Below are 112,628 nucleotides of genomic sequence, written 5' to 3'. Positions count from 1 at the left end.
AAATGAAGGTGAGGATGCCGGCCACCGTGTTGGTGACCAGGAAGGAGATCATCTGGTAATGGCTCTCGAACACGCTACCCGGCACCCAGAGCGCGTGGCCGACCAGGCTGGTCAGGATCAGCAGCGTGGCCACGATGGCCTTGCCGGGGGAAACCATGAAGAAGTTGAAGAGGATCAGCGGGTAGAGCCAGAACAGGCCGTTGACTCCCAGATTGATGGCGATCAGGGTCGAGCCCACCGAGAAGATGCTCGCCAGGTAGATGCCGGGCTTCACCGTGTCGCCGGTGCGCCAGGCATAGAGCACGGCCAGTATGGTGGAGGCGACGAACACCGAGTCGGCGATGCCGACCAGGTAATTGCCGTGCATCAGGCGATAAAACGCGTAAGGCGTGATGCCCAGCACACCGATCAATCCCATGAGGGAGATGATGGACAGCTGGAAGTCTTTCCTGAGTCGCTTGAACATCAGCGATAGTCCCTTGGCCTGTGGCTCTTTTTATCGTTTTCTGACGACAGGATGCAGAGCTTTGCCAGGGCGGGCAAGGGTGATGTTGGGCGAGGTGCCAGTATTGCCGCCAAAGTGCCGCGCGGATGCAGGCCGTGGCGGTTGCTGGCTATTCGACCGGCAAGATTATTTCTTGCTGATGGTGATGTGACGGCTGGGGGTGGCGGACTGACCACTGACGCCTTTGGCGATCTGCTGGATCTCGCCGCCGGACTTGAGGAATGCGGCGATCTGCGCTTCGATGGACTCGTGGGTTTCCACGGCCGGTTGCGGCTTGGGTTTCTGGCTGGATCCTTTGACTCGCATGATGGCTCCCCTTCGAGGAAATCGCTGGCGCACGCTGGGTGCGGATGAAATGGCAGGGATAAAAAAACCGGCCCGTGGGCCGGTTTTCGTGACGCGTCGAGTAATTAGATTACTTGAACGTCGTCAGCTTGCATGCCTTTCTGACCTTTTACAGCCACGAAGGAGACCTTTTGGCCTTCCTGCAGGCTTTTGAAGCCAGCGCTCTGGATCGAGCGGTAGTGTACAAACAGGTCGGCGCCGCTTTCCGGGGTGATGAAGCCGAAGCCTTTTTCATCGTTGAACCACTTGACGGTGCCAGTTTGACGATCGGACATGAGATATCTCCTTGAACAAAGTGAACATGACGCCGGAACAGCCCAGGCCATGACTGAGTGCAAAGAGTAAAGAAACCGATGGAAGGTTGGATCGAGATCTAAACAGGTCGATTTGCGGTGACACATGCAGCACAGTCCGACCAACTTACAGGTATAACGGCCAATCGCCTAGTCATTTCTTCACTTTCGGCTGAACGGGGTGCTGCAGCAGCACCTCGAACGATCCTGCTCAGGGGCGGGGTGCCGGGCAGCGACGCGCATCGGTCGGGCCGACATGGGGGTTGTGCCAGCCCATCACGCAGGCCAGTCGCTGGTTGCGCTGACGCTCCCAGTCCTGCACCGGATACTGCTTGTGCCAGGCTTCGAACAGGCGCCGGTCCTGCTTCGACAGGCGCAGGCCGTAGCGCTCGCTCATGTAGAAGTAGGTGCGGGCGATCATGCCGCGGACCTTGGCCCTGGGCATCGCCTTGCGTGCCTTGAAGTCGACCACCATCGGGCAGGCGCCGTATTGGCCGGGTTGCTGGGGCAGCCAGGCAAAGCTGTAGTTGCTGCGGTCGCCGTTCACTTCGCCCACGCTCGGCACCAGGTTGAACAGGTCGGCCTCGGCGCGCCGATAGATGCGGTCGTTGCTCGCGCAGTTGCGCCGTCCGCCTTGTTGCCAGCAGCGCCGCTGGTGGCCGATGACCCAGGCCGGGACTATGTGTTCCCACTCGATGCGGGCGGCCCGTTGCGGGTTCTTGCGCGGGACATAGCCACAGCTGGCCAGGTCGACCTGCTTGCCGCTGTAGCGGCAGCCGCAGTAGAACTCAACCGATTGGCGGGCATATAGCTGCCAGGCGACTTTCTTCGCCTCGGCAAAGGTGCGCGGCGGTGCGGCGGGGCTGGTGACGGGCAGGGCAAGGGCAAGCAGCAGAGCGATACAACGCCAGGGCATGGATACGGCATCCCTAAAAAAGCGCGGCATCATACCGCTCTGGCGGCCTTTGCCAAGGCGGCTCGAACAGGCTTCATGGCTGCCGGGGGATAAGTCGCGGCGCCGCCTGGCGTGTCTTCAATCTCGACTGCTTAACACTTTCTGGGGAAACTTTTGCGCCTGGCTGACAGCCGCCTGCGGCGGTCGCATCATGCGCCGGGAGTTCCTTCACGAGATGATTTCGTAGCCATGTCCATTACGCACACCGAGCAGTCCCTGGGCTTCGCCGCGCAAAGCGTGGCCGGCCAGGTGCGTGCGCATAACGAAGATGCCGTGCTGTGTTGCCCCGAGCTGGGCCTGTGGGCCGTCGCCGATGGCATGGGCGGCCATCAGTGTGGCGAGGTGGCCAGTGCCCTGGCCCTGCAGGTCCTGCGCGAGGCCGTGGCCGCGGGCGAGAGCCTGCTGGCGGCCACCCAGGCGGCCAATGCCGCGATCGTGGCGGCCGGCCAGGCCGAGGGCGGGCGGCGCATGGGCACCACCCTGGTGGCCCTGCGCTTCAGCGGTGCCGACTTCGAGCTGGCCTGGGTCGGCGACAGCCGGGCCTACCGGGTCAGCGCCGAGCATATCGAGCAGCTCAGTCGGGATCACAGCTGGGTGCAGCTGATGATCGATGCCGGCGAGATGACCAGCGAGCAGGCGCGTACCCATCCGCGGCGCAATATCGTCATCCAGTGCCTGGGGCAGAGCGAGCAGGAGCTGACGGTCGGCCAGCTGCACGGCACCCTGGCCGCGGGCGAGCTGTTGCTGCTGTGCAGCGACGGCCTCAGCGGCGAACTGAGCGATGCGCAGATCCAGCAGCTGTGTGCCGAGGCGGCGACCCTCGACGAGCTGGTCGAACAGCTGATAGGGCTGGCCAATCGGCTGGGCGGCAAGGACAATATCTCCTGCATCGTGCTCGGCCTGAGTGCGCCGCAATCGCCGGCGATCGCTGCCAAACCCCGGAACTTCCTCAGCAGATGGCTGAGTCCCCGCAAGCCTTGAACACTTCGACAAGACATTCGATGAGCAACCATTTGCTAGAGATACCCGGCTACCGTGTGCATGGCCAGCTGGGCAAGGGGGGGATGGCCGAGGTCTACCTGGCCACCCAGGAATCACTGCACCGCAAGGTCGCGATCAAGGTGCTGCTCAGCGCCGATGACCAGACCTTCAGCCAGCGCTTCACCCAGGAAGCGCACATCGTCGCCTCGCTCAACCACCCGGCGATCATCACCATCTATGACATCGACCGCCTGGCCGACGGGCGCTACTACCTGGCCATGGAGTTTCTCCCCGGCGGCGACCTGACCCGGCACAAGGGCGAGATCTTCCCCGTCGAGCGTGCCCTGGCCATCGTCCGCCAGGTCGCCAGCGGCCTGGCCGTGGTGCACGACAAGGGCCTGGTGCACCGGGACGTGAAGCCGGCCAACATCCTCTTCCGCGCCGATGGCTCGGTGGTGCTGACCGACTTCGGCGTGGCCAAGGACCTCGATATCGACAGCGAGCTGACCCAGTTCGGCATCGCCGTCGGCAGCCCGGCCTACAGCAGCCCGGAGCAAGCGCAGTGCCAGGCGCTGGACGCGCGCAGCGACATCTACAGCCTCGGCGTGATCCTGCTGGAGATGCTCACCGGCAGCAATCCCTATCGCGGCGGCAACTACACCCAGACCGTGGTCAACCATGTGCAGATGGCGCCGCCCGAGCTGCCGGAGACGCTGGCGGCCTTGCGCCCGTTGCTGGCACGCATGCTGGCGAAGAACTCGGACGAGCGCTTTGCCGACTGCCACGAGCTGCTGGCCGCGCTCGATGCGCTCGGACAGAGCGAGGTGCAGCAGACCCGGTTGCGCCCCGCGCACAAGGTCGCACCGGCCGGCGTGGCGCCTGGCGCCGCGGCCAAGCCCGGGGCACCGGCCAGGCCGCGTCGCTCGGCGATGCCGCTGCTGCTGGGGCTCAGCGTGCTGGTGCTGATCGGCACCCTGACTTTCGCCACCCTGTACCTCAAGGAGCGTCGGCAGATCGAGGCCCTGCTCGCCTCGGCCGAGCAGCGCTTCGCCAGCGGGCAGCTGAACCAGCCACCGCAGGACAGTGCCGAGCACTACTTCAACCAGGTCCTGCGCCTCGATGCCGACAACGACGCGGCGCTGGCCGGCCTGCTGCGGGTCAAGGAGGCGCGCATCGCCGCCTTGCTCGAGCAGGGCGAGCAGCGCCTGCGCGAGGGGCTGCTGACCGCCCCGGCCGATGACAGCGCCGATTTCTATTTCCGCCAGGCCCTGGCGCTGGACGAACAGCATGCGGCCACGCTGCAGGCCTTGCAGCGTCTGCTCGACGCACGTATCGCCGGCTACCTGGAACGGGCCGAACAGAGCATCGCCGACAAGCGCCTGTTGCTGCCGGAGGACGACAGTGCGGTGTACTACTACCAGCAGATCCTCGGCTGGGCGCCGGGGCACGAGCAGGCCCTGGCCGGCCTGAACCGGGTGGCCATGCTCTACCGCGACCTGGCCAATGCCTCCTACCGGCGCAGCGACTTCCCCGCGGCCCTGGCCATGATCGAGCGCGGCCTGCAGGTCGAGCCGGAAAATCCCGAGCTGCTCAAGATGCGAAATGAACACCAGCAGCTGTTAAGCTCCGCGCGCGCCGCCCGGGCACGCGCCAGCGAAGCGGCCGCGCGCGACCAGCGGGCCGCCGAGCAGAAGGCGCAGCAAGAGGGCAATCCGCTCAAGCGCGCGTGGAACAATCTCTTTGGCGAGTGAGCGCCATTTCGACAGGATTCAGACGATGCTCAAGCTGCATTTCAAGGACAGTCGGCAAGCCCCCATCTGGCTGGTCGAGGAGCGCTTCACCGTCGGCCAGGATCGGCGCAACAACCTGGTGCTGGCCGATAGCGGCATCCACGGCTTCCATGCCGAAATCCGCCAGGAGAACGGCCTCTACTACGTCAGCGACTGCGACAGTGCCAGCGGCACCTTCGTCAACGATGAGCGCGTCAGCCACCGCTACCAGTTGCGCAGCGACGATACCCTGCGCCTGGGCGAGGTCGAGCTGCAGCTGAGCGACCCGGCCAAGGCCAAGCCGCGCAGCGAGGGCGGGCAGCGCTGGTTCCTGCAGGTGCTCAAGGGCGAGAACGAGGGCAAGAAGTACCACGTCAGCGGCTCGATGACCTTTGGCCGCTCGGTGAAGTGCGAGCTGTGCTTCAGCGATGCCGAGCTGTCGCGGCGCCACTGCGAGTTCTTCCTCAAGGACGACGTGCTCGAGGTCAAGGACCTGGCCTCGGCCAACGGCGTGCAGGTCAATGGCGAGAAGGCCAATACCCGGGTGCTGCAGCCCGGCGACCAGGTGCGCATGGGCTCGGTGCTGTTGCTGGTGATCGGCCCCAAGGTCGAGGTGCAGCAGGCCGAAGACGAAGACGCCACCCTGTTCATGCGCGCCGTCGATCTGCCCAAGCCGGCCGCCAGCAAGTCGCTCAACGCGGCCCAGCCGGCCACGGCCAACCCGCTGCGCGCCGCCGCCCAGGCCAGTGCCGCGCACGTCGTGGCGGCGGCGCCGAGCCGCCCCGGCCTGAGTCCGCTGCAGGCCGGCCTGCTGGCCCTGGCGGCCTTTGCCGCGGGCCTGCTGGTCGCCAGCCTGCTGTTCTGAGGTTCGGAGCCCGCTCGCGTGGCAGCGGCGAGCGGGATCGGGCGCCGCCGGCCAGGGCGCCGACGGCATTGAACAGCGCTCATTCCATGCGTTCACTCGCGCCAGGCCATCAGGTGGCCGGATCTGTGCCTGTGCCTGGCGTCTTGTGTCCGTGCGGCGGGCGGCCGCCGGGGTTAGGCTGGCCTGCCGCAGACCGCCGCCGAGTAATGGAGTGAGAGTGAAACCGTTCGTCCTGTTGTCCTGTGCCTGGCTCCTCGCCTGCCTGCCGCTGGCGGCCCAGGCCTGGTCCAATCATTCCCTCGGCAGCCTGCTGGCGCTGCGCGGCATGCCCGAGCTGGCGGCCGAGGTGCCGGTCGAGCCGCTGGAGGCCTTCCTGCTCGACCAGGCGCCGGCCATCGAACACCTGCTCGACCAGCAGGAGCGCTTTGCCCGCGAACACTTCCCCGGCTACCCGGCGCGCCCGGACAACCTGCGCTGGCTGGCCGCCGGCCTCAAGGAGCCGCGCCAGGCCTTCCTGCGGGCGCTGCGGATCAACCCCGAGGTGCGCCTGGCCAGTTTCATCCAGCAGCTGCCGGGGCAGGATGCCGGCGGCCGGCGCCGCCTGCTCAGCCAGGATGTCCTGGTGTTCCACAAGATCGGCCCGTGGAGCCACTGGCGCTATCTGGAGCTGCAGCCGGGCGAGACGGTCAGCGCCCTGCAGGTGCTGGCCAGCGCCGCCGACGAGCCGGACTATGGCCACGACATCAACCTGTTTCGCGACAACCCGGGCACGGCCGGCCAGGACTACAACTTCGGCGAGCAACCGTTCGGCGATGCGCGCTTCGAGTATTCCTCCCAGGCGCCTTTCCATATCGGCTACTACCACGAGTCCGAGCTGATCTTCGCCGCCGCGCCGTACCTGGCGCGGACCCTGCCGCACTGGCGGATCTACCAGTACAGCGGCCTGGCCCGCCTGGCCTTCGCCAGTGGCCACCCGTATTGGGGCTACCGCTTCCTCGGCTGGGCCCTGCACTACCTGCAGGACCTGACCCAGCCCTACCACGCCCGGGTGCTGCCGGGGGTGGATACCGGCGACATGGTGCTGATCGCCGCCAAGGCCGAGGCCGGTTTCCCGGAGGATCGCGATGCCGCGATCCAGCGCGTGGCCGACCGGCATACCGCCATCGAGCACTACCAGCTCGAACGCATGCAGCTGCTGATGCACGACGGTCCGGCCGACCACCCGTTGCTGGCGGCCTATGCCGACCTGCGCCAGGATGCCGGCTCCCCGGCCGTGGGCCCGGACTACGCGGTGCAGGTGGTGGCCGCAGAGTCCCAGGCGCGCGCCGATCAGCTGGATCAACTGATCGGCCTGTGGCTGGCGCGCCAGGCCGCCAGCCAGGGCTTCAGCGCCGGCAACCAGCTGGCCAGCGCCCACGACCCGGCCATGGAGCAACTGCTGGTGGAGTTGTTCCGCAACTTCGGCACGCATAGCCGCCAGGCCGTGCGTGCCAGCCTGCCGGGGGTATCCGCCAGCCGGCAGCCCTGAACGGCCTGCTAGAGGCGTGGCTGCCGTAGGTCGTCCGGGCGGAACCACAGCTCGCGCCGCTGCAGGGGGGTGGCCGCCGGCAGCAGCGGATTGCGCAGCTCGATCAGCCGGCGCCGGGCGAAGTCGACGCGCCCCAGGGTGGCGCCGTAGTGCTGCAGGAACAGGCGGTCGAACGAGCCGTCGGCCAGGGCCCGCTCCAGGCCGCGTTCCACGGTTTCGGCCAGCAGCGGGTTGCGCGGCGAGAAGAAGAAATACAGGGCGGTGGGGTAGTGCAGGAGCAGGTGGCGGTCGATGGTGATGGCCGCCTCCTGGTTGTGCTCGGCCTCGTCCCAGATCTCGATGACCGCCCGCGGAAAGTAGTCGAAGCGCCTGGCATCGAGCATGCGGAACAGGCTGTCGTAGCTGGAGGTGACCTCCACCGGCAGGCCGTTGTAGCGCAGGATCTGCGTGTCCGGCCAGTCGTGGCCCTGGCCGGCGCGCCAGCCCTGCAGGTCGGCGAGCTGGCGCACATGGCGCAGCAGCAGGGGGCGGTCCTGACGCAGCAGGGCGATGCGCCAGCCATACAGGCCCTTGTCCAGCGGAATGCGTACCGGCAGCAAGCGTCGCTCGCGCTCCGCGCTGGTCATGCTCCAGACCACGTCGACCACGCCGCCTTCCTCAAGGCTGACCAGCGCGCGTTGCTGTTCCATCGGCTGCTCCGAAGGCTGCAGGCGCAGGGGGCTGCCGGCCTTGTCTAGGGCCTGCTGCAACTGGGCCAGGGCGTAGGCCTGGCGGTACTCCTCGCCGCTGGGCGCGCGCGGGTAGCGCAGCAGCTCGTCCGCCACGGTCTGGAGTGGCGCCAGCAGCAGAAGCAATAGCCAGCCGTAGAGCGCTGTTGCGTGCATCGATTGCCGTCCTTTCAATCGCTCGGGTGTCGTGTCGCGCCCGGTTTTGGAGCGGGCATTATGCCAGCCCCGCCGGAGCGCCGTGACAGCGTGCTCACGGGCCGGCTTGGCCGTGGCGTGCCGGCGTGCGAGCTGGCGGCGCGACTGGCCCCCAGCGTGGGGCGGGCTTCAGCCGTGGCTGTGGCGCTGCGGTTCGCGGCGAAGCCGCTCCTGCGGGACGCGCAGGCGCTGAGCGTGGCGGCGCCCATCCAGCGGTGCCTGTGCGCGGATTCCGCTCAGGCCGGCGCCCTGGGCAGCACCCGGCGTTCGGCGCTGATTTCCGGCAGGTCGCTGCGCCGCAGGTAGACATGCAGTGCCTCGGCGAGGTGCAGGCGGTCGTCGATGTTCTGCGCAACCAGCAGCTGCAGGCGTTCGCGGCTGAGGCTCATGATGCCGCCGGGCAGCGGCGTCCAGACGAACTCGCTGGTGGGGGTGATGCTCTCGCCCGGCACGTCGAGGCCGAAGGAGTCCTCGCTGAAACGCACGATGTGCCGGCCGGTCTTCTCGTTGAAGCCGACGAAGCCCTGCAGGGCGTCGGCCGCGGCGCAGATGCTGGCGGAAGTGATGCTCATGGGTAAACCTCAGGCTGGCGCCGGATGGCGGCGGTGGTCGGGTCTACACGCAAGGGGGAGGGGTGGGCTCGTGGGCCGCACACGCGTTATGCCGCGCATTGTTGCGGGGTGGCGCCGGCCGCGTCTTGTCGGAGATCAATGTTCGAGGGCGCCTGAGAATCAGTCGCGATTATCGGCAGGGCAGGCGGATGGTCGTAGGGTGCGGTTCAGCCGGCGCTTTGCCGTTCCAGTTCGCGGCGCACCATGCTGGCGTATTCCGGCGGGGACAACTGGTAGAGCTGGCTGGCCACCCAGTCCAGCCAGCGCGGGCCGAGGGCCTCGCGCTGTTGCAGCAGGCGCCGGGCTTCGAGCTCGGCACGTGCGGCATGCTGCTGGTGGTATTGGCTGCGGCTCACGCCTGAGGCTTAGCCGGAGAGGCCGACGTAGACGTTCTGCACGTCGTCGTGGTTGTCGAGGGCCTCGAGGAAGGCTTCGACTTCTTCCATCTGCGCGTCGCTCAGGCCGCTGACCGGGTTCTTCGGGATGTAGCCGATCTTCGCCGAGTTGACGGTGAAACCCTGCTCCGGCAAGGCCTTGCACACGGCGTCGAGGTCGGTCAGTTCGGTGATGAACAGGGTGTTGCCCTCATCGGACGGCTCGAAGTCCTGGGCGCCGGCTTCGATGGCGGCCAGTTCCGGGTCGGCGCCGCTGTCGCTGGAGGCTTCGATCATGCCGACGTGGTTGAAGTCCCAGGTCACCGAGCCGGAGGCACCCATCTGGCCCTTGCGGAACAGCACGCGGATTTCCGCCACGGTGCGGTTCAGGTTGTCGGTCAGGCATTCGACGATCACCGGCACCTGGTGCGGGGCGAAGCCTTCGTAGGTGGTGCGCTCGAAGTTGACGGTCTCGCCGAGCAGGCCGGCGCCTTTCTTGATCGCGCGCTCCAGAGTGTCCTTGGGCATCGAGGCCTTCTTGGCCGCGTGTACGGCCACGCGCAGCTTGGCGTTGGTGTCCGGGTCGGCGCCGTTGCGTGCGGCGACCATGATTTCCTTGACCAGACGGCCGAAGATCTTGCCCCTGGCGTTGGCTGCGGCTTCTTTAGGTTTGGCTTTCCACTGTGCGCCCATGGCGGTTCTCTCGCTTGCTGCGGGTGGGGAGTCGTGCGTCGGGCTGGACAGCCGGCGCGATGACTCGAAACAGGCGGCAGATTCTAGCCGGTCGCGCCGCGCTAGGCACTAGGTGCGCGCAGCCGGGCTGATGGACGAGGCGGGTGGTGCGGCGAAAACGAGGGCGCCACGGCAGCCTGGGCGAACAGGCTGCCGTGGCGGGTGGGGCTCAGGGCGTAGCGGCGTGGCTGCCGAGCAGGGTGCCGCCGTGCTTCTTGTCCCGCTTGGCCGCGCGTTTTTCGTGGGCGGTTTTCAGCGGCTTTTTCTTCGCCTCTTTGTGCGAGTCCATGCTCTTGCTCATGATCGATACCTCAGGCGTAGGGGATTGAATTGCACACAAATGCTGAGTGTTCGTGGGTCACCGTCACCTCCCAGGCTGCCTGAGCCTGCCTTGCGCTAAATCCTTCATGCTCCATCCAGCATAGCCGCTGCCCGGCAAGGGGAACGGGCACTCGTCGCCGCGCTGGCAACGTCGGTGGTTTACCGGCGACAACCGCCTGTTAGATCAGACTGCCCAGCGTCAGCAGCGGCAGGTACAGGGCCGCGATCGGCAGCACGACCAGCAGCCAGCTCAGGGCCGAGGCCCACAGCAGGCCGATAGGCGTGCCGCGCTCGCCCGCATGGCCCGGCCCAGCAACCAGGCCAGCTGATGGAGCAGGGCGCTGTGCAGGATGTTCCAGGCCGGCTGCTGGTGCTCCATGAGCAGGCGGGTCGCTTGCGGCAGGTGCTGGCGAACAGCTCGGCGAAATCCCCGGGCTGTAGCAGAAGGCGCTGGCCAGGGCGCCGGCAGCCGGGTGCATCGGATATGCTTGGCCCGCTGCACGGCCCCGTATTCCCGTTTCGCAACAGGTAGAGCCCCATGCCGATCCACTACGCCAGACGCTTGGTCGGGCGCAAACGCACACCGGATGCCAATCGCCACCTGGGCTTCGTGCTGGCCTTCGTCGCGGGGGCGATCAACGCCGGCGGTTTCCTCGCGGTGCAGCAGTACACCTCGCACATGACCGGCATCGTCTCGTCGATGGCCGACAACCTGGTGCTCGGCGCCTACGACCTGGTGCTCAACGGCGCCGGCGGGTTGCTGTCCTTCCTGCTCGGGGCGATCTGCTCGGCGATCATGGTCAACTATTCACGGCGCCGCCGCCGACATGCCGAGTTCGCCATGCCGCTGCTGCTGGAGGCCTTCCTGCTGCTGTGCTTCGGCCTGCTGGGCAGTCGCCTGGCCGATGTGCAGGGGCTGTTCGTGCCGGTCACGGTGATGCTGCTGTGCTTCATCATGGGTCTGCAGAATGCGCTGATCACCAAGCTGTCCAAGGCCGAGATCCGCACCACGCACATCACCGGCATCGTCACCGACATCGGCATCGAGCTGGGCAAGCTGCTGTACTGGAATCGCTCGCCGGTGCCGGAAAAGCTGCGGGTGGCGGTGAACAGGGCGCGCCTGCTGGTGCTGGCCGTGCTGGCGCTGAGCTTCTTCTGCGGCGGCGTCGCCGGCGCGTTCGGCTTCAAGTACCTCGGCTATATCGCCACCTTGCCGCTGGCCCTGGTACTGGTGACCCTGGCGATCGTGCCGGCGCTGGATGACCTGGCGCTGATGCTGCGGCGCTGGCGGCGCTGAGAGGCGCCGGAGGTCCCCACGGCGGGCGTGGGGACACTGGGGATCAGTCCTGGCGGCTGGTCACTTCCAGCAGGTGGTAGCCGAACTGGGTTTTCACCGGGCCCTGCACCACGTTGAGCGGCGCGCTGAACACCACGGTGTCGAATTCCTTGACCATCTGCCCCGGGCCGAAGGAACCGAGGTCGCCGCCCTGGCGGCTGGACGGGCAGGTGGAGTTGTCTTTGGCGACCTGGGCGAAGTCGGCGCCGGCTTCGATCGCGGCTTTCAATTCGTTGCACTTGGCTTCAGTGGCAACCAGGATATGACGGGCAGTGGCGCGGGCCATGGGGTGTTACTCCTTGTTGAGAAGGTGCAGAGCCTAGCGCAATTGCCCGGCATGCGCATGCCGGATGGCAGAGCGGCTGGCGATAAATCTGCCCGCGCCGGGCTCCGCACAGGCGCGAAATCGCGCATCATGGGCGCAGTCTGTCCGAGGGAGCCGTTCATGCGCGTCAGCTCATTCATTTTGCGTTTCGCCACCTTGTCGCTGGGCCTGCTGTGCGTCGCCACGGCCGGCGCGGCCGAGGAGGCGCAGCTGATCGAGTCGATCAATGCCTACCGCAGCCAGGTGCAGCGCTGCGCCGGCCAGGCCTCGGCAGAGCTGCCGCCGCTGGCCGCCGATCCGCGCCTGGTGCTGCCGGCCAGCGGCGGCGCCGACCTGCAGGCCTCGCTGGCGCGGGCCAGCTACCCGCTGGTCAACGTGCAGGCCATCAGCCTGTCCGGCCCGCGCGATGCGCAGGCGGCCATGCAGGCGCTGCGCGAAAGCTTCTGCCAGGTCGTGCTCGACCCGCAGTTCGTCGATATCGGCGTCAGCCGCCTGGACCGCGACTGGCGCATCGTCCTGGCGCGGCCGCTGCTGGGCGGCAAGCTGGGCGACTGGCAGGCGGAGGGGCAGAAGTTGCTGGAACAGATCAACGCCGCCCGCGCCCAGGCGCGCCAATGTGGCGGGCAACCCTTCGCCGCTGCCGCGCCACTGGCCTGGAATGCCACGCTGGCGAGCACGGCCGAGGGCCACAGCCGGGCGATGGCTAACGGCAACTTCTTCGACCACCGTGACCGCGACGGCCGCACCCCGGGTGATCGCGCCGAGCTGGCCGGCTACGGCGGCCAGCGCATCGGCGAGAACATTGCCGCCGGCCTGGACGCCACGCGCAAGGTGGTCGACGGCTGGCTGGCCAGTCCCGGCCACTGCGCCAACCTGATGGCCCCGCAGTTCAGCGAACTGGGCGCGGCCTATGCCGTCGACCCGAAAAGCGATGCGGGGATCTACTGGACGGCGTTGTTCGGCGCGCCCTGAACCCGGGGGCTGAGCAAGAGCAGCCCGGTTCGCCGGCAGCCGAACGGTCGGTCGCTGCTCCCCGGCGGGGCTAGTCTTGTGAGAGGCGTTCCGTCAGGGCGAGGCCGGCGCGCGAATCCGGCCTGGAGGCGACTATGGCCACCAGGGCTGCGGTGGGCGCGGGTGTTTCCCGACGCCATTTGCTGCAGGGTTCGGCGCTGCTGCTGGGGGGCGGATTGCTGGTCCGCCACGGCTTGGCCGGTGCCCTGTGTCGACCCACGCAGGCCGACATCCTCGGCCCCTACTACCGCTTCGGCGCGCCCTTTCTGGCCACCCTGGCCGGGGCCGGGGAGCCTGGCGAGCGTCTAGTGATCGACGGCAGGGTGCTCAGTGCCGACTGCCGCACGCCGCTGCCCAATGCGCTGGTCGAGGTCTGGCAGGCCAACAGCCAGGGGCTGTACGACACCCAGACCCCGGGCAACTTCACCGAGCGTGGCCAGTTCCATCTGCGCGGCATGCTCTATACCGATGAGCAGGGCCGCTACCGCCTCGAGACGGTGATGCCCGGCCGTTACCCGGTGCCGCCTAACCTGCCGGAGCTGGAGCGCTATGCCGGCATCACCCGTCCGGCGCATATCCACTTCCGGGTGATGGAGTCGCTGCATGTGCCGGTGACCCTGCAGCTGTATTTCGCCGGCGATCCCTACATTCCCAAGGACCCCTGGGCGCAGGCGCATCCGGACAACGTGATCGAGCTCAAGAGCGAGGCCGTCGGGCGCAGCGGGGTGTTCGACATAGTGTTGGCGCGGGGGCTCTAGCAGGCTGTTGAAAAACGTTAGCGAGGCAGCCAGCGCAAGGCAAAAACAGGCGAAAAAGCGCAGTTTACGAGTAGTAAATGAGCATTTTGAGCCTGTTTTTAACGCCGCGATGGCAACGCAGGTAGTTTTTCAACAGCCTGCTAGCCCGGCTCAGTGCAGGGCCGAGCGCCGCCGTTCGGCGACCAGCGCCTGGGCCTGCCGGGCCATCTGGTCGAGCAGGCGGTCACGCTTTTTCTCTGCCTCGCCCATGGCCTTCTTGCCGTGCTGCTGCACCAGGTAGGCGTGGATCTGGCGGACTTCCTTGGACTGGAAGATCGGGGCCAGGTCCTGTACCGCCACCATGCCGTCCGAGCTGCGGTCCCGGGTGTTCATCAGCACCTGCGGCCCGCGTGCGGCCAGCACCCGAAAACCCATGGCCTCAAAGATCGGCACCTTGCTCGCCACGCAGGCCAGTTCGGCATGGGGGTGGCAGGTGGTCATCTGCTGCAGCATGGCGCGGGCGATGCCGTGGCGGCGCTGGCCGGCCTGCACGGCCAGGTAGGCCAGGGTGCAAGCCTCGGCATCGTCCGGGCTCGGCAGGTACAGGGCAAAGCCCAGCACCCGCGATGGGTCCTGATCGTCCAGGGCCAGGATCAGCCGGGCGCTGCTGTCCGGGCTGCTGCCCATGGCCTGCAGGTACAGGTGCACCTCGTAGCCGATCACGTACTGGTACAGCTGGTAGAGCGGGTTGCTGGGCGTCAGCGACACCGGGCTGATGTCGCTGAAGTAGTCCACCACCATCTGCAGAACCTGACTTTTCAGGGACTCGGGCGGTGGGCTGGTCAGGTGGGCGAGGGTAAACATGCGGGGAGCGGCTCCGGGGCGACGGTGCGGCATTGTACCCTTCGCCGGAGTGCTAGTTCCCGGGTGCCGCCTGCAGGGTGGAAACCGCGCCGGGTTTTCCATCCTGCGCCGTGCTCAAGCGATCAGACGAAGTTCCGCGGCGCGCTGCCGATGCGCTGGTACTTGCGCAGTTCGCGACGGCTGTTGCGGATGTCCAGCAGGAATATCTCGGCGGTGCGCCAGACCATCATCCAGGCGGTGACGGTGACCACGCCCACCGGGATGGTGCCCTCGACGCCCAGAGCGGTGGCCGCCAGCACCAGGGCGACCGCCAGCGCCAGCAACCCCAGCCCGGCCAGGCGCTGGGCGCGGATAGCGCCCTGCAGCTGCTCGCTCTTTTGCGCAAAGGTATTGGAGATGGCCTGCTGCAGGCGTTCGCGCTCCTCCACCGGGCAGCTGACCTGCAGGCTCAGCTCGCGCTGGAAGCCCGCCTCGTCCAGCAGGTAGTCCGCCAGTTCGGGGCACAGCTTGGGCTTGCTGTCGGCGGCGAAAGGCTGCAGGTAATCCCCCCGGATCACCAGATCGATCTTGTGGACCATGCCGGCCCTCCTGCATTCGGTGCGTTGTTCGTATGGCGGCACAGTCGCGGGCTTCTTCAGCCGAGGGCTGCTCGCGGCCTTGTCCTCTGGGAGATTAGCCGTGGATGCCGCGGCTCGCTGCAGGTTTTGAGCGTGTTGATCGTTCCCACGCTCCGCGTGGGAATGCAGCCCTCGACGCTCCGCGTCCACTCACACCCAGCGGTCTATCTCGATCAATCCCGCCTGCCCCTGATAGTCGCGCGCACTGGAATAGCGCCAGTGCTCAGGCCGGTCGACATAGCCGCGCCGTACCGGGTTCTGGTGGATATAGTCGAGCTTCTGGTGCATCACCTCGGCGCTGCAGACCAGCTCGGCGTGGCTTCCCTCCTGCCAAAGCTGGTACTCCCGATCCTGCTTGTGCGCCCGCCTGGCGAAGCTCAGGCGCTGCAGGACCGAATCGGCGCCACGCCGTTGCAGATGATCGAGCATCCGCCGGGCTGTGTAGGACTTGAAGCTGCTGACGCACCTGCCTAGGTCGGGTGCCTGGGCCAGATAGTGCAGGTGGTTTTCCAGCACCACATAGCCGTACAGCCTGAGCCCCTGCTTGGCCTGCTGGTAGCGCCAGCAATCGAGCAGGATATCGACCAGGGCGGGGCGGCTGAACAGAGGCAGCCACTCCATCACGGTGCAGGTGAGAAAGTGCGGCTGTGCGGTGTCGGTGATGACGTAACGGCTGCGGCCCATGGGATTCATCCGTGAATCGGTTGGCTGATAGGCGTGGCTGCCTGTCCTTCCAGGCCTGATGGCTCCCACACTCCGCATGGGAGCCTAGCCTGCGACGCTTCGCATCGCTACGGGGTTGGGAGGGGGCGTAGAGCCTCAGGTGGACGCAGAGCGTCGAGGGCTGCATTCCCACGCGGAGCGTGGGAACGATCAGGCTGGCAGGCAGCTCGGGGCCGGGGTCCCTGTCAAGGCAGCACGGTCTTGATGGCTCCCACGCTCTGCGTGGGAGTCTATCTCGTGACGCTCCGCGTCACAGAGCTGTCGGTCGGCACGGCCTGGTAGGTGGACGCAGAGCGTCGAGGGCTGCATTCCCACGCGGAGCGTGGGAACGATCGGGCTGGCAGGCAGCTCGGGGCCGGGGTCCCTGTCAAGGCAGCACGGTCTTGATGGCTCCCACGCTTTGCGTGGGAGTCTATCTCGTGACGCTCCGCGTCACAGAGCTGTCGGTCGGCACGGCCTGGTAGGTGGACGCAGAGCGTCGAGGGCTGCATTCCCACGCGGAGCGTGGGAACGATCAGGCTGGCAGGCAGCTCGGGGCCGGGGTCCCTGTCAAGGCAGCACGGTCTTGATGACTCCCACGCTCTGCGTGGGAGTCTATCTCGTGACGCTCCGCGTCACAGAGCTGTCGGTCGGCACGGCCTGGTAGGTGGACGCAGAGCGTTGAGGGCTGCATTCCCACGCGGAGCGTGGGAACGATCGGGCTGGCAAGCAACTCGGAGCCCGAATCCCGTCAGGAGGCCGAGTGGAGGTGTTGCGTAGGGGGACGAGCCGCATGGATGCGGCGAGAGGCTTAAAGGGCCAGGGGTGGCCCTTTAAGCCGGCCCCCGGAGCGGCACCGGAGGGAGGGGAGTTTCGCGCAGCGAAACCCGGATGTCGGGCGCGCTTTCTCTTTGGTTACTTTCTGCGCGGGCAAAGAGATACGGAGCGCAGCGTAGTAACAGCCGCAGGCTGGCCCGAAGGGCGAGCGGAGCGAGTCAAGTGACTCGCCGTAAGGGCGAAAAGGGAAGATTGGTTCAGCGCAGTGGCTTAGAAAATAAATCTGTCCTATTTCCGTTTCTAGTAGTTGTTTTGCGATTTTATATGAAGGCTTAATCCGTCTAGGTCGGGAAACATTGTTGAGTTGTTTATTCCGTATTTAGATAGTGTTGATATGAATTCTGGTTTTTTGGATTTTGGGATTATAAATTTTTTTATTTGTGGTGTGTCGAACTCAGGTTGTGAGTCTGGGTGGATTGTAAAGATGCCAGATTGTGCGGTGAGTCTCTTTGATTCGTGAGATGGGAGGAAGTGTATAATTTCTTTTAGCTTTGTTATGTTGATGTTTTCCTCTCGTTCATATTTTCTTGCCTCGTACATGTAAACTGCGCCATCTTTTTCGGGGTTTGATTGAGTGGCAAAGAAACATGCAACTAGTGGGCTGAGACTCCAGTCGAGTACTCTGGTGGGTAGTCCGTGGTGCTGTGCAAGTGTCAGCCATTGAATTTCGTTTTCTGGGAGTCTCTCAAGGTATGGTCGGGCTTGGGCTTTAAAAACCCACAACATTTTCTGCTCGCGTGCTCTGTGATCTTCTGATTTATGCCTGAAAAGAGAGGGCAGGAGTCTGTAGTTTCTATCTGATACTCCCCGAAATAAGTCGTTCGGATTACTGCCTTTAACCTTCTCTAGGAAATCAGTAAGGCTGCCTACGATTACCTCGTTGTTGGTTGCTGATATATATGCGTCAGCTTGAATTTCGGCCTTTAGAAGTGCGCCGAATAGATCTCTGGATTCTTGTTGGAAATTATCCATTGCCGAACAAAAATTTTCGTAGGTGCTGTTTGCTAGGATGCTTTTTAGAGTGGGGCGCGCGGAATTTCTTCTGATGAATGGGTTTTGAGGAGTTTTTCTGTGGAGCTCGAATTCAAGGGCCAAAAAATCTAGTGTACTAATATCGATGGCTAGCAATTCGCTATCAGACATAAATTCGTCGAGAATTTCTATGATGTCTTTGAATGATGGCTTGTCTTGCAGGAATTCTTCGGTGATTCCGTGGCAGGCTACTGCAGGGGAGGGGATTTCTCGGTGGGGGTTTATGTAGTAATGAATAAAATTACCGGTTAGGCTCTTGTTAATTAGCTCCAATGCGGCGATCTCAACTACTCTGTTGCCGTCTGTTAGCTCTTCGCCAGTGGTGTTGATGTATAAGGATATCTGTCTCATTTTTCTGTTCTTTAATAAAAAGCCCCGCACTAGGCGGGGCTTTTAGTTTCTCTCGCTACCCCGAACATCCATTCTCAGGCAAAGCGTTTCTAATCTGTCCTAACGGTCTAGACCCAGGCATCAATCCCAGCTCAACGCACCACCAGTCTGATACTCAATGACGCGAGTCTCGAAGAAGTTCTTCTCCTTCTTCAGGTCCATGATCTCGCTCATCCACGGGAACGGGTTGGTGGTACCCGGGTACTCTTCCTTCAGGCCGATCTGGGTCAGGCGACGGTTGGCGATGAACTTGAGGTAGTCCTCCATCATCGCCGCGTTCATGCCCAGCACGCCGCGCGGCATGGTGTCGCGCGCGTATTCGATCTCCAGCTGGGTGCCCTGCAGGATCATCTGGGTCGCCTCGTCCTTCATCGCGGCATCCCACAGGTGCGGGTTCTCGATCTTGATCTGGTTGATCACGTCGATGCCGAAGTTCAGGTGCATGGACTCGTCGCGCAGGATGTACTGGAACTGCTCGGCCACGCCGGTCATCTTGTTGCGGCGGCCCATGGAGAGGATCTGGGTGAAGCCGCAGTAGAAGAAGATGCCTTCCAGCACGCAGTAGTAGGCGATCAGGTTGCGCAGCAGTTCCTTGTCGGTCTCCACCGTGCCGGTGTTGAACATCGGGTCGGAGATCGAGCGGGTGTACTTGAGGCCCCAGGAGGCCTTCTTCGCCACGCTCGGGATCTCGTGGTACATGTTGAAGATCTCGCCTTCATCCATGCCCAGCGATTCGATGCAGTACTGGTAGGCGTGGGTGTGGATGGCTTCCTCGAAGGCCTGGCGCAGGATGTACTGGCGGCACTCGGGGTTGGTGATCAGGCGGTACACGGCCAGGGCCAGGTTGTTGGCCACCAGGCTGTCGGCGGTGGAGAAGAAGCCGAGGTTGCGCTTGACGATGCGGCGCTCGTCTTCGGACAGGCCGTCCTTGCTCTTCCACAGGGCAATGTCGGCGTTCATGTTCACTTCCTGCGGCATCCAGTGGTTGGCGCAACCATCCAGATACTTCTGCCAGGCCCAGTCGTACTTGAAGGGTACGAGCTGGTTGAGGTCGGCGCGGGCGTTGATCATCTGCTTGTCGCCGACGTGTACGCGGGCGCTGGTGCCTTCCAGTTCGTCCAGGCCTTCCTGGATGTCGAGGGCGTCCAGGGCCTTCTTGGCGCGGGCGATGGCGTCGGAGTCGTCGGCCGATACGGCGCGGGCTTCCTCGACGGAGCCGGCGGCGTCGTTGTCCAGTTGATCGAGGGCGGCGCCGACTACGGGGGCGGCGGGCTTGGCGGCGGCTTCTGCGCCGTCTTCCTTATCGAATTCGTCCCAGCTGAGCATGGTGGTCTCCTGCTTGGTCATCGGGCCGGGTTGTTTGCGGCCTGTATGAATGTCCAGTAATTCTGATTATGTTCCGTTGCGGTGTGCACGCAAGGGCTAAACAGTGCCACCCGACTGGTGGCGCCCAGGCCCGCGGGGCGGGCGAGGGGATATGTTCGTGGGGCTGTGCCCCTGTCCCCGTGAGGGGAGCCGAGTTGTCTGAATCGGCAACTCGGTGCGAGCGCGAAGCTGAGCGAGTGAGCGCTAGGCGCCTGGCAGGTTCGAGCCCCTGAGCGTGCTAATGCACGTGATGGGGGCGGACCTGCCGGGCAACAACGCGGGCGCCGCTCAGCTTCGCGCGACTTCCCTTACTGGCAGGCTTCGCAGTCGGGCTGGTCGATGGCGCAGGCCTTCGGTACCGGAGCCGGACCGGCCGGCGCGGCGAAGTTGCCCTCGTCGATCGCACCGCTGGACACGGCGTTGAGCTTGCCGGTGTTGATGGTGGACTTCTCGGTGCTGGTGGCGGCCAGGGCACGGAGGTAGTAGGTGGTTTTCAGGCCACGGTACCAGGCCATGCGGTAGGTCACGTCCAGCTTCTTGCCGCTGGCGCCGGCGATGTACAGGTTCAGCGACTGGGCCTGGTCGATCCACTTCTGGCGGCGGCTGGCGGCGTCGACGATCCACTTGGTTTCCACTTCGAACGCGGTGGCGTACAGGTCCTTGAGGTCCTGCGGGATGCGCTCGATCTGCTGCACGGAACCGTCGTAGTACTTCAGGTCGTTGACCATGACGCTGTCCCACAGGCCGCGGTTCTTCAGGTCGCGCACCAGGTAGGGGTTGATCACGGTGAATTCGCCGGAGAGGTTCGATTTCACGTACAGGTTCTGGTAGGTCGGTTCGATCGACTGCGACACGCCAATGATGTTGGAGATGGTCGCGGTCGGTGCGATGGCCATGATGTTGGAGTTGCGGATGCCTTTCTGCACGCGCTCGCGCAGCGGGGCCCAGTCCAGCGACTCGGACAGGTCGACGTCGATGTACTTCTGGCCACGGGCCTCGATCAGGATCTGCTGGGAATCCAGCGGCAGGATGCCCTTGGACCACAGCGAGCCTTCGAAGGTGGAGTAGGCGCCGCGCTCGTCGGCCAGGTCACAGGAAGCCTGGATCGCGTAGTAGCTGATGGCTTCCATCGACTTGTCGGCGAACTCGATGGCCGCGTCGGAGCCGTAGGCGATGTGCTGCAGGTACAGGGCGTCCTGGAAGCCCATCAGGCCGAGGCCGACCGGACGGTGCTTGAGGTTGGAGTTGCGCGCCTGCGGTACCGAGTAGTAGTTGATGTCGATGACGTTATCGAGCATGCGCACGGCGGTCTTCACGGTGCGGCCGAGTTTCTCGGTGTCCAGCTTGCCGTCGACGATGTGGTTGACCAGGTTGATCGAGCCCAGGTTGCAGACTGCGATCTCGTCCTTGTTGGTGTTCAGGGTGATCTCGGTGCACAGGTTGGAGCTGTGTACCACGCCCACGTGCTGCTGCGGGCTGCGCAGGTTGCACGGGTCCTTGAAGGTCAGCCACGGGTGGCCGGTTTCGAACAGCATCGAGAGCATCTTGCGCCACAGATCTTTGGCGGCGATGGTCTTGAACACCTTGATCTTGCCGTACTGGGTCAGGGCTTCGTAGTACTCGTAGCGCTCTTCGAAGGCCTTGCCGGTCAGGTCGTGCAGGTCCGGCACTTCGGACGGGCTGAACAGGGTCCAGGGGCCGTCGTCGAACACGCGCTTCATGAACAGGTCCGGAATCCAGTTCGCGGTGTTCATGTCGTGGGTGCGGCGGCGGTCGTCACCGGTGTTCTTGCGCAGTTCGAGGAATTCCTCGATGTCCAGGTGCCAGGTTTCCAGGTAGGCGCACACGGCGCCCTTGCGCTTGCCACCCTGGTTCACGGCCACGGCGGTGTCGTTGACCACTTTGAGGAAGGGCACGACGCCCTGGCTCTTGCCGTTGGTGCCCTTGATGTAGGAGCCCAGCGCGCGTACCGGGGTCCAGTCGTTGCCCAGGCCGCCGGCGAATTTCGACAGCATGGCGTTGTCGTGGATGGCGCCGTAGATGCCCGACAGGTCGTCCGGCACTGTGGTCAGGTAGCACGAGGACAGCTGCGGACGCAGGGTGCCGGCGTTGAACAGGGTCGGGGTCGACGCCATGTAGTCGAAGGACGACAGCAGGTTGTAGAACTCGATGGCGCGCTCTTCGCGGTTCTTCGGCTCTTCGATGGCCAGGCCCATGGCCACGCGCATGAAGAACACCTGCGGCAGTTCGAAGCGCACACCGTCCTTGTGGATGAAGTAGCGGTCGTACAGGGTCTGCAGGCCCAGGTAGGTGAACTGCTGGTCGCGCTCGTGGTTGATGGCGCGGCCCAGTTTCTCCAGGTCGTACTCTTTCAGCTTGGCGTCGATCAGCTCGAACTCGCTGCCTTTTTCCACGTACGCCGGCAGGGCCTTGGCGTACAGCTCGGCCATCTCGTGGTGGGTGGCGCTGCTGGCGATGCCGAGGAAGCCCAGGGCTTCGGCACGGATGTTGTCCATCAGCAGGCGGGCGGTGACGTAGGAGTAGTTCGGCTCGCGCTCGACCAGGGTGCGGGCGGTCATCACCAGGGCGGTGTTGACGTCTTTCTCGGCCACGCCGTCGTACAGGTTCTTCAGGGTCTCGGACTCGATCAGCGCGCCGTCGACTTCGGCCAGGCCTTCGCAGGCCTCGCGGATGATGGTCTGCAGGCGGCCCATGTCCAGCGGCTGCACGCTGCCGTCGGCGCGGGTCACGCGGATGCTCGGGTGCGGCTGGGCCACGTCGTCGCTGGCGCTCTTGCGCTTGACGGCCTGGGCCTCGCGGTAGATCACGTAGTCGCGGGCGACCTTCTGCTCGCCGGCGCGCATCAGGGCCAGTTCGACCTGGTCCTGGATCTCTTCGATGTGGATGGTGCCGCCGGACGGCATGCGGCGCTTGAAGGTGGCGGTGACCTGCTCGGTCAGGCGCGCGACGGTTTCATGGATGCGCGACGAGGCGGCAGCGGTGCCGCCCTCTACAGCGAGGAACGCCTTGGTGATGGCGACGGTGATCTTGTCGTCGGTATACGGCACGACGGTGCCGTTACGCTTGATCACGCGCAGCTGGCCGGGCGCGGTGGCAGCCAGATCCTGGGCGGCATCTGTGGCTTGCGGCGCGACGGCCTGCGGGTTCTCGCGAGAGGTGTCGGTTTGCATGGAGGTCTCCGTGTTTTTCTTGATTTTAGTTGGGCGCTGAGCAGTGGATCGCTGCGCCGTACCGCCGTTCATTCCATTTCAACAACGCCACGCGGACGGCGGTGAGGCCGGACGCGCGGGACTTGCAAACTGGGCAGGGAAGGTACGACCAAGCGCCTTCCTGGCTCTTCAAGTCTTGTGCCGGCATTGCGGCCGGCACCACTAGATGTTGTGGCAGGCCAGCCGAGGCGGCCTGCACGGATCAGGACACCCTCGCTCTGCTGGCGGTACAGGGTCCTGCTCTGGATCGGTGGAGCTCAAGCGCCCATCTAAGCCTGGATTTGCACTTTTTCAGTTCAGGGAGTGGACTGTTTCGGGGCAAATGTGCTTGGGTGATTCTTTGTGCGAAAACCCAACATGTAGGTGTTTGTCGCGCTGGGGATACAAGATAGTGCGGTGATTGGGCGAAGGCAAGCCGAGAAAAGCGGCCCGCCTGTGGATAAATCTGTGGGTTACTTTGGGGTAAGTTTCGCCAAGCCCCGCAGTTGCTGGGATTCTCCCCGCTACACCGTTCGTCGTGGCAGACGGCGCTTTTTTGCCGTCCCTGAACGTGACTTTTTAGTCAATCACACAAACACAAGATGTAGGGTTTTTCTCGGCGCTGTTGGCCTGTTCCGTGCAGGCGCGGCGCCGGCTTTTTCCGCGCGGCCGGGTGCGGACCGCGGATGCCCGCAATAGCGCCGCTGCCCGGGTTGCGTTGCTACAATGCCGGCCTGGCGTAGATAGATGAACGGTTGTGGGGAGGATGTGTGGAGCAAGAAGCCTGGCAAATCCTGATTGTCGAGGACGACCAGCGCCTGGCCGAGCTGACCCGGGAATACCTGGAGAGCAACGGCCTGAAGGTGGCGATCGAGTCCGACGGCGGCAAGGCGGCGGCGCGCATCCTCAAGGAGCAACCGGACCTGGTGGTGCTCGACCTGATGCTGCCCGGCGAGGATGGCCTGTCCATCTGCCGCAAGGTGCGCGGCCAGTACGAGGGGCCGATCCTGATGCTCACCGCGCGCACCGACGACATGGACGAAGTGCTCGGCCTGGAAATGGGCGCCGACGACTATGTGTGCAAGCCGGTGCGCCCGCGCGTGCTGCTGGCGCGCATCCGCGCCCTGCTGCGGCGCAGCGAGGGCAGCGCCGAGGCGGCCCCGGAAAGCCTGCGCCGTTTGCAGTTCGGCCAGCTGGTGATCGACAGCGCGATGCGCGAGGCCTGGCTGCGCGAGCAGAGCATCGAGCTGACCAGCGCCGAGTTCGACCTGCTCTGGCTGCTGGCGGCCAACGCCGGGCGCATCCTGTCGCGCGAGGAGATCTTCACCGCCCTGCGCGGCATCGAGTACGACGGCCAGGACCGCTCCATCGATGTGCGCATCTCGCGCATCCGGCCGAAGATCGGCGACGACCCGATGCATCCGCGGCTGATCAAGACCGTGCGCAGCAAGGGCTACCTGTTCGTCGCCGAAGCGGCCGAGGACCTGTCTTGAGGCGTGTCGCGCGGCGGGCCGGGGCAGCGGCGCGATGAACTCGATCTTCCTGCGCATCTATGGCGGCATCATCGCCGCCCTGGTGCTGGTGGCGCTGCTCGGCGTGGGCGTGCTGCAGCTGACCAACGAGGTGCGCAGCGACCAGTACCGCGAGCAGCTGGCGCGCGGCACCTTCCGCCTGATGGCGGACAACCTCGAGCGCATGGAATCGGTCGACCGGCGTCGCGCCCTGGCGACCTGGAGCCGCCTGCTCGGCGTGCCGCTGGCCCTGGAGTCGCTCAAGGCCGAGCCGCTGGATGGCCGCTCGCGTGGCCTGCTGCTGCGCGGCGAAGTGCTGGTGGAACAGACCGGGCCGCATGCGGCGCGGGTCTACAGCCTGGTCAGCGAACAGGAGCAGCTGGTGCTGACCGCCGAGGTGGAGCAGATCAGCGAGCAGCTGGCACGGGCCACCGTCTACCTGCTGATGGACGAGCTGGTGCGCTATCCGATAGTCGAGCAGCCCAGGCGCCTGGCCGAGCTGAAGGCGCAGAAGAGCTTCGGCTTCGACCTGCGCCTGGTCACCCTGGAGAAGGTCGACCTCGACGCCGACCAGCAGCGCCGGGTGGACGAGGGCGATACGGTGCTGGCGCTGGGCAAGGGTGGCGACTCGATCCGGGTGATCGCCGGCATGGTCGGCACGCCCTGGGTGCTGGAAGTCGGCCCGCTGTACCAGATGAATCCGTACCCGACCGAACTGCTGGTGCTGGTCGGCGTGCTCGGCCTGAGCCTGACCGGGCTGATCCTCTATCTCCTGGTACGCCGCCTGGAACGGCGCCTGCTCGGCCTGGAAAGCGCTGCGGCGCGGATCGCCAGCGGCCACCTGGATGCCCGCGTGCCGACCCGCAGCGCCGACTCGGTGGGGCGCCTGGCAGCCACCTTCAACACCATGGCCGAGCAGTTGCAGCGCCTGCTGAGCGTGCAGCGCGAGATGGTTCGCGCGGTGTCCCACGAGCTGCGCACGCCGGTGGCGCGCCTGCGTTTCGGCCTGGAGATGATCGGCGATGCGCAGACCGACCAGGCCCGGCGCAAGTACATGGACGGCATGGACGGCGACATCCTCGAACTCGACAAGCTGGTCGACGAGATGCTGGTCTATGCCCGGCTGGAGCAGGGCTCGCCGGAGTTGCACTACCAGCAGGTCGACCTGCAGGCGCTGCTGGAGCAGGTGATCGACGAGCTGGCGCCGCTGCGCGCGACGGTGCGGGTCGAGCTGGCGCCGTCGCAGGTGGCGCCGGATGACGGCGCTACGCTGGTCGAGGCCGAGCCGCGCTACCTGCACCGGGCCCTGCAGAACCTGGTGAGCAACGCCATGCGCCACGCCGAGTCGCGGGTGCGCCTGTCCTACCGCATCGGCCACAAGCGCTGCCGGGTGGATGTCGAGGACGACGGCCCGGGCGTGCCGGAGGAGGCCTGGGAGCGGGTCTTCACCCCGTTCCTGCGCCTGGACGACAGCCGCACCCGCGCCTCCGGCGGGCACGGCCTGGGCCTGTCCATCGTGCGGCGGATCATCTACTGGCACGCCGGGCGGGCCCATGTCGGGCGCAGCGCGGCCCTCGGCGGCGCGCAGTTCAGCCTGGTCTGGCCGCGCCGGCAGGAAGGTGCCGAGCGGGCTTGAGGGCTCGTCCCCGCTCCCGCGCGGTGCTGCGTCACGGGTTTCCTTGTGCCGAGTCACTACCGTTCGGCGGCCTTCATCAAACTGTCACGGTTGTGTGGCAGCACGCTGCCACAAACGTCCGCACACTCGCGCTTCACTGGGGTTCTGCGTGTTGGTGTTGGCTATGCGTGTCTGGCTGTTGGTTCTCTTGTTCCTCTGCGCTGCGCCGTCGTGGGCGGCTTCCCGTTGCGATGTGCAGGCGCCGGTAGCCATGGCCCGCGTCGGCGAGGTGCGCCTGGCCTACCAGAGCATCGGCCGCGCCAGCGATCCGGCCCTGCTGCTGCTGATGGGGCTGGGCGGGCAGCTGATCCACTGGCCGGACGAGGTGGTGGCACGCCTGTGCGGCCAGGGTTTCCGGGTGATCCGTTTCGACAATCGCGATGTCGGCCTGTCCACCTGGCTGGGCGAGCCGCCGAGCGCCAGCCTGGCCTACGGCCTGTTGAGCTATCGCCTGGGACTGGGCGTCAGCGCGCCCTACAGCCTGCGCGACATGGCCGGCGACAGCCTGGGCCTGATGGATGCGCTGGGCATCCGGCGCTTCCATGTGCTGGGCGCCAGCATGGGCGGGATGATCGCCCAGCACATGGCCGACCTGGCGCCGCAGCGGGTGGAGAGCCTGACCCTGCTGATGACCAGCTCCGGCGCGCCCGGCCTGCCGGCGCCGCAGGCGGCGCTGCTGGAGCTGCTGGCCCAGCGCGAGGCGGCGGATCGCGCGGCGGCGATCAACCAGCAGGCGGCCCTGCTCGCCGCCCTCGGCAGCCCGCGCCTCGATACGAACCTGGCGGGCCTGCGGCGCGAGGCGGCACGCTCCTATGACCGCGCCTTCAATCCGGCCGGTGTGCAGCGGCAGATCCTCGCCATTCTTGCCGAACCGAGCCGGGTCGAGCTGCTCAACCGCCTGCGCGTGCCGACCCTGGTGGTGCACGGCACGGCCGATCCGCTGCTGCCGGTGATGCACGGCGTGCACGTGGCGGCGCATATCCGCGGCAGCCAGTTGAAGCTGATTCCCGGCCTGGCCCATCGTTTCCAGCCGGCGTTCAAGGAGCCGCTGCTGGCGGCGGTGTTGCCGCATCTGCGCGCCCATCGCCTGGACGGGCAGCAGCTGGCGCAGCTGAGCGCTACGGGGCAGGTGGTGCCGCGCCTGTAAGCACGGAATCGGCGTGGTTGAGGCGGCTTATTGCTTGTCGCGAGGTGGCTGTCGTGTGGGGTGCGCCGTGCGCACCAGGTGCACCGCGCAGGCATCGGTGCGCGGCGCACCCTAGGGCATGTGCGCCACGCTAGAGCGCTTTGGCGCTGGTCGGCTGCGGAGTCTGTGAGGTACTCAGGTAGTTCTTCAGCTTGGCCTGTTGGCTCGGGGTCATGAACAGGCCCAGCTTGGTGCGGCGCCAGAGGATGTCCTCGGCGTCCATCGCCCATTCCTCCCGGCGCAGGTAGTCCACTTCGCGGGCATACAGGCCGGCGCCGAAATGCTCGCCCAGCTCGCTCTGCTGCTTGATCCCCTCGACGATGCGCCAGGCGCGGCTGCCGTAGGTGCCGGCCCAGCGCCGGGCGAGTTCCGCCGGCAGCCAGCCGCAACGGGCGCAGAGCTGTTCCACCAGGGCCTCGCGGCTGTCCATCTGCTCGCCGCCGGGCAGCGGCGCGCCAGCCGTCCAGGCCGGGCGCAGGCGCGGAAAGTAGGGCGCCAGCTGGGCCATGGCCGCTTCGGCCAGCTTGCGGTAGGTGGTCAGCTTGCCGCCGAACACCGACAGCAGCGGCGCCTCGCCCGGCGTGCCGGACAGTGCCAGGGTGTAGTCGCGGGTGATGGCCGAAGGCTGGTCGGACTCGTCGTCGCACAGCGGGCGCACGCCGGAGAAGCTGTGCAGGATATCGCTGCGTTGCAGCTGCTTGCGGAAGTGGGCGTTGACCACCTGCAGCAGGTAGTCGGTTTCCTCGTCGCTGATCCGCACCTGGGCCGGGTCGCCGCGGTATTCGCGGTCGGTGGTGCCGATCAGGCTGAAGCGCTCCAGCCAGGGGATGACGAAGACGATGCGCTGGTCCTCGTTCTGCAGGATATAGGCTTGCTCCTGATCGTGGATGCGCGGCACGACGATATGGCTGCCCTGGATCAGGCGGATGCCGTAGGGCGACTGCTGTTTCAGGTCATCCTGGATGAATCGCGCCACCCAGGGGCCGGCGGCGTTGACCAGGGCGCGCGCGCGCAGGGAGAACAGGCTGCCGTCGCTGCGTTCCAGGTGCAGGTGCCACAGGCCCTTGCTGCGCCGGGCGCTGACGCAGCGGGTGCGGGTGTGGATATGCGCCTGGTGTTCGCGCGCGGCCATGGCGTTGAGCACCACCAGGCGGGCGTCGTCGACCCAGCAGTCGGAGTATTCGAAACCGCGGCCGATCTGCGCCTTGAGCGGGCTGCCGGCGCCGAAACGCACGCCGTGGGAGCCCGGCAGCTTCTCGCGCTTGCCCAGGTGGTCGTAGAGGAACAGACCGGCGCGGATCATCCAGGCCGGGCGCAGGTGCGGGCGGTGCGGCAGGATGAAACGCAGCGGTCGGACTATGTGCGGCGCCTTGGCCAGCAGCACTTCGCGCTCGGCCAGGGCCTCGCGCACCAGGCGGAATTCATGGTGTTCGAGGTAGCGCAGGCCGCCGTGGATCAGTTTGCTGCTGGCCGAGGAGGTGTGGCTGGCCAGGTCGTCGCGTTCGCAGAGGAATACTGCCAGCCCGCGCCCGGCGGCATCGGCGGCGATGCCGGTGCCGTTGATGCCGCCGCCGACCACGGCCAGGTCGTAGATTTCGGCGATGGGCTGGGTCTGGTTGTTGGGCATGGCGAAGGCACCGGAAAGTTTTAAAGTGAACAATTAGATGTTCGTTTCCGAAAATATGCTAGTCGAAGAAAGTCGCCGGCGCCAGCCTCGGGGCGGACTTTGTGCCGGGTGGCCGGGTGGCTGGCTCCGTCGGGCAGGAGGTAGCGCCGGGGTTGGCGAAGGAGTGCGCTGCGGCGGTGTGCCGGACTCAGACGATATGCAGCTGGATCTTCTGTTCGGCCAGCAGGCGGGCGATGGCGGTCGGCGGCGGGGCGTCGGTGAACACCTGGTCGACCAGGCCCAGCGCGCCCAGACGCACCACGGCGTTGCGCCCGAACTTGCTGGAGTCGGCGGCCAGCAGCACCTGGCGGGCGTTGTCGATGATGGCCTGGGACACCCGCACTTCCTGGTAGTCGAAGTCGAGCAGGCTGCCGTCCTCGTCGATGCCGCTGATGCCGACCAAGGCGAAGTCGACCTTGAACTGCTGGATGAAATCCACCGCGCTCTGGCCGACCACGCCGCCGTCGGCGCGCACCGTGCCGCCGGCCACCAGCACCTCGAAGTCGGCCTTTGCGCTGAGCTGGGCGGCGACGTGCAGGTTGTTGGTGATCACCTTGAGGTGCTTGTGGCCGAGCAGGGCGCGGGCGATGGCCTCGGTGGTGGTGCCGATGGTGATGAACAGCGAGGCGTGGTCGGGAATCTGCGCGGCGATGGCCTCGGCGATGCGCTGCTTCTCGTCGCGCATCTGCCCGGCGCGCATGGCGTAGGCGGTGTTCTGGATGCTCGAGGCCTCGCTTGCCGCACCGCCGTGGGTGCGCCGCAGCAGGCCCTGCTCGGCCAGCTGGTTGATGTCGCGACGGATGGTCTGCGGGGTGACGGCGAAGGCCTGGGCCAGTTCGTCGATACTCACGTAGCCACGCTCGCGGGCACGATCCAGAATGCTTTGCTGGCGGGGAGGGAGGCTCATGGGCGATCCTTTCTGGGCGACGGCGCAGTATAACGGGGAGCTGCCGGCCGGTAACTTTTATGGCCTGCCATCCATGGCGGCCACCCTGCGGGCCGTCGTGGGGCGACGTTAAAAACTGCTCCAGGCAGTTTTTTTCGGCTATGGTACGCGCAAATTGTCATTCTATTTTCACATTCGAACATGACTCCAGCCATCGATCTGCTGAAAAAGGCCAAGGCCGAGCACCGGGTGCACAGTTACACCCATGACCCCAAGGCGCCGTCCTACGGCCTGGAGGCGGCGGAAAAGCTCGGCCTCGATCCGGCGCGGGTGTTCAAGACCCTGCTCGCGGCCAGCGAGAAGGGCGAGCTGCTGGTGGCGGTGGTGCCGGTGGCCGGCAGCCTCGACCTCAAGGCCCTGGCCCAGGCCGCCGGGGTGAAGAAGGCCGACATGGCCGACCCGCAGGCCGCGCAGCGGGCCACCGGCTACCTGGTCGGCGGGATCAGCCCGCTGGGGCAGAAGAAGCGTTTGCGCACCTTTATCGACGAATCGGCGCGCCAGTATCCGACCATCCATGTCAGCGCCGGGCGCCGGGGGCTCGAAGTGGAATTGAGCGCCGCAGTACTGGCCGAGCATACCCAGGGGCAGTTCGCCGCCATCGGCCGGGAATAGTTCATCGCTGCGCATGGCGCACCCTCGGCCAAGGTGCATCGCCCGCCGGCCGCCACCCATAACAACAAGGAAAGCACGCATGTCCCACTACCTGCTGGCCATCGACCAGGGCACCACCAGCTCCCGCGCCATCGTCTTCAGTGCCCAGGGCCTGCCGCTGGCACGCGCCCAGCAGGAGTTCAAGCAGTATTTCCCCAAGGACGGCTGGGTCGAGCACGACGCCGAGGAGATCTGGCTGACTACCCTCAAGGTCTGCCGCGAGGCCCTGGCCCAGGAGGGCCTGCAGGCCCAGGACGTCCGCGCCATCGGCATCACCAACCAGCGCGAGACCACCATCGTCTGGGACGCCGCCACGGGCACGCCGATCCACCCGGCCATCGTCTGGCAGGACCGGCGCACCGCCGACTACTGCGCCGAGCTCAAGGCTGCCGGGCACGAGGCGCGGGTGGCGGCCAAGACCGGCCTGCTGATCGACCCCTATTTCTCCGCCACCAAGCTGCGCTGGATCCTCGATAACGTGCCGGGCGCCCGCGAACGCGCCGAGCGCGGCGAGCTGCGCTTCGGCACGGTGGACTGCTTCCTGCTGTGGCGCCTGACCGATGGTCGCTCGCACAAGACCGACGCCAGCAACGCCTCGCGCACCCTGCTGTTCAATATCCACAGCCAGCAGTGGGACGAGGAGCTGCTGACCCTGTTCGGCATCCCGCGCAGCCTGTTGCCGGAGGTGCTCGATTGCGCCGCCGACTTCGGCACCTGCGCGCCCGAACTGCTCGGCGCGCCGATCCCGGTGCTGGGCATGGCCGGCGACCAGCAGGCCGCGCTGATCGGCCAGGCCTGCTTCCAGCCCGGCATGGTCAAGAGCACCTACGGCACCGGCTGCTTCATGATCCAGAACACCGGCGGCACGCCGCTGGTGTCGCGCAACCGCCTGCTGACCACCGTCGCTTACCGCCTGAATGGCAAGGTCAACTACGCCGTGGAGGGCAGCATCTTCGTCGCCGGCGCGGCCGTGCAGTGGCTGCGCGACGGCATCAAGCTGATCAGCGATGCCCGCGACAGCGAGGCGCTGGCCGAGCAGACCGGCGATGCCTGCGGCGTGTATCTGGTACCGGCCTTCACCGGCCTCGGCGCGCCGTACTGGGACCCCAGGGCGCGCGGGGCGATCTTCGGCCTGACCCGCGACACCGGGATCAAGGAAATCGTCACCGCCGGCCTGCAGTCGGTGTGCTACCAGACCCGCGACCTGCTCGAAGCCATGCGCCAGGACGGCACCGTCGAGCCCGGCGCGCTGCGGGTGGACGGCGGCATGGTGGTCAACAACTGGGTCATGCAGTTCCTCGCCGATATCCTCGGCGTGCCGGTGGAGCGCCCGGAAGTCACCGAAACCACTGCCCTCGGCGTAGCCTACCTGGCCGGTCTGCAGGCCGGGCTGTATGGCAGCCTGGAGGAGATCGCCAGCCACTGGCACCGCCAGCGCCGCTTCGAACCGCGCATGGCCGCCGAGCACCGGGCCAGGCTCTACCACGGCTGGCTGGACGCGGTGAAAAGGGTGCGCAGCGAAGGCTGAGGGTGGTAAAACTGCCGGCAGTCCCTTGCCGCATTGTGAGTAGCCGCATGCCGTTGCTGACCCGCCTGTCGACCCTGAAGGGCGTGTGCCTGCTGGTGCTTGCCGTCCTGGCAGGTGGCACGCGGGCCGAGACCCTGGTGATCGCGGCGGACATCTGGTGCCCGGTCAACTGCGCGCCGGGCTCGGCGCGGCCGGGCATCTTCGTCGAGCTGGCGCAGGAGATCTTCGCCGAAGCCGGCATCGGTGTGGAATACCGGGCGCTCAACTGGGCGCGGGTCCTGCAAGAGGTGCGCCGCGGCGAGCTGAATGCGGCCATCGGCGCCGGGGTCGAGGATGCCCCGGACTTCCTCTTCACCGCCACGCCGGTGGCGCTGTCGCGCAACTGCTTCTTTACCCGCGCGGACTCCACCTGGCGCTTCAGCGGGCTCGCCTCCCTGGCGCAGCAGCGCCTGGGGGTGATCAACGACTACAGCTACGGCGATGAATTGAATGGCTATATCGCCAGCCATCGCCGCGACAGCCAGCGCATCCAGATCGCCGCGGGCGACAAGGCGATGGAGCTGAACCTGGCCAAGCTCGAACGCGCGCGCCTGGACGTGGTGCTGGAAAACAGCTGGGTGATGCAGGCCGCACTGGCCCGCCAGGGCAAGCGCGGCACGCTGCGCGAGGCTGGTTGCCGCACCCCGGACATGCCGATCTACCTGGCCTTTTCCCCGGCGCTGCCCGCCAGCGCGCGCTATGTCGAACTCTTCGAACAGGGCCTGCAACGCTACAAGGCCAATGGCCGCCTGCAGGCCCTGCTCGATGCCTATGGGGTGGGGCAGCCGTAAGGGGCTCCGTGCGCGCCAGATACCCCGGCGCCTCGGTCATTCAGAGCTTGAGCTTGCCCACGGCCTTGCCCAGTTCCTCGGCCAGGTTGACCAGTTCGGCGCTGGTGCTGGCCGAGGCCAGGGTCTGTTGCACGGTCTGCTCGGTGACGTCGCGGATGCCGACCACCGAGCGGGTCATTTCCTCGGCCACCTGGCTCTGCTGCTCGGCGGCCACGGCGATCTGCGTGTTGCTCTGGCGCATCAGCGCCACGGCCTGGGCGATGTTGCCCAGGGCCTCGCCGGCGGCACCGGCTTCCTGCACGCAGTGGTCGGCCTTCAGCGAGCTTTCGCGCATGAACTCCACGGCGTCGCGGCTGCCGGCCTGCAGGTTGCTGATCATGCGGGTGATCTCGTCGGTGGAGTCCTGCACGCGCTTGGCCAGGTTGCGCACCTCGTCGGCCACCACGGCGAAGCCACGGCCCATCTCGCCGGCGCGGGCGGCTTCGATGGCGGCGTTGAGCGCCAGCAGGTTGGTCTGTTCGGCGATGCCGTGGATCACGTTGACCATGCCGCCGATGGTCTGGCTGTCCTCGGCCAGCTGCTGGATCATCTCGGCGGTCTGCTGCACGCCTTGGGACAGGTTGGCGATGGCGCTGCTGGCACGCTCGACCACCTGCAGGCCGATGCCGCTGAGGCGGTCCGCCTCGGTGGACTGGTCGCGGGTGTCGGCGGCGTGCTGGGCGATGTGGTGCACGGTGGCGGACATCTCGTTGATCGCCGTGGCGGCCTGGTCGGTCTCGCTCTGCTGGCCGAGCATGCCGCTGCGCACCTGGGTCATGCTGGCTTCCAGGCGCTTGGCGCCTTCGTCCAGGCTGGCCGCGGCCTGGGCCACGGTGGCGACCACGCGCTGGTAGCCGCCCTGCATGGCGTTGAAGGCACTGGCCATCTGGCCCACTTCGTCCAGGCTGTCGCTGGGCGCGCGGGCCGACAGGTCGCCGCTGCGCTCGACGTGCAGCATGGTGTCCTTGAGCGCGTGCAGGTGGCTGAGGATGAAGCGGATCAGCAGCTGCGAGGCGCCCAGCAGCAACAGCATCAGCACCGCCACTGCCAGGGCATAGGCCCCGGCCCGCTGTTGAAACACTTGCTGCAGGCTCGGTGCACGGGCCAGCACGGCCAGGCGCTGGCCGCTCGCGGCATCCTGCACCCAGGCGCCGATCACCGGGCTGTCGCCCCACAGGCCATCGTGCTCCAGCTCGACCCAGCCGCGGCCGTTGGCCAGCGCCGCGCCATCCACCCCGGCCAGGTTCGGCCGGCTGCCGCTGGCGAAGCGCAGCGCCTGGGCATCGCCCGGCAGCTGCTGGTCCTGCGGCCAGGCGGCCAGCAGGCTGGCGCGCGCCTGGGCGGCCTCGCGGGCGGCATTGGCCAGGCCTTGCTGTTCCTGTTGCATGGCGAACAGCACCAGCAGCAGGGTGGTGACGAAGGCCACCTGATTGACCGCCCAGAACTTGTATTTCAGCGAGAGATTACGAATCCATTTGCCCATATTCGACTTCTTGTGGGTAGCTGACTGGCATTTGGCCATACTCTGCCGCAGTGCGGCACGCGTGCGGTTGATGCCCGTCAAGGTTGTGGCGAGGCTGCGCTACTCACTGTAGCGGATCGAGGCCGCCGATCTTTAGCCTCGTCCAGCCGTCATTCGCTTGCCGTGGGCAACGAGAACCGGGTTTCCCGAGCAGTGGGGCAATCTGCGACAATCGCCGGCCTCTATTGCCGCTGCCGTCGCCTGCCAATCCGCGTGCCGTCGGCAACCCTGCTGTTCTCCGACAAGTCCCCGCCATGACCGATGCAACGCCCGCTTTCAATCAACTGCTGAACAACCTCGACCAGGCCCTGCTGGCCGACCGCCATCGCCTGCGCCGCCAGCTGCAGGAACTGCAGAAGAAGCCGGACGAGGCCAAGCAGGCGCAGTGGCTGGAGCGCTTCCAGGCCTCCGTGGCCAAGGTCGAGGCGCGCAAGCGCAGCATTCCGGCGATCCGCTACGACGACGCCTTGCCGATCGCGGCCAAGCGCGACGAGATCAAGGCCGCCCTGGCCAAGCACCAGGTGCTGGTGATCGCCGGCGAGACCGGCTCGGGCAAGACCACCCAGCTGCCGAAGATCTGCCTGGAGATCGGCCGTGGCGTGCACGGCCTGATTGGCCACACCCAGCCGCGCCGCCTGGCTGCGCGCAGCGTCGCCACCCGGGTGGCCGAGGAGATCGGCACGCCGCTGGGCGAACTGGTCGGCTACCAGGTGCGCTTCGAGGACCAGAGCAAGGACAGCAGCCTGATCAAGCTGATGACCGACGGCATCCTGCTGGCCGAGACCCAGCACGACCGCTACCTGGAAAAGTACGACACCCTCATCGTCGACGAGGCCCATGAACGCAGCCTCAACATCGACTTCCTGCTCGGCTACCTGAAGACCCTGTTGCCGCGCCGCCCGGACCTCAAGCTGATCATCACCTCGGCGACCATCGACCTGGAGCGCTTCAGCAAACATTTCGGTGACGCGCCGATCATCGAGGTGTCCGGCCGCACCTACCCGGTGGATACCTGGTATCGCCCGTTGGCGGCGGAGGTGGACGAGGAGGGCGAGAGCCTGCTTGACGACCTCACGGTGGATCAGGGCATCCTCGCCGCGCTGGACGAGATCGCCGCCCATGAGAAGGCTGAGGGCAAGCGCCCCGGCGATGTGCTGATCTTCCTCCCCGGCGAGCGCGAGATCCGCGACGCCGCCGAGGCGCTGCGCAAGGCCAACCTGCGCTTCACCGAGGTGCTGCCGCTGTACGCGCGGCTGACTCCGGCCGAGCAGCAGAAGATCTTCGCGCCCATGAGCGGGCGCAAGATCGTGCTGGCTACCAACGTCGCCGAGACCTCGCTGACCGTGCCGGGCATCCGCTACGTGATCGACAGCGGCACCGCGCGCATCAGCCGCTACAGCTACCGCGCCAAGGTCCAGCGCCTGCCCATCGAGGCCGTGTCCCAGGCCAGCGCCAACCAGCGCAAGGGCCGCTGCGGCCGGGTCGAACCGGGCATCTGCATTCGCCTGTACAGCGAGGAGGATTTCCTCGGCCGCCCGGCCTTCACCGATCCGGAAATCCTGCGCACCAACCTGGCCGCAGTGATCCTGCAGATGCTCCATCTGCGCCTGGGCAGCATCGAGGATTTCCCCTTTATCGAGCCGCCGGATGGCAAGGCCATCAGCGACGGCTTCAACCTGTTGCAGGAGCTGTCGGCAGTCAACCGCGAGGGCCAGCTGACCCCGCTGGGCCGCCAGCTGGCCCGCCTGCCCATCGACCCGCGCCTGGGCCGCATGGTGCTGGAGGCGGCCAGGCTCGGCAGTCTGGAGGAGATCCTCATCGTCGCCTCGGCCCTGTCCGTGCAGGACCCGCGCGAGCGGCCGATGGACCGCCAGCAGGCCGCCGACCAGGCCCATGCCCAGTGGAAGGACGTCGACTCCGACTTCGCCGCCCTGATCAACCTGTGGCGCGGCTTCGAGGAGAAGCGCCAGGAGCTGGGCAGCAACCCGCTGCGCAACTGGTGCAAGAAGAACTTCCTCAACTACATGCGCCTGCGCGAATGGCGCGATGCCCACCGCCAGCTGGTGCTGATCGCCCGCGAACTGCAGCTGCAAGCACCGGGTGGGAGCGGCTTCAGCCGCGATGCGGGCCCGCAAGCCGCCAGTCGCGGCCAAGGCCCCTCCCACAAAAGCGCGCCAAGCCCGACCAAGGACACCAGGGTCAATGTCATCGTCCGCGAGCAGGCCGAGGCCGGCGAGGCGGCGCAGCGCGCCAAGAGCTACGCCGCCGTGCACAAGGCGATCCTGTCCGGCCTGCTCAGCCAGATCGGCCAGAAGACCGAGGACGGCGACTACCTTGGCGCGCGGCAGCGACGCTTCTGGATTCATCCCTCGTCGGTGATCGGGCGCAAGAAGCCGACCTGGGTGATGGCCGCCGAACTGGTGGAAACCACCAAGCTGTTCGCCCGCCAGGTGGCCAAGATCGAGCCGGACTGGATCGAGCCGCTGGCCGGCCACCTGATCAAGAAGAACCACTTCGAGCCGCACTGGGAGAAGAAGCGCGGCCAGGTGGTGGCCTTCGAGCAGGTCACCCTGTACGGCCTGATCGTCGTCGGCCGCCGCCCGGTGCACTACGGCCCGGTCGACCCGATCGCCTCGCGCGAGTTGTTCATCCGCGAGGGCCTGGTGCGTGGCGAAATCAACAGCCGCGCCAAGTGCCTGGACGCCAACCGCGTGCTGCTGGAAAAACTCGACGAGCTGGAAGCCAAGGCGCGCCGGCGCGACATCCTGGCCGACGAGGAAACCCTGTTCGCCTACTACGAGGCGCGCATCCCGGCCGAGATCAACCAGGCCGCCACCTTCGAGCACTGGTACAAGAGCGAGAGCGCGAAGAACCCGCAGCTGCTGATCATGCGCGAGGAGGACGTGCTGGCCCGCGATGCCAAGGAAGTCACCGCTGCCCAGTATCCGGACATCCTGCAAATCGGCGAGCTGCAACTGCCGCTGAGCTACCACTTCGAGCCCAACCACCCGCGCGACGGCGTGACCCTGCGCGTGCCGGCGCCGCTGCTGCCGCAACTGCCGGCCGAACGTTTGGAGTGGCTGGTGCCCGGCCTGCTGGAAGCCAAGGCCATCGCCCTGGTGCGCAACCTGCCCAAGGCCCTGCGCAAGAACTTCGTGCCGGTGCCGGACTTCGTCGGCGCCGCGCTGAGCAAGCTCACCTTCGCCCAGGGCAGTCTGGCTGAAAACCTCGGCCGCGAACTGACGCGCATGACCGGGGCGCGGGTTTCCGAGGAAGCCTGGGCCGAGGCCGCCACGCAGGTCGACAGCCACCTGAAGATGAACCTGGAAGTGGTCGACGCCCGCGGCAAGTTCCTCGGCGAGGGGCGCGACCTGGCCGAGCTGTGCTCGCGCTTCGCCGAAGCCAGCCAGGCTGCCCTGGCCATTCCGCAGAGCGACAAGGCGCAGCAGCCGGTGCAGGCCAAGGCGTTCGCCGAAGTCGCCGAGAAGACCCAGCAGAAGATCGCCGGGCTCTCGATGACCGTGTTCCCGGCCCTGGTGGAAGAGGGTGGGGTGGTCAAGGAAGGGCGCTTCCCGACCCCGGCCGAAGCCGATTACCAGCATCGCCGCGCCCTGCAGCGCCTGCTGCTGCAACAGCTCAACGAACCGGCCAAGTTCCTGCGCAGCAAGCTGCCGGGGATGACCGAGCTGGGCCTGCTCTACCGCGACCTGGGCCGCGTCGAGGCGCTGGTCGAGGACATCCTGCTGGCCAGTCTGGACAGCTGCATCCTCGACGGCGAGGCGAGCCTGCCGCGCGATGGCGCGGCGCTGGCAGCCCTGGCCGAGCACAAGCGCGGCGCCTGGGCCGACCACGCCGAGCGCCTGGCCAGGCTGACCCTGGACATCCTCAAGCTGTGGCACGGCCTGCAGAAGCGCTTCAAGGGCAAGATCGACCTGGCCCAGGCCATGGCCCTGAACGACATCAAGGCGCAGCTGGCCAACCTGGTCTATCCCGGTTTCGTCCGCGAAACCCCGGGCGAATGGCTCAAGGAAGTGCCGCGCTACCTCAAGGCCATCGAACAGCGCCTGGACAAGATCGCCGGCCAGGTGCAGCGCGACCGCGTCTGGGCCGGCGAACTGGCCGGCTACTGGGAACAGTACCAGGCGCGCCTGGGCAAGCACGGCCAGGAAGGCAAGCGCGACGCCAACCTGACGCTGTATCGCTGGATGCTGGAGGAGTACCGCGTGTCGCTGTTCGCCCAGCAACTGGGCACCAGGATGGCGGTGTCGGACAAGCGCCTGAGCAAGCAGTGGGGCAGCGTGGAAGCCTGATGCCGGCCATGCCTGCTCTTTACCGGGGAGGGCATGGTCACTGTCGTTTGTCAGCTTTCCTACCCCGGTGGTGCAGCGTTTGCGGAAAATCTGCTCGGGCACCGGGCTCTGTCTCTAGACTCAGGCAAAGCCCGCCGAGCCGGCCGTGAGAGATGATCTTGAATAAAGCCGTTGCAGGAGCCTTGTCCCAGTTGCACAGCAGCTATTCGAAAGTCTTTCTCCTCCTGCTGACGCTCCTGCCCGGCGCAGTGCTGGCCTGTGAGAAGACCCTGCGCTGGGATGACGACCCGCCATTCAGCATGCAACTGCCCAGTGGCGAGGTCGCCGGTATCTATGTCGACATCAACCGCGCAGCATTGGCGCGCCTGGGATGCCAGACCCGCCTGGTCAAGCTGCCCTGGGCGCGGGCGCTCAAGGCGCTGGAGCAGGGGCGTCTGGATGTGCTGGCCGGCGCCTTCCGCAAGCCCGAGCGCGAGGTCTACGCCCACTTTTCCGGCAAGGTGCTGCCGCCTTCGCGCAATATCCTGTTCATGCACCGGGACGCCCTGGCGCGCTGGCCGGTCAGCCATCTGCTCGAACTGCAGGACACACCGTTTCGCCTCGGCGCGCAGATCAACGTGGCCTACGGTGATGACTATCAGCAGTTGATGAGTCGGGAGGCTTTCGCGTCGCGGGTGTCGTTCAACGCCAGCCGCCACAACCTCTGGCGAATGCTCGAGCGGCGCCGCATCGACGGCCTGATCGCCGATGAGCACAGCGGTGGCTACGAGATCCACCAGCTGGGCCTCGACGAGCGGATCAAGGCGACGGCCGTGGTGGTTTCCAGCGAGGCCGCCGAGGTGGCCTTCAGCAAGGCAACCACCGGCCCGGATTTCGTTCGGCGCTATGGCGTCGCCCTGGAACAGCTGGTGGCGGATGGCAGTTACGCACGGATCGTGCAGCACTATCTGGCCGAGTGAACCGGCGCTGTGGGCACCAGCCCGGAGGCGCCGCCTTGCCGTTCTTGGCAACCGGCGAGCAGGGCCTTCCGCTTTCTGTTTGAAGGGCGTTGGGTAAAGGCCGCACTCCCTCGCGCAGCGCAGGAATGCGGCCGTGCAAGCAGGCTGGCGTCCCGTTCGCGGCTATTTCACCGATGCCCGCCAACTGCTGGTCTTGGCGTGAATCTGCATGGCTTGTTCGATCTCGAGGATGGGCACCGTGGTGAATTCGAAGAACGGCGTCCAGGCGCTGTGCACTTCCAGCGCGGCAGCGGCCGAGTCGATCTCGACCAAAGCCAGGCCGCCATTGCCATCGGCGTTGGTGTAGTGGGCCTTGAACACGTAACCGGCAGGCGGCGCCCAGTTGGCGAACAACTTGAGGGAGCGGCCAGCGGTATCCTCGGTGAGGGTGCCCCGAGTCTTGTAGCTGACGGCGAACAACATACGCACCTCCTGAAACGATAGTGGAAGGAACTCGATGTTCGGTTCGGATCGCAGGCGATCCGCCGTGGGCAGAAGGCGAGACGACCCACTCAAAAACTATAAGCCAGGCCTTGGCCAGCCTCGGGCGAGGGCTAGAAACGAGTGGCGATAGGGCGCGACGCTTTGGCGATATCGTGGGTGGTTTGATCACGTCAGGCGGGCAGTCCGCGCACTGCGCATAACCGCTCCGCATCTGCGCGGACGTTACGGGTGATAATGCGTGGCCTGTCCCCCATTTGCCCCGGAGCTGCACCTTCCTCATGTTCGAGATCAAACCGCACAACCCCGAAGACTACCGCCGGCAAACCCGGCGCATCACTCTGGTGATCGCCGCCACCTTCGTGGGTTTGGCCCTGCTGCTGTCCGCCACGCTGGTGCAGCTGTTCGGCACGGCCGGCGGCGACAATTTCCGCTGGAACCTGATCGGGGTACTGCTCGGGCTGGGGCTGACCATCGCCCTGGTGCGTTTCAAACTGTGGTCGCTGCCGTGGATGGCGCCGGCGGTGTATGGCTGGCAGCTCAAGCGAAACCTGATGCGCATCACCAACCTCATGCACCACGTCGAAACCGGAGTGGCGGCCGGCGATCCGGCAGCGATGAAGCTGCTGCGTTTCTACCATCTGGGTGTGACCCAGATGCACCAGCTGGACGGCAACACCAGCGAGATCAGCCAGATGGTGCGCGAGATCGACGCACACCGCGAGGCGATGCAGGTGCAGGGGCTGGATCTGGAACAGAACCGCCTCGATCCGGCCTGGCTGGCGGCGGTCAAGCAGGCGGGTCGGTAAAGCACGGTTTCGTAGGGTGCGCCGCGCGCACCAGGGACCCACGCGGCGCACCCTACGGGGCCGGCCAGGCCGGCCGACTTCTTAGATATGCAACGCGTGCCCCAGCGCCCTTAGCGCCGCTTCCTGCACCGCTTCGCCGAGGGTCGGGTGGGCGTGGATGGTGCCGGCGATGTCTTCCAGGCGCGCGCCCATCTCGATCGACTGGACGAAGGCGGTGGACAGCTCCGAGACCGCCTTGCCCACCGCCTGCCAGCCGAGGATCAGGTGGTTGTCGCGGCGCGCCACCACGCGCACGAAGCCGTCGCTGGACTCCAGGGTCATGGCGCGGCCGTTGGCGGCGAAGGGGAAGCTGGCCACGATGCAGTCCAGTCCGGCGGCCTTGGCCTGGTCCGGCGACTGGCCGACCACCACCACTTCCGGGTCGGTGAAGCACACCGCCGGGATCGCCGTGGGGGTGAAGGCGCGGCGTAAACCGGCAATGATTTCCGCGACCATCTCGCCCTGGGCCATGGCGCGATGCGCTAGCATCGGTTCGCCAGCGATATCGCCGATGGCCCAGACGTTGCGCATCGAGGTACGGCACTGCTCGTCGATCTTCAGCGCACGGCCGTTCATGTCCAGGCCCAGGCTTTCCAGGTTCCAGCCGGCCGTGTTGGGCTGGCGGCCGACGGCGACCAATACCTGGTCGGCCTCGATCACCCGCTGCGCGCCCTGCTCGTCGCGCACGCGCAGGCCGTGGCCGCCGGGTTCCAGACCCAGCACGCTGTGGCCCAGGTACAGTTCCACGCCCAGCTTGCGCAGCGCGGCCGCGACGGGCCTGGTCAGCTCCTCGTCGTAGCTCGGCAGGATTCGCGGCTGCGCTTCCACCACCGTCACCTCGACGCCCAGTTTGCGGTAGGCGGTGCCCAGCTCCAGGCCGATATAGCCGCCGCCGACCACCACCAGGCGCTGGGGCAGAGCCTTCGGCGCCAGGGCCTCGGTGGAGGAGATGACGTTGTCGCCCAGCGGCAGGAACGGCAGTTCCACCGACTTCGAGCCGGCGGCCAGCAGCATGTGCTGGCAATGGATCTGCTGACTGTTGCCGTCGGGGAGATCGACTGCCACCGTCTTGCCGTCGACGATCTGCGCCCAGCCCTGCACGACGGTGACGCCGTGCTTCTTCAGCAGCGCGCCGACGCCAGTGGTGAGGCGGTCGACTATGCCGTCCTTCCAGGCCACGGTGCGCTGGATGTCGATGCTCGGTGCCTGCACGCTGATGCCAAGCGCCGAATGGCCGGCGAATTCGCGCGCCTTGAGGAATTCCTCGGCGGCATGGATCAGCGCCTTGGACGGGATGCAGCCGATGTTCAGGCAGGTGCCGCCGAGGGCGGCGCCTTCCACCAGCACGGTACGGATGCCCAGCTGGCCGGCGCGGATGGCGGCGACGTAGCCGCCGGGGCCGCCGCCGATGATCAGCAGGGTGGTTTCGAGGGTCTGGTTGTGCTTCACGGGCTCACTCCAGGAACAGGCTGGCAGGGTGTTCGAGCAGGCCGCGCACCGACTGGATAAAGGCGGCCGCGTCCATGCCGTCGACCACCCGGTGATCGAAGGAAGAGGACAGGTTCATCATCTTGCGCACCACGATCTGGCCGTTGATTACCACGGGCCGTTCGACCATGCGGTTGACCCCGACTATGGCCACTTCCGGCGCGTTGATCACTGGCGTGCTGACGATGCCGCCCAGGGCGCCGAGGCTGCTCAGGGTGATGGTCGAGCCGGACAGCTCGTCGCGCTGGGCCTTGCCGCTGCGCGCGGCCTCGGCCAGGCGGGTGATTTCCGCGGCGTTGCCCCACAGGTCGCGGGACTCGGCGTGGCGCAGCACCGGCACCATCAGGCCGTTGTCGCTCTGGGTGGCGATGCCCACGTGCACCGCGCCGTAGCGGGTGACCACTGCGGCCTCGTCGTCATAGCGGGCGTTGAGCTGCGGATGCTCGCGCAGCGCCACCACCAGGGCGCGGATCAGCAATGGCAGCAGGGTCAGCTTGCCGCGCTGCTGAGCATGTTTGCCATTCAGGTGGATGCGCAGGGCCTCCAGGTCGGTCACGTCGATTTCCTCGACGTAGCTGAAATGCGGGATGCGCCGCTTGGCCTCGGCCATCTTCTGCGCGATCTTGCGGCGCAGGCCGATCACCGGGATGGCCTGCTCGTCGTGGCGCGCGGCATAGCCGCTGGCGCGGGGCGCGCCGGTTTGGCCGCGGGTCAGGTAGGCGTCGAGGTCTTCATGGCGGATCTGCCCGATCGGCCCGCTGCCGCTGACGTACTGCAATTCGATGCCCAGCTCGCGGGCGCGCTGGCGCACGGCCGGCGAGGCCAGCGGCTTCTCGCCCGGTTCGCGGCGCACGCTCGGGGCGGGCGGCGGACTGGCGGCGGGGCGCGGCGGCCGAACTCAGTAGTGAAACGACGCATCGCCGATGGTAGTGTGGGGCTTCCCCATGTGAGAGTAGGTCATCGTCAAGCTCCTATCCCAAACCCCCGATCATCGTAAGATGGTCGGGGGTTTGTCTTTGTGCCGCAGAAATTTAAGAAAAACGTGCTGTTGTGGAGTGAGGGTGCGGTAGCGCTTTAACCAATCCATGCGCACAAAAAAGCCACCCGCAGGTGGCTTTTGCATTTCCAGGCTTGCTCAGTCCCCGCGGTATTCGCAGCCGCTGGTACAGGTTTCCTTGATGCAGATGCGTGAGAGCTCCGGCAACAGCGGTTTGAGTTGTTGCCAGATCCACTTGGCGAGGTTTTCGCTGGTGGGGTTTTCCAGGCCTGGAATGTCGTTCAGGTAGTTGTGGTCGAGCTGCTCGTAAATAGGCTTGAAGATGGCCTTGATCTCCGAGAAGTCGCGAATCCAGCCGGTGTAAGGATCCACTTCGCCTTCGATATAGATGGCGGCGCGGAATGAATGGCCATGCAGGCGGCCGCACTTGTGGCCTTGCGGCACATGCGGCAAACGGTGGGCGGATTCGAAAATGAATTCTTTGAACAGTTCCAAGATCTGACGCTCTTCGCAGGGGTGGCCGCGAGGGGCGGCCAAAGCAGGTGGCCAGTTTAACAGCTCACTCTGCGCTTGGCCCCACAGTCAGCGCTGGTTCTGGCGCAGGCGTTGCAGTTCGGCCTTGAGCCATTCGGCAGAGCCCTGTTTCTGACCGTGGCAGCTGACCTGATAGGGCGTGCCGCTGAAGCTACTCTCCGTGGCGCCACGGGCTATGAAGTCTTCTGCCGAGTCGAGCAGATCCTTGTCATTCAGGTAATCGAGTTTTTTCTGCAGATGGGCGCGCGCATCCTTGGGGCTGTGCTCGCTGCCGTTGCGGATGAAGTTGCAGCCACTGCTCTCGACGAAGCGGAGCAGACCATCGACTTCCTGCTGGCCCTGCGCGTTGAGGGCGGCTTCGGCATTGCTCAGCAAGCACAGGCTTGCACAGGCAAGCCACAGAGTTTTGCGGGGTGTCATGGGTACAGTCCTTTGTCTGGGGTTAGAGCGGTTGGAGCCGGTCAGCCAGACGGCCGCTGTCGGCCAGCTCGAGAAACTCGTCGCCGAGTCTTTCGCTCTCGGCCATAGCCTGGCGCCAGTAGCGTTCACGTCCGGCATCGTCGCCGAGGAAGCGTTTAAAGTCGCTGCGGTCTGGCAGTTTGCCATGCGGCAGCGCTGCCAGGTATTCCCGTGAAGGGGAGAGCAGCAGCACATCCTGCAGCTGTTCGGGGTTGCCGCGGCGCCAGGGTAGGCTCTTATCGAACCAGCCGGGAATGACCTTGTCGGTGAAGTGTGGGTAGAGCACCACGCCGTCACTGGCATAGGGTAGATCCAGGTGATAGTCGAGCAGGCCGCCATCGCGGTAGGCGCCAGGCTCCAGGCCCGGGATCTCGCGGATGGCCTCCATCACCATGGGGATGGACCCCGAAGCCAGCAGTGCATGGCGCAGATTGCGGCCGTCGAGCGCATGAAAATGCGAGCGGAAGTCGTTCAGCTTCGCCAGCGGTGGTGCCTGGCGCGCGTCGTGGAGAATGACCCGGTCGAAGTGGCGGGACAGGCGCTGGCGGGCCAGCAGGTTATTGCCGATGACCGAAGACAGGCCCAGGCCCAGCTTGGCTTTGTGATCGTGCTGCATCAGCCCGTGGCTCTTGACCACCACGATATTCAGACGATACAGCGGGTTGTCCAGAATGGCAGCATCCTGCCCTTCGAGCAGGTCATCGAGCAGTTGCACGCAGCTGCGCGAGACCTCGGCCATGCTCACGCCCTTGGCGAAGCGCTGGCTGGTATACAGCTCGCCGAGGCGGCGGATACCCGCGCTGGCATCCGGCAGGCAGGCGCTGGCGAAGCGCCAGGAGCCGATCGAGGCACCGATCAGCGCGCGTTCCCGCGGGGTGCGCGGCAGCCAGTCACCGAACAACGCCAGGTCCAGGCCCTGGATGCCCAGGCCTTTCGGACCGCCTGCCGCGCCGGGCAGAATGCCGACATCCGCCGGCTGCAGACCGCGCTCGCGAATACGTGCGAGTGCGCGCTTGCCGGCACGCAGGCTGAGGGCGGGGGACTTGATCTGGATGCTGCTCATACGGGGCTCCATGGGGCAAGCCAGCGATTATAGTGCGCCGTCTTGCCAGGCCAAGCAGGTTCAGCCCGTGAATGATGCGCTCATCGCGCATGTGCTGGGGGCCGGGTAAATTCAGCTTGAATTAAGTCGGCCTGGGTATCTTGGCTCTCGTAATAAGCCGATAGCCTTTCCCCAAGGAGAACAACCATGAACAAGTTGACTGCCCTGTTTGCCGTTACCGCCCTGACCACTGCCGGCATTGCCCAGGCTCGCGATCTGGGCCCGGATGAGGCCCTGAAGCTGCGCGATGCGGGTACCATCCAGTCTTTCGAAAAGCTCAATGCCGCGGCCATGGCCAAGCACCCGGGCGCGACTGTCGAGGATACCGAGCTGGAACAGGAACATGGCCGCTATATCTATCAGGTCGAGCTGCGTGATGCCCAGGGCGTGCAGTGGGACCTGGACCTGGATGCCAGCACCGGCGAGGTGCTGCAAGATCAGCGGGATGACTGATGAAGTTCGTGGCACGTTATAGCGGCATCGTCGCCCTGGTCCTCGCCGTACTGGCTCTGCAGGTGCAGGCGCGCGACCTGGACCATGACGAGGCGCTGCGCCTGCGCGAGAGCGGTGCGATCCTGCCCCTGGAGCAGCTGATGCAGCCGGCCCTGGAGCGCTATCCCGGGGCCACCTTGCTGGAAGCCGAGCTGGAAGAGGAGGATGAAGTGCGGGTCTACGAGGTCGAGTTGCTGACGGTCGATGGCACGGTGCGTGAATTGGAACTGGATGCTAGCAATGGACGCATCCTGAAGGACGAGGTGGAGGACTGATGCGCCTGTTGCTGGTTGAGGATCATGTGCCGCTGGCCGACGAGCTGATCGCCGACCTGGGGCGCCAGGGCTACGCGGTGGACTGGCTGGCCGACGGCCGCGATGCGGTCTACCAGGGCGCCAGCGAACCCTACGACCTGATCATTCTCGACCTGGGCCTGCCGGGCAAACCCGGCCTGGAGGTGTTGCGCGAGTGGCGCAACTCGGGCCTGAGTACCCCGGTGCTGATCCTCACCGCTCGTGGTTCCTGGGCCGAGCGCATCGACGGCCTCAAGGCCGGAGCCGACGACTACCTGACCAAGCCCTTTCACCCGGAAGAACTGGCCCTGCGCATCCAGGCCTTGCTGCGTCGTGCCCACGGCCTGGCCAACCAGCCGCAGCTGGAAGCCGCCGGCTTGCAGCTGGACGAAGGGCGCCAGTGCGCGACACGCGCTGGTGAAGAGATCGAGCTGACCGCGGCCGAGTTCCGCCTGCTGCGCTACTTCATGCTGCACCCCGGGCAGATACTGTCGAAGAGCCATCTGGCCGAGCACCTGTACGATGGCGAGACCGAGCGCGATTCGAATGTGCTCGAGGTACACGTCAATCGCCTGCGCGGCAAGCTCGGCCGCGAAGTGATCGAAACCCGCCGCGGCCAGGGTTACCGTTTCACCGGAGTGACCGGGTGAAGTCGATCCAGCGTCGCCTCAGTTTCGGTCTGGCCGGAGCCCTGTTGGTCGTGGGCCTGGCGCTGGCGCAGACCAGCTTGTGGCTGTTCGATCACAGCCTGCGCGGCTATCTGGAAGCGGGCCTGCGCGATGAGGCCGAGGCTTTGCTGATTGCCATCGTGCGGGGCCCGCAGGGTCTGCAACTGGACGAGCGGCGTCTGACCTCGGCCTATCAGCGGCCCTTTTCCGGGCTGTATTTCCGTATCGATTTCGCCGACAAGACCTGGCGCTCTCGCTCGCTGTGGGATCGCCAGCTCGACCAGGCCGCCAGGCCAGGGCTGCAACCGGGCCTGGGCGAGGGCCCGCGTGGCCAGCAGCTGCTGCGCTTTCGCGCCGATTACCAGCGCCACGGCGAGCGGTTCGCCATAGTCGTGGCGCAGGATTACACGCCGATCCTGCAGAGCTTCCGGCGGATCCAGTGGATCGGCCTGGGTCTGGGCACCGCCGCCCTGCTGCTGATCCTGCTGGCGCAGCGCTATACGGTACGCAGCGCATTGCGCCCGCTGGAGCAGGTGCGCCAGCAGATTGCCCAGTTGCAGCAGGGGCGGCGCAGTGAGCTGGACAGTACGGTACCGCAGGAGTTGGAGCCCCTGGTGACCCAGGTCAACCACCTGCTGGCCCACACCGAGGACACCCTCAGGCGCTCGCGCAATGCCCTGGGCAACCTGGGCCATGCGTTGAAGACGCCGCTGGCGGTGCTGGTCAGCCTGGCAAACCGCGCGGAGCTGGATGCTCAACGCGAGCTGCGCAGCGGCCTGCTCGAACACCTGGCGCAGATCGAACAGCGCCTGGCCCGCGAACTGGGGCGCGCGCGCCTGGCCGGGGAGGTATTGCCGGGCGCGCATTTCGATTGTGCGCAGGAGCTGCCCGGCCTGCTGAGCACCCTGCAGATGATCCATGACCGCGGCTTGCAGCTGGACTGGCAGGCCGCTGCCGGTCTGCGTCTGCCCTGGGACCGCGAGGACATGCTGGAACTGCTGGGCAACCTGCTGGACAACGCCTGCAAATGGGCCGCCAGTCGCGTGCGCCTGAGCCTGGCAGAGACGGCGAGCGGCTACAGCGTGCAGGTCGACGACGATGGGCCGGGTATTGCCGAAACCCGCCGCGGCGAGGTGCTGGGGCGCGGCGTGCGCCTGGACGAGCAGGTCGCCGGCCACGGCTTGGGCTTGGGCATAGTGCGCGATATCGTCGAGGCCTGGGGCGGCAGCATCGAACTGCACGACAGCCGCTGGGGCGGCCTGCGGGTGGCCATCGAGTTGCCACAGCGCAAGGCTCGCTGAAACCGTAGCAGCAGCTGCGAAGGGGGCCCCGCTGTCGAGGTCCTTTCGCGGCTGCCGCCCCTGCCAATGGCCGCCTGTTACATGCCGTTGGCGAAGGCGCCCTGGTTGAGGTCGATCGAGGCGCGTACCGGCTGCAGCGCCCGGGCGTACTTGGCGAGGATGTCCAGGGCGTAGTCGATGCGCTTGCGCAGGCGCTGGTCGTCCTCGCTGGCGGGCTGCGCCTCGTTCAGTACGGCCTCCACATGGCGCACGATCAGGTGTTCCGGCAGGTAGCAGAGGCGGCAGTTCTTGTAGCTGGAGGCGCGCAGTTCGCTGATCGGATAGGCGCCACCGATGCCGGAGGAAACCCCGACCAGTAGGCCCGGCTTGTGCCCCAGCTCGGCCTTGCCGGCATACAGGAAGAAGTTCTTCAGCGCCGGCGCGGCCATGCCGTTCCACTCGGGGGCGATCACCACCACGGCGTCGGCGCCCTGCAGCAGCGGCTGGTACTCGGCCCACGGGCCGTTGTCGTCGGCCGGCCAGAGCGGCAGGGGCTGCCGGCCGAGGTCGAGCACGGCGGTACTGCCCTCGCTACTCAGGCCCAGTTCGATCAGGCGCTGCCCCAGGTAACGGGCGACCTTGGCGGATTGGCTGTCAGTGCGGCTGGAGCCGGCGAGCAGAACGATATTCAGCATGCGGTGGATCTCGGCAGGGGAAGGTGGCGGCAGAGGCTAGCGGGCGCCCTACGCCGGGGCAAGGGCCTCGGCGCCAGGCGCAGGGACGGTAGGCGTCAACCTGGCGCCATTGCGGCGCCAGGGTCTGGCGATCAGACGCGGAACTGGTCCATCAGGCCTTGCTGATGGTTGGCCAGGCTGTTCAGCGACTGGCTGACCCGGGCCGATTCCTCGGCCTGGCCGGAGAGGGTCTCGGTGACATCGCGGATGCTCGCCACGTTGCGGTTGATCTCCTCGGCCACCGCGCTCTGTTCTTCGGCGGCGCTGGCGATCTGCAGGTTCATGTCGCTGATCACGCTCACCGCGTCACCGATGCGGCGCAGCGCGCCGACCGCCTGTTCGACCTGCTCGACGCTGCCCTGGGCCTGCTTGTGGCTGCTGTGCATGGAGCCGACCACCTCGCGGGTGCCGTGTTGCAGGCCCTCGATCACCTGGCGGATTTCCTCCACCGAGTCCTGGGTGCGCTTGGCCAGGTTGCGTACCTCGTCGGCCACCACGGCGAAGCCGCGCCCGGCCTCGCCGGCGCGCGCGGCCTCGATGGCGGCGTTGAGCGCCAGCAGGTTGGTCTGCTCGGCAATTGCGCGGATCACCTCCAGCACCGAACCGATCTGTTCGCTGCTGCTGGCCAGGCCTTCGACTTCCTGCATGGCCGCGCTCAGTTCGCCGGCCAACTGCTCGATGGACAGGGTGGTGCGGTCGATCACCGCCAGCCCCTCGCGGGTGGCCGCATCGGCGCCGCGGGCGGCGTCGGCGGCCTGCGAGGCGCTGTTGGCGACGTCATGGGCGGTGGCGCTCATCTCCTGGGAGGCGGTGGCCACCTGGTCGACTTCGCGGAACTGCTGCTGCATGCCGGCGCTGGTCTGGCTGGCGATGGCGGCGGACTGGTCGGCGGTGTGGCGGGCGTCCTGCACGCTGTGTTTGACGTCGGCGATCACCGGCTGCAGCTTGTCGAGGAAGCGGTTGAACCAGCCGGCCAGGGTGCCCAGCTCGTCGGCCTTGGCGTAGTCGAGGCGGCGGGTCAGGTCACCTTCGCCGCTGGCGATGTTCTGCAGCATGGCGGCCACCTGGAGAATCGGCCGGGTCACGCCGCGGGCGGTCAGCCACATCAGCAGCGCGCCGAGCAGGATGGCGATCAGGGCCAGGACCAGGGACATCAGGGTGTCGCCGGTACGCTGTGCGTCCAGCTGTTTTTCCAGCTCATGGGCCGGGCCGAGCAGGGTGTCCATCGGCACTTCGAGCAGCACGCCCCAGGGCTTGCTCTGCGGGATCGGCAGCAGCGGTTCGAGCACGCGCAGCATGCTGCCCTGTTCGCTGTACTGGGCCTTGCCGCTGTCGACCATGCGCTTGAGCTCGCTGCCATGCTCGGGGTAGCCGCTGGCCACGGGCTTGCCGAGCATGCCCGCGTCGCGGCTGTGGCCGGCGAGCAGGCCCGCCGGGCTGATGATGCTGACCTGGCCCTGGCCGTCGTACAGCTCCTGGCTGGCCTTGGCGCTGAGCTGCTGCAGGCTGGCCAGGCTGATGTCCACGCCGAGCACGCCGATCACCTTGCCGTTCTGTTCGAGGGGGAAGGCGATGCTGGTCATCAGCACCTGCTGGCCGTTGATCTCGTCGTAATAGGGGTCGAGCACGCAGGCCCTGCGGCCGTCGCGCGGGCAGGTGTACCAGGCGTTGTAGGGCGTGCCGCTGGGGCCGGCGGTGGTGTCGTTGAGCATTTCCTCGCTCAAGGCCTCGGATTCCAGGGTGCCGGGCGTGCTCTGCGACCAGTAGAGGGCGAAGCGGCCGCTGTCATTGCTGCCCAGTTCGGCCTGACTGGCGAACAGCTCGTCTTTGCCATCCAGGGCGTTGGCCTCGAACACAACATAGAGGCCGAGCAGGTCGGGGTTGGCCTCCAGGGCGGTGCGCACTTGGCGGGTCAGGTCTTCACGCAGATCGAAGGCATCCAGAAAGCGTTTTTCCGCCTGGTCCTTGAGGAACAGCACCTGGCGCGAGAAGCCCTTGCCGTACTGGTAGGCGTCCATGAAGTAGCGCTGGATGCGGATGCCTTGCAGCTCGCCGCGGGCGGCCATGCGCAGGCGCGCCGACTCGTCCAGCATCCGGCTGCTGGACGCCTTGACCAGCTCGGCGCTGCGCGTGGACTGGAACAGCGAGGCGCCGACCAGCAGCGTCACGATGGCCAGCAGGCAGAGGCCGGCGAGCAGGGTGATTTTCCATTGGATGGACAGGCTACGGGACTGCATTGGCGAGGGTCCTTATCAGTTCAGACTTCTAGCCCCAGATCGGTGCGCAGGGTGCGGGCTTGATCCGCAATGCGGCGAAATAGGCGGCTACATGAGCTTCATATTGAGCAGCTGAAAGCAGTAGCAAGAATTATGCACAGGTCGCTCAGTATTCTGCACGTTTTTACTTTTGACAGAAGCTGACCCATCGGGCAGAGTGCTGCGCTTTTTTCTGGGCTTGCGGGCCTGCTTTATCGTCCTGATGGGAGCAAGTCATGAACGCAGTTGTGGCCGCAGTCGGCATCATGCTGGTCCTCAGCCTGTGCCGGGTGCATGTGGTGGTAGCACTGATCATCGGTGCCCTGGTCGGCGGCCTGTTCGGTGGTCTGGGGATCGAGGGGGCGCTGGCCGCCTTCAACAAGGGCTTGGGGGCCGGTGCTACCGTGGCGCTGTCCTATGCGCTGCTCGGCGCCTTTGCCGTGGCCATCGCCAAGTCGGGCCTGGCCCATGCCCTGGCCGACAAGGCCCTGGCTCTGGTCGGGCGCAACCACGAGAAAGGCGCCAGCGAGGTGAAGTGGCTGCTGGTCGGCCTCCTGCTGGCGGTATCGGTGTCGTCGCAGAACATCCTGCCGATCCATATCGCCTTCATCCCGCTGCTGGTTCCGCCGCTGTTGTATGTGCTGACCAAGCTGCAGATCGACCGCCGGCTGATTGCCTGTGTGATCACCTTCGGCCTGATCACCCCCTACATGTTTTTGCCGGTGGGTTTCGGCGGGATTTTCCTCAACGACATCCTCCTGGCCAACGTGGTCAAGGGCGGGGTCGACGTGGCGGGCGTCAACGTCACCGAGGCCATGCTGATCCCGGCCATCGGCATGCTGTTCGGCCTGCTCGTCGCGGTGTTCTTCAGCTACCGCAAGAAGCGCGTCTACGACCTGGAGAAGATCGAGCAGGCCGAGCAGGTCCGCGTGGTCTACAACCCGCTGAGCCTGCTGGTGGCGGCCGTGGCCGTGGCCGCGGCGTTCGTCGTGCAGCTGTGGCTGGACTCGATGATCATCGGCGCGCTGGTTGGCTTCGTGATCTTCTCCGTATCCGGCGTGGTGCGCTGGAAAGAGGCCGATGACCTGTTCACCGAAGGCATGAAGATGATGGCCATGATCGGCTTCATCATGATCGCCGCCCAGGGTTTTGCCGAGGTGATGAATGCCACCGGCGACGTGAAGACCCTGGTGGACGCCTCCACGGCCTGGATCGGCAACAGCAAGGCCATGGGCGCGCTGCTGATGCTGCTGGTCGGCCTGCTGGTGACCATGGGCATCGGTTCGTCCTTCTCCACCGTGCCGATCATCGCCGCGATCTTCGTGCCGCTGGGCGTGCAGCTGGGCTTCAGCCCGCTGGCCATCGTCAGCATCATCGGCACCGCCGGCGCCCTCGGCGACGCCGGTTCGCCGGCCTCCGACTCGACCCTCGGGCCGACCTCCGGGCTCAACGTTGACGGCCAGCACAACCATGTCTGGGACAGCGTGGTGCCGACCTTCCTGCACTACAACCTGCCGCTGCTGGCCTTCGGCTGGGTCGCGGCCATGGTGCTGTAACCAGGGCATCTGCACGGGGGCAGGGGCCAAGTCGGAATCCGCGCCCTTGGTGAACCGAGTTGCAGGCCGATGAGCAACGCGCCGCTCAAGCGCAGCAGTGCCGTGGCGGTCGATCCGGGCACCCGGGTGGGCCAGTTGCTTAGTTGAGGTAAGCGAGTTGTGAGGAGGGCGCCTGCGGGCGCCCTTTTTCATGGGCGCGAATCGCGGCTGAAGTCACTCCATACGCTGAACGCCTTTGCAGGAGCGGCTTCAGCCACGAATCGCTGCCGCCCGGGCGAATCACTTTCTGCACAGACAAAAAACCCGGCCTGGGCCGGGTTCTTCGCAGCGCTTGGCGCTTCAGGGGGCGATGGCCACCAGACCTGCCTGCTGCACCAGTTCCAGCAGCGGTTGCGGGTAGACGCCGAGGAAGAAGGCCAGCACGGCCACGAACAGCAGCATGATGCCACCGGCGTGCTGGGCCCAGTGCATGTCGGCATCGTGGCGACGCAGGTTGGGCTGGACCAGGAACAGGGTGACCATCACCCGCAGGTAATAGAACACGCCGATGGCGCTACCCAGCACCAGCGTGCCGAGCAGCCACCACAGCTGGCCCTGGACGCCTGCGGCGACCACGTAGAACTTGCCGATGAAGCCGGCCGTCAGCGGGATGCCGGCCAGCGACAGCATCATCACGGTGAGCACGGCGGTCAGGTACGGACGCCGCCAGAACAGGCCGCGGTACTCGTACAGGGCGTCGCAATCGCGGCCACTGTAGGGCGTCGACATCAGGGTGATCACGCCGAACGCGCCCAGGCTGGTCAGCACGTAGGTGGCCAGGTACACGCCGACCGCTTCCACGGCCAGGCCCTTGCTGGCGATCAGGGCCACCAGCAGGTAGCCGAAGTGGGCGATCGAGGAGTAACCGAGCAGGCGCTTGATGTTGCTCTGCAGCAGGGCCAGCAGGTTGCCGAACAGGATCGAGGCGATGGCGATCACCGTCAGCAGCTCGTTCAGCCAGCCGCCGGAGGTGACCGGGGAGATCTGGTACAGACGCAGCAGCACGGCGAACACCGCCACCTTGCTGGCGGTGGCCAGGAAGGCCGCCACCGGCGCCGGGGCGCCTTCGTAGACGTCCGGGGTCCACAGGTGGAAGGGCACCAGCGACAGCTTGAAGGCCAGGCCGACCAGCATCATGCCGATGCCGATCTGCGCGATCAGGCTCGGCAGGCCGTTGGCCGCCAGCTTGCTGCCGATCCCGGCGAAGCTCAGGCTGCCGGCCTCGCCATACAGCAGGGCCATGCCGAACAGGAGGAAGGCCGAACCGGCCGCCGACAGCACCATGTACTTGATGCCGGCTTCCAGCGAACGCTTGTTGAAGAAGGCGTAGGCGATCATCCCGTAGGTCGGTACCGACAGCAGCTCCAGGCCGATGAACAGGCCGGCCAGATGCTGGGCGCTGACCAGCACCAGGCCGCCGGCGGCGGACAGCAGCATCAGCAGGTACAGCTCTTCGCGGTTGCCCGGATAGCCCTTGCCCGAATCGCCACCCAGGTAGGCGTGGATCAGCGTCACGCAGGCCAGGGTCGCGGCCAGCACCAGGGCCATGTAGTAGCAGGCGAAGTTGTCCACCAGCAGCAGCGGGGTGACTTGCAGCGGGGTGACCTTGAGCGCCGGCAGCAGCGACAGCAGGGCCAGGTTGAGGCCCAGTACCGACAGGCCGTAGGTCCAGCTGTGGTTGCGTTTCCAGGCGATCGCCAGCATCACCACAACGATGGTGGCACTGGTGATCAGCAGGGGTAGCAGGGCGATGAAGTGTTGAGTCGTCAGTTGCATAGCTCTGCTTACCGGGCCGAAACGAGTTGATTGAGAGCGCTACCCAGCCACTGCTGCACACCGGACATGGTGGCGGCGGAGGTGTCGAGCACCGGCTGCGGGTAGACGCCAAGCAGGATCAGCAGCGCCGCCAGGCCCAGCACCATGAGCAGCTCGCGCGGCTTCAGGCCCTGCAGGACGGTATCCGCCTTGGCCGGGCCGAAGTAGGCGCGGTGGATCATGATCAGCGAGTAAACCGAACCGAACACCAGGCCGGTGGCGGCCAGCACGGTGACCCAGGGCGCGGCCTGGAAGCTGCCGACCAGGATCAGGAACTCGCCGACGAAGTTGCCGGTGCCCGGCAGGCCCAGGGCGGCGGCGGCGAAGAACAGGCTCACCGCAGGCAGCCAGGGCATGCGCGCCCAGATGCCGCCCATCTCGCGCATGTCGCGGGTGTGCAGGCGCTCATACAGCTGGCCGCAGAGGATGAACAGCGCCGCCGCGGACAGGCCGTGGGCCAGCATCTGCACCACCGCGCCCTGCAGGGCGATCTGGCTGCCGGAGTAGATGGCGATCAGCACGAAGCCCATGTGCGAGACGCTGGAGAAGGCCACCAGGCGCTTGATGTCGGTCTGCGCGAAGGACAGCAGGGCACCGTAGACGATGGCGAACACGCCGAGCCACTGGGCGATCGGCGCGAACTCGGCCGAGGCGTTGGGGAACAGCGGCAGGGCGAAGCGCATCATGCCGTAGGCGGCGGTCTTCAGCAGGATGCCGGCCAGGTCCACCGAACCGGCGGTCGGCGCCTGGGCGTGGGCGTCCGGCAGCCAGGAGTGGAACGGCACCACCGGGAACTTCACCGCGAAGGCGATGAAGAAGCCGAGCATCAGCAGGTACTCGGTGCCGGCGCTCATCTGGGTCTTCAGCAGGTCGGCGTAGTTGAAGGTCAATACGCCGGTGCTGTTGTAGTGGACGAACACCAGGCCGAGGATCGCCACCAGCATGATCAGGCCGCTGGCCTGGGTGAAGATGAAGAACTTGGTGGCGGCGTAGATGCGGGTCTTGCCTTCGCTGCCGCTATGACCCCAGAGCGCGATGAGGAAGTACATCGGCACCAGCATCATTTCCCAGAAGAAGAAGAACAGGAACAGGTCGACGGCGAGGAACACGCCGACCACGCCGCCGAGGATCCACATCAGGTTGAGGTGGAAGAAGCCGACGCGGTTCTGGATCTCATTCCACGAGCATAGCACGGACAGCACGCCGAGCAGGCCGGTGAGGCTGATCATCAGCACCGACAGGCCGTCCAGCGCCAGGTGCACGCTGATGCCGAAACGCTCGATCCACTGCAGCTTGAACTCGGCCGCCCACACCGGATCGGCGCCGGGAGCCGGAGCCAGGGCGAAATTGCCGGTGGCCCACAGCCACAGGCCGAGGCCGAACAGCAGCACCATGCTGAGCAGGGCGATCCAGCGCGGCAGGGTGTTGCCGAAGCGCTCGCACAGCCAGCACAGCAGGCCGCCGATGAAGGGGATCAGGATTAGCCAGGGCAGAATCATGACGGGCTATTTTCCTTAATTCAGAAACAGGAGGACGGCGAGCACCAGCACGGCGCCCCCGGCGATGGACGTGGCGTACCAGCGCACCTGACCGGTCTGGGCACGCGCCAGCACGGCGTTGCCGCCCCGCACCAGGCGCGGCACCAGGCCGATGCTGCGGTCGATCGGGTCACGCCCGAGCAGGCGGCAGATCAGCAGGTAGGGCTGCACGAACAACTTGTCGTAGAGCCAGTCGAAGCCCCAGGCGGCGAACCACCAGGCCGACAGGAAGCGTCCGGGGGCGCTCTGCGCCACGGCACCGACCAGGCTGCGCTTGCCGAGGAACAGCAGGGCGGCCAGGAGGATGCCGGCGATGGCGATGGCGCCCGAGGCGATTTCCAGACCGTGCTGGGCTTCGCCACCGGCATGGCCGACGCTCTGCGGCAGCACGCCGGCCAGCGGCGGGGAGATTAGTGCGCCGATGAAGGTCGACAGCACGATCAGCACCACCAGCGGCAGCCAGTGGGCCACGCCATGACCGGCATGGGCCTCGGTCTGCTGCTCGCCGTGGAAGGCGATGAAGATCAGGCGGAAGGTGTACAGCGAGGTCATGAAGGCACCGACCAGGCCGGCGTACAGCAGCTCCTGGTGACCGCTGGCGAAGGCTTCCCAGAGGATCTCATCCTTGGAATAGAAGCCGGCGGTGATCAGCGGCAGGGCGGCCAGGGCGGCACCGCCGACGATGAAGCTGGCATAGGCCAGTGGCAGCTTCTTCCACAGGCCGCCCATCTTGAAGATGTTCTGCTCGTGGTGGCAGGCATTGATCACCGCACCGGAAGCGAGGAACAGCAGGGCCTTGAAGAAGGCGTGGGTCATCAGGTGGAAGATCGCCGCGTCCCAGGCCTGCACGCCGAGGGCGAGGAACATGTAGCCGATCTGGCTCATGGTCGAGTAGGCGAGGATGCGCTTGATGTCGGTCTGCACCAGGGCGGCGAAGCCGGCCAGGACCAGGGTCACGCCGCCGACTATGCCGACCAGCTCGAGGATGTCCGGGGTCAGCAGGAACAGGCCGTGGGTACGGGCGATCAGGTAGACGCCGGCGGTGACCATGGTCGCCGCGTGGATCAGCGCGGACACCGGGGTCGGGCCGGCCATGGCGTCGGCCAGCCAGGTCTGCAGCGGCAGCTGGGCGGACTTGCCGACCGCGCCGCCGAGCAGCATCAGGGTGGCGATCCACAGCCAGCTGTCGCCGGCCACGTACTTCTGCGGCGCCAGCACCATCAGCTCCTGGATGTTCAGGGTGCCGAGGTGGAGGAACAGGATGAACAGGCCGATGGCCATGAACACGTCGCCGACGCGGGTGACGATAAAGGCCTTGAGGGCGGCATTACCGTTGGGCACGTGCTTGAAGTAGAAGCCGATCAGCAGGTAGGAGCACAGGCCCACGCCTTCCCAGCCGAAGTACAGCACCAGCAGGTTGTCGCCCAGCACCAGCATCAGCATGCTGAAGATGAACAGGTTGGTGTAGGCGAAGAAGCGCGAGTAACCCTCTTCACCGCGCATGTACCAGCTGGCGAACAGGTGGATCAGGAAGCCGACGCCGGTGACCACGCCGAGCATGGTCAGCGACAGGCCGTCCAGGTACAGGGTGAAGCTGGGCTGGAACGCGCCGACCGACATCCATTGCCACAGCACCTGGGTAAACACGCCATTGGCTGGTGGGTTGAGGTTGAACTGCAGTATCACCCAGGCGGCGCTGAGCGCCGACAGGCCGACCGAGCCGACGCCGATCAGGGCGGACAGGTTCTCGGACAGACGACCACGGGAGAAGGCCAGGAGGAACCAGCCGAGCAGGGGGAACAGGCAAGTCAGGAATAGAAGATTCATCCGCGCATCTCGCTGGCAGCGTCGATATCGAGGGTGTGGAAGCGGCGATACAGCTGCAGCAGGATCGCCAGGCCGATGCTGGCCTCGGCGGCTGCCAGGGTGATCACCAGAATGAACATGATCTGCCCGTCGGCCTGCACCCAGCGGCTGCCGGCGACCACGAAGGCCAGGGCGGTAGCGTTCATCATCACTTCCAGGCTCATCAGTACGAACAGGATGTTGCGCCGTACCATCAGGCCGATCAGGCCGAGGCTGAACAGCACGCCGGCCAGGGCCAGGCCGTGCTCCATGGGAATCGCATTCATGGCGTTAGATCCTTAGCTTCGTGGCGGCCCAGGTGGTAGGCGGCGACCAGCGCGGCGAGCAGCAGCATGGAGGCCAGTTCGACGGCCAGCAGGTAGGGGCCGAACAGGGCGATGCCGACCGCCTTGGCGTCGACCGTGACCAGGCCGATCGAGGCACCGCTAGGCGCCTGGAACAGCCCGTACAGCAGCTGGCCGAGGAGCAGGGCGGAAAGAATGGCCGGACCGGTCCAGATGCCGGGCTTGAGCCACTTGCGTTCCTGCTCGGCGGCCGCCGGGCCGAGGTTGAGCATCATCACCACGAAGACGAACAGCACCATGATGGCGCCGGCGTAGACGATGATCTCCAGGGCGCCGGCAAAGGGCGCGCCGAGGGCGAAGAAGGTCATGGCCACGGCGAGCAGCGAGACGATCAGGTACAGCAGGGCGTGCACCGGGTTGGTGTTGGTGATCACCCGCAGGGTCGAAGCCACGGCAACCCCCGCGGCGAAGTAGAAAGCGAATTCCATCGTTCGTCCTTAGGGCAGCAGGCCTTTCACGTTGATCGGCTCGGCCTCGTTCTGCGCGGCGCCTTTCGGCTTGCCGGCAATGGCCATACCGGCGACGCGGTAGAAGTTGTAGTCCGGGTTCTTGCCCGGGCCGCTGATGAGCAGGTCTTCCTTCTCGTACACCAGGTCCTGGCGCTTGAACTCGCCCATCTCGAAATCCGGGGTGAGCTGGATCGCGGTGGTCGGGCAGGCTTCTTCGCACAGGCCGCAGAAGATGCAGCGCGAGAAGTTGATGCGGAAGAAGTCCGGGTACCAGCGGCCGTCCGGGGTTTCGGCCTTCTGCAGGGAGATGCAGCCGACCGGGCAGGCCACGGCGCACAGGTTGCAGGCCACGCAGCGTTCCTCGCCGTCGGGGTCGCGGGTCAGGACGATGCGCCCGCGGTAGCGCGGCGGCAGGTAGACCGGTTCTTCCGGGTATTGCAGGGTATCGCGTTTGCGGAAGCCGTGACCGAACACCATCACCAGGCTGCGCAGTTGGGTAAAGGTGCCGTGCACCACTTCCCAGATGTACTTGAGCATTGTGTGTTTCTCCTTACTGGGCCGAGGCCAGCACGAGCGCGCCGGTCACCAGCAGGTTGATCAGGGTCAGCGGCAGGCAGAACTTCCAGCTGAAGGCCATCACCTGGTCATAGCGCGGGCGCGGGATGGAGGCGCGCAGCAGGATGAACAGCATGATGAAGAAGCCGGTCTTCAGGGCGAACCAGAAGAACGGGATCTGCGGCAGGATGCCGAACGGCCCGTGCCAGCCACCGAAGAACAGGGTTACCAGCAGGGCGGAAATGGTCACGATGCCGACGTATTCGCCGACGAAGAACATGCCCCATTTCATCCCGGCGTATTCGATGTGGTAACCGTCGGCCAGCTCCTGCTCCGCTTCCGGCTGGTCGAAGGGGTGACGGTGAGTCACGGCCACGCCAGCGATGAAGAAGGTACAGAAGCCGAAGAACTGCGGAATGATGAACCACAGGTTTTCGGCCTGGTAGTCGACGATGTCGCGCATGTTGAACGAGCCGACCTGGGCGACAATGCCCATCAGCGCCAGGGCCAGGAACACCTCGTAGGATACGGTCTGCGCCGAGGCGCGCAGGGCGCCGAGCAGGGCGAACTTGTTGTTGCTCGACCAGCCGGCGAACAGCACGGCATACACCGACAGGCCGGCCATGGCGAAGAAGAACAGGATGCCGATGTTGAGGTCCGCGACATACCAGGTCGGAGTGACCGGGATGATGGCGAAGGCCATCAGCATGGCAGCGAAGGCGATCATCGGCGCCAGGATGAAGATGAACTTGTCGGCGAACGGCGGGGTCCAGTCCTCCTTGAAGAACATCTTGATCATGTCGGCGGCGATCTGGAACATGCCGAACGGACCGACCCGGTTGGGGCCGTAGCGATCCTGCCACCAGCCGAGCAGGCGGCGTTCGACGAAGCTCAGCAGCGCGCCGCAGACCACCACGGCGAGCAGGATGACGATGGCCTTGAACACCGCGATGATCACGTCCACCACTTCAGGCGTGAGCCAGTTCATTGTGCGGCCTCCTGAACGCCAGTCACCACGGCGCCGGCGATGACCGGCGGGATGCCCGGCAGACCGACCGGCAGGCCGACCAGGCCGATGGCCAGCTCTTCGTCGATCTGCAGCGGCAGGCGCAGGGCCTGGCCGCCCACGTTCAGGCTGAGCAGGGCGCCGTCATTCGCGCCCAGGCGCGCGGCCTCGGCCTTGGCCAGGGCCACGTAGGGCTGCGGGATGCGTTCCTGCAGCGGGGCGGCGCGCGACGAGGTTTCCTCGCTGCCGAACAGGTGGTGCAGCGGCACGGCCTGCAGGGTACCCGGCGCCGGATTGAACGCCGCGGGTACGCCGAACCAGGCGAGGCTGGCGCCCTTGGCTTCGATCAGGCGCACGCCCGGATCGCCGGCACGCAGATGGCCGCCGACTTCGTCCTGGAACTTGTTCCAGGCCTGCGGCGAGTTCCAGCCCGGCGACCAGGCGAACGGAATCTGCTGACGGTCCTCGGCGCTGCCGGCATAGCCTTCCATGGAGAAGGCGAAGGCCGAGTCCGCATCCTGCGGCTGGCGCGGCTCGTGCACGCTGATGTTGGCGCGCATGGCGGTACGGCCGCTGTAGCGGTGCGGCTCACGCGCCAGCTTGAGGCCCTTGATGCGGAACGAGGCGCTCGGCGCGGCATCGCTGATGCCAGCCAGCACGCTGCTGCTGGCGGCACAGGCTGCGGTGACCTGGTCCAGCTGGGTCCAGTCCACGGCCTTGCCCTGCAGGGTGCTGTGCAGCGCATGCAGCCAGCGCCAGCCCTCGCGGACCAGGATGCTGCTGTCGTAGTAGCTCGGCTCGAACACCTGGAAGAAGCGCTGGGCACGGCCCTCGAAGCTGACCAGGGTGCCGTCGCCTTCGGCGAAGCTGGCAGCCGGCAGCACCAGGTCGGCCTTGGCGCTGGTGGCGGTCTGCTGATGGTCGGCGACTATCACCACCTTGGTCGCGGCCAGGGCGGCATCCACCTTGGCGGCGTCGGCGCGGCGGTACAGGTCGTTTTCCAGCACGATCAGGGCATCGGCCTGGCCGGCGCTGAGCGCGGCCAGGGCGGCGTCGACCGATTCGCCACCGAGCAGGACGGCGCCCATGCTGTTGGCTTCGGCGACGATCAGGCTGAGGGAGCCGTTCTTCTCGCGATTCTTCAGGGCGCCGGCGATGTTGGCGGCGGCCTCGATCAGCGCCTTGTTGCCCAGCGAGGCGCCGGAGACGACCAGCGGGCGCTTGGCATTCAGCAGGGCGTCGGCGATGCGCTGCACCAGCTGCGCGGCGTCGCTGTCCAGGCCGCTGACGGCCGGGGCGCTCGGGTCGATGGCGTGGGCCACGGCGAAGCCGAGGCGGGCCAGATCGTCGGGGGCGGCATGCACGCATTCGGCGGCGACGTCATCCAGGCGGGTGGCGGCGACGCTGGCGATGAACAGCGGGTGCAGGGCGTCCTGAGCGACGTTCTGCACGGCGGCCATGTGCCAGTCCTGGATCTTCATCGAGGCGGCGATTTCGGTGGCCTTGCCCTTGACCGCCTGGCGCAGGGCCAGGGCCAGGCGCGCGGCGGTCTGGGTCAGGTCTTCGCCGAGGACGAATACCGCGTCGTGGCTTTCCACCTCGCGCAGGGTCGGCACCGGCAGCGGGCCGTTCTGCAGGATGTCGCGGATCAGCCGGGTGTTTTCCAGCTCGCCGGCGGCGATGCCGCTGTAGTAGTTGCCGGCACCGACCAGTTCACGCAGGGCGAAATTGCTTTCCAGGCTGGCGCGTGGCGAGCCGATGCCGATCACGCGCTTGCCCTTGAGTAGTTCGGCGGCCTTGTCCAGCGCCGCGTCGATGCCCAGTGGCTGGCTGCCCTGCAGCGGTTGGCGCGGACGATCGCTGCGGTTGACGTAGCCGTAGCCGAAACGGCCGCGGTCGCAGAGGAAGTACTGGTTGACCGAGCCGTTGAAGCGGTTCTCGATGCGGCGGATCTCGCCGTAGCGCTCGCCGGGGCTGATGTTGCAGCCGGACGAGCAACCATGACAGATGCTCGGGGCGAACTGCATGTCCCACTTGCGGTTGTAGCGCTCGGAGTGGGTCTTGTCGGTGAACACGCCGGTCGGGCAGACCTCGACCAGGTTGCCGGAGAACTCGCTTTCCAGCGTGCCATCCTCGACGCGGCCGAAGTACACGTTGTCGTGGGCGCCGTAGACGCCCAGGTCGGTGCCGCCGGCGTAGTCCTTGTAGTAGCGCACGCAGCGGTAGCAGGCGATGCAGCGGTTCATTTCGTGGGAAATGAACGGGCCCAGCTGCTGGTTCTGGTGGGTGCGCTTGGTGAAACGGTACCGGCGCTGGTTGTGGCCGGTCATCACCGTCATGTCCTGCAGGTGGCAGTGACCGCCTTCCTCGCACACCGGGCAGTCGTGCGGGTGGTTGGTCATCAGCCACTCGACGACGCTGGCGCGGAACTGCTTGGCCTCTTCGTCGTCGATGCTGATCCAGGTCTTGTCGGTGGCCGGGGTCATGCAGGACATGACCAGGCGGCCGCGGGTGTCGTTCTCGTCGCTGTACTGCTTGACCGCGCATTGGCGGCAGGCGCCGACGCTACCGAGCGCCGGGTGCCAGCAGAAGTAGGGGATATCGAGCCCGAGGGACAGACAGGCCTGCAGCAGGTTGTCCGCACCGTCGACTTCGAAATCTTTGCCGTCTACGTGGATAGTGGCCATGGTTCAGGTTTCTTCTTACCCGCGTGAGCGGGCTTGGCTAATGGAATCACGCTGTGTCGCGGGGCCAGGTCAGTGGCCGCCGTAACGCCAATCTTCACGCTGGGGCGAATTGCCCCGCGCTGGCCGGGGCGCTCGAGCTGGCCACGCCAGCCTCGAACTCCGGACGGAAATACTTGATCGCACTGCCCAGCGGTTCGACGGCGCCCGGTGCATGGGCGCAGAAGGTCTTGCCGGGGCCGAGGAAGTTGACCAGGCCGAGCAGGGTCTCGATGTCCTCGGCGCTGCCTTGGCCACGCTCCAGGGCGCGCAGCATCTTCACGCTCCACGGCAGGCCGTCGCGGCATGGGGTGCACCAGCCGCAGGACTCGCGGGCGAAGAACTCTTCCATGTTGCGCAGCAGGGCGACCATGTTCACCGAGTCATCGATGGCCAGGGCCAGACCGGTACCCATGCGGGTGCCGACCTTGGCGATACCGCCGGCATACATCAGCGCATCCAGGTGTTCCGGCAGCAGGAAGCCGGTACCGGCGCCACCGGGCTGCCAGGCTTTCAGCTTGTAGCCGTCGCGCATGCCGCCGGCGTAGTCCTCGAACAGCTCGCGGGCCGGCAGGCCGAACGGCAGTTCCCACAGGCCGGGGTTCTTCACCTTGCCGGAGAAACCCATCAGCTTGGTGCCGTGGTCTTCGCTGTCCGGGCGGGCCAGGCTCTTGTACCAGTCGACGCCGTTGGCGACGATGGCCGGCACGTTGCACAGGGTCTCGACGTTGTTGACGCAGGTCGGCTTGCCCCACACACCGACTGCGGCGGGGAAGGGCGGCTTGGAGCGCGGGTTGGCGCGACGGCCTTCCAGGGAGTTGATCAGCGCTGTTTCTTCACCGCAGATATAGCGGCCGGCACCGGTGTGGACGAACAGCTCGAAGTCGAAGCCGCTGCCGAGGATGTTCTTGCCCAGCAGGCCGGCGGCCTTGGCTTCCTCGATGGCGCGATTGAGGTTGGCGGCCGCGTCGACGTACTCGCCGCGCAGGAAGATGTAGCCGCGGTAGGCCTTGAGCGCGCGCGCGCTGATCAGCATGCCTTCCACCAGCAGGTGCGGCAGCTGCTCCATGAGCATGCGGTCCTTCCAGGTGTTCGGCTCCATTTCGTCCGCGTTGCACAGCAGGTAGCGGATGTTCATGGATTCGTCGGCCGGCATCAGGCCCCACTTCACGCCGGTGGGGAAGCCCGCACCGCCGCGGCCCTTGAGGCCGGAGTCCTTGACCGTCTGCACGATATCGGCCTGGGCCATTTCGGCGAGGGCCTTGCGCGCGGCGGCGTAGCCGTTCTTCGCCTGGTATTCCTCCAGCCATACCGGCTGGGCGTCGTCGCGCAGGCGCCAGGTCAGCGGATGGGTCTCTTCGCTGCGGGCGATGCGGTTGGCCGGGCCGATGGAGGTCAGCGTCTTGATGCTCATGCGTAGGCCTCCAGCAGTTGGACGATGCCATTGGCATCGAGGTTGCCGTAGGTGTCGTCGTCGATCATCACCGCCGGGGCCTTGTCGCAGTTGCCCAGGCAGCACACCGGCAGCAGGGTGAAGCGGCCGTCGGCAGTGGTCTGGCCGGGGGCAATGCCGAGCTTGTCCTTGAGGCTGCCGAGCAGGCTTTCGTGGCCGCCGACGAAGCAGGTCATGCTGTCGCAGACGCGGATGATGTGGCGACCCACCGGCTGGCGGAAGATCTGACTATAGAAGGTGGCCACGCCTTCGACGTCGCTGGCCGGAATGCCGAGGATCGAGCCGATGGCATCGGCGGCGCCGTCCGGCACCCAGCCGCGGGCCTTCTGCACGATCTTCAGGGCTTCGATGGACGCCGCGCGCGGGTCCTCGTAGTGGTGCATCTCGTGCTCGATGGCCGAGCGCTCGGCTTCGCTGAGGGCGAAGCGATCAGTCTGGATAAGCGTGCTCATAATCAGCGGTCCACGTCGGCCATAACGAAGTCGATACTGCCCAGATAGGCGATGAGGTCGGCCACCATGCTGCCGCGGATCACAGAGGGGATCTGTTGCAGGTGGGCGAAGCTCGGGGTGCGGATCCGGGTGCGGTAGCTCATGGTGCTGCCGTCGCTGGTCAGGTAATAGCTGTTGATGCCCTTGGTCGCCTCGATCATCTGGAAGCTCTCGTTGGCCGGCATGACCGGGCCCCAGGAAACCTGCAGGAAGTGGGTGATCAGGGTCTCGATGTGTTGCAGCGTGCGCTCTTTCGGCGGCGGCGTGGTCAGCGGGTGATCCGCCTTGTACGGGCCTTCCGGCATGTTGCGCAGGCACTGATCGATGATGCGGATGCTCTGGCGCATCTCTTCCACGCGCACCATGCAGCGGTCGTAGGCGTCGCCGTTGTGCGCCAGCGGCACTTCGAACTCGAAGTTTTCGTAGCCAGAGTACGGGCGCGCCTTGCGCAGGTCGAAGTCACAGCCGGTGGAGCGCAGGCCGGCACCGGTGACGCCCCATTCCAGGGCTTCCTTGGTGTTGTACTGCGCCACGCCGACGGTGCGGCCCTTGAGGATGCTGTTCTTCAGCGCGGCCTTGGTGTACTCGTCGAGGCGCTTGGGCAGCCAGTCGACGAATTCCTTTACCAGCTTGTCCCAGCCGCGCGGCAGGTCGTGGGCGACGCCGCCGATGCGGTACCAGGCCGGGTGCAGGCGAAAGCCGGTGATGGCTTCGATCACCTTGTAGGCGCGCTGGCGGTCGGTGAAGGTGAAGAACACCGGAGTCATCGCCCCGACGTCCTGGATATAAGTGCCGAGGAACAGCAGGTGGCTGGTGATGCGGAAGAACTCGGCCAGCATGACGCGGATGAAGTCGACGCGCTGTGGCACCTTGATCCCGGCCAGCTTCTCGACCGACAGGACGTAGGGCAGATTGTTCATCACCCCGCCGAGGTAGTCGATGCGGTCGGTGTAGGGGATGAAGCTGTGCCAGGACTGGCGCTCGGCCATCTTCTCTGCGCCGCGGTGGTGGTAACCGATCTCCGGCACGCAGTCGACGATCTCTTCGCCATCGAGCTGCAGGATGATGCGGAACGCGCCGTGGGCGGACGGATGGTTGGGGCCGAGGTTGAGGAACATGTAGTCCTCATGCTCGCCGCCACGCTTCATGCCCCAGTCTTCCGGCTTGAAGCGCGCTGCTTCTTCTTCCAGCTGCTGCTTGGCCAGGTTCAGGCTGTACGGGTCGAATTCGGTGGCGCGCGCCGGGTAGTCCTTGCGCAGCGGGTGACCTTCCCAGGTCGGCGGCATCATGATGCGGGTCAGGTGCGGGTGGCCGCTGAAGGTGATGCCGTACAGGTCCCAGACTTCACGCTCGTACCAGTTGGCGTTGGGCCAGATGCCGGTGACGCTGGGCAGGCTGAGGTCGCCTTCTTTCAGGGCAACCTTGATCATGATGTCGCTGTTACGCTCGAGCGACATCAGGTGGTAGAACACCGTGAAGTCGGCGCCCGGCAGGCCGCGACGCTGGGTGCGCAGGCGCTCGTCGACGCCATGCAGGTCATACAGCATGACGTAGGGGCGCGGCAGGTTGCGCAGGAAGGTCAGGACATTGATCAGGCGATCACGGGAAACCCACAGCACCGGCATGCCGGTGCGGGTGCTCTGGACGGTAAAAGTCTCGGCACCAAAACGGGAATTGAGCTCGACGACCACGTCTTGGTCATCGGCTTTGTATGGCGGTATGGACAGAATGCTGTCTGCAGTCATGGTCTCGGTCGCTATCGGTCAACGGCGTCAGTGAGCGGGCTCGTACGGGAGCCCGGGCTCACACTTCGTCGGGGCTGCGCAGGTTGGTGACAGCTATGCGCTGTTCGCGGCGCAGTTCTTTCTGCGAAGGCATTTCGGCACGGTAGATGCCTTGATCGCCCACGACCCAGGACAGCGGACGACGCTCCTTGCCGATGGACTCCTGCAGCAGCATCAGGCCTTGCAGGAACGCTTCGGGGCGGGGCGGGCAGCCGGGAATGTAGACGTCGACCGGAAGGAACTTGTCGACCCCCTGAACCACCGAGTAGATATCGTACATACCGCCGGAGTTGGCGCACGAACCCATGGAGATCACCCACTTGGGCTCCAGCATCTGCTCGTACAGACGCTGGATGATCGGCGCCATCTTGATGAAGCAGGTGCCGGCGATGACCATGAAGTCGGCCTGGCGCGGGGACGCACGAATGACTTCCGCGCCGAAGCGCGCGATATCGTGGGGCGCAGTGAAGGCCGTGGTCATTTCCACGTAGCAGCAGGACAGGCCGAAGTTGTACGGCCACAGGGAGTTCTTGCGACCCCAGTTCACCGCACCGTTGAGAACATCCTCGAGCTTGCCCATGTAGATGTTCTTGTGGACCTGATCTTCTAGCAGCGGGTCGGAGACAGTCTCCCGCTCGCCGACCGGATACTGCTCGTTAGGCGCATCCGGATCGATCCGAGTAAGTTTGTATTGCATTGCCAAAGCCTCATTGTTTTAGCTTCGCCTGCCGATTGCGACGGCCCTCGGGTGCCCAGTCGAGCGCGCCGATACGCCAAAGATAGACAAGACCTGCCAACAGAATTGCTATGAAAACTGTAGCTTCGATCAGACCGGCCCAGCCGCTTTCGCGCACCGAGACTGCCCAAGCGAAGAGAAAGAGGGCTTCAACATCGAAGATCACGAAGAGCATCGCGACCAGATAGAACTTCGCCGAGAGGCGTAGACGGGCCGTGCCGGTAGGCAGCATGCCGGATTCGAAGGGGTCATTCTTGCTCCGCCCCCAGGCCCGGCTGCCGAGCAGGCTGGAAACACCGAGCATGAACGCGATGAGCCCGAAGACGCCGAGCAGGAAAATGGCAAAAGCCCAGTTGTGGGACATGGTCGTTACCGCATCAGGCATGCCGCTTCTCCTTGGATTAAGGGACGGCCTTCTATTTATATGGAGAGCCCCGATCCGGAGCCCTGCAAAGTATGGGCGCAATTTTATGCGCGCAGGGCAAGGTAAGTAAATTTTTCTGAATAAAAAAATGAACGGAGGCGGACGGTCAAATAGGGCGTTCATGGCTGTAACGCAGGCCCTATAACCCCTGCAGAGTGCTCTACTCCTTTGGTAGTACGCCTAAATTGACGTTTTTTGACTCCGCAGTGACGCCTTTGTGAAAGCTATCTGTCCGTAATTGTTTACGCGGCACTCTATTGACCGCCGATCAGGAACAAGTTTTTTGTCTGCAGGGGACGTAAAACATTCGGTGCTGGCCTGGGTAGTTTGTACAAATGTTCGTCAGTGAGGCGGGTGTGGGAGTCGGGCGGCGCTTTTCAGCTTGTCAGTTTTCCGGTTGTGCTCGGTGTCGGCTATTGGCGAGTGCGAGCGGGCGTGATGGGATTCTGGCTATGCTGGCGCAGGAGTCTGGCTCTTGCAGATGCGTTGCCAGGCGCTGCGGCTCATGCTGAGTCATGGTGGGCGTGTGAGTCTTGAGTGATGGGGTTCGCTGGGCGTTCTGTGCGGGGCATGTGAGGCTGGTGGGCGGGCGACTCTTTTCGGAGCTGAGGGGCGATGTAGTGGCAGCTTCTCTTTGCTACCGCTTGCGCAAAAAACAAACCCCAGCATCGCTGCTGGGGTTTGTCTGGCAACACTCTCGAGCAGGGGCGTGGCTCTGTCCGAGAAAACCGGTTCCTATTAGTGGAACTGGTTCATGGTGTTGTCTTTACCAGAGGCCTTCAGAGCGGCTTCGCCAGCGAAGTACTCTTTGTGGTTGTCGCCGATATCGGAGCCAGCCATGTTCTGGTGCTTGACGCAGGCGATGCCCTGACGCAGTTCTTCACGCTGCACGCCTTTCACGTAGGCCAGCATGCCCTGGTCTGCGAAGTAACCCTTGGCCAGGTTGTCGGTGGACAGCGCGGCGGTGTGGTAGGTCGGCAGAGTGATCAGGTGGTGGAAGATGCCGGCATGAGCCGAACCGTCGCGCTGGAAGGTGCGGATCTTCTCGTCGGCAACCTGGGCCAGTTCGGTGGCATCGTACTCGATGCTCATCAGCTTGGCGCGGTCGTAGGCGGAAACGTCTTTGCCTTCGGCAACGAACGCATCGAATACCTGCTGACGGAAGTTCAGGGTCCAGTTGAAGGACGGGCTGTTGTTGTAAACCAGCTTGGCGTTCGGGATGACCTTGCGGATCTCGTTAACCATGGCAGCGATCTGACCAACGTGCGGCTTCTCGGTTTCGATCCACAGCAGGTCGGCACCGTTCTGCAGCGAGGTGATGCAGTCCAGTACGCAGCGCGCTTCACCGGTGCCAGCACGGAACTGGAACAGGTTGGACGGCAGGCGCTTCGGACGCAGCAGCTTGCCTTCGCGGTTCAGAACGACGTCGCCGTTCTTCAGCTCGGCGGCGGAAACTTCTTCGCAATCCAGGAAGGAGTTGTACTGGTCGCCCAGGTCGCCCGGAGCGTTGGTTACGGCGATCTGCTTGGTCAGGCCGGCACCCAGGGAGTCGGTACGAGCAACGATCACGCCGTTGTCGATGCCCAGTTCCAGGAAGGCGTAGCGAACGGCAGCGATCTTGGCCAGGAAGTCGGCGTGCGGAACGGTGACTTTGCCGTCTTGGTGACCGCACTGCTTCTCGTCGGAAACCTGGTTTTCGATCTGGATGCAGCAAGCGCCTGCTTCGATCATGCGCTTGGCCAGCAGGTAGGTGGCTTCCGGGTTACCGAAGCCGGCGTCGATGTCGGCGATGATCGGTACGATGTGGGTTTCGTAGTTGTCGATCTGGGCTTGCAGTTCGGCTTCTTTGGCCTTGTCGCCAGCAGCGCGGGCAGCGTCAACGGCGGTGAACAGCAGGTCCAGTTCACGGCTGTCAGCCTGGCGCAGGAAGGTGTACAGCTCTTCGATCAGGTCGGAGACGGCAGTCTTCTCGTGCATCGACTGGTCCGGCAGCGGGCCGAAGTCGGAACGCAGGGCGGCAACCATCCAGCCGGACAGGTACAGGTAGCGCTTGTTGGTGGTCTTCAGGTGCTTCTTGATCGAAATCAGCTTCTGCTGACCGATGAAGCCGTGCCAGCAACCCAGCGACTGGGTGTAGACGGACGAGTCGGCGTCGTACTCGGCCATGTCTTTGCGCATGATGTCAGCGGTGTACTGGGCGATTTCCAGGCCGGTCTTGAAGCGGTTCTGGGCGCGCATGCGGGCCACGGATTCCGGGTTGATAGCGCTCCAGCTGCTGCCTGCGGCTTCTTTCAGGGCGGCAACGGCTTTGATGTCGTTTTGATAAGCTGACATGGTCAATCCTTCAAAGTGTGAGTTTGGTTGAGCACCGACTTCCCACCCAAAACCAACGTGCAAAAAACTTGCTGTTGCGGGCGACACAAAACAGAACGCCGAAATATCGACAGGGACGAGAGCAGAACGCGGAGGAGGGGGTGACGAGACAAACAGTCCGCAACCGAGTCGTCTGCTGACTTGCCGGCATGGCTAGTCGAGGCAGGCGCTGACTGGTCAAACGGTCTGGCTGATACGCTGGCTTCCCCGTCCCTCAGGACAACTTTCGTTCCAGTCGCAACCTCGTCGAAACGCCTTGTGGGCTGTTAAAACACGGATCGTTCCGAATGGTGGTACGGAGCCGATCTGGAGGCCCCTTGACGGAGCCCCTGGCTAGCGGGAGCGGGGCCATGATGCCCTTCAAAGAGGGTTGCGTCAACGATTTTGTAGTGTCCGTGCGTCGCCACTACACGGCCAGCCAGAGCCCTCGCGTCAGTCCAGCGCGTCGACCTTGATGCGCATGCTCATGTCGTTGGCGCCCTGGGTGGAGTGGCGGCGCAGGAAGCCGCTGTCGTCGTTCTGGCTCTGCTCGCTGACTCCGCCGAGGGAGATCCATTCGCCCAGGCGCCCGCTGACGCGGGTGTCGGTGCTCTGCACATCGATCACTCCGGGTTGCGAACGGTTCATGCGATCGTTGTTGCTGCTGATGCTGACGTGGACCCTGTCCCCGGTCACGCTGGCAGTGACGTAGAAGCCCTGGGTGACATTGCGGTACTCGGTGTTCTGCGAGATCTGCCCGTAGGGACCGATGCTGGTACTGGTCAGCGGCACACTCTGGCCGACCTGGATCAGGGCCGGGTAGCCTTCGGTGGTCTGCACCTGCTGGATGCCACCGTTGCGGCTGTCGGTGGAGCGGCGAATGATGCGCACCTGGTCGCGGCCGTGGACTTCGCCGCGGCCGGCTTCGATCTCCACATTGCCGGCACTGGCGGAGCCGTTGACGGCATAGCCTTCGCTGTCCTGATAGCCCGATTCGCTGGTGTCGACGCTGATCAGAAGGCGGCGTGGCGCGGTGTCCAACTGGCTGAGCAGCTCGCGAATCTCCTGGATTTTCTCCGCCGAGGCATTGACCACCAGCTGGTTGCCATAGGCGCTGACCTTGCCCTGGCCATCGAGTACCGACTGCACCACCGGAATCACCTCGTCGGCGGTACGGTAGTTCAGCGGCAGCAGTTCGGTGGCGGCCTGCAGCGGCAGGCACAGAGCCAGCAGCAGGCTGGCTAGGCAGGTACGCAAGGTCATAGCAGAAAGCTCCGTAGGTCGGGGTCGAGCACGCTGGTGTTCCAGGCCTGGTCGAATTGTGCCTGTTGCTGGCGCACGCGTGCCGGGTCGTTATACCAGGCGTAGCCGGCCCAGACATCGGCCAGCGGGCGCAGGAGCAGGCCGTGCGCATCGGCCAGCAGGTAGGCGCTTTCTTCGCTGGGCAGGTCGGGGTTGAGGCGGCGGATGTGCAGGTTGCTGGTCAGTCGCCGGCCCAGGTTGAGCAGGCGGTGGCCGAGACCGACCGGGCGGCTGACGTCGCGCACCAGGATGCGCAGGCGATTTCTCGGGCTGGCCAGGAGCAGGCGGGTGCAGGCCTCCTGCACGCTGCTGTGGTTGTACAGCCAGGGTTCCAGATCCGGGGTGTACAGGCACAGGCTGTGCCGGCTCTGTTGCAGCAGGGCCAGGGCGTGGGCCTGGGCCTCTTCGGCGCTGGCGAAGCGCTGCAGACGGGTCTCGCCGCCCAGCGCGAAGGGCGCCGGTTCGCGTCGTACGGGGCTGGGGATCTCGGGCTGTGGATTGTGCACGGCGAAACGCCCCGGCGAGTGGAAGTCGATGGCCGGCAGGTCGGGCTCGCTTTCGTTCGGCGGGGCGTCTTCTGGGTTCATCGCTACCTCTGGGCGCCGTGGCAGGGGGGGGCGCTGCTTACAGGCTAGTCGCTATGGCGCACCATCAGTACGTGGGGGATGCCGGCCTCCAGGTATTCGGTGCCCTCGCTGTGGAAGCCGAGGCGTTCATAGAATGCCGTGGCATGCACCTGGGCGCTGAGCTTCTGTTCACGCTGGCCGCGCTTTTCCGCCTCGGCGATGGCGGCGTGCATCAGTGCGTCGCCGACTTTCAGGCCGCGCCAGTCCTTGAGTACAGAAACTCGGCCGATCTGGCCGTCGGCCAGCAGGCGGGCGGTGCCGATCGGGTAGTCGCCTTCCAGGGCGAGGAAGTGCACGGCCTCACTGTCTTCATCATCCCATTCGAGTTCGGCCGGTACGGCCTGTTCGGCAATGAATACCGCTTCGCGGATGCGGCGCAGCTCGGCGTTGTCCTTCTGCCAGCTGGCGAGGCGGACGTGGATGTCATTCATCGGCAAACTCCAGACTGCCTTGTTTGACCAATTCGCAGAGCAGCTTACGCCCCTCTTCATCGGCGAGCCATTGACCGAGGTTGTCGGCGTGCAGGGCGTCGGCGGCGCAGATCAGGCGCAGCAGATCCTTCAGGTTGGCTGGCAGCAGGCGACTCTGGCCGCTGGCGAACAGCACCAGGCCGACATCCACTTCGCTCCAGGCCATGCGCGCGCTGGGGTTGCGCACCAGTACCGCGCCTTGCTCGATGGCGGCGAGGAACTCGTCGTCGTCGACTTCGGTGCCGGCGATCAGTTCCGGATAGCGCGGCTCGGTCATGAACTGGCCGAACCAGGTCAGCAGCAGGCGCTCGTCGCCCATGTGCTCGGCCAGCAGGGCTTTCAGTCGGTCGAGGGCATCGCGCTGGATCTGGTGCGGGTCGGCGGTCGGCGTGGTGCCGGCGTCGCTGTAGCGCTCTTCGTCCGGCAGGAACTGGGCGAGGAAGTCGGTGAAGTGGGTCAGCACTTCGGCGGCGCTGGGCGCGCGGAAGCCCACCGAATAGGTCATGCAGTCGTCCTCGGCGGTGCCGAAGTGGGCCAGGCGCGGTGGCAGGTAGAGCATGTCGCCGGGCTCAAGCACCCACTCGTCGGTCTGCGCGAAGTCGGCGAGGATGCGCAGGTCGCTGTGTTCCAGCAGGGCGCTGTCGGCATCGCACATTTGGCCGATGCGCCAGCGACGCTGGCCGTGGGCCTGGAGGAGGAACACGTCGTAGTTGTCGTAGTGCGGGCCGACGCCGCCGCCGGGCGCAGCGAAGCTGACCATGACGTCGTCGATGCGCCAGCTGGGCAGGAAGTTGAACTGCTTGAGCAGTTCGGCGACTTCCGGGACGAACTGGTCGACGGCCTGCACCAGCAGGGTCCAGTCGTGCTCCGGCAGCTGGCCGAAGGCATCCTCGGCGAACGGGCCGCGGCGCAGTTCCCAGGGGCGCTCGCCGTGTTCGATGACCAGGCGCGACTCGACTTCTTCTTCCAGGGCCAGGCCGGCCAGTTCGTCCGGGCTGACCGGGCTTTCGAAATCAGGGATGGCCTGGCGAATCAGCAGAGGTTTCTTCTGCCAGTAGTCGCGCAGGAACTCACGGGCTGTAAGACCGCCGAGCAGTTGAAGAGGTACATCAGTAGTCATGTGCAAGCCTTTGAAATAAAAACGCCCGGCACAGCCGGGCGTGCAAAAGAGATGCGTCTGTCAGACGCGCTTGGCCTGGGCTACGGCGTTGCCGATGTAGTTGGCCGGGGTCAGTTGCTTGAGTTCTGCCTTGGCGGCGGCCGGCATGTCCAGGCCGTCGATGAAGGCGAGCAGGGCGTCCGGGCTGATGCCCTTGCCGCGGGTCAGCTCCTTGAGCTTCTCGTAGGGGTTCTCGATGGCGTAGCGGCGCATCACGGTCTGGATCGGTTCGGCGAGGACTTCCCAGCAGGCATCCAGGTCGGCGGCGATGCGCGCCTCGTTCAGCTCCAGCTTGCCGATGCCCTTGAGGCTGGCTTCATAGGCGATGACGCTGTGGGCGAAGCCGACACCGAGGTTGCGCAGCACGGTGGAGTCGGTCAGGTCGCGCTGCCAGCGGGAGATCGGCAGCTTGCTGGCCAGATGCTGGAACAGCGCGTTGGCGATGCCCAGGTTGCCTTCGGAGTTCTCGAAATCGATCGGGTTGACCTTGTGCGGCATGGTCGAGGAGCCGATTTCACCAGCCACGGTCTTCTGCTTGAAGTAGCCGAGGGAGATATAGCCCCAGATGTCGCGGTCGAAGTCGATGAGGATGGTGTTGAAGCGGGCGATGGCGTCGAACAGCTCGGCGATGTAGTCGTGCGGTTCGATCTGGGTGGTGTAGGGGTTGAACTGCAGGCCCAGGTCGCCTTCGATGAACTGCTTGGCGTTGGCCTCCCAGTCGATCTGCGGGTAGGCGGACAGGTGGGCGTTGTAGTTGCCCACGGCGCCGTTGATCTTGCCCAGCAGCGGCACGGCGGCCACCTGGGCGATCTGCCGCTCCAGGCGGTAGACGACGTTGGCCAGTTCCTTGCCCAGGGTGGTCGGCGAAGCCGGCTGGCCGTGGGTGCGCGACAGCATCGGCACGTCGGCGAACTTGATCGCCAGCTCGCGGATGGCCGCGGCGATCTGCTTCATCAGCGGCAGCAGCACGCCGTCACGGCCTTCGCGCAGCATCAGGGCGTGGGACAGGTTGTTTATGTCCTCGCTGGTGCAGGCGAAGTGGATAAATTCGCTGACCGCGGCCAGTTCCGGCAGCTTGGCGGCCTGTTCCTTGAGCAGGTACTCCACGGCTTTGACGTCGTGGTTGGTGGTGCGCTCGATCTCTTTCACACGCTCGGCGTGCTCGACGGCGAAGTTGTCAGCCAACTCGTTGAGGATGGCCTGGGCTTCGGCGGAGAAGGGCGCGACTTCGGCGACGCCTTCGTGGGCGGCCAGGCGCTGCAGCCAGCGGACTTCGACCATGACGCGGAAACGGATCAGGCCGTATTCGCTGAAGATCGGGCGCAGGGCGCTGGTTTTGGAGGCGTAACGGCCATCAACGGGGGAAACCGCGGTGAGCGAGGAGAGCTGCATGGAGGCGTTCTCGGACTGTCGGTCAACGAAAAGGGCGCACATCATACATGAAATCGTGACGCAGGCCGTAGCCTGAAGGTTGCCGGTCCGGGCAATCGGAGCTGGACGTACAGCTTTGCGAAGATGCAACCGAAGCCGCAGGGGCATTCGGCCAACTACCTGTCAGTCGGCGCACCGCCCTGAACCTCATCCACCAGAATGACCGTCGCACGCCGAGTATCGGCCGCCGCAGATGGCCTTGCGCGAACGATAACTGCTGCTGTCGGCGGTGACGGCATCTGCAATGTTTGGCTGTCGAACGCCTGGCTCCATGCCGGGAGGCTGGGCCTCCCGGCTACTACGCCTCAGCGGCGCAGTTTGTTGCCCTGGTAGTCGAGTGCGTCAGCGGTTTTCTGCGCCTTGTCCGAGCCCTTGTCGGTGCCATTGACCGACGAACTAGTCATCGCGAAGGTGTAGAGCGCATGAGCCGCGGCATCGGACATCTGGTCCAGCGCCTCGTCACTGTTGTTGGCATAGGTGTCGCAGGCCTGATGGTAGCAGGGGTCGTACGGAACTCCGGCGGTTCCACCGTAGATCGCCGCCTGCTCGGCGGTTTTGATCTCCTCAGCACCGGTGAAGAGGCCGCCGGCCGGAATGCCCACCGCGATGAAGGGGCCATAGTCGGAGCGACCATCGAAGGCGGTCGCTTCGACCGGCAAGCCCTGACCGGTGAAGTAGTCGAGGAAGACTCGCTCGATATTGCCGGAGCCGTTGGGGCCCGCAGTTCCGGTCGCCGAGCCGTCACCGTCGTAAACGAAGCGCACGAAGTTGGGCGAGCCGATCATGTCGAAGTTGAGGTTGACGGCGATGTTCTTGATGTCGCGCGCACTCAGGCTGTCGACGTAGGCCTGGGAACCGTACAGCCCGGCCTCCTCGGCCCCCCACCAGGCGAAGCGCAGCTGGTTGACGGGCTCGATCCCCATTTTTGCCAGCTGCAGCGCCATTTCGAGCAGTGCCGCCGAGCCGCTGCCGTTGTCATTGATACCGGGGCCTTCCGGCACCGAGTCGAGGTGCGCGCCGACCACCACGACGCGATCGTTGCGCCCTCCGGGTGTTTCGGCAATCAGGTTTTCGGTGCTGCGAAGCTCCGAGATGGCGTCGACGAGGATGCGGGCCACCACCCCCTCTGCCGCCAGTTCCTCGCCGACGGCGAAGGCGGCGCCGACCACCGGTATGCTGACGGACGGTTCACCGAGGGTGCCGCTGAAGGCCTCGGTACGATCCGCCTGGCCCTCGTTGAAGATCACCACGCCGCTCGCGCCCGCCGCTTCGGCATTCTGTGCCTTCAGCAAAAAGCTGCAGGTGCCGCGCTGGATGATGGCGATATTGCCGGGCGTGAAGCCGGCAAAGTCCTCCGCCTCGCAGCCGCTGGTCGAGCTGTTAGCCGTGGCGGCCGGGGGCAGCTGCAGGTCGACGCCTTCGGCGGTGCTGGTAACCGCGCCGGCGCTGGAGTATTCCATGGTGAGGAAGCCGGCGACGTCGGAGTAGGGGTACACAGTGGCCACTGGCGCCACTTGTTCGAGCTGTGCGGCTGACAGTTCCTCGAAGTAGGGGAATTCAAAGGGCTGCACCGTCACGTAGTAGCCGGCGGATTCGACCAGCCCCCTGATATGGTCGCGGGAGGCCTCATAGCCCGGCGTCGCCGCGGCGCGCGTACCGCCATTGGCATCGGCGATGGCTTGAAGGTCTGCCTGATGCACGCGCACGCCTTGTGGCGTAATGGTCGCGCGGAAGATTTCGGTATCGACCGGGACGGCCGCAGTGCTCTGCTGAGCGGCGAGGAGGGCTGCTGTCAGCAGCGTCAGCTTCATCGTTCTCATGGGGAGGGCTCCTGTGTGAAAAAATCTCACCGAAGACAACGCCTTTGAGCACTTCAGTGGCCATGGTCGCCTGGCCGACTGCCATTTCAATTCCATCCATTGCCGTGTCAGGCTGCTTGGGAAGCGTAGAGCAAATCCCGGCAACTGCTAGCAGGGCAATTGCGCTATAGCGGCCCTGCTGGTAGCGGGCAGGTCGCCTGCCTGACGCGTGGGCACGACTCGGCCAATGGTCGACAGACCAGTCCGTTCGCCGCACGACCTCAGCCAGCCCCGTTCATCGTTCAGGCTTTGGCGGCATATTGCGGCGAGGATCGACAAGGTTGGGGGCGTGGGGCTGGAATTGGCCGGCAGGCGGGCATGATTGGCCAGCAGGGGCGGTTGCCCTTTCCAGGATCTGGAGCAACGCTCGAAGGGAAGAGTGAGGTGGCGCGATTGCCCTGCTCGCCGTTCAGCCGGCGCGCCGGGGGATCGACAACAGGCTGGCGGCGAAGATCAGTGCGGCGCCGAGCAGCGAGGTCAGGTCGGGCATTTCGCCCCAGCGCAGCCAGGCGATCAGCCCGGCAAAGACGATGGCCAGGTAGGCGATCGGGCCGATGATGCCTGGCGGGGCCAGGGCGTAAGCCTTGGACATGACGATCTGGCTGACGGTGGCGAGCAGGCCGATCACCAGCAGCAGGCCCAGGTCGTGGCTGTCTAGCGCCTGCCAGGCCCAGGTCAGCGGGATGGCGGAGATTAGCGTGCTGAACAAGGCGAAGTAGAAGACGATGCGAAAGGCCGGTTCGGTATTGCTCATCTCGCGGATCGAGACGAAGGCGAAGGCGGCCAGAATGCTGGCAGCCAGGCCGACCAGTGCCTGGCTGTCGAGCAGCGCCTGGCTGGGTTTGGCCACCAGCAGTACGCCGATCAGGCCGATGGCGGTGGTCAGCAGCATGCGCCGGGTCAGCGGCTCTTTCAGCCACCACCAGGCCAGGACCGGGGTGAACACCGGGGCCGAGTAGGTGAACAGCATGGCGTCGGCCAGCGGCAGGTGGGCGATGGCGTAGAAGAAGCAGTACATCGCCGCCAGGCCGTAGGTGGTGCGCCACAGGTGGGACTTCAGGCGGGTGGTTTTGAGTGGCTGGGCGCCCTTGAGCAGCACCAGCGGCAGGAAGAACAGCACGCCGACCAGGTTGCGGAAGAACACCACCGACTCGTTGTTGACGCTGAGCGAGACTTCGCGGATGCCGACGCCCATTAGCGAGAACAGCAGGGCGGAAAGCGCCAGCAGCAGGGCGCCCTGGGCTGGCTTGCTGCTGCGCGAGGGTGGATTCATGTCAGCCGCGCAGCAGCGGGTAGAGTTCCTTGAGCAGCTTGCGGCGACCTAGCACCAGTTGCCAGCGGCTGCCGCCGAGCTGCCGCCACAGGCGCGCCGAGCGGATGCCGGTAAGCAGCAGGGCGCGGATCTTCGCCGCGTTGCCGGCCTGCTGCAGGAAGCGCATGTCGCCCTGCACCTGGATGCGCTGGCGGAAGGTGCTGATGGTGTCCTGATACAGGGCGCCGCAGGAGGAAATCACGTTCTCGTGGGTCAGGCCGAAGTGGCCGACCTGTTGCTGGATCTGATCCAGGCGGCTGCCGATCACCTGCAGCAGGTCGTCGCGTTTGGCCAGCTGGCGCTCCAGGCCGAGCAGGGCCAGGGCATAGCGCAGCGGCTCGCGCTGCAGGCTCGCCGGGTTGCGTTCGAGGGCACTGGCCAGGGCCTTGTAGCCTTCGCGCAGGTTGAGGTCGTCGCCGCCGTAGACGTCCAGGGTGTTCTTCGGGTCGCGTACCAGCAGGCTGCCGAGCAGGCAGCTGATGTCGGCTTCGCTGGCCTGGCCGGTGCGGGCGATCTTGTCGACCAGGGTGGTGGCTTCGAAGACGGCGGCCAGCGCGGTCAGTTGTTCCTGAATCGGGTTCATACCAGGCCGGCTCCGGCAAACCAGGGTTCGGCGCTCTCGATCACGCCGCCGCCGAGGCAGACTTCGCCATCGTAGAACACCACGGACTGGCCGGGGGTGACGGCGCGTTGCGGCTCGGTGAACACGGCGCGGTAGCCGTCAGCGGTCTGTTCCAGGGTGCAGGCCTGGTCGCTCTGCCGGTAACGCACCTTGGCGGTGAGCTGGCGCGGGCTGCTCAGGTCGAGCGGGTTGACCCAGTAGATCTCCGAGGCGAGCAGGGCGCGGCTGAACAGCCAGGGGTGGTCGTTGCCCTGGCCGACCAGCAGCACGTTGCGCTTGAGGTCCTTGGCCAGCACGTACCAGGGCTCGTCGCCGGCATCCTTGAGGCCACCAATGCCGAGGCCCTGGCGCTGGCCGATGGTGTGGTACATCAGGCCGTGATGGCGGCCGATGATCTCGCCCTCGGTGGTCTCGATATCGCCGGGTTGGGCCGGCAGGTACTGCTTGAGGAAGTCGCTGAAGCGTCGTTCGCCGATGAAGCAGATGCCGGTGGAGTCCTTCTTCTTGGCGGTGGCCAGTTCGTATTTCTCGGCGATGGCGCGTACCTGGGGTTTTTCCAGTTCGCCGACCGGGAACAGGGTGCGGCCGATCTGCTCGCCGCCAACGGCGTGCAGGAAGTAGCTCTGATCCTTGTTCGGGTCGAGGCCCTTGAGCAGCTCGCTGCGGCCGTCGATGTCGCGGCGGCGCACGTAGTGGCCAGTGGCGATCAGGTCGGCCCCCAGGCTCAGGGCGTAATCGAGGAAGGCTTTGAACTTGATCTCGCGGTTGCACAGGATGTCCGGATTCGGTGTGCGCCCGGCCTTGTACTCGGCGAGGAAGTGCTCGAACACGTTGTCCCAGTATTCGGCGGCGAAGTTGGCGGTGTGCAGCTTGATGCCGATCTTGTCGCACACGGCCTGGGCGTCGGCCAGGTCGGCCATGGCGGTGCAGTATTCGGTGCCGTCGTCCTCTTCCCAGTTTTTCATGAACAGGCCTTCCACCTGGTAACCCTGTTCGAGCAGCAGGAGAGCGGACACCGAGGAATCCACGCCGCCGGACATGCCGACGATTACGCGTTGTTGGGTCGGGGCTGGGGTGGTGCTGGACATAAGAATCAGAAGTGGTGACTGCAGAAGGGCGCGATTCTAGCAGGCACGGGGGCCCGGCGGCGAATCAGGCGGGATCGCGGATCAGGCTGAGCGGGAAACGCTCGCCCGCCAGGTAATCGTCGATACAGCGCAATACCAGCTGGCTGCGCCAGCGCTCGGGTTGGCCGGCCAGCTCATCGCGGGTCAGCCAGCGCGGGCCGATGATGCCGTCGTCCAGCGGACTGTCCGCCAAGTGGCGCACCGGCTTGGCCGCGAAGCACACGCGCTGGTAAGTCACGCCGTTACTCGGGGCTGTGTAGAGATAGATGCCGGTCACGGCGGTCAGTTCGACCTGCCAGCCGGTTTCTTCGAGGGTTTCGCGCAAAGCGGCATCGATGAGACTTTCGTCGGCTTCCAGATGGCCGGCAGGCTGGTTGAATACCGCCCGGCCGCCGGCCAGCTCTTCGACCAGCAGGAAACGTCCCTGGTCTTCGACCACGGTGGCCACCGTGACATGAGGCGTAAAGCGCATGAGGGCACTCCTGAAAAAACGTAATGATAAGGCGCCGCAGGCCGTAAAAAGAAACCCCGGACATTGGCCCGGGGTTTGCTGTTACAGCATCAAGCGATTTCAGGCCAGGCTGTCGATCGCTGCGTTGAAGGTGGCGCTGGGGCGCATCACCTGACTGGTCAGTTGCGGGTTCGAACGGTAGTAGCCGCCGATGTCCACAGCCTTGCCCTGGGCACCGTTCAGTTCAGCAACGATGGTCGCTTCCTGCTCGGTCAGGGTCTTGGCCAGCGGAGTGAAGTGAGCCTTCAGTTCGGCGTCATCATCCTGTGCGGCCAGGGCCTGGGCCCAGTACAGTGCCAGGTAGAAGTGGCTGCCACGGTTGTCCAGTTCGCCAACCTTGCGCGCCGGGGACTTGTTGTTGTCGAGCAGCTTGCCGGTGGCTTCGTCGAGTGTCTTGGCGAGCAGCTTGGCCTTGGTGTTGCCGGTCTTGATGCCGGTTTCTTCCAGGGAAACGGCCAAGGCCAGGAACTCGCCCAGGGAATCCCAGCGCAGGCAGTTTTCTTCCACCAGTTGCTGTACGTGTTTTGGCGCCGAACCACCGGCTCCTGTCTCGTACATGCCACCACCGGCCATCAGCGGGACGATGGACAGCATCTTGGCCGAGGTGCCCAGTTCCATGATCGGGAACAGGTCGGTCAGGTAATCGCGCAGGACGTTACCAGTCACCGAAATGGTGTCCAGACCGCGCATCTGGCGTTCCATGCTGGCGCGGATGGCCTCGTTGTAGCCCATGATGCTGATGTTCAGGCCCTTCAGGTCGTAGTCCTGCAGGTAAAGCTCCACCTTTTTCTGTAGTTCGCGATCGTGGGCGCGCTCCGGATCCAGCCAGAAGATGGCCGGGGTGTTGGACTGGCGAGCGCGAGTGACGGCCAGCTTGACCCAGTCGCGGATCGGCGCGTCCTTGGTCTGGCAGGCGCGCCAGATGTCGCCGGCTTCCACTTGGTGCTGCATCAGCACAGTGCCATCGGCTGCCACGACGCGCATGGTGCCGTCGGTGGTCATTTCGAAAGTTTTGTCGTGAGAGCCGTACTCCTCGGCTTTCTGTGCCATCAGGCCGACGTTAGGCACGCTACCCATAGTGGTTGGGTCGAAGGCGCCGTTGGTTTTGCAGAAGTTGATCATCTCCTGATAGATGCGTGCGTAGGTGCTCTCAGGCATGACGGCTTTGGTGTCTTTTTGCTTGCCGTCTTTGCCCCACATCTGGCCGGAGTTACGGATCATCGCAGGCATCGAGGCGTCGACGATCACGTCGCTGGGTATGTGCAGGTTGGTGATGCCCTTGACCGAGTCGACCATAGCCATTTCCGGGCGATGGCTGTAGACCTCGTGGATGTCGTGGAGGATTTCTTCCTGCTGCGAAGCTGGCAGTGATTTGATCTTGTCGTAGACGCTGCTGATGCCGTTGTTCGGGTTGACGCCCAATTCCTTGAACAGGTCGCCGTATTTGTCGAACACGTCCTTGTAGTAAACGCTGACGGCATGGCCGAAAACGATCGGGTGGGAGACCTTCATCATGGTCGCCTTGACGTGCAGGGACCACATGACGCCGGTTTCCTTGCAATCCTGCAGGGTCTTCTCGAAGAAGTCGCACAGCTTGCGGCAGCTCATGAACATGCTGTCGAGCACTTCGCCTTCCTGCAGGGCGAGTTGTTTTTTGACCTCGACCTTGCCGTCCTTGCCAACGAACTCGATGCGCACGTCGCCGGCCTTGGCCATGGTGATTGACTGCTCGCTGGAGAAGAAGTCGCCGCCGCGCATGTAGTCGGCATGGGAGCGGGAGGCCATACTCCATTTACCCATGGAGTGTGGGTGTTTGCGGGCATAGGCCTTCACGGCGGCCGGGGCGCGGCGATCGGAGTTGCCTTCGCGCAGAACCGGGTTCACGGCACTGCCCAGGATTTTGGCATAGCGTGCACGGATTTCTTTGTCTTCGTCGCTCTGCGGATCTTCCGGGAAGTTCGGTACGTCATAGCCCAGGGCCTGCAGTTCGGCGATGGCGCCTTTCAATTGCGGCACGGAGGCACTGATGTTCGGCAGCTTGATGATGTTGGCGTCCGGCGAGGTGGCCAGTACCGCCAGGTAGGCCAGATCGTCTTCGATGCGCTTGTCTGCTGCAAGCTTGTCGGCGAATGAGGCCAGGATGCGTCCTGCAAGAGAGATGTCGCGCGTTTCGACTTCAATGTCGGCGGAGGCGGCGAAGGCTTTTACGATGGGAAGAAGCGAAAAAGTGGCCAGGGCCGGGGCTTCATCGGTAAACGTGTAGGTAATCTTCGAGCGGGTGGACATATCGGCTTGACTCTCTCGTTGCAGAGCGTGCGCAGATTCTCGTGGGCGCTGGATGAGCGCTTTCGTTCAGGGTCACCAGTGAAGCGAAATTCGAGAATTGGCCGCGGTGAGGTTTATGTACCAACGGGGTGCAATCGATTGAATCGCTGTGGCAATTCAACCGTGACCAGAGCCGCCGCCCACTCTGTGGCGGTCGGTTTGTCGCGAGCGAGTATATCCCGCGAATGGGTATACGACTTCACCTTCGACGACAGTTGTATATGGTCAATAGGTCTGCGTGGATTACACTGGTTCGGCTAGATGCTTTCCAACCACAACACGGAGTCCAGCATGGGATACCAAAAGATCCAGATTCCAGCCGGTGACAAAATCACCGTCAACGCCGACATGTCCCTGAACGTGCCGAACAATCCGATCATTCCTTTTATCGAAGGTGATGGCATTGGCGTTGATATCAGCCCGGTGATGATCAAGGTCGTCGACGCTGCCGTCGAAAAAGCCTACGGCGGCGCGCGCAAGATTTCCTGGATGGAAGTCTACGCCGGCGAGAAAGCTACCCAGGTCTACGACCAGGACACCTGGCTGCCGAAAGAAACCCTGGAAGCCGTACGTGACTACGTTGTTTCCATCAAGGGCCCGCTGACCACTCCAGTCGGTGGCGGCATCCGTTCGCTGAACGTGGCCCTGCGCCAGGAGCTGGATCTGTATGTCTGCCTGCGCCCGGTGCGCTGGTTCGAAGGCGTGCCGAGCCCGGTGAAGAAGCCTGGCGATGTCGACATGACCATCTTCCGTGAAAACTCCGAAGACATTTATGCCGGTATCGAGTGGAAAGCCGGCTCGCCCGAGGCGAACAAGGTCATCAAGTTCCTGAAGGAAGAAATGGGCGTCACCAAGATCCGTTTCGACCAGGACTGCGGTATCGGCGTCAAGCCGGTTTCCAAGGAAGGCACCAAGCGCCTGGCGCGCAAGGCTCTGCAGTACGCCGTCGACAACGACCGTGACTCGCTGACCATCGTGCACAAAGGCAACATCATGAAGTTCACCGAAGGTGCCTTCAAGGATTGGAGCTACGAAGTCGCACGTGACGAGTTCGGTGCCGAGCTGCTGGATGGCGGCCCGTGGATGCAGTTCAAGAACCCGAAGACCGGCAAGAACATCGTGGTCAAGGACGCCATCGCCGACGCCATGCTGCAGCAGATCCTGCTGCGTCCGGCCGAGTACGACGTGATCGCCACCCTGAACCTGAATGGTGACTACCTGTCCGACGCCCTGGCGGCCGAGGTGGGTGGTATCGGTATCGCGCCGGGTGCCAACCTGTCCGACACCATCGCCATGTTCGAGGCGACCCACGGTACTGCGCCGAAGTATGCCGGCCTGGACAAGGTCAACCCGGGTTCGCTGATCCTCTCCGCCGAGATGATGCTGCGCCACATGGGCTGGACCGAGGCGGCCGACCTGATCATCAAGGGCACCAACGGTGCCATCGCCGCGAAGACCGTGACCTACGACTTCGAGCGCCTGATGGAAGGTGCCGAGCTGCTGTCCTGCTCGCAGTTCGGTGATGCCATGATCGCCAAGATGTAAGGCGACCAGTGGCAACAAAAAAGGCCGGTCATATGACCGGCCTTTTTATTTCAGGCTCTTAATCAGGCTTCTACCGGTACGCTCTGTGGCGAGCTGCTGGTCGCCGGCGTTTCATTGGTAGCCTGGGCGGCGCTGATATTCACGGCGTGCAGGCCCTTGGGACCTTGCAGAATATCGAAGCTTACCGGTTGGCCGGCCTTGAGAGTTTTGTAACCGTCCATCTGGATGGCCGAGTAGTGGGCGAACAGGTCCTCATCTCGGCCATCGGCCACGATGAACCCGTAGCCCTTGGCGTTGTTGAACCACTTGACCTTACCGCTAAGCATGCTGACATCCCTCTGCAAAGGACTCCATCTCTGGAGTATCATCCACTTCAGTCCCGCGCATGCAATCAACCGGGCTGGGCGAATGCGCGGAACCCCGATACCCGAGACGGGTACTAACTGTTTTTAACACCCTTTTGCCGTTAGTCAAGGCGCTTCGGCGGCTGGCTGAGAAGCCGGTCATAAACCTGTCTAGCATCCCTGTTCGCTCAGCCATGAAGCATTCAATTTCGCATGCATGCAAGTAGCCAGATTCGTCTAACATTCAATCAGGATCGTCCCGCAACGCGCGAGGACGAGGGTTCCGGTCTGGCCGTTCAGGAAGCCAAGCCGTTGCTGCAGGCGCCGCCGATGTACAAGGTGCTGCTGTTCAACGACGACTACACGCCGATGGACTTCGTGGTCGAGGTGTTGGAGTTGTTCTTCAACCACAATCGCGAGCTGGCCACCAAGATCATGCTGACCGTCCATACAGAGGGGCGGGCAATCTGCGGTCTGTATACCCGCGATATCGCAGAAACCAAGGCCATGCAGGTCAACCAGTACGCCCGGGAAAGCCAGCATCCGCTACTCTGTGAGATAGAGAAGGACGGTTAATACCGGCCGCTTGGGTACGAGGTGAAGCTATGTTGAATCGAGAGCTGGAAGTCACCCTCAATCTGGCCTTCAAGGAGGCACGCGGCAAGCGACACGAATTCATGACGGTAGAGCACCTGCTGCTCGCCCTGCTGGATAACGAGGCTGCCGCCACCGTGCTGCGTGCGTGCGGCGCCAATCTGGACAAGCTGCGTCACGATCTGCAGGAGTTCATCGACTCCACCACGCCCCTGATTCCCCAGCACGATGAAGAGCGCGAAACCCAGCCGACCCTGGGCTTCCAGCGCGTTCTGCAGCGTGCGGTATTCCACGTGCAGAGTTCGGGTAAGCGCGAAGTGACCGGCGCCAATGTGCTGGTGGCGATCTTCAGCGAGCAGGAAAGCCAGGCCGTGTTTCTGCTCAAGCAGCAGAGCGTGGCGCGCATCGACGTGGTCAACTACATCGCCCACGGTATCTCCAAGGTGCCGGGACATGGCGATCATTCCGAAAACGAGCAGGAAATGCAGGATGACGAGGGTGGCGATTCGCCCACCTCGAGCAACCCGCTGGATGCCTACGCCAGCAATCTGAACGAGTTGTCCCGGCAGGGACGCATCGATCCGCTGGTCGGGCGCGAGCAGGAAGTCGAGCGCGTCGCGCAGATCCTGGCGCGTCGGCGCAAGAACAACCCGCTGCTGGTCGGCGAGGCAGGGGTGGGCAAGACCGCCATCGCCGAGGGCCTGGCCAAGCGCATCGTCGATGGTCAGGTGCCGGATCTGCTGTCCGGTAGTGTGGTGTATTCCCTCGATCTCGGTGCGCTGCTGGCGGGCACCAAGTACCGCGGCGACTTCGAGAAGCGCTTCAAGGCCTTGCTCAACGAGTTGCGCAAGCGCCCGCAGGCGATCCTGTTCATCGACGAGATCCATACCATCATCGGTGCCGGGGCGGCCTCGGGCGGAGTAATGGATGCGTCCAACCTGCTCAAGCCGCTGCTGTCCTCGGGCGAGATCCGCTGCATCGGCTCCACCACCTTCCAGGAATTTCGCGGGATCTTCGAGAAGGATCGTGCCCTGGCGCGGCGTTTCCAGAAGGTCGATGTCAGTGAGCCGTCGGTCGAGGATACCGTCGGCATCCTGCGCGGGCTCAAGGCGCGCTTCGAGCAGCATCACCATATCGAGTACAGCGACGAGGCTTTGCGCGCAGCGGCCGAGCTAGCCGCGCGTTACATCAATGACCGGCACATGCCGGACAAGGCCATCGACGTGATTGACGAGGCGGGCGCCTACCAGCGCCTGCAGCCGGAGGAGAAGCGCGCCAAGCGCATCGAGGTTGCCCAGGTCGAAGACATTGTCGCCAAGATCGCGCGGATTCCCCCGAAGCACGTCACCAGCTCCGACAAGGAGCTGCTGCGTAACCTGGAGCGCGACCTCAAGCTGACCGTGTTCGGCCAGGATGCGGCGATCGACTCGCTGGCGACCGCGATCAAACTATCGCGCGCCGGGCTGAAGGCGCCGGACAAGCCGGTGGGTTCCTTCCTGTTCGCCGGGCCGACCGGTGTCGGCAAGACCGAGGCCGCTCGTCAGCTGGCCAAGGCCATGGGCATCGAGCTGGTGCGCTTCGACATGTCCGAGTACATGGAGCGGCACACCGTGTCGCGTCTGATCGGTGCGCCGCCGGGCTACGTCGGGTTCGATCAGGGTGGTCTGCTGACCGAGGCGATCACCAAGCAGCCGCATTGCGTGCTGCTGCTCGACGAGATCGAGAAGGCCCATCCGGAAGTCTTCAACCTGCTGCTGCAGGTGATGGATCACGGAACCCTGACCGACAACAACGGGCGCAAGGCGGATTTCCGCAACGTGATCCTGATCATGACCACCAACGCCGGGGCGGAAACCGCGGCGCGGGCCTCGATCGGCTTCACCTATCAGGATCACTCGACCGATGCCATGGAAGTGATCAAGAAGAGCTTCACCCCGGAGTTCCGCAACCGCCTGGATACCATCATCCAGTTCGGTCGCCTGAGTCATGAAGTGATCAAGAGCATCGTCGACAAGTTCCTCACCGAGCTGCAGGCGCAGCTCGAGGACAAGCACGTGTTGTTGGAAGTCAGCGATGCGGCGCGCGGCTGGTTGGCCGAGCGGGGCTACGATGTGGCGATGGGGGCAAGGCCGATGGCGCGCCTGATCCAGGATAAGATCAAGCGTCCGCTGGCGGAGGAAATTCTCTTTGGTGAACTGGCCGAGCATGGTGGTGTGGTGCACATCGACCTGGTCGGCGACGAGCTGCGTTTCGAGTTCGAGACCACGACAGAGCCGGCCTGACCTGAAGCAGAGGCAAACGAAAACGCCCGGCACTGCCGGGCGTTTTCATTTCAACTGGGTCTAGAACTTGTTCAAAGGCTCGCGAGCTAGAGTCAGGCGAGGCGAAAATGGCCGAGGGGGCGGAGTTTACTAATTGTAAATGAGCATCCCGAGACCATTTTCAACGCCGCATGGCCGACGCGCAGCAGGCTTTGAACAGGCTCTTAGCGGGCGCGGTAGGTGATGCGGCCCTTGCTCAGGTCGTACGGCGTCAGCTCGACGCGGACCTTGTCGCCAGTGAGAATGCGGATGTAGTTCTTGCGCATCTTTCCGGAGATGTGCGCGGTAACGACGTGCCCATTTTCCAACTCCACACGGAACATGGTGTTGGGCAGGGTGTCGACGACAGTGCCTTCCATTTCGAAGCTGTCTTCTTTCGACATGCAGTAAAGCCCTCGGTATCCAATGAATGGCCCGGCGCAACTGGCCCCAGGCAAAAGCGGCGTGCATTGTGCCCGAAAATGCGGTGTGCCGCCAAGGGCTTCAGGTGAGGGCGGTCCAGCGCTGGTTGACGAACAGCTCGATGGGGCGGTACTGGGTCTTGTAACTCATCTTCCGGCAGTTCTTGATCCAGTAGCCGAGATAGACGGCCTGCAGGCCCAGTCGAGCGCTTTCGCCGATTTGCCAGAGGATGGCGAAGCGGCCCAGGCTGCGGCGTTCTTCATCGGGGTCGTAAAAGGTGTAAACCGCCGAAAGACCGTTGGGCAGTACGTCGGTGACGGCGATGGCGAGCAGGCGTTGGTTCAGGCGAAACTCGTAGAAGCGTGCAAAGGGCAGGTCGCGGACCAGGAAGGTGCTGAACTGGTCGCGGCTGGGTGGGTACATGTCGCCATCGGCATGGCGCTGCTCGATGTAGCGTACGTAGAGGTCGTAGTACTCCTCGTTGAACGCCGGGCGCACGGCGCGCACCTGGATGTCCGCGTTGCGCTTGAGGATGCGCCGCTGCTGGCGGTTGGGGATGAACTGGGCGGCGGGAATGCGGGCCGGCACGCAGGCCGTGCAGCGCTGGCAGTGGGGGCGGTACAGGTGGTCGCCGCTGCGGCGGAAACCCATCTCGGACAGTTCGGCATACACCTGCACATCCATGGGCTGGCTGGGGTCGAGAAACAGCGTGGTGGCCTGTTCCTCGGGCAGGTAGCTGCAAGGATGTGGCTGGGTGGCGTAGAACTTGAGACGGGCCAGCTCGGTCATGGTCAACCCTCGGGAAAACCCATTAGCAAGTGTATGCCAGCCTGGCGGTGTCGCCTAGGCAAGCCAGTCTGCCGGGCTGGGTTGATCGAGGTAGCGCAGTAGGTAGCTGGCAAACTCGCTGCGCGGGATCGCTCGGGCGCCGAAGCTGTGCAGGTGCTGGGTGTGCATCTGGCAGTCGATCAGGACGAACCCCCAGCGGCGCAGTTTGTCGACCAGGGTGGCGAAACCGACCTTGGAGGCGTTGTCGCGCCGGCTGAACATCGACTCGCCGAAGAACAGCCGGCCCATGGCCAGGCCATACAGGCCGCCGACCAACTGGTCGCCCTCCCATACCTCGACGGAGTGGGCAATGCCCTCACGGTGCAGCTGCAAGTAGGCGCGCTGCATGCTTGCGGTGATCCAGGTGCCGTCGGCGTAGTCGCGCGGTTCGGCGCAGGCCTGGATGACGGCGGCGAAATCATGGTCGAAGGTGACGTTGAAGCGCTGCTGGCGGATCAGCTTGGCCAGGCTGCGCGACAGGTGGAATTCTTCGGGAAACAGCACGGTGCGTGGATCCGGCGACCACCACAGCAGCGGCTGGCCTTGCGCGAACCAGGGGAAGCAGCCATGTCGGTAGGCGGCGACCAGGCGAGCCGGCGAGAGATCGCCGCCAGCCGCGAGCAGGCCATTGGGCTCGCGCAGGGCTTTATCCAGCGGTGGGAAGTCGAGGTTGTCGCGTTGCAGCCAGGTCAGCATGCGGGGGAGGGCAGGGCGGGCGTGTGGCACCCGCCTGCGCGCACCTTAGACGTCGAGGTATTTTTCGGCGTCGAGCGCGGCCATGCATCCGGCGCCGGCCGAGGTGATGGCCTGGCGGTAGACGTGGTCGGCCACGTCACCGGCGGCGAACACACCGTCGATGCTGGTGAGGGTGGCGTTGCCTTCGTTGCCGCCCTGCACGATCAGGTAGCCGTCGCGCATCTCCAGCTGGCCCTGGAACAGCTCGGTGTTGGGCTTGTGGCCGATGGCGATGAACACGCCGGCCAGTTGCAGCTCCTTCTTGCTGCCGTCGACAGTATTGATCAGGCGCACACCGGTCACGCCGCTGGCATCACCCAGCACTTCGTCCAGGGTGTGGTTCCAGTGCAGGCGCACATTGCCGTTGGCGGCTTTCTCGAACAGCTTGTCCTGCAGGATCTTCTCCGAGCGCAGCTTGTCGCGGCGGTGGATCAGGTGCACTTCCTTGGCGATGTTGGCCAGGTACAGGGCCTCTTCCACGGCGGTGTTGCCGCCACCGATCACGCAGACCACCTGGTTGCGGTAGAAGAAACCGTCGCAGGTCGCACAGGCGGATACGCCCTTGCCGGAAAAGGCCTCTTCCGAAGGCAGGCCGAGGTACTGGGCGCTGGCGCCGGTGGCGATGATCAGGGCGTCGCAGGTGTAGGTGGCGTTGTCGCCCTTGAGGGTGAAGGGCTTCTGTTGCAACTCGGCGGTGTGGATGTGGTCGTAGACGATCTCGGTATCGAAGCGTTCGGCATGCTCCTGCATGCGCTGCATCAGTGCCGGGCCGGTCAGGCCTTCGACGTCACCCGGCCAGTTGTCGACTTCGGTGGTGGTGGTCAGCTGGCCGCCGGGCTGGATGCCGGTGATGACCAGGGGCTTGAGGTTGGCGCGGGCGGCATAGACGGCAGCGGTGTAGCCGGCAGGGCCAGAGCCCAGAATGATCAGGCGTGAATGCTTGACTTCGCTCATAAAAAGACCTCATAAGCCTTTGTCACAAAAGAGAATGCGTGCTCCAATTGAGCCGCAGGTAAGAAGCTGCCGGGTATGCTACACCGAAGCGCAAGGGCCGGCAAAACGCGCCGCCGCGCTGCGCCCGGCATGGCATCGGACCTGTAAATCCGTACAATAGTCCGACTTTAGGCTTTCAACTGATCGTTGGTCGCGCCCAGGGCGCAGGAATAGCAGCGCTTGAAAAACTCCACTCCTACCGCCCAGGTTCCACTCTGGCGCCAGCAATTGCACTACCGACTCAAGGAAGGTGCATTGATCGCACTCGGTGCGCTCTGCCTCTACCTGTGGATGGCGCTGCTGACCTACGACCAGAACGACCCGGGGTGGAGCCACACCAGCAGCGCCCCGCAGGTGCAGAATGCCGCCGGCCGTGCGGGCGCCTGGTTCGCCGATATCCTGTTCATGGTCCTCGGCTATTTCGCCTATGTGTTCCCGCTGCTGCTGGCGGTGAAGACCTGGCAGGTATTCCGCAATCGTCACCAGCCCTGGCAATGGAGTGGCTGGCTGTTCTCCTGGCGCCTGATCGGCCTGGTCTTCCTGGTGCTGGCCGGTGCCGCGCTGGCCGATATCCACTTCCATGATGGCGCCGGCCTGCCGGCCTCGGCCGGTGGTGCGCTGGGCGAGAGCCTCAGCGCGCTGGCGGTCGGCGCCCTGAATGTCCAGGGCAGCACGCTGCTGTTCATTTCCCTGTTCCTCTTCGGCCTGACCGTGTTCACCGACCTGTCCTGGTTCAAGGTGATGGATGTCACCGGCAAGATCACCCTGGACCTGATCGAGCTGGTCAACAGCCTGATCAACCGCTGGTGGAGCGCCCGGGTCGAGCGCAAGCAGCTGGTGGCCAAGCTGCGCGAGGTCGATGACCGCGTCAGCGAAGTGGCCGCGCCGGTGGTGCCCGATCGTCGCGAACAGGCCAAGGTCAAGGAGCGTCTGATTGCCCGCGAGGAAGCCCTGACCAAGCACATGAGCGAGCGCGAGAGCCGCCCTGCGCCGGTGATCGCCCCGCCGCCGGCCCCCAAGGCGCCCGAGCCGAGCAAGCGCGTGCTGAAAGAGAAGCAGGTGCCACTGTTCGAGGACAGCGCCGTGGCCGGCACCTTGCCGCCGATTTCCCTGCTCGATGTGGCCGAGAAGAAGCAGAAGCAGTATTCCCCCGAGTCCCTGGAGGCCATGTCGCGCCTGCTGGAGATCAAGCTCAAGGAGTTCGGCGTCGAGGTCATGGTCGAGTCCGTGCACCCGGGACCGGTGATCACCCGCTTCGAGATCCAGCTGGCGCCGGGGGTCAAGGTCAGCCGCATCTCCGGCCTGGCCAAGGACCTGGCGCGCTCGATGGCGATCATCAGCGTGCGGGTGGTCGAGGTGATTCCGGGCAAGACCACCGTGGGTATCGAGATTCCCAACGAAGACCGGCAGATCGTGCGCTTCTCCGAGGTGCTGTCCTCGGCCGAGTACGACGATGCCAAGTCGCCGGTGACCCTGGCTCTGGGCCACGACATCGGCGGCAAGCCGGTGATCACCGACCTGGCCAAGATGCCGCACCTGCTGGTGGCCGGTACCACAGGCTCCGGCAAGTCGGTGGGGGTCAACGCGATGATCCTGTCGATCCTGTTCAAGTCCGGCCCGGAAGACGCGCGGATGATCATGATCGACCCGAAGATGCTCGAACTGTCGATCTACGAGGGCATTCCGCACCTGCTGTGCCCGGTGGTGACCGACATGAAGGAGGCCGCCAACGCCCTGCGCTGGTCGGTGGCCGAGATGGAGCGCCGCTACAAGCTGATGGCCGCCATGGGCGTGCGCAACCTGGCCGGCTTCAACCGCAAGGTCAAGGATGCCGAGGAGGCCGGCACGCCGCTGAGCGACCCGCTGTACCGCCGCGAGTCCATGGAAGACGAGGCGCCGCTGCTGAAGACCCTGCCGACCATCGTCGTGGTGGTCGACGAATTCGCCGACATGATGATGATCGTCGGCAAGAAGGTCGAAGAGCTGATCGCGCGCATCGCGCAGAAGGCCCGGGCCGCCGGTATCCACCTGATTCTCGCCACCCAGCGGCCGTCGGTCGACGTGATCACTGGCCTGATCAAGGCCAACATCCCGACCCGCATGGCCTTCCAGGTGTCCAGCAAGATCGACTCGCGCACCATCCTCGACCAGGGCGGCGCCGAACAGCTGCTCGGCCACGGCGACATGCTCTACCTGCCGCCGGGCACCGGTCTGCCGATCCGCGTGCATGGCGCCTTTGTTTCCGACGATGAAGTGCATCGCGTGGTCGAGGCCTGGAAGCAGCGCGGCGCGCCGGACTACATCGAAGACATCCTGGCTGGCGTGGAAGAGGCCGGCAGCGGCTTTGACGGCGGCAGCAGCGGTGAAGGCGGCGAGGGCAGCGAGTCCGATCCGCTGTACGACGAAGCCGTCAACTTCGTCCTGGAGAGCCGCCGCGCCTCCATCTCCGCCGTGCAGCGCAAGCTGAAGATCGGCTACAACCGTGCCGCACGCATGATCGAGGCCATGGAGATGGCCGGCGTGGTCACGTCGATGAATACCAACGGCTCGCGCGAAGTGATAGCGCCGGGTCCGGTTCGAGACTAACCCCAGTTCGTAGATGAAGAGGATTTCCATGCGACTGTTGCGCATGCTGTTGCTGGCCGCCATGGCCTGTCTGGCCATTCCCGCCCAGGCGGACGACGAGGCGGCGGTCAAACGCCTGACCGAACTGCTCAACCAGGCGCAGACCATCAGCGCCCGCTTCTCCCAGCTGACCCTGGACGGCAGCGGCACCCAGCTGCAGGAAACCGCCGGCCAGCTGGCGCTGAAACGCCCGGGGCTGTTCCGCTGGCACACCGATGCGCCGCAGGAGCAACTGCTGGTGTCCAACGGCGAGAAGGTCTGGCTGTACGACCCGGACCTGATGCAGGTGACCATCCAGACCCTCGACCAGCGCCTGACCCACACCCCGGCGCTGCTGCTGTCCGGCGACGTGTCGAAGATCCGTGAGAACTTCGAGATCAGCTTCAAGGAAGCCGGCGAAGTGGTCGACTTCATGCTCAAGCCCAAGGCCAAGGACAGCCTGTTCGACAACCTGCGCCTGTCCTTCCGCCGTGGCGTGATCAACGACATGCAGCTGATCGACAGCATCGGCCAGCGCACCAATATCCTGTTCCTCGGCGTGAAGATGAACGAGCCGCTCGACGCCAAGCTGTTCACCTTCGACGTCCCTGAGGGCGCCGACGTCATCCAGGAATAAGAGGCCGCTGCCACCCGCCATGGACCTGTTTCGCTCTGCCCCCGTCGCCCAGCCCCTGGCCGCGCGTTTGCGCGCGACCAGCCTGGACGAGTACGTCGGTCAGGAGCATGTGCTGGGCCATGGCAAGCCGCTGCGCGAGGCGCTGGAGCAGGGCGCGCTGCACTCGATGATCTTCTGGGGCCCGCCGGGCGTCGGCAAGACCACCCTGGCCAGGCTGCTGGCGCAGGTCTCCGAAGCGCATTTCGAGACGATTTCCGCGGTGCTTTCCGGAGTCAAGGAAATCCGCCAGGCGGTGGAGATGGCCAAGCAGCAGGCCGCCCAGTACGGCCGGCGCACCATCCTCTTCGTCGACGAAGTGCACCGCTTCAACAAGAGCCAGCAGGACGCCTTTCTGCCCTATGTGGAAGACGGCACGCTGATCTTCATCGGTGCCACCACCGAGAACCCGTCCTTCGAGCTGAACAACGCACTGCTCTCGCGGGCCCGCGTCTATGTGCTGAAGAGCTTGGACGAAGCCGCCATGCGCAAACTGGTGCAGCGCGCGCTGACGGAAGAGAAGGGCCTGGGCAAGCAGCGCCTGAGCCTGCCGGAAGAGAGCTTCCAGATACTCCTGGCCGCCGCCGATGGCGATGGCCGGCGCCTGCTCAACCTGCTGGAGAACGCCGCCGACCTGGCCGAGGACGGCAGCGCCATCGCCCCCGAACTGCTGCAGAACCTGCTGGGCGACAGCCGCCGGCGCTTCGACAAGGGCGGCGAGGCCTTCTACGACCAGATTTCCGCGCTGCACAAGTCGGTGCGCGGCTCCAACCCGGACGGCGCCCTGTACTGGTACGCGCGCATGCTCGATGGCGGCTGCGACCCGCTGTACCTGGCGCGGCGCGTGGTGCGCATGGCCAGCGAGGACATCGGCAACGCCGACCCGCGCGCCCTGAGCCTGTGCCTCAATGCCTGGGACGTGCAGGAGCGCCTGGGCAGCCCCGAGGGCGAGCTGGCGGTGGCCCAGGCCATCGTTTATCTCGCCTGCGCGCCGAAGAGCAATGCGGTGTACATGGGCTTCAAGGCGGCCATGCGCGATGCCGCCGAGCATGGCTCGCTGGAGGTGCCGCTGCACCTGCGCAATGCGCCGACCAAGCTGATGAAGGAGCTGGGCTACGGCGAGGAATACCGCTACGCCCACGACGAGCCGGATGCCTATGCCGCCGGCGAGGACTATTTTCCCGAACAGCTCGAACCGCGCCAGTACTACCAGCCGGTGCCGCGCGGCCTGGAGCTGAAAATCCGCGACAAGCTGGCCCACCTGGCGGCACTGGATGCCGCCAGCCCGCGCCAGCGGAGAAAGCCATGATCGGCGTGGTCATCGCGGTGGCCCTGGGCGGCATGGCCGGTACCCTATTGCGCTTCTTCACCAGCAACTGGGTCAGCGCGAACTGGCCGCAGCACTTCTATGGCGCTACCCTGGCGGTCAATATTGTCGGCTGCCTGCTGATCGGCTACCTGTACGGCCTGTTCCTGCTGCGCCCGGAGGTGCCGCTGGAAGTGCGCGCGGGGCTGATCGTCGGATTTCTCGGCGGCCTGACCACTTTTTCATCCTTTTCCCTCGACACGCTGCGGCTGCTGGAAAGCGGCCAGGCACCGCTGGCCATCGGCTATGCGCTGCTGAGCGTGCTGGGTAGCCTGCTCGCCACCTGGGCCGGCCTGACATTAACCAAGCTCTGATCTAGACGAGAACATCCCATGCTCGACTCCAAACTGGTTCGTACCCAACTGCAGGAGATTGCGGACCGCCTGGCTACCCGTGGCTTCCAGCTGGACGTGGCGCGCTTCGAGGCCCTCGAGGCCCAGCGCAAGACCGTGCAGACCCGCACCGAACAGCTGCAGAACGAGCGCAATACCCGCTCCAAGGCCATCGGCCAGGCCAAGCAGCGTGGCGAGGACATCGCCCCGCTGCTGGCGGAAGTCGACAAGATGGGCAGCGACCTTGAAGAGGGCAAGCGCGAGTTGGAGGCCATCCAGGTCGAGCTGGATAACCTGCTGCTGAACATCCCCAACCTGCCGCACGAGTCGGTGCCGGTCGGCGAAGACGAAGAGGGCAACGTCGAGGTAGCGCGCTGGGGCACCCCGCGCAGCTTCGATTTCCCGGTGCAGGACCACGTGGCGCTCGGCGAGCAGCATGGCTGGCTGGACTTCGAGACGGCCGCCAAGCTGTCCGGTGCCCGTTTTGCCCTGCTGCGCGGGCCGATTGCCCGCCTGCACCGTGCCCTGGCGCAGTTCATGATCAACCTGCACACCGCCGAGCACGGCTACGAGGAGGCCTACACGCCTTACCTGGTGCAGGCTCCGGCCCTGCAGGGGACCGGCCAGCTGCCGAAGTTCGAGGAAGACCTGTTCAAGATCCAGCGCGAAGACCAGGCCGACCTGTACCTGATCCCGACTGCCGAAGTGTCGCTGACCAATATCGTCGCCGGCGAGATCCTCGATGCCAAGCAGCTGCCGCTCAAGTTCGTCGCCCACACCCCGTGCTTCCGCAGCGAAGCCGGCGCCTCCGGCCGCGACACCCGCGGCATGATCCGCCAGCACCAGTTCGACAAGGTCGAGATGGTGCAAATCGTCGAGCCCTCCAAGTCCTTCGAGGCCCTGGAAAGCCTGACCGGCAACGCCGAGCGCGTGCTGCAGCTGCTTGAGCTGCCGTACCGCAAGCTGGCGCTGTGCACCGGCGACATGGGTTTTGGCGCGGTGAAGACCTACGACCTGGAAGTCTGGGTGCCGAGCCAGGACAAGTACCGCGAGATTTCCTCCTGCTCCAACTGCGGCGATTTCCAGGCCCGCCGCATGCAGGCGCGCTACCGCAATCAGGAAACCGGCAAGCCGGAGCTGGTGCACACCCTCAATGGCTCCGGCCTGGCGGTGGGCCGTACCCTGGTGGCCGTGCTGGAGAACTACCAGCAGGCCGACGGCAGCATCCGCGTGCCTGAAGTGTTGAAACCGTACATGGCAGGTATCGAAGTCATCGGCTAAGCCGGACTTCAGTTGCAGAATACGGGGTGGCTAGAGCTGCCCCGTTTTGTTTTTCCTGATCGAGAGCGTGCGCCATGGATTTTCTCCCCCTGTTCCACAAGCTGCAGGATCGCCTGGTACTGGTTGTCGGCGGTGGCGAAGTGGCGCTGCGCAAGGCGCGGCTGCTGGCCGAGGCCGGGGCGGTCTTGCGCGTGGTGGCTCCGGCGATCCGTGACGAGCTGCGCGAGCTGGCCGGGCCGGGCGCCCAGCTGCAGCTGCGCGGCTACCAGGTCGATGATCTGGACGGGGTGAGCCTGGTGATCGCCGCCACCGACGACGAGCCGCTAAATGCGCAGATTTCCGCCCAGGCCCAGGCGCGTGGCATTCCGGTCAACGTGGTGGATGCGCCCAAGCTGTGCAGCGTGATCTTTCCGGCCATCGTCGACCGCTCGCCGCTGATCGTCGCGGTCACCAGTGGCGGCGACGCGCCGGTGCTGGCGCGGCTGATCCGCGCCAAGATCGAGACCTGGATTCCCGCCACCTACGGCCAACTGGCCGGCCTGGCGAAGAAGTTCCGCGCCCAGGTCAAGGGCCTGTTCCCCGATGTGCAGCAGCGCCGGGTGTTCTGGGAGGACGTGTTCCAGGGCCCGATCGCCGAGAGCGTGTTCGCCGGCAAGCTGGGCGAGGGCGAGCGCCAGCTCGAAGCGAAGATCGCCGGCATCGCGCCGCGCGCCCTCGGTGAGGTCTACCTGGTCGGCGCCGGCCCGGGCGATCCGGACCTGCTGACCTTCCGTGCCCTGCGCCTGATGCAGCAGGCCGACGTGGTGCTGTATGACCGCCTGGTGGCCCCGGCCATCGTCGACCTCTGTCGCCGCGATGCCGACCGCATCTACGTCGGCAAGCAGCGCTCGGCCCATGCCGTACCGCAGGAAGAGATCAACCAGCTGCTGGTCGACCTGGCCCAGCAGGGCAAGCGGGTGCTGCGCCTCAAGGGCGGCGACCCGTTCATCTTCGGCCGTGGCGGCGAGGAGATCGAGGAACTGGCGGCCCACGGCATCCCGTTCCAGGTGGTGCCGGGCATCACCGCCGCCTCGGGCTGTGCGGCCTACGCCGGGATTCCGCTGACCCATCGCGACCATGCGCAGTCGGTGCGCTTCGTCACCGGCCATCTCAAGGATGGCAGCAGCAACCTGCCCTGGGGCGAGCTGAGTGCGCCGGGGCAGACCCTGGTGTTCTACATGGGCCTGGTCGGGCTGCCGGCCATCTGCGCGGAGCTGGTCCGCCATGGCCGCGCCGCGGATACCCCGGCGGCGCTGGTACAGCAGGGCACCACGCAGAACCAGCGGGTGTTCACCGGCACCCTGGCCAACCTGCCGCAGCTGGTGGCCGAGCACGAGGTGCACGCGCCGACTCTGGTGATAGTCGGCGAGGTGGTGCAGCTGCGCGAGAAGCTGGCCTGGTTCGAGGGGGCTCAGGCGGGCGTTTGAAGGCGCGCGTCCCAGACCGTTTGCGCGCGGGCGAGGGCGCTCTCGCGCGGCTCGCCCAGGGCGCGTAGGCCCAGGGCGATGGTGCTGAGCACGGCCAGGCGGCCGTAGGAGTCGTCCACCTCGCCGTTCCAGAAGGCCAGCAGGTGCGCCGGGTCGAGCTGTTCCGGCTTGACGTGGCGCTGCGCGGTCAGCGCCGGCCATTCCTCGTCCCAATTCTCGCCACCGGCCGAGCCGTACAGGTGGCAGGCGCCATCCGGGTTGACCTCGATCTCGCCCCCTTCGCCCTTGATCACGATGGCCGTGTCGCCGAGCAGCTGGCTGGCTTCGCGGTGGGTGGCCTGGTAGCCGGGGTGGAAGATGCTTTGCATCACGCAGCGCGCCGCCAGCGGATTGAGGATGCGCGCCAGCGAGTGGATCGGTGAGCGCAGGCCGAGGGTGTTGCGCAGGTCGATCATCCGTTGCAGCTGCGGCGCCCAGGCGCCCAGCGGGGTGAAGGCCAGGCGCTGCCGATCCAGGCTCTCGGCGACTTCCGCCCAGGATTGGCAGATCGGGATGGCCAGCGATTCCAGCAGTTGCTCGCTGTACAGGCGGCCGGCGGTGTGCGCGCCACCGCCGTGCAGGTGGATGCGCACGCCGCTGGCGGCCAGGGCTTTGACGGCCAGGAGGAACCAGGGCAGGTGGCGCTTCTTGCCGGCATAGCTGGGCCAGTCCAGGTCGACGGCGATCGCCGGCGCCGCCAGGCGCTGGCGCAGGGCCTCGGTGAAGCCGGCCAGTTCCTCGGCGCTTTCCTCCTTGTGCCGCAGCAGCATGAGGAAGGCGCCCAGCTGGGTGTCCTCGACCTTGCCGTCGAGCAGCAGGCCCATGGCTTCGCGGGCTTCCTCGCGGCTCATGTTGCGCGCACCGCGCTTGCCCTTGCCGAGGATGCGCACGAACTGGGCGAAGGGGTGTTCCGGTGGGGCTACGAGGATCATGGGCGCTACTTTCACAGGCAATTGGTCGGTTTCGGCAGGCCGGCGAGCTTGGCGGCGAGCTTGGCGGGCGTGCCCTTGAACAGGCGATTGAGGTGCAGGCTGTTGCCCTTTTCCGGGCCGAGTTTGAGGGCTGCGTACTTGATCAGCGGGCGGGTGGCCGGCGACAGCTGGAACTCGGCGTAGAAGGCGCGCAGCAGCTCGAGGATTTCCCAGTGCTCGGCGCTCAGCTGCAGCGCTTCGCCGGCGGCCAGGGCTTCGGCGACCGCGGGCGACCAGTCGGCCAGTTCGGCCAGGTAGCCGTCCTGGTCCAGGGCAATGCTGCGGCCATCGACGATCAGGTTGCTCATAGCCAGCTGTTGACCTTGGCGTAGGCCGCGCACAGCTCGACGAAGGCCGGGTAATCGACGGCCTGGGCGCGAGCGGGCAATGTGAGCTGGCGCGCTTGCAGGTCTTCGTCGAGGGCATACAGGCCGATGCCCTCCGGCATCAGCAGCAGGGCCTGCAGTTGTGCGCTACCGGGTTGCAGGGCATACACGGCATCGCCGCTCAGCAGCAGGCCGTCCTGCGGACCGAGCAGGCGCAGGCAGCTGCTCAGGCGGCTGTCGCTGAAGGGCGAATGGGAAAGCACATGCAGAGTGGCCATCAGAGCGTGATCACCTGGTCGTAACGGTCGATAAGCAGGGACAGGCCGGCATCGTCGAGGCATTCGACCGGCAGGACCAGCTCCTGTCCGGCCAGGCCGCGCTCGCCGAGGCTGCGGCTGGAGACGTACAGCGACTCGACGCCGAACAGCGGCAGGGCCTGCAGGTTGGCGGTCAGGTCTTTCTGCTGCAGGGCGGCGGGTTGCTGCTGCGGCAGGAGCTGGAAAACCCCATCGTCGAGAAACAGCAGGCCCAGCGGCAGGTCGAAGGCGCCGCCGGCCAGGGCGATGTCCAGCGCCTCGCGGGCGCTGGGGCCGGCCCAGGGCGCCTGGCGGCTGATGATCAGCAGGGATTTGCTCATCAGTGGCCTCCGAAGCAGACCAGGCGGTCGGCCAGCTGGTTGGCTTCATGCAGCTGGCCCAGGCCCGACAGTTCCCAGGGCGCGCCGAGGTTGGCGGCGGGCTTCTGGTAGCGCTGCGCCTCTGCCGCGTTGAGTACGCCGCGGCGCAGGGCGGCGGCGATGCACACCACGGCGTCCAGCTGCTGCCGTGCGACGAAGTCGCGCCAGGCGGCCGGCAGGTCCAGCTCGTCCTGGGCGCTGACCACATTGGCGGAGGCGCTGTGGACGCCGTCCTGATAGAAGAACAGGCGGACGATTTCATGCCCGCCCGCAATCACCGCCTCGGCAAAGCGCAGGGCGCGGCGCGAGGAGGGCAGGTGGGCCGGGGCGAACAGGGCGATGGCGAATTTCATGACGATTCCGCGAACTGACTCTGCGCCATGATAAAGGCAGAACGGCGCAGATGCTTGTCGCAGGCACGAAAAAGCCCGCCGAAGCGGGCTCTATTTAGCGCACTGAATCACTCAGTCGTCGCCGCCCATGATGCCGAAGATCTGCAGCAGGCTGATGAACAGGTTGTAGATCGATACATACAGGCTGATGGTGGCCATGATGTAGTTGCGCTCACCGCCGTGGATGATCGCGCTGGTCTGGAACAGGATGGCCGCCGAGGAGAACAGCACGAAGCCGGCGCTGATCGCCAGCTGCAGGCCGCTGATCTCGAAGAACAGGCCGGCCACCATGGCACCCAGCAGGACGAAGAAGCCGGCGGTGATGAACCCGGCCAGGAAGCTCATGTCCTTGCGGGTGGTCAGCACGTAGGCGGACAGGCCGAAGAACACCAGGGCGGTCATGGCGAAGGCCGAGCTGACGACTTCGCCGCCGCCACTCATGCCCAGGTAGCGGTTGAGGATCGGGCCCAGGGTGTAGCCCATGAAGCCGGTCAGGGCGAAGGTGCTGAGCAGGCCCCAGGCGGAGTCGCGCAGCTTCATGGTCAGGAAGAACAGGCCGTAGAAGCCCACCAGGGTCACGATGAGGCCCGGATGGCCGACATGCATCTGCTGCGAGACAAAGGCGACCAGGCCGCTGAACGCCAGGGTCAGGGCCAGCAGGCCATAGGTGTTGCGCAGGACCTTGCTGACTTCCAGCTGGTCGGCTTGCGCGTGATTCAGCGCGTAATCTTGTTCGTGCATGACAACTCTCCTGAGCGGCGAAATTGGGTTCCGTGACCGCAGTCGAAAGGATCATAACAGAGCGTGCTTATCTGCCAATTACGAGAGTTTGACAGTGTGTTGCGTTCCGGTAAGATTGCCGCCCGCAGCAAACGCCGGAAGCGTGGCAGAGCGGTTGAATGCAACGGTCTTGAAAACCGTCGAAGGGGAAACTCTTCCGTGAGTTCGAATCTCACCGCTTCCGCCAAATCCTGTGCAAAAGCCCCGTATTCGGGGCTTTTTGCTTTCCGGCTTGTTCTCAGCGCTTGAACTGGATTGCGGTTTTGCCCCCCTTGCCCGGGGGCTAGTTCTGCATGAAGACTCCAGTCAGCCTGCTCTGCGGCTAATCCGGCAGGGCCGGTCGTCGAGAGCGAATCGCTGCGGCCCCTTCGGCATCGGTCACGGGGGCTAGGTCCTCGCCGGTCTCCCAGGAAAAGTCGCGCTTCTTGATTGCCCGCACATACAGCTTTTCGCCGCCGGCGCAGTTGGTCGATATCGCCAGGTCGTATGCTGCCAGCTTGACCTGGCCGGGTGGGTGGGTCAGGAACAGGTAGGTGCCAACGCCTACCGTGCCAATGACCCGGCCATCGACGCGAAAACTGACGAACCCGGTTGCCGCTGGCCAGGGTAGTTTTTCCAGGAACAGGTAGATGCCGCATTCACTGCTATCTGGGCGGTGGGGCTCGGCGGCCAGGTTCGAGGCCGTGGGCGCCGCCCCATCCAGGCACAGGCCATTGGACAGGCATTTTTCCGGATCATTGGCTTCGATGAAAATGACCCGCCCAGCCTGATCGAACTCAACTGCCAGCCATCGCTCGTCGGTAATCACGGCGCTGGAGCTGCCGCCTATCACGCCCCAGGTTTCGCGCGAGTGGAGGTAGAACCAGTATTGCCCGCCCGCCTTGGTCAGTTTGGGCGCACCGAGGGTCTTGCGCACCTGCACCTGGTCGGCGTTGCGCAGTGCCTGCAGGACCTCCGGGCGATAAGGGTCTTCGGTGAACATCCACACGGGCACCACGATGCAAGAGGTGCAGGCAAGGACCGACATGGCGATTGCAGCCGTGCGTATCAGGAGGGCGGGTAACCTGAATATGTTGCACATGGTCTTTTCCTGAGCAGAGCCTGGGCCGCGATTCAGTGAGTTGGGCGGCGGCTAAGCGGCAGGATAGTTGTTGTGCTCTCGCGTCGGATCAACAGGTTCATGGCGTGCTGTCCTCGGCCCCGAAGCACGAGCCAGCTACCGGCCCGAAGCTTGTATGAGTACTTAATGTTTTGTGCTGCAGGGTCGCCTTGGTCTATGTGGACCTTCAACAACTTCAGGGTGCTGGCACGCGATGCGGGAACACGAGCGGATCGTCTTTCGTTCCATTTTTCGGGTCAAGGCCAGGTTGCGCGGCAGCAGCAGCCTGCTCGGCTATGTCGGTGATATTTCCGATGGCGGCCTCAAGCTGATCTGCGACGCGCCCATCGAGCCGGGGAGCCGTTTCGAGATCGATGTGTCGATGCGCGATGGCGAGGGCAAGATCCATCAGGCCAGTGCCGAGGTGATCTGCCAGTGGACGCGGGAGAACCCGCGCACCGGGCATCAGGAGTCCGGCGTGGCGCTGGAGAAGATTTCCGCCAGTTTCCACGCCCTGGTGCAGAGTATCCGCGCGCAGCGCAAGGCGCGCACGGAAGGCGACAAGGCGCCGTCAGCCTAGGCTGCCGAGGATGTTCACGCCGATGCGGTCGGGGATCTCGTTCTGCGACAGCACGTGCAGCCCCGGGCTGAACACCCGTGCGTAGCGCGCCAGCAGCGGGCGCAGCTGCGGCGCCACGGTCAGCACCGGCGGGTGGCCTTCCTTGCGCAGGCGCTCCTTGACCACCGGCATGGCCTGTTGCAGCTGATTGAGCAGGTTGGGCTCGACCGGAATGTTGTCCAGGCTCACCGGGCCGGCCTGCTGGGCGATGGACAGGGCGCCGAGCAGGGTGTTCTCCAGGTTGTTGTCGAGGACGAACACCGCCAGTTCCTGACGCTCGCCGGCGATCGCGCTGATGATGCTGCGGCGCAGGGCGAAGCGCACGTCGGCGGCCAGCAGCAGCGGATCCTTGGTGCTCTCGCTGGACTCCAGCAGAGTGCTGGCGATGGTGACGATATCGCGCAGCGGCACCTGCTCCAGCAGCAGCTGGCGATAGACACGGTGCTGCAGGCTGTAGCTGAGCTGGTTCTTCAGGCTTTCGGCGAGCTTGGGCGCCTGCGCCGCCAGGCGCTGCATCAGGTGCTCGACGTCGTCGTGCTTGAAGATATCCGGCAGGTGCTCGCGGATCACCTTGTTCAGGTGGGTGGCGATCACCCCGGCGCAGTCGACCACCTGGTAGCCCAGGTTGAGCGCGCGCGGCTTGTCTTCCGGCAGGATCCACACCACCTGCATGCGGTAGGCCGGGTCGTTGCCGAGGATGCCGTCGATCTCGCCATACAGCTCCGGCGAGGGAATCGCCATCAGCCGGTCGGCCTGCAGCTCGGCACCGTCGATGCGTTCGCCGTTGATGTGGATGCTGTACTGCGCGGCCTTCAGGCGCAGGCTGTCGCGGATCTGGATTTCCGGCAGGAGAAAGCCCAAACCTTCGGAGAGCGTCTGGCGCACCCCGCGCACACGCTGCACCAGCGGCGCGCCGGAGGCTTCGCTGACCAGGCCGACCAGTTTGTAGCCGAGCGACACGGACAGCCGCTCGACCAGCGGGATGTCTTCCCAGGCCAGGCTCTGCGCGCGCTCCTTCTCCATGGCCTGGCTCAGCGCCGCGACCTGTTCCAGCTCGGCACCTTCAAGCGGCGCCGGGTTGCGCGAGATGGCCCAGGCCACCAGGGCAATCAGCGCGGCGAAGCTGAAGAAGGCCAGGTGCGGCATGCCCGGTACCACGCCGAGCAAGAACAGGATGCCGGCCACGGTGTACAGCACCGAGGGCGAGGCGAGCATCTGCCGGTGCACCAGGCTGGTGATATCGGCCGACTCGTTGACCCGGGTGACGATAATCGCCGCCGCGGTGGCCAGCAGCAGCGCCGGGATCTGCGCCACCAGGCCATCGCCGATGGTCAGCAGGGCATACTGGCGGAAGGCCTCGCCGCCCGGCAGGTCATGCACCAGGATGCCGATGGCCACGCCGCCGAACAGGTTGATCAGGAGGATCAGGATGCCGGCGATGGCGTCGCCGCGCACGAACTTAGAGGCACCGTCCATGGCCCCGTAGAAATCGGCTTCCTTGGCGACTTCACTGCGCCGCCGCTTGGCTTCGGCCTGATCGATCAGGCCGGCGTTGAGGTCGGCGTCGATGGCCATCTGCTTGCCGGGCAGGGCGTCCAGGGTGAAGCGCGCAGTCACCTCGGAGATGCGCTCGCCGCCCTTGGTGATGACGATGAAGTTGATGATCATCAGGATCACGAAGACGATCATGCCGACGATGAAGTTGCCGCCGATCACCACGTTGCCGAAGGCTTCGATCACCTTGCCCGCCGCTTCCGTGCCGGTGTGGCCTTCGAGCAGCACCACGCGGGTGGAAGCCACGTTGAGCGACAGGCGCATCAGGGTGGTGACCAGGATCACAGTGGGCAGCAGGGAGAAGTCCAGCGGGCTCTTCGACGACACGCTGATCATCAGCACCAGAATCGCCAGGCCGATGTTGAAGGTGAACAGGATGTCCAGCACCAGCGGCGGCAGGGGCAGGATGATCATCGCCAGGATCGACAGGATCACCACCGGGATGCCGATGCGGCCGCTGCGCAGGGTCGGCAGCAATTGTTGCAGTAGGTTCATGCTTGTCCCTTGTTGGCCAGGCTGGCGGGTATGTCGAACTGCCGGCTGAGTTGCGGCTGGCTGCGACGGCGGCCCTGGCGGTAGGCCTTGAGTTGAAGAACGTAGGTCAGTACCTGCGCCACCGCCTTGAACAGCGCGTTGGGGATCTGCTGGTTGACCTGGGTGCTGAAATAGATGGCGCGGGCCAGCGGCGGCAGCTCCAGCACTTCGAGTCCGTGCTTGCTGGCCAGCTGGCGGATGAACAGGGCGGTTTCGTCGATGCCGCGGGCGATCACGAAGGGCGCCTGGGCCTTCTTCATGTCATAGCGCAGGGCCACCGCGTAGTGCTGCGGGTTGACGATGACCACGTCGGCATCCTTGATCACCTTGCCGATCTGCCGGTGCAGCAACTGGCGCTGCAACTGCTTGATGCGCGCCTTGACCTCTGGCCGACCTTCCTGGTTCTTGTGCTCCTCGCGCAGTTCCTGCTTGGTCATGCGCAGCTGCTTGAGGTGGAAGAAACGCTGCAGCGGAATGTCGATCAGCGAAAACAGGATGAACACCAGCAGCAGGCTGATCGCCAGGTCCAGGCTCAGGCTCAGGGTGCCGACGATGGCGCTGTGGATGTCGCCGCGCTGCAGGGCCAGCAGTTGTGGAAAGGTTTCGCCGATCAGCCACCAGGCGATCACGCCCAGCAGCACTATCTTCAGCAGCGACTTGCCCAGTTCGCTGAAATTCTGCAGCGAGAAGATGCGCTTGAGGCCCTTCAGCGGGTTGAGTTTTTCCGCCCGGAAGGAGAAGTTCTTGCTGGCAAATACCCAGCCGCCGGGCACCAGGGCGAACACGCAGACCAGCAGCGGGGTGATCAGCAGCGGCGCGAGCAGGTGCATCAGCAGCATCAGGTTGTGGCTGATGATCAGGTCGAGGTCATCCAGGCTCATTTCCCCGCGACTGAGATCCAGGTAGGACAGGCGAAAGCTCTGCTGCAGGCCGGCGAGGAAATAGTCACCGCTGAACTTGAGCACCAGCAGGGTCACCAGCAGCGATACCGTGGTGGCCAGGTCCTTGGAGCGGGCGACCTGGCCTTCCTCGCGGCTCTTCTTGAGCTTTTGCTGGGAGGCCTCTTCGCTTTTGTCCTGGGAGCTGTTCTGTTCACTCATGGCCAGGCGTCCGCAGCAGGGTGCCAAGGTTGTCGAGCAATTCGCGGGTCAGGTGCAGGTAGCTGCCGGGCATGTCCGGCAGGGTCAGCAGGATGCACAGCAGACCTACCAGAATGGCCATGGGGAAGCCCAGGGAGAACAGGTTCATCGATGGCGAGATGCGGTTGAGCAGGCCGAAACCGAACTGCACCAGGGTCATGCAGAACATCACCGGCAGGGTGATTAGCACGGCGGCAGAGAGCACCCAGGCGAAGGCATAGATCAGCGTCTCGAAACCCAGATAGTGCAGGCCGCTGCCCACCGGCCAGGCCAGGTAGCTCTGGTAGAACACGCTGACCGAGAGCAGGTGGCCGTCGATGCTGAAAAACAGCAGCACCAGCAGGATGAAATACAGCTGGGTGACGATCGAGGCGGAAGAAACCCCGTTGCTCGGGTCGTTGTAGCGCGCCATGGTCATGCCCATCTGGGTGGAAATCACCTCGCCGACCAGGGCGAAGACCACGAACACCAGCTGCAGGGACAGCCCCAGCAGGGCGCCGATGGCGATCTGTTCCAGGGTGGCGAGCAGGCCCTGCAGCGACAGTGCATCGATGGCCGGCGCGGCGGGCAGGGAGGCGCCCAGGCTGAGGGCCAGAACCAGGGCGAGCAGCACGCGCGGGCGCAGCGGCAGTGCCTTGTGGCCGAACATCGGCGCCAGGCTGAACAGTGCCAGCAGGCGGCAGAACGGCCACCAGTAGGTGTTCAGCAGGGGCATGAGCTGGTCGACGGCCAGCAGGGCGGGCGGATTCGGCATGCGTCAGCCGACCAGGCGCCCGGCCTGCTTGAAGGTTTCGATGAACAGATCGCTGAGCGTGGCGAGAATCCAGTGGCCGGCGAACACCAGCATGCCCAGGGTGATCAGCAGGCGCGGCAGGAAGCTGAGCATCTGTTCGTTGATCTGCGTGGCCGCCTGGAAAATGCTCACCAGCAGGCCGCCGAGCAGGCTCGGCAGGACCAGTACGCAGACGATCAGGGCCGTGATGTGCACGGCATTGGCGATCAGTTCGACGGCGCTGTCCGGAGTGAGCATGAAATTACCTAGAACGGCTGAATGCTGCTGGTCAGGGTGCCCATCATCAGTGCCCAGCCGTCCACCAGGACGAAGACCATGAGCTTGAAGGGCAGGGAAATCATCATCGGCGAGAGCATCATCATGCCCATCGCCATCAGCACGCTGGCCACCACCAGGTCGATCACCAGGAACGGCACGAAGATCATGAAGCCCAGCTGGAAGGCGGTTTTCAGTTCGCTGAGCACGAAGGCCGGCAACAGCAGGGAGAAGTCCAGCTGCTTGAGGTCGTCCGGCAGTTTCTCCCCGGCCAGGCCGACCATGGTGTCCAGCGCGGTCTTGCTGGTCTGCGCCAGCATGAAGCGGCTGAGAATGTCCTTGCCGCGCTCCAGGCCCTGTTCCAGGCTGATCTGGTCACCTTCGAACGGCAGGTAGGCTTGCTGGTGGATCTCCTGCCACACCGGGCGCATCACCAACAGGGTCATGCACAGGGCGATGCCGATCAGGATGTTGTTCGGCGGGCTCTGCTGCAGGCCCATGGCCTGGCGCAGGATGGCCAGGACGATGATGAAACGGGTGAAGCAGGTCATCATCATCAGCATTGCCGGCAACAGACCGAGCAGGGTCATGATGATGAGGATCTGCACCTTGACGCTCAGCGTCTGCCCATTGGCCGTGTCGTTCAGGCTGAGCAGGGAAATTTCACCGCCCTCGGCCTGGGCCAGCAGTGGGAAGGCCAGCAGGCAGAGGGTGATGGCGTGAGCGAGCAGGCGCGACATCAGCGGCTCAGTGCGCTCAGGCCGTTACCGCTGAGTTCGGTGATGCGCAGGCCGTAGTTGCCGTTCATCACCACCACCTCGGCCTTGGCGAACAGGGCGCCATTGACCTTCACGTCGAGCGGCTCGCCGGCCAGCTTGTCGAGCATGATCACGCTGTTGGTGTCGACTTCCATCAGGTCCTTGAGCGCCACCTCGGTGGAGGCGACTTCCAGGGTGACGTTGACCGGCAATTTGCCGAAGAAGCTCAGATCCTGGCTGCTCGGGCGAGCCACTTCCGGCTCTGGCGCGGCAGGCAGCGGGGCCTCCTGGGCCAGGCCCAGGTCGGTCTCGTTGATCAGGTTCTCGAATTCGCTGTCGGATACATGACTGTTCATGGCGGGGCTGCTCATGGCTGTTCGAAGCTCTCAAGAGAGGTGAGGTAGAGGCAGCCGTCTTCTTCGAAGATGCTGCCGCGAAACAGTTTCTGCTGGTTGACGCGCACTTCGCAGCGTTCCAGCAGGCGGGTCTGCAGGATGTCGCCGACCTGCAGCTGGAGTACCTGGGCCAGTGGCAGCTGCTGGCTGGCCAGCACGCAGGACAGGCGCACCGGCAGCTGCTGCAGCTGGCGGGCCGGGTCGCCGAGGCTGCTCGACGGCGCCGGGCCGGACAGGCGGCTGGTCAGCTCGTCGACCAGCTGGTGGTCCATATAAATGAACAGCGAGGCCGGCTGGGCGCTGGTGTGGCTGGTGAACTGCAGTTCGGCCACGTACTCCCAGCTGATCGCCTCGTAGTCGTTGTCATGGGGCTGCAGTTCGTCGTTGTCGTCACTGGCCAGCACGGCACGCAGGAAAATCTGGCTGACGTCGACGCCCAGGCGCGCGTGCAGGCGCTGCTCGGAGCTGCTGACCGGCGGCGCACTCAGGCCGGGCCGGCCAGAGCCGCCGTAATAGCACTCCAGGGCTTCGGTCAGCAGGTTGCGCTCGATGGTGAAGCCGAGCTTGCCGAACGGTCCCTTATAAATGCAGCCGGGGTCTTCTGCGCGTTGTTCGTGAACAATCACCCGGAGCAACTCCAGGTTGATCCGATAATTGCGCAGGAAATAGTCGCCAATTACCCGCGGGTATTTGGCAAATACCTCGCGAATATATTGCGGTACACGATGATAGTGGCGGCCGAGCTTGCTCGGCTTAAGGCGCGTGAGTTGCTCGACGGGCACTGCATGGTGAACTTTCGAATGACCAGTCATGGTGTGAGCGGTATTCCCCGAATAAGTGGGCAGGCTATTCACGGCCCGCCGAGCGCTGGCAGCAGAACGGCGCGTTGGCTCGTGGCCAGGCGTCGTCGACGATGGGCAAGGCACCGGGGTGCAAGCCCATCGACCGGACGAAGGCTACGCGTGGCGCGGGGAGGGGTTAAATCAAGAGATGTCAAAACCCGTCACCAGAGAAAAATGACGACGCTTTGAGCGCTGATGAGGAGAACTGACTCGCAATTCTGTGGCTGCGCGATAGCCTGACGTGCGCCTGTTCACATGGGTAATGAAGAGTTACCCGCAAAACAGCAGTGCACGCTCTTACAAGGCGGCCATTAATGGCGCCGACTTAAGCGCCAACTGAAAAAATACAACTTTCGCTGCATTCCAGCCGACCCAGCCTCATTTGAGCAGGTGCCGCATGTTGAATAAGCTTCAGGTATCCACTAGCGAGTCTTACTTGTCCTCGGCGGGCGAGCAATCGTTGTTGCGTCCGGTATGGGTAGTGGGTCAGGCGGATATCGGTCTGCACAACTTGCTGTGCGACTCGCTGCTGGCGGCAGGGTGCCAGGTCAGCCATGTGGCCGATTGCGCCCAGCTGGGCTCAGCCGCCTTGCAGCAGGCCGAACTGCTGTTCGTCTTCGTCGGCGGCATGGCCGACCACAGCCTGTACGCTCAGGTCGGTGGCCTGCTGCGCAGCGCGCCGCAGCTGAGCGTGATTCCGGTGGTGGCCTATGACGATCAGGCCCGCGCGGCGGCATTGCTGGAGCTGGGCTGTGTCGACTACCTGCTGGCACCCTTCAGTGCGGCGCAGCTGTCGGCACTGTTGGGGCGCCAGGCGGCGGCCAGCACGGCCGAAGAGAGCTTCGTGTCCTGCTCACCAGCCGGCCGCCGCCTGCTGGCCATGGCCCAGCGCGTGGCGCAGACCCGCGCGCCGATCCTGATCGGTGGCGAAACCGGCACCGGCAAGGAAATGCTGGCGCGCTACATCCATCGCTTTTCCGCCGAACGCAACGCGCCCTTTATTGCGGTCAACTGCGCAGCGATTCCCGAGCAGATGCTCGAATCCATTTTGTTCGGCCATGAGCGTGGCGCCTTCACCGGTGCGGTCACCGCCCAGCCGGGCAAGTTCGAGCTGGCCAACGGCGGCACCCTGCTGCTCGACGAAATCGGCGAGTTGCCCCTGGGCCTGCAGGCCAAACTGCTGCGGGTGCTGCAGGAGCGCCGGGTCGAACGCCTGGGCGGGCGCCGCGAGATCGAGCTGGACGTGCGCATCATCGCCGCGACCAACCGCGACCTGCAGGCCGAAGTGGCCGCCGGGCGCTTCCGCGCCGACCTGATGTTCCGCCTCGATGTGCTGCCGCTGTCGATCAGCCCGCTGCGCGAGCGCCGCGAAGACATCCTGCCGCTGACCCGGCGCTTCATTCGCCAGTTCGCCCCGCAGGAAAGCGCCGATGAGCTGCTCACCCGCGATGCCTGCAGCGCGCTGCTGAGCCATGACTGGCCGGGCAATGTGCGTGAACTGGAAAACACCGTGCAGCGTGCCCTGGTGCTGCGCAAGGGCCTGTTCATCCAGGCCCAGGACCTCGGCCTGAGCAGTCCGGCGGGCCTGGTGGAGGCGCCGGCGCTGAGCCTGGTGCCCGGCGACGAGGGGCGCGCGGCGCTGCGTGCCAGTGGCAAGTGGGCCGAATACCAGCACGTGCTCGACACCATTCGCCGTTTCGGTGGCCACAAGGCCAAGGCTGCCGCCAGCCTGGGCATGACCCCGCGCGCCTTGCGCTACCGCCTCAGTGCCATGCGCGAGCAGGGCCTGTCCATTCCACTCTGATGCACCGTCCAACAACCGCTGCGGAGACCCGTCAATGAACTCAATCAGCCAAATCCAGCAGGAATTGCTGGGCCGCATGGAACTGCACCGCGAGTTGTCCAGCGCCGGTGCCGCGATCAAACCGGCCATGCAGATCGACGAGCCGGATCAGGCCGGCGTGCTGCAGAGCTTCGCCGACAGCCTGCGCGCAGTCGACGCCCAGCAACACAAGTCCTCCGAGGTCATGGCCGCGGTCGACAGTGGCCAGAGCGATGACCTGGTCGGCGCCATGATCGAGAGCCAGAAGGCCAGTGTGTCGTTCTCTGCCTTGCTGCAGGTGCGCAACAAGCTGTCCAGCGCTTTCGACGACATCATGCGCATGCCTATCTGACGCTGACGGGAACTGAACCGTGCTGCAAGTTATCCGCAATAAATTTCCCCTGCCCGAGCGCTTCGCCGGCCCGCGCCTGACCCTGGTCGGCCTGGCGTTGCTGGCGGCCGTGCTGGCGGCTGGCGTGGTCTACTACCTGTGGCGCGACCAGGGTGCGCTGCGCCCGCTGTACGGTAGCGGCGAGAGCTTCCCTGTGGCTGAAGTGATGCAGGTACTGGACGCCGAAGCCATTCCCTACAGCCTGCACCCGGATACGGGGCAAGTGCTGGTGGCCGAGGGGCTGCTCAGCCGCGCACGCCTGTTGCTGGCGGCCAAGGGCGTCAAGATCGCGGTGCCCAGCGGATACGAACTGTTCGACAAGGACGAGCCGCTGGGTGCCAGCCAGTTCGTCCAGGACGTGCGCCTCAAGCGCAGCCTGGAAGGCGAGCTGGCCCGCACCATCATGGCCATGAAGGGCATTCAGCAGGCCCGCGTGCACCTGGCCCTGGAAGAGAGTCGTTCCTTCGTGGTCAGCCAGCGCAATCCGGGCAAGGCCTCGGTCATGGTGCATCTGGCGCCCGGCACCCAGCTCAGCCCGGAACAGGTCGGCGCCATCGTCAGCCTGGTGGCCGGCAGCGTGCCGCACCTGGCCGCCGAGCAGGTCAGCGTGGTCGATCAGAACGGCGCTCAGCTATCGCGTTCGTTGCACGGCTGGGAAGGCCTGGTGCAGAACGGCCAGGTGGTCGACGACTACCGCCTGAAAGTGCAGGGCGGCATCGAACAGGTGCTAGCGCCGGTGCTGGGCAGCGGTAACTACCGCATCAGCGTGGCGGCCGACTTCGATTTCAGCCAGCGCGAAGAAAC

103 protein-coding genes, 1 tRNA gene and 5 pseudogenes (2 of these 109 cut by a window edge) are annotated in these 112,628 nt (G+C 65.2%); 35 read left to right on the top strand and 74 right to left on the bottom strand.

Features of this window, described 5'->3' with window-relative positions; translation table 11 throughout:
* The 4 genes from GV001_RS14290 to GV001_RS14275 all read right to left on the bottom strand — a co-directional run.
* A protein-coding gene (locus tag GV001_RS14290; protein ID WP_160080947.1) for a GGDEF domain-containing protein crosses the window boundary here: on the bottom strand, window positions 1–466 show its beginning. It extends 557 nt beyond the left edge of the window; 466 of the gene's 1,023 nt are visible here — the first part of the coding sequence; its start codon is at window positions 464–466; its stop codon lies beyond the left edge, outside the window.
* Window positions 467–631: 165 nt separating this feature from the next.
* Window positions 632–811: a hypothetical protein gene (locus tag GV001_RS14285; protein WP_160080935.1), complete on the bottom strand. Its 180-nt coding sequence runs from the start codon at window positions 809–811 to the stop codon at window positions 632–634.
* 104 nt (window positions 812–915) lie between these two features.
* On the bottom strand, window positions 916–1,125 hold the full coding sequence (locus tag GV001_RS14280) for a cold-shock protein (RefSeq protein WP_160080933.1): 210 nt from the start codon (window positions 1,123–1,125) through the stop codon (window positions 916–918).
* 229 nt (window positions 1,126–1,354) lie between these two features.
* A complete protein-coding gene (locus GV001_RS14275; protein WP_160080931.1) occupies window positions 1,355–2,059 on the bottom strand; it encodes an endonuclease in 705 nt (234 codons plus the stop codon).
* 228 nt (window positions 2,060–2,287) lie between these two features.
* Between GV001_RS14275 and GV001_RS14270 the strand changes: the two genes are divergently transcribed.
* The 4 genes from GV001_RS14270 to GV001_RS14255 all read left to right on the top strand — a co-directional run bounded on the left by GV001_RS14270 (window position 2,288) and on the right by GV001_RS14255 (window position 7,241).
* Window positions 2,288–3,079 carry a PP2C family serine/threonine-protein phosphatase gene (locus GV001_RS14270; RefSeq protein ID WP_160080929.1) on the top strand — a complete coding sequence of 264 codons (792 nt, stop codon included), beginning with the start codon at window positions 2,288–2,290 and terminating at the stop codon, window positions 3,077–3,079.
* A gap of 20 nt (window positions 3,080–3,099) precedes the next feature.
* Entirely contained in the window at window positions 3,100–4,830 is a 1,731-nt protein-coding gene (locus tag GV001_RS14265) for a serine/threonine-protein kinase (protein WP_160080927.1), read from the top strand.
* A gap of 25 nt (window positions 4,831–4,855) precedes the next feature.
* The gene (locus tag GV001_RS14260) at window positions 4,856–5,713 is read left to right on the top strand and encodes an FHA domain-containing protein (protein WP_160080925.1); all 858 of its coding nucleotides are present in this window, start codon (window positions 4,856–4,858) and stop codon (window positions 5,711–5,713) included.
* Window positions 5,714–5,930: 217 nt separating this feature from the next.
* Window positions 5,931–7,241: a phospholipase gene (locus tag GV001_RS14255; RefSeq protein WP_372238540.1), complete on the top strand. Its 1,311-nt coding sequence runs from the start codon at window positions 5,931–5,933 to the stop codon at window positions 7,239–7,241.
* Between the two features lie 8 nt (window positions 7,242–7,249).
* Here the strand turns inward: GV001_RS14255 and GV001_RS14250 are convergent, their stop codons facing one another.
* The 6 genes from GV001_RS14250 to GV001_RS14230 form a co-directional block, all read right to left on the bottom strand.
* Window positions 7,250–8,125 carry a hypothetical protein gene (locus GV001_RS14250; protein WP_160080923.1) on the bottom strand — a complete coding sequence of 292 codons (876 nt, stop codon included), beginning with the start codon at window positions 8,123–8,125 and terminating at the stop codon, window positions 7,250–7,252.
* Between the two features lie 275 nt (window positions 8,126–8,400).
* Window positions 8,401–8,736, bottom strand: a complete 336-nt coding sequence (locus GV001_RS14245) for a DUF2025 family protein (protein WP_160080921.1) — start codon at window positions 8,734–8,736, stop codon at window positions 8,401–8,403.
* A gap of 206 nt (window positions 8,737–8,942) precedes the next feature.
* The gene (locus GV001_RS14240; protein WP_160080919.1) at window positions 8,943–9,131 is read right to left on the bottom strand and encodes a hypothetical protein; all 189 of its coding nucleotides are present in this window, start codon (window positions 9,129–9,131) and stop codon (window positions 8,943–8,945) included.
* A gap of 9 nt (window positions 9,132–9,140) precedes the next feature.
* Complete coding sequence (locus tag GV001_RS14235; protein ID WP_160080917.1) at window positions 9,141–9,842, bottom strand: YebC/PmpR family DNA-binding transcriptional regulator; 702 nt, start codon at window positions 9,840–9,842, stop codon at window positions 9,141–9,143.
* Window positions 9,843–10,050: 208 nt separating this feature from the next.
* A complete protein-coding gene (locus GV001_RS20190; RefSeq protein WP_256664927.1) occupies window positions 10,051–10,182 on the bottom strand; it encodes a hypothetical protein in 132 nt (43 codons plus the stop codon).
* Window positions 10,183–10,381: 199 nt separating this feature from the next.
* Window positions 10,382–10,681 carry a hypothetical protein gene (locus GV001_RS14230; protein WP_160080915.1) on the bottom strand — a complete coding sequence of 100 codons (300 nt, stop codon included), beginning with the start codon at window positions 10,679–10,681 and terminating at the stop codon, window positions 10,382–10,384.
* Between the two features lie 59 nt (window positions 10,682–10,740).
* On the opposite strand from GV001_RS14230, the pseudogene GV001_RS14225 reads away from it, so the two are divergent.
* A pseudogene (locus tag GV001_RS14225) lies at window positions 10,741–11,496 on the top strand (YoaK family protein); the annotation flags it as partial.
* A gap of 46 nt (window positions 11,497–11,542) precedes the next feature.
* On the opposite strand, the gene GV001_RS14220 reads toward GV001_RS14225, so the two are convergent.
* On the bottom strand, window positions 11,543–11,824 hold the full coding sequence (locus GV001_RS14220; protein ID WP_160080911.1) for a peptidylprolyl isomerase: 282 nt from the start codon (window positions 11,822–11,824) through the stop codon (window positions 11,543–11,545).
* Between the two features lie 159 nt (window positions 11,825–11,983).
* Here GV001_RS14220 and GV001_RS14215 point away from each other — a divergent pair, with 159 nt between their 5' ends.
* Together GV001_RS14215 and GV001_RS14210 are read left to right on the top strand one after the other, a co-directional pair.
* Entirely contained in the window at window positions 11,984–12,835 is an 852-nt protein-coding gene (locus GV001_RS14215) for a CAP domain-containing protein (protein ID WP_160080909.1), read from the top strand.
* Between the two features lie 134 nt (window positions 12,836–12,969).
* On the top strand, window positions 12,970–13,632 hold the full coding sequence (locus GV001_RS14210; RefSeq protein ID WP_160080907.1) for a twin-arginine translocation pathway signal protein: 663 nt from the start codon (window positions 12,970–12,972) through the stop codon (window positions 13,630–13,632).
* A 150-nt stretch (window positions 13,633–13,782) separates the two neighbouring features.
* Here GV001_RS14210 and GV001_RS14205 read toward each other — a convergent pair whose 3' ends face one another.
* The 6 genes from GV001_RS14205 to GV001_RS14170 form a co-directional block, all read right to left on the bottom strand.
* Window positions 13,783–14,475: a GNAT family N-acetyltransferase gene (locus GV001_RS14205; protein ID WP_160080905.1), complete on the bottom strand. Its 693-nt coding sequence runs from the start codon at window positions 14,473–14,475 to the stop codon at window positions 13,783–13,785.
* A gap of 122 nt (window positions 14,476–14,597) precedes the next feature.
* Entirely contained in the window at window positions 14,598–15,053 is a 456-nt protein-coding gene (locus GV001_RS14200) for a hypothetical protein (protein ID WP_160080903.1), read from the bottom strand.
* 189 nt (window positions 15,054–15,242) lie between these two features.
* Window positions 15,243–15,776 (bottom strand): transposase, encoded by a 534-nt coding sequence (locus GV001_RS14195; RefSeq protein ID WP_160080901.1) that lies wholly within the window; start codon window positions 15,774–15,776, stop codon window positions 15,243–15,245.
* Window positions 15,777–16,871: 1,095 nt separating this feature from the next.
* A complete protein-coding gene (locus tag GV001_RS14180) occupies window positions 16,872–18,014 on the bottom strand; it encodes an FRG domain-containing protein (RefSeq protein ID WP_160080899.1) in 1,143 nt (380 codons plus the stop codon).
* A gap of 120 nt (window positions 18,015–18,134) precedes the next feature.
* Window positions 18,135–19,379: a ribonucleotide-diphosphate reductase subunit beta gene (locus GV001_RS14175; RefSeq protein ID WP_160080897.1), complete on the bottom strand. Its 1,245-nt coding sequence runs from the start codon at window positions 19,377–19,379 to the stop codon at window positions 18,135–18,137.
* A 347-nt stretch (window positions 19,380–19,726) separates the two neighbouring features.
* A complete protein-coding gene (locus GV001_RS14170) occupies window positions 19,727–22,609 on the bottom strand; it encodes a ribonucleoside-diphosphate reductase subunit alpha (protein ID WP_160080895.1) in 2,883 nt (960 codons plus the stop codon).
* Window positions 22,610–23,397: 788 nt separating this feature from the next.
* On the opposite strand from GV001_RS14170, the gene GV001_RS14165 reads away from it, so the two are divergent.
* From GV001_RS14165 to GV001_RS14155, 3 genes are all read left to right on the top strand, one after another.
* Complete coding sequence (locus GV001_RS14165; protein WP_160080893.1) at window positions 23,398–24,120, top strand: response regulator; 723 nt, start codon at window positions 23,398–23,400, stop codon at window positions 24,118–24,120.
* 34 nt (window positions 24,121–24,154) lie between these two features.
* A complete protein-coding gene (locus GV001_RS14160; protein ID WP_160080892.1) occupies window positions 24,155–25,774 on the top strand; it encodes an ATP-binding protein in 1,620 nt (539 codons plus the stop codon).
* Window positions 25,775–25,937: 163 nt separating this feature from the next.
* Window positions 25,938–26,960, top strand: a complete 1,023-nt coding sequence (locus GV001_RS14155) for an alpha/beta fold hydrolase (RefSeq protein WP_160080890.1) — start codon at window positions 25,938–25,940, stop codon at window positions 26,958–26,960.
* Between the two features lie 130 nt (window positions 26,961–27,090).
* Here GV001_RS14155 and glpD read toward each other — a convergent pair whose 3' ends face one another.
* Window positions 27,091–28,626, bottom strand: a complete 1,536-nt coding sequence (gene glpD / locus GV001_RS14150) for a glycerol-3-phosphate dehydrogenase (RefSeq protein ID WP_160083377.1) — start codon at window positions 28,624–28,626, stop codon at window positions 27,091–27,093.
* A 187-nt stretch (window positions 28,627–28,813) separates the two neighbouring features.
* The gene (locus tag GV001_RS14145; protein WP_160080888.1) at window positions 28,814–29,572 is read right to left on the bottom strand and encodes a DeoR/GlpR family DNA-binding transcription regulator; all 759 of its coding nucleotides are present in this window, start codon (window positions 29,570–29,572) and stop codon (window positions 28,814–28,816) included.
* Window positions 29,573–29,752: 180 nt separating this feature from the next.
* On the opposite strand from GV001_RS14145, the gene ybaK reads away from it, so the two are divergent.
* From ybaK to GV001_RS14130, 3 genes are all read left to right on the top strand, one after another.
* The gene (ybaK, locus tag GV001_RS14140) at window positions 29,753–30,223 is read left to right on the top strand and encodes a Cys-tRNA(Pro) deacylase (protein WP_160080886.1); all 471 of its coding nucleotides are present in this window, start codon (window positions 29,753–29,755) and stop codon (window positions 30,221–30,223) included.
* Between the two features lie 79 nt (window positions 30,224–30,302).
* A complete protein-coding gene (glpK, locus tag GV001_RS14135; RefSeq protein ID WP_160080884.1) occupies window positions 30,303–31,790 on the top strand; it encodes a glycerol kinase GlpK in 1,488 nt (495 codons plus the stop codon).
* Between the two features lie 47 nt (window positions 31,791–31,837).
* Entirely contained in the window at window positions 31,838–32,620 is a 783-nt protein-coding gene (locus GV001_RS14130; RefSeq protein ID WP_160080882.1) for an ABC transporter substrate-binding protein, read from the top strand.
* Between the two features lie 40 nt (window positions 32,621–32,660).
* Here GV001_RS14130 and GV001_RS20410 read toward each other — a convergent pair whose 3' ends face one another.
* A complete protein-coding gene (locus GV001_RS20410) occupies window positions 32,661–33,416 on the bottom strand; it encodes a methyl-accepting chemotaxis protein (RefSeq protein ID WP_372238589.1) in 756 nt (251 codons plus the stop codon).
* Between the two features lie 114 nt (window positions 33,417–33,530).
* Window positions 33,531–33,692, bottom strand: a pseudogene (locus GV001_RS20405) (HAMP domain-containing protein); the annotation flags it as partial.
* Window positions 33,693–34,435: 743 nt separating this feature from the next.
* Between GV001_RS20405 and hrpA the strand changes: the two are divergent.
* Both hrpA and GV001_RS14115 read left to right on the top strand, forming a co-directional pair.
* Window positions 34,436–38,491 carry an ATP-dependent RNA helicase HrpA gene (gene hrpA, locus GV001_RS14120; protein ID WP_160080878.1) on the top strand — a complete coding sequence of 1,352 codons (4,056 nt, stop codon included), beginning with the start codon at window positions 34,436–34,438 and terminating at the stop codon, window positions 38,489–38,491.
* Window positions 38,492–38,673: 182 nt separating this feature from the next.
* Entirely contained in the window at window positions 38,674–39,450 is a 777-nt protein-coding gene (locus GV001_RS14115; RefSeq protein ID WP_256664926.1) for an ABC transporter substrate-binding protein, read from the top strand.
* A 162-nt stretch (window positions 39,451–39,612) separates the two neighbouring features.
* Here the strand turns inward: GV001_RS14115 and GV001_RS14110 are convergent, their stop codons facing one another.
* Entirely contained in the window at window positions 39,613–39,912 is a 300-nt protein-coding gene (locus tag GV001_RS14110; protein WP_160080874.1) for a DUF3303 domain-containing protein, read from the bottom strand.
* 299 nt (window positions 39,913–40,211) lie between these two features.
* Between GV001_RS14110 and GV001_RS14105 the strand changes: the two genes are divergently transcribed.
* Window positions 40,212–40,739, top strand: a complete 528-nt coding sequence (locus GV001_RS14105) for a DUF3087 domain-containing protein (RefSeq protein WP_160080873.1) — start codon at window positions 40,212–40,214, stop codon at window positions 40,737–40,739.
* An 81-nt stretch (window positions 40,740–40,820) separates the two neighbouring features.
* Here the strand turns inward: GV001_RS14105 and lpdA are convergent, their stop codons facing one another.
* The 5 genes and pseudogenes from lpdA to GV001_RS14080 form a co-directional block, all read right to left on the bottom strand.
* Entirely contained in the window at window positions 40,821–42,227 is a 1,407-nt protein-coding gene (gene lpdA, locus GV001_RS14100) for a dihydrolipoyl dehydrogenase (protein WP_160080872.1), read from the bottom strand.
* 4 nt (window positions 42,228–42,231) lie between these two features.
* A pseudogene (locus GV001_RS14095) lies at window positions 42,232–43,164 on the bottom strand (dihydrolipoamide acetyltransferase family protein); the annotation flags it as partial.
* A 237-nt stretch (window positions 43,165–43,401) separates the two neighbouring features.
* The gene (gene queD / locus GV001_RS14090; protein ID WP_160080871.1) at window positions 43,402–43,758 is read right to left on the bottom strand and encodes a 6-carboxytetrahydropterin synthase QueD; all 357 of its coding nucleotides are present in this window, start codon (window positions 43,756–43,758) and stop codon (window positions 43,402–43,404) included.
* Window positions 43,759–43,845: 87 nt separating this feature from the next.
* Window positions 43,846–44,217, bottom strand: a complete 372-nt coding sequence (locus GV001_RS14085) for a DUF5329 domain-containing protein (RefSeq protein ID WP_160080870.1) — start codon at window positions 44,215–44,217, stop codon at window positions 43,846–43,848.
* 22 nt (window positions 44,218–44,239) lie between these two features.
* Window positions 44,240–45,319 (bottom strand): patatin-like phospholipase family protein, encoded by a 1,080-nt coding sequence (locus tag GV001_RS14080; RefSeq protein WP_160080869.1) that lies wholly within the window; start codon window positions 45,317–45,319, stop codon window positions 44,240–44,242.
* A gap of 186 nt (window positions 45,320–45,505) precedes the next feature.
* On the opposite strand from GV001_RS14080, the gene GV001_RS14075 reads away from it, so the two are divergent.
* Genes GV001_RS14075 through GV001_RS14060 form a run of 4 tightly spaced genes read left to right on the top strand, consistent with a single transcriptional unit; the run spans window position 45,506 to window position 48,112 of the window.
* A complete protein-coding gene (locus GV001_RS14075; RefSeq protein ID WP_160080868.1) occupies window positions 45,506–45,811 on the top strand; it encodes a PepSY domain-containing protein in 306 nt (101 codons plus the stop codon).
* Window positions 45,811–46,125 (top strand): PepSY domain-containing protein, encoded by a 315-nt coding sequence (locus GV001_RS14070; protein WP_160080867.1) that lies wholly within the window; start codon window positions 45,811–45,813, stop codon window positions 46,123–46,125. The genes GV001_RS14075 and GV001_RS14070 overlap by 1 nt, the downstream gene beginning before the upstream one ends.
* Complete coding sequence (locus GV001_RS14065) at window positions 46,125–46,793, top strand: response regulator transcription factor (RefSeq protein ID WP_160080866.1); 669 nt, start codon at window positions 46,125–46,127, stop codon at window positions 46,791–46,793. The genes GV001_RS14070 and GV001_RS14065 overlap by 1 nt, the downstream gene beginning before the upstream one ends.
* A complete protein-coding gene (locus tag GV001_RS14060; protein ID WP_160080865.1) occupies window positions 46,790–48,112 on the top strand; it encodes a sensor histidine kinase in 1,323 nt (440 codons plus the stop codon). Before GV001_RS14065 ends, GV001_RS14060 begins: the two co-directional genes overlap by 4 nt.
* 77 nt (window positions 48,113–48,189) lie before the next feature.
* Here the strand turns inward: GV001_RS14060 and GV001_RS14055 are convergent, their stop codons facing one another.
* The 3 genes and pseudogenes from GV001_RS14055 to GV001_RS20395 form a co-directional block, all read right to left on the bottom strand.
* Complete coding sequence (locus GV001_RS14055) at window positions 48,190–48,786, bottom strand: NADPH-dependent FMN reductase (RefSeq protein ID WP_160080863.1); 597 nt, start codon at window positions 48,784–48,786, stop codon at window positions 48,190–48,192.
* A 131-nt stretch (window positions 48,787–48,917) separates the two neighbouring features.
* Window positions 48,918–49,427 (bottom strand): annotated as a pseudogene (locus GV001_RS20400) (methyl-accepting chemotaxis protein); the annotation flags it as partial.
* A gap of 348 nt (window positions 49,428–49,775) precedes the next feature.
* Window positions 49,776–50,843: pseudogene (locus GV001_RS20395) on the bottom strand (HAMP domain-containing protein); the annotation flags it as partial.
* Window positions 50,844–51,316: 473 nt separating this feature from the next.
* Between GV001_RS20395 and GV001_RS14045 the strand changes: the two are divergent.
* The gene (locus GV001_RS14045) at window positions 51,317–52,636 is read left to right on the top strand and encodes a Na+/H+ antiporter family protein (protein ID WP_160080859.1); all 1,320 of its coding nucleotides are present in this window, start codon (window positions 51,317–51,319) and stop codon (window positions 52,634–52,636) included.
* Window positions 52,637–52,975: 339 nt separating this feature from the next.
* Here GV001_RS14045 and nuoN read toward each other — a convergent pair whose 3' ends face one another.
* From nuoN to GV001_RS13920, 25 genes are all read right to left on the bottom strand, one after another.
* Window positions 52,976–54,451, bottom strand: a complete 1,476-nt coding sequence (gene nuoN, locus GV001_RS14040; RefSeq protein ID WP_160080857.1) for an NADH-quinone oxidoreductase subunit NuoN — start codon at window positions 54,449–54,451, stop codon at window positions 52,976–52,978.
* Window positions 54,452–54,459: 8 nt separating this feature from the next.
* A complete protein-coding gene (gene nuoM, locus GV001_RS14035; RefSeq protein ID WP_160080855.1) occupies window positions 54,460–55,989 on the bottom strand; it encodes an NADH-quinone oxidoreductase subunit M in 1,530 nt (509 codons plus the stop codon).
* Between the two features lie 15 nt (window positions 55,990–56,004).
* Window positions 56,005–57,855, bottom strand: a complete 1,851-nt coding sequence (gene nuoL / locus GV001_RS14030; RefSeq protein ID WP_160080853.1) for an NADH-quinone oxidoreductase subunit L — start codon at window positions 57,853–57,855, stop codon at window positions 56,005–56,007.
* A complete protein-coding gene (gene nuoK / locus GV001_RS14025; protein ID WP_160080851.1) occupies window positions 57,852–58,160 on the bottom strand; it encodes an NADH-quinone oxidoreductase subunit NuoK in 309 nt (102 codons plus the stop codon). The genes nuoL and nuoK overlap by 4 nt, the downstream gene beginning before the upstream one ends.
* Window positions 58,157–58,666: an NADH-quinone oxidoreductase subunit J gene (nuoJ, locus tag GV001_RS14020; protein WP_160080849.1), complete on the bottom strand. Its 510-nt coding sequence runs from the start codon at window positions 58,664–58,666 to the stop codon at window positions 58,157–58,159. Before nuoJ ends, nuoK begins: the two co-directional genes overlap by 4 nt.
* Window positions 58,667–58,675: 9 nt before the next feature.
* Entirely contained in the window at window positions 58,676–59,224 is a 549-nt protein-coding gene (nuoI, locus tag GV001_RS14015; RefSeq protein WP_160080847.1) for an NADH-quinone oxidoreductase subunit NuoI, read from the bottom strand.
* Between the two features lie 13 nt (window positions 59,225–59,237).
* A complete protein-coding gene (gene nuoH, locus GV001_RS14010; protein ID WP_160080845.1) occupies window positions 59,238–60,230 on the bottom strand; it encodes an NADH-quinone oxidoreductase subunit NuoH in 993 nt (330 codons plus the stop codon).
* Window positions 60,227–62,935: an NADH-quinone oxidoreductase subunit NuoG gene (nuoG, locus tag GV001_RS14005; RefSeq protein WP_160080843.1), complete on the bottom strand. Its 2,709-nt coding sequence runs from the start codon at window positions 62,933–62,935 to the stop codon at window positions 60,227–60,229. Before nuoG ends, nuoH begins: the two co-directional genes overlap by 4 nt.
* 94 nt (window positions 62,936–63,029) lie before the next feature.
* On the bottom strand, window positions 63,030–64,385 hold the full coding sequence (nuoF, locus tag GV001_RS14000; protein WP_160080841.1) for an NADH-quinone oxidoreductase subunit NuoF: 1,356 nt from the start codon (window positions 64,383–64,385) through the stop codon (window positions 63,030–63,032).
* Entirely contained in the window at window positions 64,382–64,882 is a 501-nt protein-coding gene (gene nuoE, locus GV001_RS13995; RefSeq protein ID WP_178091864.1) for an NADH-quinone oxidoreductase subunit NuoE, read from the bottom strand. Before nuoE ends, nuoF begins: the two co-directional genes overlap by 4 nt.
* Window positions 64,879–66,660, bottom strand: a complete 1,782-nt coding sequence (nuoC, locus tag GV001_RS13990) for an NADH-quinone oxidoreductase subunit C/D (protein ID WP_160080837.1) — start codon at window positions 66,658–66,660, stop codon at window positions 64,879–64,881. Before nuoC ends, nuoE begins: the two co-directional genes overlap by 4 nt.
* A gap of 58 nt (window positions 66,661–66,718) precedes the next feature.
* Complete coding sequence (locus tag GV001_RS13985; RefSeq protein WP_160080835.1) at window positions 66,719–67,396, bottom strand: NADH-quinone oxidoreductase subunit B family protein; 678 nt, start codon at window positions 67,394–67,396, stop codon at window positions 66,719–66,721.
* A gap of 10 nt (window positions 67,397–67,406) precedes the next feature.
* Complete coding sequence (locus GV001_RS13980; RefSeq protein ID WP_160080833.1) at window positions 67,407–67,820, bottom strand: NADH-quinone oxidoreductase subunit A; 414 nt, start codon at window positions 67,818–67,820, stop codon at window positions 67,407–67,409.
* Between the two features lie 777 nt (window positions 67,821–68,597).
* A complete protein-coding gene (locus GV001_RS13975; RefSeq protein WP_160080831.1) occupies window positions 68,598–70,193 on the bottom strand; it encodes an isocitrate lyase in 1,596 nt (531 codons plus the stop codon).
* Window positions 70,194–70,664: 471 nt separating this feature from the next.
* The gene (locus tag GV001_RS13970) at window positions 70,665–71,474 is read right to left on the bottom strand and encodes a secretin N-terminal domain-containing protein (protein WP_160080829.1); all 810 of its coding nucleotides are present in this window, start codon (window positions 71,472–71,474) and stop codon (window positions 70,665–70,667) included.
* A complete protein-coding gene (locus GV001_RS13965; RefSeq protein WP_160080827.1) occupies window positions 71,471–72,100 on the bottom strand; it encodes a histone acetyltransferase HPA2 in 630 nt (209 codons plus the stop codon). Before GV001_RS13965 ends, GV001_RS13970 begins: the two co-directional genes overlap by 4 nt.
* A gap of 44 nt (window positions 72,101–72,144) precedes the next feature.
* Window positions 72,145–72,570, bottom strand: coding sequence for a GNAT family N-acetyltransferase (locus GV001_RS13960; protein WP_160080825.1), 426 nt, complete (start codon window positions 72,568–72,570; stop codon window positions 72,145–72,147).
* Entirely contained in the window at window positions 72,563–73,729 is a 1,167-nt protein-coding gene (locus GV001_RS13955) for a cupin domain-containing protein (protein ID WP_160080823.1), read from the bottom strand. Before GV001_RS13955 ends, GV001_RS13960 begins: the two co-directional genes overlap by 8 nt.
* 60 nt (window positions 73,730–73,789) lie before the next feature.
* The gene (purB, locus tag GV001_RS13950; RefSeq protein WP_160080821.1) at window positions 73,790–75,160 is read right to left on the bottom strand and encodes an adenylosuccinate lyase; all 1,371 of its coding nucleotides are present in this window, start codon (window positions 75,158–75,160) and stop codon (window positions 73,790–73,792) included.
* A 344-nt stretch (window positions 75,161–75,504) separates the two neighbouring features.
* Entirely contained in the window at window positions 75,505–77,019 is a 1,515-nt protein-coding gene (locus tag GV001_RS13945) for a M28 family metallopeptidase (protein WP_178091827.1), read from the bottom strand.
* A gap of 448 nt (window positions 77,020–77,467) precedes the next feature.
* Complete coding sequence (locus GV001_RS13940) at window positions 77,468–78,331, bottom strand: DMT family transporter (protein WP_160080819.1); 864 nt, start codon at window positions 78,329–78,331, stop codon at window positions 77,468–77,470.
* Between the two features lies 1 nt (window position 78,332).
* The gene (gene hflD / locus GV001_RS13935) at window positions 78,333–78,953 is read right to left on the bottom strand and encodes a high frequency lysogenization protein HflD (RefSeq protein WP_160080817.1); all 621 of its coding nucleotides are present in this window, start codon (window positions 78,951–78,953) and stop codon (window positions 78,333–78,335) included.
* Entirely contained in the window at window positions 78,950–80,080 is a 1,131-nt protein-coding gene (gene mnmA, locus GV001_RS13930; RefSeq protein ID WP_160080815.1) for a tRNA 2-thiouridine(34) synthase MnmA, read from the bottom strand. Before mnmA ends, hflD begins: the two co-directional genes overlap by 4 nt.
* A gap of 64 nt (window positions 80,081–80,144) precedes the next feature.
* Complete coding sequence (locus GV001_RS13925; protein WP_160080813.1) at window positions 80,145–80,591, bottom strand: NUDIX hydrolase; 447 nt, start codon at window positions 80,589–80,591, stop codon at window positions 80,145–80,147.
* Between the two features lie 99 nt (window positions 80,592–80,690).
* Window positions 80,691–82,916, bottom strand: a complete 2,226-nt coding sequence (locus GV001_RS13920) for an NADP-dependent isocitrate dehydrogenase (protein WP_160080811.1) — start codon at window positions 82,914–82,916, stop codon at window positions 80,691–80,693.
* Window positions 82,917–83,246: 330 nt separating this feature from the next.
* Between GV001_RS13920 and icd the strand changes: the two genes are divergently transcribed.
* Window positions 83,247–84,500, top strand: a complete 1,254-nt coding sequence (gene icd, locus GV001_RS13915) for an NADP-dependent isocitrate dehydrogenase (RefSeq protein ID WP_160080809.1) — start codon at window positions 83,247–83,249, stop codon at window positions 84,498–84,500.
* Window positions 84,501–84,562: 62 nt separating this feature from the next.
* Here icd and cspD read toward each other — a convergent pair whose 3' ends face one another.
* Window positions 84,563–84,826: a cold shock domain-containing protein CspD gene (gene cspD / locus GV001_RS13910; RefSeq protein WP_160080807.1), complete on the bottom strand. Its 264-nt coding sequence runs from the start codon at window positions 84,824–84,826 to the stop codon at window positions 84,563–84,565.
* A gap of 231 nt (window positions 84,827–85,057) precedes the next feature.
* On the opposite strand from cspD, the gene clpS reads away from it, so the two are divergent.
* Window positions 85,058–85,420 (top strand): ATP-dependent Clp protease adapter ClpS, encoded by a 363-nt coding sequence (gene clpS / locus GV001_RS13905; RefSeq protein ID WP_160080805.1) that lies wholly within the window; start codon window positions 85,058–85,060, stop codon window positions 85,418–85,420.
* Window positions 85,421–85,449: 29 nt separating this feature from the next.
* Window positions 85,450–87,720, top strand: a complete 2,271-nt coding sequence (gene clpA / locus GV001_RS13900; protein ID WP_160080803.1) for an ATP-dependent Clp protease ATP-binding subunit ClpA — start codon at window positions 85,450–85,452, stop codon at window positions 87,718–87,720.
* 203 nt (window positions 87,721–87,923) lie between these two features.
* On the opposite strand, the gene infA is transcribed toward clpA, so the two are convergent.
* From infA to trxB, 4 genes are all read right to left on the bottom strand, one after another.
* Window positions 87,924–88,142 carry a translation initiation factor IF-1 gene (gene infA / locus GV001_RS13895; RefSeq protein WP_002553999.1) on the bottom strand — a complete coding sequence of 73 codons (219 nt, stop codon included), beginning with the start codon at window positions 88,140–88,142 and terminating at the stop codon, window positions 87,924–87,926.
* 100 nt (window positions 88,143–88,242) lie between these two features.
* On the bottom strand, window positions 88,243–88,950 hold the full coding sequence (locus GV001_RS13890; RefSeq protein WP_160080801.1) for an arginyltransferase: 708 nt from the start codon (window positions 88,948–88,950) through the stop codon (window positions 88,243–88,245).
* 54 nt (window positions 88,951–89,004) lie between these two features.
* Entirely contained in the window at window positions 89,005–89,685 is a 681-nt protein-coding gene (gene aat / locus GV001_RS13885; RefSeq protein ID WP_160080799.1) for a leucyl/phenylalanyl-tRNA--protein transferase, read from the bottom strand.
* 45 nt (window positions 89,686–89,730) lie between these two features.
* Complete coding sequence (trxB, locus tag GV001_RS13880; protein ID WP_160080797.1) at window positions 89,731–90,678, bottom strand: thioredoxin-disulfide reductase; 948 nt, start codon at window positions 90,676–90,678, stop codon at window positions 89,731–89,733.
* A 219-nt stretch (window positions 90,679–90,897) separates the two neighbouring features.
* Between trxB and ftsK the strand changes: the two genes are divergently transcribed.
* The 6 genes from ftsK to cysG all read left to right on the top strand — a co-directional run bounded on the left by ftsK (window position 90,898) and on the right by cysG (window position 98,439).
* The gene (ftsK, locus tag GV001_RS13875) at window positions 90,898–93,303 is read left to right on the top strand and encodes a DNA translocase FtsK (RefSeq protein ID WP_178091826.1); all 2,406 of its coding nucleotides are present in this window, start codon (window positions 90,898–90,900) and stop codon (window positions 93,301–93,303) included.
* 28 nt (window positions 93,304–93,331) lie between these two features.
* The gene (gene lolA, locus GV001_RS13870; protein ID WP_160080795.1) at window positions 93,332–93,958 is read left to right on the top strand and encodes an outer membrane lipoprotein chaperone LolA; all 627 of its coding nucleotides are present in this window, start codon (window positions 93,332–93,334) and stop codon (window positions 93,956–93,958) included.
* A 19-nt stretch (window positions 93,959–93,977) separates the two neighbouring features.
* The gene (locus GV001_RS13865) at window positions 93,978–95,303 is read left to right on the top strand and encodes a replication-associated recombination protein A (RefSeq protein WP_160080793.1); all 1,326 of its coding nucleotides are present in this window, start codon (window positions 93,978–93,980) and stop codon (window positions 95,301–95,303) included.
* Window positions 95,300–95,674 carry a fluoride efflux transporter CrcB gene (gene crcB, locus GV001_RS13860; protein ID WP_160080791.1) on the top strand — a complete coding sequence of 125 codons (375 nt, stop codon included), beginning with the start codon at window positions 95,300–95,302 and terminating at the stop codon, window positions 95,672–95,674. The genes GV001_RS13865 and crcB overlap by 4 nt, the downstream gene beginning before the upstream one ends.
* Before the next feature lie 18 nt (window positions 95,675–95,692).
* Entirely contained in the window at window positions 95,693–96,973 is a 1,281-nt protein-coding gene (serS, locus tag GV001_RS13855) for a serine--tRNA ligase (protein WP_160080789.1), read from the top strand.
* Window positions 96,974–97,047: 74 nt separating this feature from the next.
* The gene (cysG, locus tag GV001_RS13850) at window positions 97,048–98,439 is read left to right on the top strand and encodes a siroheme synthase CysG (protein ID WP_160080787.1); all 1,392 of its coding nucleotides are present in this window, start codon (window positions 97,048–97,050) and stop codon (window positions 98,437–98,439) included.
* Here cysG and GV001_RS13845 read toward each other — a convergent pair.
* The 6 genes from GV001_RS13845 to GV001_RS13820 all read right to left on the bottom strand — a co-directional run bounded on the left by GV001_RS13845 (window position 98,424) and on the right by GV001_RS13820 (window position 101,584).
* Window positions 98,424–99,410, bottom strand: a complete 987-nt coding sequence (locus GV001_RS13845; protein WP_160080785.1) for a glycosyl transferase family protein — start codon at window positions 99,408–99,410, stop codon at window positions 98,424–98,426. The two genes, cysG and GV001_RS13845, sit on opposite strands and share 16 nt — an antisense overlap.
* A gap of 11 nt (window positions 99,411–99,421) precedes the next feature.
* Window positions 99,422–99,757, bottom strand: a complete 336-nt coding sequence (locus tag GV001_RS13840) for a TusE/DsrC/DsvC family sulfur relay protein (RefSeq protein ID WP_160080783.1) — start codon at window positions 99,755–99,757, stop codon at window positions 99,422–99,424.
* The gene (tusB, locus tag GV001_RS13835) at window positions 99,754–100,053 is read right to left on the bottom strand and encodes a sulfurtransferase complex subunit TusB (RefSeq protein ID WP_160080781.1); all 300 of its coding nucleotides are present in this window, start codon (window positions 100,051–100,053) and stop codon (window positions 99,754–99,756) included. The genes GV001_RS13840 and tusB overlap by 4 nt, the downstream gene beginning before the upstream one ends.
* The gene (gene tusC / locus GV001_RS13830; RefSeq protein ID WP_160080779.1) at window positions 100,053–100,412 is read right to left on the bottom strand and encodes a sulfurtransferase complex subunit TusC; all 360 of its coding nucleotides are present in this window, start codon (window positions 100,410–100,412) and stop codon (window positions 100,053–100,055) included. The genes tusB and tusC overlap by 1 nt, the downstream gene beginning before the upstream one ends.
* On the bottom strand, window positions 100,412–100,804 hold the full coding sequence (gene tusD / locus GV001_RS13825) for a sulfurtransferase complex subunit TusD (protein ID WP_160080777.1): 393 nt from the start codon (window positions 100,802–100,804) through the stop codon (window positions 100,412–100,414). Before tusD ends, tusC begins: the two co-directional genes overlap by 1 nt.
* A 111-nt stretch (window positions 100,805–100,915) precedes the next feature.
* The gene (locus GV001_RS13820; protein ID WP_160080775.1) at window positions 100,916–101,584 is read right to left on the bottom strand and encodes a Bax inhibitor-1/YccA family protein; all 669 of its coding nucleotides are present in this window, start codon (window positions 101,582–101,584) and stop codon (window positions 100,916–100,918) included.
* A 136-nt stretch (window positions 101,585–101,720) separates the two neighbouring features.
* Between GV001_RS13820 and GV001_RS13815 the strand changes: the two genes are divergently transcribed.
* Window positions 101,721–101,810: transfer RNA gene (locus tag GV001_RS13815), tRNA-Ser, on the top strand.
* A 135-nt stretch (window positions 101,811–101,945) separates the two neighbouring features.
* Here the strand turns inward: GV001_RS13815 and GV001_RS13810 are convergent.
* Window positions 101,946–102,704, bottom strand: a complete 759-nt coding sequence (locus GV001_RS13810) for a hypothetical protein (protein WP_218583032.1) — start codon at window positions 102,702–102,704, stop codon at window positions 101,946–101,948.
* A 232-nt stretch (window positions 102,705–102,936) separates the two neighbouring features.
* Here GV001_RS13810 and GV001_RS13805 point away from each other — a divergent pair, with 232 nt between their 5' ends.
* Entirely contained in the window at window positions 102,937–103,302 is a 366-nt protein-coding gene (locus GV001_RS13805) for a PilZ domain-containing protein (RefSeq protein WP_160080773.1), read from the top strand.
* Here the strand turns inward: GV001_RS13805 and GV001_RS13800 are convergent.
* Genes GV001_RS13800 through GV001_RS13770 form a run of 7 tightly spaced genes read right to left on the bottom strand, consistent with a single transcriptional unit; the run spans window position 103,294 to window position 109,581 of the window.
* Window positions 103,294–105,390, bottom strand: coding sequence for a flagellar biosynthesis protein FlhA (locus GV001_RS13800; protein WP_160080771.1), 2,097 nt, complete (start codon window positions 105,388–105,390; stop codon window positions 103,294–103,296). The two genes, GV001_RS13805 and GV001_RS13800, sit on opposite strands and share 9 nt — an antisense overlap.
* Entirely contained in the window at window positions 105,387–106,529 is a 1,143-nt protein-coding gene (gene flhB, locus GV001_RS13795; protein ID WP_160080769.1) for a flagellar biosynthesis protein FlhB, read from the bottom strand. Before flhB ends, GV001_RS13800 begins: the two co-directional genes overlap by 4 nt.
* Window positions 106,522–107,322 carry a flagellar biosynthetic protein FliR gene (fliR, locus tag GV001_RS13790; protein ID WP_178091825.1) on the bottom strand — a complete coding sequence of 267 codons (801 nt, stop codon included), beginning with the start codon at window positions 107,320–107,322 and terminating at the stop codon, window positions 106,522–106,524. Before fliR ends, flhB begins: the two co-directional genes overlap by 8 nt.
* A gap of 3 nt (window positions 107,323–107,325) precedes the next feature.
* The gene (locus GV001_RS13785) at window positions 107,326–107,598 is read right to left on the bottom strand and encodes a flagellar biosynthetic protein FliQ (protein ID WP_160080767.1); all 273 of its coding nucleotides are present in this window, start codon (window positions 107,596–107,598) and stop codon (window positions 107,326–107,328) included.
* A gap of 8 nt (window positions 107,599–107,606) precedes the next feature.
* Entirely contained in the window at window positions 107,607–108,356 is a 750-nt protein-coding gene (gene fliP, locus GV001_RS13780) for a flagellar type III secretion system pore protein FliP (RefSeq protein WP_160080765.1), read from the bottom strand.
* Complete coding sequence (gene fliN, locus GV001_RS13775) at window positions 108,356–108,730, bottom strand: flagellar motor switch protein FliN (RefSeq protein WP_160080763.1); 375 nt, start codon at window positions 108,728–108,730, stop codon at window positions 108,356–108,358. Before fliN ends, fliP begins: the two co-directional genes overlap by 1 nt.
* Before the next feature lie 11 nt (window positions 108,731–108,741).
* Complete coding sequence (locus GV001_RS13770; protein ID WP_160080761.1) at window positions 108,742–109,581, bottom strand: FliM/FliN family flagellar motor switch protein; 840 nt, start codon at window positions 109,579–109,581, stop codon at window positions 108,742–108,744.
* 427 nt (window positions 109,582–110,008) lie between these two features.
* On the opposite strand from GV001_RS13770, the gene GV001_RS13765 reads away from it, so the two are divergent.
* The 3 genes in view from GV001_RS13765 to fliF are tightly spaced (at most 34 nt apart) and all read left to right on the top strand, a layout consistent with a single transcriptional unit that may run on beyond the window.
* Window positions 110,009–111,415: a sigma-54 dependent transcriptional regulator gene (locus GV001_RS13765; protein ID WP_160080759.1), complete on the top strand. Its 1,407-nt coding sequence runs from the start codon at window positions 110,009–110,011 to the stop codon at window positions 111,413–111,415.
* Window positions 111,416–111,449: 34 nt separating this feature from the next.
* A complete protein-coding gene (locus GV001_RS13760; protein WP_160080757.1) occupies window positions 111,450–111,785 on the top strand; it encodes a flagellar hook-basal body complex protein FliE in 336 nt (111 codons plus the stop codon).
* A gap of 19 nt (window positions 111,786–111,804) precedes the next feature.
* Window positions 111,805–112,628 carry the 5' end (the start) of a flagellar basal-body MS-ring/collar protein FliF gene (gene fliF, locus GV001_RS13755; RefSeq protein ID WP_160080755.1) on the top strand. It continues 877 nt past the right edge of the window, so only the first 824 of its 1,701 coding nucleotides appear in the window; it begins with the start codon at window positions 111,805–111,807; its stop codon lies off the right edge, out of view.

Origin of the sequence: Pseudomonas sp. 8AS (genome assembly GCF_902506505.1) — a bacterium.
Classification (GTDB): Bacteria; Pseudomonadota; Gammaproteobacteria; order Pseudomonadales; family Pseudomonadaceae; genus Aquipseudomonas.
The sequence above is the reverse complement of the archived record's forward strand: the minus strand, read 5'-3'. Positions and strand labels throughout refer to the sequence as shown.

Bases quoted from the DNA above. Each gene is read 5' to 3' on its own strand.
- GV001_RS14285 (WP_160080935.1), bottom strand. From the start codon at position 811: ATGCGAGTCAAAGGATCCAGCCAGAAACCCAAGCCGCAACCGGCCGTG.
- GV001_RS14280 (WP_160080933.1), bottom strand. From the start codon at position 1,125: ATGTCCGATCGTCAAACTGGCACCGTCAAGTGGTTCAACGATGAAAAA.
- GV001_RS14275 (WP_160080931.1), bottom strand. From the start codon at position 2,059: ATGCCCTGGCGTTGTATCGCTCTGCTGCTTGCCCTTGCCCTGCCCGTC.
- GV001_RS14270 (WP_160080929.1), top strand. From the start codon at position 2,288: ATGTCCATTACGCACACCGAGCAGTCCCTGGGCTTCGCCGCGCAAAGC.
- GV001_RS14265 (WP_160080927.1), top strand. From the start codon at position 3,100: ATGAGCAACCATTTGCTAGAGATACCCGGCTACCGTGTGCATGGCCAG.
- GV001_RS14260 (WP_160080925.1), top strand. From the start codon at position 4,856: ATGCTCAAGCTGCATTTCAAGGACAGTCGGCAAGCCCCCATCTGGCTG.
- GV001_RS14250 (WP_160080923.1), bottom strand. From the start codon at position 8,125: ATGCACGCAACAGCGCTCTACGGCTGGCTATTGCTTCTGCTGCTGGCG.
- GV001_RS14245 (WP_160080921.1), bottom strand. From the start codon at position 8,736: ATGAGCATCACTTCCGCCAGCATCTGCGCCGCGGCCGACGCCCTGCAG.
- GV001_RS14235 (WP_160080917.1), bottom strand. From the start codon at position 9,842: ATGGGCGCACAGTGGAAAGCCAAACCTAAAGAAGCCGCAGCCAACGCC.
- GV001_RS20190 (WP_256664927.1), bottom strand. From the start codon at position 10,182: ATGAGCAAGAGCATGGACTCGCACAAAGAGGCGAAGAAAAAGCCGCTG.
- GV001_RS14230 (WP_160080915.1), bottom strand. From the start codon at position 10,681: ATGCACCCGGCTGCCGGCGCCCTGGCCAGCGCCTTCTGCTACAGCCCG.
- GV001_RS14220 (WP_160080911.1), bottom strand. From the start codon at position 11,824: ATGGCCCGCGCCACTGCCCGTCATATCCTGGTTGCCACTGAAGCCAAG.
- GV001_RS14215 (WP_160080909.1), top strand. From the start codon at position 11,984: ATGCGCGTCAGCTCATTCATTTTGCGTTTCGCCACCTTGTCGCTGGGC.
- GV001_RS14210 (WP_160080907.1), top strand. From the start codon at position 12,970: ATGGCCACCAGGGCTGCGGTGGGCGCGGGTGTTTCCCGACGCCATTTG.
- GV001_RS14205 (WP_160080905.1), bottom strand. From the start codon at position 14,475: ATGTTTACCCTCGCCCACCTGACCAGCCCACCGCCCGAGTCCCTGAAA.
- GV001_RS14200 (WP_160080903.1), bottom strand. From the start codon at position 15,053: ATGGTCCACAAGATCGATCTGGTGATCCGGGGGGATTACCTGCAGCCT.
- GV001_RS14195 (WP_160080901.1), bottom strand. From the start codon at position 15,776: ATGGGCCGCAGCCGTTACGTCATCACCGACACCGCACAGCCGCACTTT.
- GV001_RS14180 (WP_160080899.1), bottom strand. From the start codon at position 18,014: ATGAGACAGATATCCTTATACATCAACACCACTGGCGAAGAGCTAACA.
- GV001_RS14175 (WP_160080897.1), bottom strand. From the start codon at position 19,379: ATGCTCAGCTGGGACGAATTCGATAAGGAAGACGGCGCAGAAGCCGCC.
- GV001_RS14170 (WP_160080895.1), bottom strand. From the start codon at position 22,609: ATGCAAACCGACACCTCTCGCGAGAACCCGCAGGCCGTCGCGCCGCAA.
- GV001_RS14160 (WP_160080892.1), top strand. From the start codon at position 24,155: ATGAACTCGATCTTCCTGCGCATCTATGGCGGCATCATCGCCGCCCTG.
- GV001_RS14155 (WP_160080890.1), top strand. From the start codon at position 25,938: ATGCGTGTCTGGCTGTTGGTTCTCTTGTTCCTCTGCGCTGCGCCGTCG.
- glpD (WP_160083377.1), bottom strand. From the start codon at position 28,626: ATGCCCAACAACCAGACCCAGCCCATCGCCGAAATCTACGACCTGGCC.
- GV001_RS14145 (WP_160080888.1), bottom strand. From the start codon at position 29,572: ATGAGCCTCCCTCCCCGCCAGCAAAGCATTCTGGATCGTGCCCGCGAG.
- ybaK (WP_160080886.1), top strand. From the start codon at position 29,753: ATGACTCCAGCCATCGATCTGCTGAAAAAGGCCAAGGCCGAGCACCGG.
- glpK (WP_160080884.1), top strand. From the start codon at position 30,303: ATGTCCCACTACCTGCTGGCCATCGACCAGGGCACCACCAGCTCCCGC.
- GV001_RS14130 (WP_160080882.1), top strand. From the start codon at position 31,838: ATGCCGTTGCTGACCCGCCTGTCGACCCTGAAGGGCGTGTGCCTGCTG.
- GV001_RS20410 (WP_372238589.1), bottom strand. From the start codon at position 33,416: ATGCTCGGCCAGCAGAGCGAGACCGACCAGGCCGCCACGGCGATCAAC.
- hrpA (WP_160080878.1), top strand. From the start codon at position 34,436: ATGACCGATGCAACGCCCGCTTTCAATCAACTGCTGAACAACCTCGAC.
- GV001_RS14110 (WP_160080874.1), bottom strand. From the start codon at position 39,912: ATGTTGTTCGCCGTCAGCTACAAGACTCGGGGCACCCTCACCGAGGAT.
- GV001_RS14105 (WP_160080873.1), top strand. From the start codon at position 40,212: ATGTTCGAGATCAAACCGCACAACCCCGAAGACTACCGCCGGCAAACC.
- GV001_RS14085 (WP_160080870.1), bottom strand. From the start codon at position 44,217: ATGACACCCCGCAAAACTCTGTGGCTTGCCTGTGCAAGCCTGTGCTTG.
- GV001_RS14080 (WP_160080869.1), bottom strand. From the start codon at position 45,319: ATGAGCAGCATCCAGATCAAGTCCCCCGCCCTCAGCCTGCGTGCCGGC.
- GV001_RS14075 (WP_160080868.1), top strand. From the start codon at position 45,506: ATGAACAAGTTGACTGCCCTGTTTGCCGTTACCGCCCTGACCACTGCC.
- GV001_RS14070 (WP_160080867.1), top strand. From the start codon at position 45,811: ATGAAGTTCGTGGCACGTTATAGCGGCATCGTCGCCCTGGTCCTCGCC.
- GV001_RS14065 (WP_160080866.1), top strand. From the start codon at position 46,125: ATGCGCCTGTTGCTGGTTGAGGATCATGTGCCGCTGGCCGACGAGCTG.
- GV001_RS14055 (WP_160080863.1), bottom strand. From the start codon at position 48,786: ATGCTGAATATCGTTCTGCTCGCCGGCTCCAGCCGCACTGACAGCCAA.
- GV001_RS14045 (WP_160080859.1), top strand. From the start codon at position 51,317: ATGAACGCAGTTGTGGCCGCAGTCGGCATCATGCTGGTCCTCAGCCTG.
- nuoN (WP_160080857.1), bottom strand. From the start codon at position 54,451: ATGCAACTGACGACTCAACACTTCATCGCCCTGCTACCCCTGCTGATC.
- nuoM (WP_160080855.1), bottom strand. From the start codon at position 55,989: ATGATTCTGCCCTGGCTAATCCTGATCCCCTTCATCGGCGGCCTGCTG.
- nuoL (WP_160080853.1), bottom strand. From the start codon at position 57,855: ATGAATCTTCTATTCCTGACTTGCCTGTTCCCCCTGCTCGGCTGGTTC.
- nuoK (WP_160080851.1), bottom strand. From the start codon at position 58,160: ATGAATGCGATTCCCATGGAGCACGGCCTGGCCCTGGCCGGCGTGCTG.
- nuoJ (WP_160080849.1), bottom strand. From the start codon at position 58,666: ATGGAATTCGCTTTCTACTTCGCCGCGGGGGTTGCCGTGGCTTCGACC.
- nuoI (WP_160080847.1), bottom strand. From the start codon at position 59,224: ATGCTCAAGTACATCTGGGAAGTGGTGCACGGCACCTTTACCCAACTG.
- nuoH (WP_160080845.1), bottom strand. From the start codon at position 60,230: ATGAACTGGCTCACGCCTGAAGTGGTGGACGTGATCATCGCGGTGTTC.
- nuoG (WP_160080843.1), bottom strand. From the start codon at position 62,935: ATGGCCACTATCCACGTAGACGGCAAAGATTTCGAAGTCGACGGTGCG.
- nuoF (WP_160080841.1), bottom strand. From the start codon at position 64,385: ATGAGCATCAAGACGCTGACCTCCATCGGCCCGGCCAACCGCATCGCC.
- nuoC (WP_160080837.1), bottom strand. From the start codon at position 66,660: ATGACTGCAGACAGCATTCTGTCCATACCGCCATACAAAGCCGATGAC.
- GV001_RS13985 (WP_160080835.1), bottom strand. From the start codon at position 67,396: ATGCAATACAAACTTACTCGGATCGATCCGGATGCGCCTAACGAGCAG.
- GV001_RS13980 (WP_160080833.1), bottom strand. From the start codon at position 67,820: ATGCCTGATGCGGTAACGACCATGTCCCACAACTGGGCTTTTGCCATT.
- GV001_RS13975 (WP_160080831.1), bottom strand. From the start codon at position 70,193: ATGTCAGCTTATCAAAACGACATCAAAGCCGTTGCCGCCCTGAAAGAA.
- GV001_RS13970 (WP_160080829.1), bottom strand. From the start codon at position 71,474: ATGACCTTGCGTACCTGCCTAGCCAGCCTGCTGCTGGCTCTGTGCCTG.
- GV001_RS13965 (WP_160080827.1), bottom strand. From the start codon at position 72,100: ATGAACCCAGAAGACGCCCCGCCGAACGAAAGCGAGCCCGACCTGCCG.
- GV001_RS13960 (WP_160080825.1), bottom strand. From the start codon at position 72,570: ATGAATGACATCCACGTCCGCCTCGCCAGCTGGCAGAAGGACAACGCC.
- GV001_RS13955 (WP_160080823.1), bottom strand. From the start codon at position 73,729: ATGACTACTGATGTACCTCTTCAACTGCTCGGCGGTCTTACAGCCCGT.
- purB (WP_160080821.1), bottom strand. From the start codon at position 75,160: ATGCAGCTCTCCTCGCTCACCGCGGTTTCCCCCGTTGATGGCCGTTAC.
- GV001_RS13945 (WP_178091827.1), bottom strand. From the start codon at position 77,019: ATGAGAACGATGAAGCTGACGCTGCTGACAGCAGCCCTCCTCGCCGCT.
- GV001_RS13940 (WP_160080819.1), bottom strand. From the start codon at position 78,331: ATGAATCCACCCTCGCGCAGCAGCAAGCCAGCCCAGGGCGCCCTGCTG.
- hflD (WP_160080817.1), bottom strand. From the start codon at position 78,953: ATGAACCCGATTCAGGAACAACTGACCGCGCTGGCCGCCGTCTTCGAA.
- mnmA (WP_160080815.1), bottom strand. From the start codon at position 80,080: ATGTCCAGCACCACCCCAGCCCCGACCCAACAACGCGTAATCGTCGGC.
- GV001_RS13925 (WP_160080813.1), bottom strand. From the start codon at position 80,591: ATGCGCTTTACGCCTCATGTCACGGTGGCCACCGTGGTCGAAGACCAG.
- GV001_RS13920 (WP_160080811.1), bottom strand. From the start codon at position 82,916: ATGTCCACCCGCTCGAAGATTACCTACACGTTTACCGATGAAGCCCCG.
- icd (WP_160080809.1), top strand. From the start codon at position 83,247: ATGGGATACCAAAAGATCCAGATTCCAGCCGGTGACAAAATCACCGTC.
- cspD (WP_160080807.1), bottom strand. From the start codon at position 84,826: ATGCTTAGCGGTAAGGTCAAGTGGTTCAACAACGCCAAGGGCTACGGG.
- clpS (WP_160080805.1), top strand. From the start codon at position 85,058: ATGCATGCAAGTAGCCAGATTCGTCTAACATTCAATCAGGATCGTCCC.
- clpA (WP_160080803.1), top strand. From the start codon at position 85,450: ATGTTGAATCGAGAGCTGGAAGTCACCCTCAATCTGGCCTTCAAGGAG.
- infA (WP_002553999.1), bottom strand. From the start codon at position 88,142: ATGTCGAAAGAAGACAGCTTCGAAATGGAAGGCACTGTCGTCGACACC.
- GV001_RS13890 (WP_160080801.1), bottom strand. From the start codon at position 88,950: ATGACCGAGCTGGCCCGTCTCAAGTTCTACGCCACCCAGCCACATCCT.
- aat (WP_160080799.1), bottom strand. From the start codon at position 89,685: ATGCTGACCTGGCTGCAACGCGACAACCTCGACTTCCCACCGCTGGAT.
- trxB (WP_160080797.1), bottom strand. From the start codon at position 90,678: ATGAGCGAAGTCAAGCATTCACGCCTGATCATTCTGGGCTCTGGCCCT.
- lolA (WP_160080795.1), top strand. From the start codon at position 93,332: ATGCGACTGTTGCGCATGCTGTTGCTGGCCGCCATGGCCTGTCTGGCC.
- GV001_RS13865 (WP_160080793.1), top strand. From the start codon at position 93,978: ATGGACCTGTTTCGCTCTGCCCCCGTCGCCCAGCCCCTGGCCGCGCGT.
- crcB (WP_160080791.1), top strand. From the start codon at position 95,300: ATGATCGGCGTGGTCATCGCGGTGGCCCTGGGCGGCATGGCCGGTACC.
- serS (WP_160080789.1), top strand. From the start codon at position 95,693: ATGCTCGACTCCAAACTGGTTCGTACCCAACTGCAGGAGATTGCGGAC.
- cysG (WP_160080787.1), top strand. From the start codon at position 97,048: ATGGATTTTCTCCCCCTGTTCCACAAGCTGCAGGATCGCCTGGTACTG.
- GV001_RS13845 (WP_160080785.1), bottom strand. From the start codon at position 99,410: ATGATCCTCGTAGCCCCACCGGAACACCCCTTCGCCCAGTTCGTGCGC.
- GV001_RS13840 (WP_160080783.1), bottom strand. From the start codon at position 99,757: ATGAGCAACCTGATCGTCGATGGCCGCAGCATTGCCCTGGACCAGGAC.
- tusB (WP_160080781.1), bottom strand. From the start codon at position 100,053: ATGGCCACTCTGCATGTGCTTTCCCATTCGCCCTTCAGCGACAGCCGC.
- tusC (WP_160080779.1), bottom strand. From the start codon at position 100,412: ATGAGCAAATCCCTGCTGATCATCAGCCGCCAGGCGCCCTGGGCCGGC.
- tusD (WP_160080777.1), bottom strand. From the start codon at position 100,804: ATGAAATTCGCCATCGCCCTGTTCGCCCCGGCCCACCTGCCCTCCTCG.
- GV001_RS13820 (WP_160080775.1), bottom strand. From the start codon at position 101,584: ATGCACGAACAAGATTACGCGCTGAATCACGCGCAAGCCGACCAGCTG.
- GV001_RS13810 (WP_218583032.1), bottom strand. From the start codon at position 102,704: ATGTGCAACATATTCAGGTTACCCGCCCTCCTGATACGCACGGCTGCA.
- GV001_RS13805 (WP_160080773.1), top strand. From the start codon at position 102,937: ATGCGGGAACACGAGCGGATCGTCTTTCGTTCCATTTTTCGGGTCAAG.
- GV001_RS13800 (WP_160080771.1), bottom strand. From the start codon at position 105,390: ATGAACCTACTGCAACAATTGCTGCCGACCCTGCGCAGCGGCCGCATC.
- flhB (WP_160080769.1), bottom strand. From the start codon at position 106,529: ATGAGTGAACAGAACAGCTCCCAGGACAAAAGCGAAGAGGCCTCCCAG.
- fliR (WP_178091825.1), bottom strand. From the start codon at position 107,322: ATGCCGAATCCGCCCGCCCTGCTGGCCGTCGACCAGCTCATGCCCCTG.
- GV001_RS13785 (WP_160080767.1), bottom strand. From the start codon at position 107,598: ATGCTCACTCCGGACAGCGCCGTCGAACTGATCGCCAATGCCGTGCAC.
- fliP (WP_160080765.1), bottom strand. From the start codon at position 108,356: ATGTCGCGCCTGCTCGCTCACGCCATCACCCTCTGCCTGCTGGCCTTC.
- fliN (WP_160080763.1), bottom strand. From the start codon at position 108,730: ATGAACAGTCATGTATCCGACAGCGAATTCGAGAACCTGATCAACGAG.
- GV001_RS13770 (WP_160080761.1), bottom strand. From the start codon at position 109,581: ATGACTGGTCATTCGAAAGTTCACCATGCAGTGCCCGTCGAGCAACTC.
- GV001_RS13765 (WP_160080759.1), top strand. From the start codon at position 110,009: ATGTTGAATAAGCTTCAGGTATCCACTAGCGAGTCTTACTTGTCCTCG.
- GV001_RS13760 (WP_160080757.1), top strand. From the start codon at position 111,450: ATGAACTCAATCAGCCAAATCCAGCAGGAATTGCTGGGCCGCATGGAA.